Annotated in this window: 90 protein-coding genes, 3 tRNA genes and 1 pseudogene; 38 read left to right on the plus strand and 56 right to left on the minus strand. The window is 57.5% G+C overall.

Annotated features, from left to right (window positions below; genetic code table 11):
* The coding region (gene aceE, locus IV109_RS16400; RefSeq protein WP_296699133.1) for a pyruvate dehydrogenase (acetyl-transferring), homodimeric type at positions 1-1859 on the minus strand (1859 nt) is incomplete at its 3' end.
* Positions 1860-2059: 200 nt separating this feature from the next.
* Between aceE and IV109_RS16405 the strand changes: the two genes are divergently transcribed.
* The 5 genes from IV109_RS16405 (at position 2060) to IV109_RS16425 (ending at position 8869) form a co-directional block, all read left to right on the plus strand.
* Positions 2060-4570, plus strand: a complete 2511-nt coding sequence (locus tag IV109_RS16405) for a PAS domain-containing sensor histidine kinase (protein ID WP_296699560.1) — start codon at positions 2060-2062, stop codon at positions 4568-4570.
* 14 nt (positions 4571-4584) lie between these two features.
* On the plus strand, positions 4585-5211 hold the full coding sequence (locus tag IV109_RS16410; protein ID WP_296699135.1) for a response regulator: 627 nt from the start codon (positions 4585-4587) through the stop codon (positions 5209-5211).
* Between the two features lie 74 nt (positions 5212-5285).
* Positions 5286-6149, plus strand: a complete 864-nt coding sequence (gene folD, locus IV109_RS16415) for a bifunctional methylenetetrahydrofolate dehydrogenase/methenyltetrahydrofolate cyclohydrolase FolD (RefSeq protein ID WP_296699137.1) — start codon at positions 5286-5288, stop codon at positions 6147-6149.
* Positions 6150-6155: 6 nt separating this feature from the next.
* Positions 6156-8195, plus strand: a complete 2040-nt coding sequence (locus IV109_RS16420; RefSeq protein ID WP_296699139.1) for a M3 family metallopeptidase — start codon at positions 6156-6158, stop codon at positions 8193-8195.
* A gap of 11 nt (positions 8196-8206) precedes the next feature.
* The gene (locus IV109_RS16425; RefSeq protein ID WP_296699141.1) at positions 8207-8869 is read left to right on the plus strand and encodes a DUF4124 domain-containing protein; all 663 of its coding nucleotides are present in this window, start codon (positions 8207-8209) and stop codon (positions 8867-8869) included.
* A 9-nt stretch (positions 8870-8878) separates the two neighbouring features.
* On the opposite strand, the gene rpiA is transcribed toward IV109_RS16425, so the two are convergent.
* From rpiA to IV109_RS16440, 3 genes are all read right to left on the minus strand, one after another.
* Positions 8879-9583, minus strand: a complete 705-nt coding sequence (gene rpiA / locus IV109_RS16430) for a ribose-5-phosphate isomerase RpiA (RefSeq protein ID WP_296699143.1) — start codon at positions 9581-9583, stop codon at positions 8879-8881.
* 395 nt (positions 9584-9978) lie between these two features.
* The gene (locus IV109_RS16435) at positions 9979-10563 is read right to left on the minus strand and encodes a recombinase family protein (protein WP_296699145.1); all 585 of its coding nucleotides are present in this window, start codon (positions 10561-10563) and stop codon (positions 9979-9981) included.
* Positions 10564-10839: 276 nt separating this feature from the next.
* Complete coding sequence (locus IV109_RS16440) at positions 10840-11901, minus strand: hypothetical protein (RefSeq protein ID WP_296699147.1); 1062 nt, start codon at positions 11899-11901, stop codon at positions 10840-10842.
* Positions 11902-12231: 330 nt separating this feature from the next.
* Between IV109_RS16440 and IV109_RS16445 the strand changes: the two genes are divergently transcribed.
* The gene (locus tag IV109_RS16445; protein WP_296699150.1) at positions 12232-12855 is read left to right on the plus strand and encodes a tyrosine-type recombinase/integrase; all 624 of its coding nucleotides are present in this window, start codon (positions 12232-12234) and stop codon (positions 12853-12855) included.
* 327 nt (positions 12856-13182) lie between these two features.
* On the opposite strand, the gene IV109_RS16450 is transcribed toward IV109_RS16445, so the two are convergent.
* Both IV109_RS16450 and IV109_RS16455 read right to left on the minus strand, forming a co-directional pair.
* The gene (locus IV109_RS16450) at positions 13183-14376 is read right to left on the minus strand and encodes a GGDEF domain-containing protein (RefSeq protein WP_296699153.1); all 1194 of its coding nucleotides are present in this window, start codon (positions 14374-14376) and stop codon (positions 13183-13185) included.
* Positions 14377-14914: 538 nt separating this feature from the next.
* Entirely contained in the window at positions 14915-16351 is a 1437-nt protein-coding gene (locus IV109_RS16455; protein WP_296699155.1) for an IS1182 family transposase, read from the minus strand.
* Positions 16352-16782: 431 nt separating this feature from the next.
* Between IV109_RS16455 and IV109_RS16460 the strand changes: the two genes are divergently transcribed.
* The 16 genes from IV109_RS16460 (at position 16783) to IV109_RS16535 (ending at position 34576) form a co-directional block, all read left to right on the plus strand.
* On the plus strand, positions 16783-18483 hold the full coding sequence (locus IV109_RS16460) for a PAS domain-containing sensor histidine kinase (protein ID WP_296699156.1): 1701 nt from the start codon (positions 16783-16785) through the stop codon (positions 18481-18483).
* A complete protein-coding gene (locus tag IV109_RS16465; protein WP_296699159.1) occupies positions 18461-19843 on the plus strand; it encodes a sigma-54 dependent transcriptional regulator in 1383 nt (460 codons plus the stop codon). The genes IV109_RS16460 and IV109_RS16465 overlap by 23 nt, the downstream gene beginning before the upstream one ends.
* Before the next feature lie 38 nt (positions 19844-19881).
* Positions 19882-21279 (plus strand): ABC transporter substrate-binding protein, encoded by a 1398-nt coding sequence (locus IV109_RS16470; RefSeq protein ID WP_296699161.1) that lies wholly within the window; start codon positions 19882-19884, stop codon positions 21277-21279.
* A 292-nt stretch (positions 21280-21571) separates the two neighbouring features.
* Positions 21572-22894 carry an ABC transporter substrate-binding protein gene (locus tag IV109_RS16475; protein ID WP_296699163.1) on the plus strand — a complete coding sequence of 441 codons (1323 nt, stop codon included), beginning with the start codon at positions 21572-21574 and terminating at the stop codon, positions 22892-22894.
* Between the two features lie 72 nt (positions 22895-22966).
* A complete protein-coding gene (locus IV109_RS16480; RefSeq protein ID WP_296699166.1) occupies positions 22967-23869 on the plus strand; it encodes a branched-chain amino acid ABC transporter permease in 903 nt (300 codons plus the stop codon).
* Between the two features lie 2 nt (positions 23870-23871).
* Positions 23872-24834, plus strand: coding sequence for a branched-chain amino acid ABC transporter permease (locus IV109_RS16485; RefSeq protein WP_296699169.1), 963 nt, complete (start codon positions 23872-23874; stop codon positions 24832-24834).
* The gene (locus tag IV109_RS16490) at positions 24831-25610 is read left to right on the plus strand and encodes an ABC transporter ATP-binding protein (RefSeq protein ID WP_296699172.1); all 780 of its coding nucleotides are present in this window, start codon (positions 24831-24833) and stop codon (positions 25608-25610) included. Before IV109_RS16485 ends, IV109_RS16490 begins: the two co-directional genes overlap by 4 nt.
* Positions 25607-26260: an ATP-binding cassette domain-containing protein gene (locus IV109_RS16495; RefSeq protein ID WP_296699174.1), complete on the plus strand. Its 654-nt coding sequence runs from the start codon at positions 25607-25609 to the stop codon at positions 26258-26260. The genes IV109_RS16490 and IV109_RS16495 overlap by 4 nt, the downstream gene beginning before the upstream one ends.
* Before the next feature lie 30 nt (positions 26261-26290).
* Positions 26291-27445, plus strand: a complete 1155-nt coding sequence (locus tag IV109_RS16500) for an iron-containing alcohol dehydrogenase (RefSeq protein ID WP_296699177.1) — start codon at positions 26291-26293, stop codon at positions 27443-27445.
* A 5-nt stretch (positions 27446-27450) separates the two neighbouring features.
* Complete coding sequence (locus tag IV109_RS16505; protein WP_296699563.1) at positions 27451-28398, plus strand: N-acyl homoserine lactonase family protein; 948 nt, start codon at positions 27451-27453, stop codon at positions 28396-28398.
* Between the two features lie 59 nt (positions 28399-28457).
* A complete protein-coding gene (locus tag IV109_RS16510) occupies positions 28458-29171 on the plus strand; it encodes an ABC transporter ATP-binding protein (protein ID WP_296699179.1) in 714 nt (237 codons plus the stop codon).
* Positions 29172-29184: 13 nt separating this feature from the next.
* A complete protein-coding gene (locus tag IV109_RS16515) occupies positions 29185-29886 on the plus strand; it encodes an ABC transporter permease subunit (protein ID WP_296699181.1) in 702 nt (233 codons plus the stop codon).
* A gap of 5 nt (positions 29887-29891) precedes the next feature.
* On the plus strand, positions 29892-31376 hold the full coding sequence (locus IV109_RS16520) for a Gldg family protein (RefSeq protein ID WP_296699183.1): 1485 nt from the start codon (positions 29892-29894) through the stop codon (positions 31374-31376).
* Complete coding sequence (locus IV109_RS16525) at positions 31373-31906, plus strand: hypothetical protein (protein WP_296699185.1); 534 nt, start codon at positions 31373-31375, stop codon at positions 31904-31906. The genes IV109_RS16520 and IV109_RS16525 overlap by 4 nt, the downstream gene beginning before the upstream one ends.
* Entirely contained in the window at positions 31903-33021 is a 1119-nt protein-coding gene (locus IV109_RS16530) for a HupE/UreJ family protein (protein ID WP_296699190.1), read from the plus strand. The genes IV109_RS16525 and IV109_RS16530 overlap by 4 nt, the downstream gene beginning before the upstream one ends.
* 100 nt (positions 33022-33121) lie before the next feature.
* Entirely contained in the window at positions 33122-34576 is a 1455-nt protein-coding gene (locus tag IV109_RS16535) for an NAD-dependent succinate-semialdehyde dehydrogenase (protein WP_296699192.1), read from the plus strand.
* Between the two features lie 875 nt (positions 34577-35451).
* On the opposite strand, the gene IV109_RS16540 is transcribed toward IV109_RS16535, so the two are convergent.
* The gene (locus tag IV109_RS16540; protein ID WP_296699194.1) at positions 35452-35754 is read right to left on the minus strand and encodes a helix-turn-helix transcriptional regulator; all 303 of its coding nucleotides are present in this window, start codon (positions 35752-35754) and stop codon (positions 35452-35454) included.
* Positions 35755-35818: 64 nt separating this feature from the next.
* Here IV109_RS16540 and IV109_RS16545 point away from each other — a divergent pair, with 64 nt between their 5' ends.
* The 4 genes from IV109_RS16545 (at position 35819) to IV109_RS16560 (ending at position 37878) form a co-directional block, all read left to right on the plus strand.
* Positions 35819-36307 (plus strand): hypothetical protein, encoded by a 489-nt coding sequence (locus tag IV109_RS16545; protein WP_296699197.1) that lies wholly within the window; start codon positions 35819-35821, stop codon positions 36305-36307.
* A 170-nt stretch (positions 36308-36477) separates the two neighbouring features.
* Positions 36478-36966 (plus strand): BPSL0761 family protein, encoded by a 489-nt coding sequence (locus tag IV109_RS16550; protein ID WP_296699200.1) that lies wholly within the window; start codon positions 36478-36480, stop codon positions 36964-36966.
* On the plus strand, positions 36963-37133 hold the full coding sequence (locus IV109_RS16555) for a hypothetical protein (RefSeq protein WP_296699203.1): 171 nt from the start codon (positions 36963-36965) through the stop codon (positions 37131-37133). Before IV109_RS16550 ends, IV109_RS16555 begins: the two co-directional genes overlap by 4 nt.
* A gap of 127 nt (positions 37134-37260) precedes the next feature.
* On the plus strand, positions 37261-37878 hold the full coding sequence (locus IV109_RS16560) for an HAD family hydrolase (protein ID WP_296699207.1): 618 nt from the start codon (positions 37261-37263) through the stop codon (positions 37876-37878).
* Positions 37879-37919: 41 nt separating this feature from the next.
* Here IV109_RS16560 and IV109_RS16565 read toward each other — a convergent pair whose 3' ends face one another.
* From IV109_RS16565 to IV109_RS16585, 5 genes are read right to left on the minus strand one after another with little or no spacing between them, the layout of a single operon-like run.
* Positions 37920-38237, minus strand: a complete 318-nt coding sequence (locus IV109_RS16565; protein WP_296699210.1) for a hypothetical protein — start codon at positions 38235-38237, stop codon at positions 37920-37922.
* Positions 38238-38245: 8 nt separating this feature from the next.
* Positions 38246-38674, minus strand: coding sequence for a hypothetical protein (locus tag IV109_RS16570; RefSeq protein WP_296699215.1), 429 nt, complete (start codon positions 38672-38674; stop codon positions 38246-38248).
* On the minus strand, positions 38664-40952 hold the full coding sequence (locus IV109_RS16575; protein ID WP_296699219.1) for a hypothetical protein: 2289 nt from the start codon (positions 40950-40952) through the stop codon (positions 38664-38666). Before IV109_RS16575 ends, IV109_RS16570 begins: the two co-directional genes overlap by 11 nt.
* 2 nt (positions 40953-40954) lie before the next feature.
* Positions 40955-42643: a site-specific integrase gene (locus IV109_RS16580; protein WP_296699224.1), complete on the minus strand. Its 1689-nt coding sequence runs from the start codon at positions 42641-42643 to the stop codon at positions 40955-40957.
* Complete coding sequence (locus IV109_RS16585; RefSeq protein ID WP_296699227.1) at positions 42636-43922, minus strand: site-specific integrase; 1287 nt, start codon at positions 43920-43922, stop codon at positions 42636-42638. The genes IV109_RS16580 and IV109_RS16585 overlap by 8 nt, the downstream gene beginning before the upstream one ends.
* Before the next feature lie 151 nt (positions 43923-44073).
* On the opposite strand from IV109_RS16585, the gene IV109_RS16590 reads away from it, so the two are divergent.
* The gene (locus IV109_RS16590) at positions 44074-45153 is read left to right on the plus strand and encodes a quinone-dependent dihydroorotate dehydrogenase (protein ID WP_296699230.1); all 1080 of its coding nucleotides are present in this window, start codon (positions 44074-44076) and stop codon (positions 45151-45153) included.
* Here the strand turns inward: IV109_RS16590 and IV109_RS16595 are convergent.
* The 3 genes from IV109_RS16595 to IV109_RS16605 are packed head-to-tail and all read right to left on the minus strand — an operon-like array spanning position 45145 to position 48697.
* Positions 45145-46239: an NAD(P)/FAD-dependent oxidoreductase gene (locus IV109_RS16595; RefSeq protein ID WP_296699234.1), complete on the minus strand. Its 1095-nt coding sequence runs from the start codon at positions 46237-46239 to the stop codon at positions 45145-45147. The two genes, IV109_RS16590 and IV109_RS16595, sit on opposite strands and share 9 nt — an antisense overlap.
* 27 nt (positions 46240-46266) lie before the next feature.
* Entirely contained in the window at positions 46267-47121 is an 855-nt protein-coding gene (locus IV109_RS16600) for an N-formylglutamate amidohydrolase (protein WP_296699565.1), read from the minus strand.
* Position 47122: 1 nt separating this feature from the next.
* Positions 47123-48697 carry a methyl-accepting chemotaxis protein gene (locus IV109_RS16605; protein ID WP_296699237.1) on the minus strand — a complete coding sequence of 525 codons (1575 nt, stop codon included), beginning with the start codon at positions 48695-48697 and terminating at the stop codon, positions 47123-47125.
* 139 nt (positions 48698-48836) lie between these two features.
* On the opposite strand from IV109_RS16605, the gene IV109_RS16610 reads away from it, so the two are divergent.
* Positions 48837-49106 carry a DUF1488 family protein gene (locus tag IV109_RS16610; protein WP_296699240.1) on the plus strand — a complete coding sequence of 90 codons (270 nt, stop codon included), beginning with the start codon at positions 48837-48839 and terminating at the stop codon, positions 49104-49106.
* A 90-nt stretch (positions 49107-49196) separates the two neighbouring features.
* Here the strand turns inward: IV109_RS16610 and IV109_RS16615 are convergent.
* From IV109_RS16615 to uvrB, 10 genes are all read right to left on the minus strand, one after another.
* Positions 49197-49271 (minus strand) — tRNA-Val (locus IV109_RS16615).
* A 40-nt stretch (positions 49272-49311) separates the two neighbouring features.
* On the minus strand, positions 49312-50013 hold the full coding sequence (dnaQ, locus tag IV109_RS16620) for a DNA polymerase III subunit epsilon (protein WP_296699243.1): 702 nt from the start codon (positions 50011-50013) through the stop codon (positions 49312-49314).
* Positions 50014-50030: 17 nt separating this feature from the next.
* Entirely contained in the window at positions 50031-50369 is a 339-nt protein-coding gene (fdx, locus tag IV109_RS16625; protein ID WP_296699246.1) for an ISC system 2Fe-2S type ferredoxin, read from the minus strand.
* Positions 50370-50388: 19 nt separating this feature from the next.
* On the minus strand, positions 50389-52245 hold the full coding sequence (hscA, locus tag IV109_RS16630) for a Fe-S protein assembly chaperone HscA (RefSeq protein ID WP_296699249.1): 1857 nt from the start codon (positions 52243-52245) through the stop codon (positions 50389-50391).
* A 22-nt stretch (positions 52246-52267) separates the two neighbouring features.
* Positions 52268-52801 (minus strand): Fe-S protein assembly co-chaperone HscB, encoded by a 534-nt coding sequence (gene hscB / locus IV109_RS16635; protein ID WP_296699252.1) that lies wholly within the window; start codon positions 52799-52801, stop codon positions 52268-52270.
* A complete protein-coding gene (iscA, locus tag IV109_RS16640; RefSeq protein ID WP_296699256.1) occupies positions 52798-53121 on the minus strand; it encodes an iron-sulfur cluster assembly protein IscA in 324 nt (107 codons plus the stop codon). The genes hscB and iscA overlap by 4 nt, the downstream gene beginning before the upstream one ends.
* Position 53122: 1 nt before the next feature.
* Positions 53123-53521, minus strand: coding sequence for a Fe-S cluster assembly scaffold IscU (gene iscU / locus IV109_RS16645; protein WP_296699258.1), 399 nt, complete (start codon positions 53519-53521; stop codon positions 53123-53125).
* A gap of 19 nt (positions 53522-53540) precedes the next feature.
* Positions 53541-54761: an IscS subfamily cysteine desulfurase gene (locus IV109_RS16650; protein WP_296699263.1), complete on the minus strand. Its 1221-nt coding sequence runs from the start codon at positions 54759-54761 to the stop codon at positions 53541-53543.
* Between the two features lie 28 nt (positions 54762-54789).
* On the minus strand, positions 54790-55326 hold the full coding sequence (locus IV109_RS16655) for a Fe-S cluster assembly transcription factor (RefSeq protein ID WP_296699267.1): 537 nt from the start codon (positions 55324-55326) through the stop codon (positions 54790-54792).
* Between the two features lie 100 nt (positions 55327-55426).
* On the minus strand, positions 55427-57583 hold the full coding sequence (gene uvrB, locus IV109_RS16660) for an excinuclease ABC subunit UvrB (RefSeq protein WP_296699270.1): 2157 nt from the start codon (positions 57581-57583) through the stop codon (positions 55427-55429).
* Positions 57584-57745: 162 nt separating this feature from the next.
* Here uvrB and IV109_RS16665 point away from each other — a divergent pair, with 162 nt between their 5' ends.
* Together IV109_RS16665 and IV109_RS16670 are read left to right on the plus strand one after the other, a co-directional pair.
* Positions 57746-58942 (plus strand): amino acid aminotransferase, encoded by a 1197-nt coding sequence (locus tag IV109_RS16665; RefSeq protein ID WP_296699273.1) that lies wholly within the window; start codon positions 57746-57748, stop codon positions 58940-58942.
* 83 nt (positions 58943-59025) lie between these two features.
* A complete protein-coding gene (locus IV109_RS16670; protein ID WP_296699276.1) occupies positions 59026-59871 on the plus strand; it encodes a Rossmann-like and DUF2520 domain-containing protein in 846 nt (281 codons plus the stop codon).
* 64 nt (positions 59872-59935) lie between these two features.
* On the opposite strand, the gene IV109_RS16675 is transcribed toward IV109_RS16670, so the two are convergent.
* Positions 59936-62083 carry an Ig-like domain-containing protein gene (locus tag IV109_RS16675; protein WP_296699278.1) on the minus strand — a complete coding sequence of 716 codons (2148 nt, stop codon included), beginning with the start codon at positions 62081-62083 and terminating at the stop codon, positions 59936-59938.
* 223 nt (positions 62084-62306) lie between these two features.
* Here IV109_RS16675 and bioA point away from each other — a divergent pair, with 223 nt between their 5' ends.
* From bioA to IV109_RS16690, 3 genes are read left to right on the plus strand one after another with little or no spacing between them, the layout of a single operon-like run.
* Positions 62307-63686: an adenosylmethionine--8-amino-7-oxononanoate transaminase gene (gene bioA, locus IV109_RS16680; RefSeq protein ID WP_296699281.1), complete on the plus strand. Its 1380-nt coding sequence runs from the start codon at positions 62307-62309 to the stop codon at positions 63684-63686.
* Positions 63676-64353 carry a dethiobiotin synthase gene (bioD, locus tag IV109_RS16685; RefSeq protein ID WP_296699284.1) on the plus strand — a complete coding sequence of 226 codons (678 nt, stop codon included), beginning with the start codon at positions 63676-63678 and terminating at the stop codon, positions 64351-64353. Before bioA ends, bioD begins: the two co-directional genes overlap by 11 nt.
* Positions 64350-65579 carry an 8-amino-7-oxononanoate synthase gene (locus IV109_RS16690; protein WP_296699287.1) on the plus strand — a complete coding sequence of 410 codons (1230 nt, stop codon included), beginning with the start codon at positions 64350-64352 and terminating at the stop codon, positions 65577-65579. Before bioD ends, IV109_RS16690 begins: the two co-directional genes overlap by 4 nt.
* Here IV109_RS16690 and ygiD read toward each other — a convergent pair whose 3' ends face one another.
* On the minus strand, positions 65580-66437 hold the full coding sequence (ygiD, locus tag IV109_RS16695; protein WP_296699290.1) for a 4,5-DOPA dioxygenase extradiol: 858 nt from the start codon (positions 66435-66437) through the stop codon (positions 65580-65582).
* A gap of 232 nt (positions 66438-66669) precedes the next feature.
* Here ygiD and phaZ point away from each other — a divergent pair, with 232 nt between their 5' ends.
* Together phaZ and rsxB are read left to right on the plus strand one after the other, a co-directional pair.
* Positions 66670-68046: a polyhydroxyalkanoate depolymerase gene (gene phaZ, locus IV109_RS16700; RefSeq protein WP_296699292.1), complete on the plus strand. Its 1377-nt coding sequence runs from the start codon at positions 66670-66672 to the stop codon at positions 68044-68046.
* A complete protein-coding gene (gene rsxB, locus IV109_RS16705; protein WP_296699295.1) occupies positions 68046-68714 on the plus strand; it encodes an electron transport complex subunit RsxB in 669 nt (222 codons plus the stop codon). Before phaZ ends, rsxB begins: the two co-directional genes overlap by 1 nt.
* Before the next feature lie 35 nt (positions 68715-68749).
* Here rsxB and IV109_RS16710 read toward each other — a convergent pair whose 3' ends face one another.
* The 14 genes from IV109_RS16710 to scpA all read right to left on the minus strand — a co-directional run bounded on the left by IV109_RS16710 (position 68750) and on the right by scpA (position 87281).
* Positions 68750-69580 (minus strand): DUF2145 domain-containing protein, encoded by an 831-nt coding sequence (locus IV109_RS16710; protein ID WP_296699299.1) that lies wholly within the window; start codon positions 69578-69580, stop codon positions 68750-68752.
* Positions 69577-71061, minus strand: a complete 1485-nt coding sequence (locus tag IV109_RS16715) for a caspase domain-containing protein (protein ID WP_296699303.1) — start codon at positions 71059-71061, stop codon at positions 69577-69579. The genes IV109_RS16710 and IV109_RS16715 overlap by 4 nt, the downstream gene beginning before the upstream one ends.
* Positions 71062-71148: 87 nt before the next feature.
* On the minus strand, positions 71149-72669 hold the full coding sequence (locus IV109_RS16720) for a methyl-accepting chemotaxis protein (protein WP_296699568.1): 1521 nt from the start codon (positions 72667-72669) through the stop codon (positions 71149-71151).
* Between the two features lie 148 nt (positions 72670-72817).
* On the minus strand, positions 72818-73258 hold the full coding sequence (locus tag IV109_RS16725; RefSeq protein WP_296699306.1) for a CBS domain-containing protein: 441 nt from the start codon (positions 73256-73258) through the stop codon (positions 72818-72820).
* Positions 73259-73281: 23 nt separating this feature from the next.
* Entirely contained in the window at positions 73282-74337 is a 1056-nt protein-coding gene (locus IV109_RS16730; protein WP_296699309.1) for a 2-oxoacid:ferredoxin oxidoreductase subunit beta, read from the minus strand.
* Positions 74334-76184 carry a 2-oxoacid:acceptor oxidoreductase subunit alpha gene (locus IV109_RS16735; RefSeq protein WP_296699310.1) on the minus strand — a complete coding sequence of 617 codons (1851 nt, stop codon included), beginning with the start codon at positions 76182-76184 and terminating at the stop codon, positions 74334-74336. The genes IV109_RS16730 and IV109_RS16735 overlap by 4 nt, the downstream gene beginning before the upstream one ends.
* A complete protein-coding gene (locus IV109_RS16740; protein WP_296699313.1) occupies positions 76181-78013 on the minus strand; it encodes an FAD-dependent oxidoreductase in 1833 nt (610 codons plus the stop codon). The genes IV109_RS16735 and IV109_RS16740 overlap by 4 nt, the downstream gene beginning before the upstream one ends.
* A 172-nt stretch (positions 78014-78185) precedes the next feature.
* Positions 78186-78683 (minus strand): VOC family protein, encoded by a 498-nt coding sequence (locus tag IV109_RS16745; protein ID WP_296699315.1) that lies wholly within the window; start codon positions 78681-78683, stop codon positions 78186-78188.
* Positions 78680-79738, minus strand: a complete 1059-nt coding sequence (gene bioB, locus IV109_RS16750; RefSeq protein ID WP_296699319.1) for a biotin synthase BioB — start codon at positions 79736-79738, stop codon at positions 78680-78682. The genes IV109_RS16745 and bioB overlap by 4 nt, the downstream gene beginning before the upstream one ends.
* Positions 79738-81792, minus strand: coding sequence for an acetyl/propionyl/methylcrotonyl-CoA carboxylase subunit alpha (locus tag IV109_RS16755; RefSeq protein ID WP_296699323.1), 2055 nt, complete (start codon positions 81790-81792; stop codon positions 79738-79740). Before IV109_RS16755 ends, bioB begins: the two co-directional genes overlap by 1 nt.
* Before the next feature lie 13 nt (positions 81793-81805).
* Positions 81806-82450: a heme-binding beta-barrel domain-containing protein gene (locus IV109_RS16760; RefSeq protein WP_296699326.1), complete on the minus strand. Its 645-nt coding sequence runs from the start codon at positions 82448-82450 to the stop codon at positions 81806-81808.
* Positions 82451-82458: 8 nt separating this feature from the next.
* Positions 82459-83991 (minus strand): acyl-CoA carboxylase subunit beta, encoded by a 1533-nt coding sequence (locus IV109_RS16765; RefSeq protein WP_296699330.1) that lies wholly within the window; start codon positions 83989-83991, stop codon positions 82459-82461.
* A 61-nt stretch (positions 83992-84052) separates the two neighbouring features.
* On the minus strand, positions 84053-85093 hold the full coding sequence (gene meaB, locus IV109_RS16770) for a methylmalonyl Co-A mutase-associated GTPase MeaB (protein ID WP_296699334.1): 1041 nt from the start codon (positions 85091-85093) through the stop codon (positions 84053-84055).
* 31 nt (positions 85094-85124) lie between these two features.
* Complete coding sequence (scpA, locus tag IV109_RS16775) at positions 85125-87281, minus strand: methylmalonyl-CoA mutase (protein WP_296699337.1); 2157 nt, start codon at positions 87279-87281, stop codon at positions 85125-85127.
* A 158-nt stretch (positions 87282-87439) separates the two neighbouring features.
* Between scpA and IV109_RS16780 the strand changes: the two genes are divergently transcribed.
* Positions 87440-88087 carry a GntR family transcriptional regulator gene (locus IV109_RS16780; RefSeq protein ID WP_296699342.1) on the plus strand — a complete coding sequence of 216 codons (648 nt, stop codon included), beginning with the start codon at positions 87440-87442 and terminating at the stop codon, positions 88085-88087.
* Positions 88088-88097: 10 nt separating this feature from the next.
* On the opposite strand, the pseudogene IV109_RS16785 reads toward IV109_RS16780, so the two are convergent.
* From IV109_RS16785 to IV109_RS16845, 13 genes and pseudogenes are all read right to left on the minus strand, one after another.
* A pseudogene (locus IV109_RS16785) lies at positions 88098-88670 on the minus strand (DUF3443 family protein); the annotation flags it as partial.
* A 120-nt stretch (positions 88671-88790) separates the two neighbouring features.
* On the minus strand, positions 88791-90104 hold the full coding sequence (locus tag IV109_RS16790; RefSeq protein ID WP_296699370.1) for a hypothetical protein: 1314 nt from the start codon (positions 90102-90104) through the stop codon (positions 88791-88793).
* Positions 90105-90259: 155 nt separating this feature from the next.
* The gene (locus tag IV109_RS16795; RefSeq protein WP_296699372.1) at positions 90260-91006 is read right to left on the minus strand and encodes a radical SAM protein; all 747 of its coding nucleotides are present in this window, start codon (positions 91004-91006) and stop codon (positions 90260-90262) included.
* 13 nt (positions 91007-91019) lie between these two features.
* Complete coding sequence (locus IV109_RS16800) at positions 91020-102173, minus strand: VCBS domain-containing protein (protein WP_296699375.1); 11154 nt, start codon at positions 102171-102173, stop codon at positions 91020-91022.
* 447 nt (positions 102174-102620) lie between these two features.
* Positions 102621-103697, minus strand: a complete 1077-nt coding sequence (locus tag IV109_RS16805) for a hypothetical protein (RefSeq protein WP_296699378.1) — start codon at positions 103695-103697, stop codon at positions 102621-102623.
* Entirely contained in the window at positions 103694-105340 is a 1647-nt protein-coding gene (locus tag IV109_RS16810) for a hypothetical protein (protein ID WP_296699381.1), read from the minus strand. The genes IV109_RS16805 and IV109_RS16810 overlap by 4 nt, the downstream gene beginning before the upstream one ends.
* Before the next feature lie 503 nt (positions 105341-105843).
* On the minus strand, positions 105844-106446 hold the full coding sequence (locus tag IV109_RS16815) for a hypothetical protein (RefSeq protein WP_296699386.1): 603 nt from the start codon (positions 106444-106446) through the stop codon (positions 105844-105846).
* Complete coding sequence (locus tag IV109_RS16820) at positions 106443-106832, minus strand: hypothetical protein (RefSeq protein ID WP_296699389.1); 390 nt, start codon at positions 106830-106832, stop codon at positions 106443-106445. The genes IV109_RS16815 and IV109_RS16820 overlap by 4 nt, the downstream gene beginning before the upstream one ends.
* Positions 106829-107044, minus strand: coding sequence for a hypothetical protein (locus tag IV109_RS16825; protein WP_296699392.1), 216 nt, complete (start codon positions 107042-107044; stop codon positions 106829-106831). Before IV109_RS16825 ends, IV109_RS16820 begins: the two co-directional genes overlap by 4 nt.
* A complete protein-coding gene (locus IV109_RS16830) occupies positions 107041-108459 on the minus strand; it encodes an HlyD family type I secretion periplasmic adaptor subunit (RefSeq protein ID WP_296699395.1) in 1419 nt (472 codons plus the stop codon). The genes IV109_RS16825 and IV109_RS16830 overlap by 4 nt, the downstream gene beginning before the upstream one ends.
* The gene (locus IV109_RS16835) at positions 108456-110585 is read right to left on the minus strand and encodes a peptidase domain-containing ABC transporter (protein WP_296699398.1); all 2130 of its coding nucleotides are present in this window, start codon (positions 110583-110585) and stop codon (positions 108456-108458) included. The genes IV109_RS16830 and IV109_RS16835 overlap by 4 nt, the downstream gene beginning before the upstream one ends.
* A gap of 74 nt (positions 110586-110659) precedes the next feature.
* Complete coding sequence (locus tag IV109_RS16840; RefSeq protein ID WP_296699400.1) at positions 110660-111865, minus strand: nucleotide disphospho-sugar-binding domain-containing protein; 1206 nt, start codon at positions 111863-111865, stop codon at positions 110660-110662.
* A 71-nt stretch (positions 111866-111936) separates the two neighbouring features.
* Positions 111937-112665 (minus strand): NUDIX domain-containing protein, encoded by a 729-nt coding sequence (locus IV109_RS16845; protein WP_296699403.1) that lies wholly within the window; start codon positions 112663-112665, stop codon positions 111937-111939.
* Positions 112666-112748: 83 nt separating this feature from the next.
* Between IV109_RS16845 and IV109_RS16850 the strand changes: the two genes are divergently transcribed.
* Together IV109_RS16850 and IV109_RS16855 are read left to right on the plus strand one after the other, a co-directional pair.
* Complete coding sequence (locus tag IV109_RS16850; RefSeq protein ID WP_296699405.1) at positions 112749-113798, plus strand: SPFH domain-containing protein; 1050 nt, start codon at positions 112749-112751, stop codon at positions 113796-113798.
* Complete coding sequence (locus IV109_RS16855; RefSeq protein ID WP_296699408.1) at positions 113795-114763, plus strand: sugar kinase; 969 nt, start codon at positions 113795-113797, stop codon at positions 114761-114763. The genes IV109_RS16850 and IV109_RS16855 overlap by 4 nt, the downstream gene beginning before the upstream one ends.
* 351 nt (positions 114764-115114) lie before the next feature.
* Here IV109_RS16855 and IV109_RS16860 read toward each other — a convergent pair.
* Together IV109_RS16860 and IV109_RS16865 are read right to left on the minus strand one after the other, a co-directional pair.
* A tRNA-Arg gene (locus IV109_RS16860) sits at positions 115115-115191 on the minus strand.
* Between the two features lie 21 nt (positions 115192-115212).
* Positions 115213-115289: transfer RNA gene (locus IV109_RS16865), tRNA-Pro, on the minus strand.
* Positions 115290-115343: the final 54 nt, after the last annotated feature.

Raw genomic sequence — 115343 nt, forward strand, 5'->3', positions numbered from 1 at the left:
ATGCGCTGGAAGCCGAACATCGAGTAGTACACATAGAACGGCACCATGATGCGGTTGTTGGTGCTGTAGCTGGTGGCGGCTGCAATCCAGCTGCTCATGCCACCGGCTTCATTGATACCTTCCTGCAGGATCTGACCCTTGGTGTCTTCCTTGTAGTACATCACCTGGTCTTTATCGACCGGCGTGTACTTCTGGCCTTCGGGGTTGTAAATACCAATTTGGCGGAACAAGCCCTCCATGCCAAAGGTACGCGCCTCGTCGACCAATATCGGCACCACCCGCGGGCCCAGCGCCTGATCGCGCAGCAAGGTCGTCAAAAAGCGCACATAGGCCTGCGTGGTCGAGATTTCGCGGCCTTCGGCCGTGGGCTCGATCACCGACTTGAAGGTCTCCAGCGAAGGCACGGTAAAGTGCTCGTCGGCCTTGGTACGGCGGTGCGGCAGATAGCCGCCCAAGGCCTCACGTCGCTCGTGCAGGTAGCGCATCTCAGGCGTGTCATCGGCCGGCTTGTAGAACGGGATGTCAGCTATCTGGCTGTCCGGCACCGGGATGTTGAAACGGTCGCGAAAGATCTTGATGTCTTCATCGGTCAGCTTCTTGGTTTGGTGCACATTGTTCTTGCCTTCACCGCTCTTGCCCATGCCAAAACCCTTGACGGTCTTGATCAGCAGCACAGTGGGCTGGCCTTCGTGTTTGACGGCAGCGGCATACGCGGCGTAGACCTTCTTCGGATCGTGGCCGCCCCGGCGCAAGGCCCAGATCTCGTCGTCACTCATGTGCGCCACCATCTCCAGTGTGCGCGGGTCACGGCCAAAGAAATGCTTGCGCACATAAGCGCCATCGTTCGCCTTGAACGCCTGGTAGTCGCCGTCCAGCGTGTCCATCATCAGCTTCTTCAAGGCACCATCCTTGTCGCGCGCCAACAGGGGGTCCCAGTCGCTGCCCCACAGCAGCTTGATGACGTTCCAGCCCGCGCCGCGGAACTCGCCCTCCAGCTCCTGCACGATCTTGCCATTGCCGCGCACCGGTCCGTCCAGGCGCTGCAGGTTGCAGTTGATGACAAAAATCAGGTTGTCCAGCTTCTCACGTGCAGCCAGGCCGATGGCGCCCAGGGATTCGACCTCGTCCATCTCGCCGTCACCGCAGAACACCCAGACCTTGCGGTTGGCGGTGTCGGCAATGCCACGGGCGTGCAGGTACTTCAAAAAGCGCGCCTGGTAGATCGCCATCAATGGGCCCAAGCCCATCGACACTGTGGGGAACTGCCAGAACTCGGGCATCAGCTTGGGATGCGGATAGCTGGACAGGCCCTTGCCGTCCACTTCCTGGCGGAAATTAAGCAGCTGCTCTTCGGTCAAACGACCTTCCAGATAGGCGCGGGCGTACACACCGGGGGACACGTGACCCTGGATGTACAGGCAATCACCACCATGCTTCTCACTCTCGGCATGCCAGAAGTGATTGAAACCGGCACCAAACATATGCGCCAGCGAGGCAAAGGAACCAATGTGGCCGCCCAGGTCGCCACCGTCGACGGGATGGTGGCGGTTGGCTTTGACCACCATGGCCATCGCGTTCCATCGCATGTAGGCGCGCAGGCGCTCCTCGATCTCGATGTTGCCGGGGCAATGCGCTTCCTGGTCGGGTTCGATGGTGTTGACATAGCCGGTGTTGGCAGAGAACGGCATGTCGATGCTGCTTTGGCGCGCATGCTCCAGCAACTGTTCCAGCAGGAAATGGGCTCGCTCCGGGCCTTCGCTCTGAATCACTGCGGACAAGGCGTCCATCCATTCGCGGGTTTCCTGACTGTCCGCGTCATGCGCGGCCGAGCCGAATAGATTTTCGGGAACTGCTGACATGCTGATCTCCTTGGTTTTGGCTAATTTAGTGCAGTGCGCCTATTTTTACATAATTATTTTCAAATTCCAAATAGTGCTATTTGATTTCATAATGCGATACATGAATAGCAAGGCATTACCCGTTGCGACAGCCTCACGGCGATGCGTCCCCTACACTTCACACCATGCCTGTGACGCGTTCAATTTCATTCCCCAATCCGATGCATCTCCCACCAGTGACACGTTTGCGAGGCTGGTGGCGGCGGCTCACGCCAAGCCGCCAGGATCGCTTCGCTGTCCTGGCGCCGCTGGCAGCCGTTTTTCTTTTTTTGGCAGCCATCGTTGCGGTCTTCGGCTATTTGCGCCTCGAAGAAATTGACAGGGAACAGGAAGCCGTCAAACGCGATGTCGAATACACCCAGCAGCGCCTGCGTCTGCGCTTGCTGGAACGGCAGGAACAACTGATGCGTGTTGCCCGCGAAATATCCAACCGCGAGCTTGATCCTGACGACTTCCTGGCCCGGGCAGAAGGCATGATCAACCAATACCCTGAGCTTCAGGGTCTCACCTGGATTGATGACCGGCGCCGTATCAAAGCGCACTTCAGCACCGCCAGCCTGTCGCCCAATCAGCTCCGAAGCGTCGGGACCACGCTCAAGGCCGGGGATACCGAGAACACCTACAACCTGACCAGGGAACTGCAGCAACCCATTTACGCGCAACGCGCCGCGGCACCCGACACCCAGGCCGTGCTGCAATTGCATATTCCTTTGAGCGAACGCGTGCGATTTTCCGGTGTTCTGCTGGCCGAGTACTCCGTCGATGGACTGTTTCGCTATGGCGTGCCCGCCGAGGTTTCGGCGCGGTATGCGGTCTCTTTCCACGATGCCAACGGTGGCCTGCTTGCCGGCATCAGCATCCCGCCACGCAACCCCGCCACCAGCCTGCTGCCGTGGGCCAGCCCCGCCAACATCTACGAAGTACCTGTATCCCCGGTTGGCAACGGCCTGGTGATCCGGGCCCAAGCCTACCGAACCTCCCTGGGTGTGATCGGCAGTGGCCTGTTCTGGCTGGTGATCACACTCAGTGTCATGACGGCCTGGATGCTGATCGCCAATTGGCGCCATACCCGCCGGCGCATGCAGGCGCAGCAAGCGCTGGTGTCGGAAACAAGCTTTCGTCGCGCCATGGAAAACTCCATGCTGACCGGCATGCGGGCGCTTGACCTGCAGGGCCGCATCACCTACGTCAACGCCGCTTTTTGCCAGATGACAGGCTGGAACGAGTCCGACCTGGTAGGGCGAACTGCGCCCTTCCCCTATTGGCCCGACGCAGACCGCGCGGCGCTGAAGTCCGGTCTGGAAGATGAACTGGCGGGCAAGACCACGGCCGGTGGCATACAGGTTCGGGTCAAGCGCCGCGATGGCACACTCTTCGACGCCCGTTTGTATGTATCGCCGCTGATCGACGCCCGAGGCACCCAAACCGGCTGGATGACCTCGATGACCGACATCACCGAGCCCAACCGGATCCGTGAACAACTGTCTGCATCCCATGAACGCTTCACCACCGTGCTGGAAGCGCTGGACGCCTCCATATCAGTGGCGCCACTGGGTAGCGACGAGTTGCTGTTTGCCAACAAGCTTTACCGGCTGTGGTTCGGCACCCTGGCGGGCGGCCACCTGCAACTGGGGGCTCAGGCCGGCGTGCCCACCACCACGCCGAGTGATGAATCCCTGGATGACGTCGACGCATTCGCCGGCATGCCCACCACGATGTTGCCCGAGCGGGAAGCAGAAAGTGCGGAAGTCTATCTCGACGAATTGGGCAAATGGCTGGAAGTACGCACGCGGTACCTGAGCTGGGTCGATGGCCGCCTGGCGCAAATGGTCATCGCCACCGACATCACGGCCCGCCGGCTGGCCGAAGAGCAATCTGCAGCCCAGACCGAGCGCGCCCAGACCGCCAGCCGCTTGATCACCATGGGCGAGATGGCATCCAGCGTGGCGCATGAATTGAACCAGCCGCTCACGGCCATCAACAACTACTGCAACGGCATGGTGTCGCGCATCAAGGCCCAACAAATCAGCGAAGAAGACTTGCTGGGCGCGCTGGAAAAAACGGCCAAACAGGCGCAGCGGGCGGGACAGATCATCCAGCGCATCCGCTCCTTTGTGAAGCGCAGCGAGCCCAATCGCTCCCTGTCCGAAATCGCCGGCATGGTGGACGAAGCGGTGGAACTGGTGGACATCGAATTGCGTCGCCGCAATGTGCGACTCACACACTATGTGGCGCCACGCATGCCGTCCCTGCTGGTAGACCCGATCCTGATCGAGCAGGTGCTGGTCAACCTGCTCAGAAATGCCGCCGAATCGGTTGATGCAGCCCAACGCCCCACGCCGCAACGCAGTGTCAAATTGCGGGTAGCACCTGCCCAGGTGGACGGCAAGCCGGTGATTGAATTCACTGTCATGGACTCTGGCAAGGGTCTTGCCCCTGAAGTGCTGGCCAGACTGTATGAAGCGTTCTACTCCACCAAGGCCGATGGCATGGGCATCGGCCTGAGCCTTTGCCGCTCGATCGTGGAATCGCATCTGGGTCGAATGAAAGCCGAGAACCTCTACAATGGCGCCGAGGTCACAGGGTGCTGTTTCTCCTTCTGGATTCCGATTGCGGAGTCCCAGCCGCCGAAGGCGCAGCTTCGACACAAACAACCAAGGACGCCAGGTTAAATCCCGGTTAAAGCATGAGTTTGATTCCGAAAAAAGGCACCGTTTATGTGGTGGACGACGATGAAGCGGTCCGCGATTCGCTTCAGTGGCTGCTGGAGGGCAAAGATTACCGCGTACGCTGTTTTGAGTCAGCGGAGTCATTCTTGAGCCGCTACGACTCGCGCGAGGTAGCTTGTCTGATCGTGGACATCCGCATGGGCGGCATGACTGGCCTTGAGCTGCAAAACCGGCTGATTGAAAGCCGCTCCCCCCTGCCCATCGTCTTCATCACCGGCCACGGTGATGTGCCCATGGCCGTAGACACCATGAAAAAAGGGGCCATGGATTTCATCCAGAAGCCCTTCAAGGAAGATCAGTTGGTGCCGCTGGTTGAGCGCATGCTGGACCACGCCAAAGGCTCCTTTGCCGAACACCAGAGTGCCGCCAGCCGTGGCGCACTGATGGCGCGCCTGACCCTGCGCGAATCACAGGTGCTGGAACGCATCGTGGCTGGACGTCTGAACAAGCAGATCGCCGACGACCTGGGAATCAGCATCAAGACGGTGGAGGCGCACCGCGCCAACATCATGGAAAAACTGAACGCCAACACGGTGGCCGATCTCCTGAAAATTGCTTTGGGACAAGTCGCCGGAAAAGTTTGAAGCTATTTAATTCATAGCTACCAGCGCCCGCCCAAAAAGGACCAGCGGGCGTTTTCATTTATGGAGTTGCTTTTATGACAAATCAGAAATTCGGCCAAATCATTGATGGCCTCGCCCTTTCGGCACGGCTGCGTTCCGAAGTGGCCGCACGGGCCCTGGCCCTCAAGGCACGCGGCACCACACCTGGACTCGCCGTAATTCTGGTGGGCGACGATCCGGCCAGCGCCGTCTATGTGCGCAACAAGGTCAAGGCCTGCGCAGATACCGGCGTGCATTCGGTTTTCGAGAAATACGAAGCGACCCTGACCGAAGACGTACTGCTGGCCCGCATCGCCGCCCTCAACATCGACCCGACCATCCACGGCATTCTGGTGCAGATGCCCTTGCCCAGGCACATCAATCCGCACAAGGTCATAGAAGCCATCTCCGCCACCAAGGATGTGGATGGCTACGCCACCCTGAGCGCGGGAGAGCTGATGACCGGCCAGGACGGCTTTCGGCCCTGCACGCCTTATGGCTGCATGAAGCTGATTGAGAGCACCGGTTTCGACTTGCGCGGCAAGCACGCGGTGGTCATCGGTCGCAGCAACACCGTGGGCAAGCCCATGGCGCTGTTGCTGTTGCAGGCGAATGCCACCGTCACGGTCTGCCACAGCGCCACTGTTGACATGGGTCACTTCACCCGGCAGGCCGACGTTATCGTGGCTGCAGTCGGCAAGCGCAACGTACTCACCGCAGACATGGTCAAACCCGGTGCGATTGTGATTGACGTCGGCATGAACCGAAACGACGACGGCAAGCTGTGTGGTGACGTCGATTTCGCTGGCGTCAAGGAAGTGGCCTCGCACATCACCCCGGTGCCCGGCGGCGTAGGCCCCATGACCATCACCATGTTGCTGGTCAACACCCTTGAAGCTGCAGAACGCGCCGCCAAATAAGGTCTCATGAACAATCCCCTGCTCTCCTTCGACGATCTGCCACTGTTTGACCAGATCAAACCCGAACATGTGGCGCCAGCCATTGATCAACTGCTGACTGACGCCAACACGGCACTGGAAACAGTCACGGCGCAGGCGTATCCCGCGCAATGGAGCGAGATTGCCCGTGTGCTGGATGTTTCCACCGAGAAGCTGGGGCGCGCGTGGGGCGCGGTGAGCCATCTCAACAGCGTGGCCGACACACCCGAACTGCGGGCCGCCTACAACGAAGCACTGCCCAAAATCACCGAGTTCTTCACGCGTCTGGGCGCCGACGAACGCCTCTACGCCAAATACAAGGCCATTGATCCCTCCACGCTCAACCCGGAGCAGCGCCAGGCCCACAAGAATGCCATTCGCAACTTCGTGCTGGGTGGTGCCGAATTGGTCGGTGCGGATCGGGATCGATTTGCCGCCATTCAGGAACGCCAGGCCGAACTGAGCCAGAAGTTCAGCGAAAACGCGCTGGATGCGACCGATGCCTTTGCCTACTATGCCAAGACCGATGAGCTTGAAGGCGTGCCTGAGGACGTGAAGCAGGCCGCACTTGCCGCGGCCAAGGCGGACGACAAAGAAGGCTTCAAGCTCACGCTCAAAATGCCCTGTTATCTGCCAGTGATGCAGTTCGCCAATAGCAGCGCGCTTCGCGAGCGCCTCTACCGGGCCTACGTCACCCGGGCATCAGACCAGGCAGATGAGTCAACCCGCAAATTCGACAACTCTCCGCTGATTGCAGAAATGCTGGCATTGCGGCTGGAAGAGGCCCGACTGCTGGGTTACCAAAACTTTGGCGAACTCTCGGTCGTTCCCAAAATGGCTGATTCGCCACAGGAGGTCATCACCTTCCTGCGCGATCTCTCCGCCAAAGCGCGCCCCTTTGCCGAAAAAGACCTGGCCGACCTGCGCGAGTTTGCAGCGCAGCAGCTGAACCTGACCCATCCGCAAGCCTGGGATTGGCCTTTCGTCAGCGAAAAACTGAAGGAAGCGCGCTACGCCTTCAGCGAACAGGAAGTCAAACAATATTTCACCGTGCCCAAGGTGCTTGCAGGCTTGTTCAAAATAGTGGAGACGCTGTTTGACGTCAACATCCGCAAGGACACCGCTCCCGTCTGGCATCCAGGCGTCGAGTTCTACCGCATTGAGCGCGCAGGCCAGCTGGTGGGACAGTTCTACCTCGACCCATCGGCACGCAAAGGCAAGCGCGGCGGCGCCTGGATGGACGATGTGCGCACCCGCTGGCTGCGCCCCGACAAGCACCAGCTTCAAACGCCGGTGGCCCACTTGGTGTGCAACTTTGCCGACGGCGTGGACGGCAAGCCCGCCCTTTTGACGCATGACGATGTCACGACACTGTTCCACGAATTCGGGCATGGCTTGCATCACCTGCTGTCTCAGGTCAATGAGCGCGATGTCTCTGGCATTAGCGGCGTCGAGTGGGACGCGGTAGAACTGCCCAGCCAGTTCATGGAGAATTTCTGCTGGGAATGGGACGTCCTGCGCCACATGACATCTCACGTCGAAACGGGCGCACCGCTGCCGCGTGAATTGTTTGACAAGATGCTGGCCGCCAAGAACTTCCAGAGTGGCATGCAGACCCTGCGCCAGATCGAGTTCTCACTGTTTGACATGCTGCTGCACACCGCCCACGACCCTGCGCAGGATCTGATGCCGCTGCTGGCGCAGGTTCGCCAGGAAGTGGCGGTACTCCAGCCACCGGAGTGGAGCCGCACGGCGCACACCTTCAGTCACATATTTGCCGGAGGTTACGCCGCCGGTTATTACAGCTACAAATGGGCCGAAGTGCTGAGCGCCGATGCCTATGCCGCTTTTGAAGAAACCGTGGGTAAAGACGGGTTGCCAAATGTCGAAACAGGTAGAAAATACAGGCAGGCCATCCTGGAAGCCGGCGGAAGTCGGCCCGCCATTGAATCATTCAAGGCATTCCGGGGCCGTGCGCCCAATTTGGACGCCTTGTTGCGGCATCAAGGCATGACAGGCCAAAAGTGAAGGTACACACCATGAACAAGGTCATTTTGAAATTCATCCCCGCTTTCGGAGCCATGGGAGCGGCGGTTTTTTCGGCCTCATTGCTGCTGTCATTTTCCGCTCAGGCCCAGACCATCTACAAAGTGGTTGGAGCCGACGGCAAAATCAGCTTTTCCGACAAACCACCTGCCGCATCGGCCAACGCGACAGCGCTCGGCGCCGGTGGCAAGGCTATTGGCGGCGGTGGCACGCTTCCCTTCGAACTGCGCCAGGCGGCCGGCAAGTACCCGGTAACGCTTTACAGCGCTAACAACTGCGGCCCCTGTGGCTCAGGCCGCGCGCTGCTCACCAGCCGCGGTGTTCCCTTCACCGAAAAAACCGTCACAACCGCTGAAGACAGCGAAGCCCTGCAGCGCATCAGCGGGGACAATTCCCTGCCCTTTTTGACCATCGGCAGCCAGCAGATTCGGGGCTTTGCGGATTCTGAATGGACGCAGTACCTGGACGCTGCCGGTTACCCGAAATCCTCGGTTCTGCCGCCCAGCTACCGAAACCCGGCAGCCGCGCCGCTGGTTGAACTGCAAAAAGCAGAACCGGTCGCCAAAACAGATGACGCCAAAGCACCGCGTGCACCGGCGCCGGTCAGCCAGCCGCCGGCGGAAAACTCGTCCAATCCAGCCGGCATCAAGTTCTAAACCGTCGGGTCAAAACGTCAGGGTTTTAACGCCGCTGGCGGTGCCCAGCAGGCAGACCTGAGCCTTCTGAAAGGCAAACACACCCACGGTCACCACACCGGGCCACTGACTCACCTGCGATTCAAAAGCCAGCGGGTCGCTGATCTGCAAACCGGTCACATCAACCAGAATCTGACCATTGTCAGTTACCAGGGGTTGCCCGTCTTTCAGACGAATCCGTGCTTGCCCCCCCATGGCTGCAAACTGCCGGATCACCTGCTGAGCCGCCATGGGAATGACTTCCACTGGCAGGGGATACTTGCCCAGCATCGGAACCAGCTTGGATTCATCGGCAATGCAGACAAACTTTCGCGACAGCGCTGCGACAATCTTTTCACGCGTCAGCGCCGCACCGCCGCCTTTTACCATGTTGCCCTGGCCGTCAATCTCGTCGGCGCCGTCAATGTAGACCGACAACTCGGCCACATCGTTCGAATCAAATACCGGAATGCCCAGGGCTTTCAGACGCTCGGTACTGGCAACAGAGCTTGAGACAGCGCCCTTGATCTGGTCCTTCATGCTGGCCAGCGCGTCGATGAACTTGTTCACCGTGGAGCCGGTGCCGACACCCACGATCTCGCCGGGCACCACATAGTGGAGCGCGGCCTGCCCGACCAGGGTTTTGAGGTCATCTTGCGAAAGCGTCGCACTGGATTGGGGATTTGAGTTGGACATCTGGGAAAATCGGGTGAGTTGTGAAAATTTTGTACAAAACTTTGCGCGGTAACGCTGCTGGATTTCATTTAAGTGCGGGTGAGACCATGAAAAACTGACTGAATGAATGACTTTTCAATAATATTCATTGGGCACAGAAGGTATTCCACGGAGCACTTCTTAAAAATGTAAGTAAGTTAGTCAGTAAGCAGATGAAATCAAAGCGCTTACAGACATATTGACTTAAATTTAACTCTACAAAACGGTTCAGTTGTACAAGACGACAGTGTTTGTCACGTCTTCCAATTCGGATACATTGAAGTGTAATGGCTCGTGGTCGAGGCAGAGTGGACACCCGCACCGGCTCGACAAAACGCGGAGACACTCAATATGGAGAGCCACTTCATAAACTCCCATCAGCTGACCACGCTACCGTCCCTGATTCGCATGATTGACTGACGGCTTGTACGGTACACCCTCGCTAGAGCAGCAACAGAATCGCCAGTGTCTAACCTCTTCAATACCTCCCCAGCTTGAGCTTTTGTCAGACTTGAAGGCCTGCCTAGGGTCTTGCCCTGTGATACCGCACGCGATAGTCCAGCTTGAGTGCGCTCAATTAGTAAATCTCGTTCAAATTCAGCGACGGCGGCGATGACCCCCATAGTCAGCTTCCCAGCCGGACTGGTAAGGTCAGTACCTCCGAGCGAGAGGCAGTGCACCCGTACGCCCATGCCTTCAAGGGCTTCCACCGTTGCGCGCACGTCCATAGCATTTCTGCCAAGCCTATCCAGCTTTGTGACCACCAACACATCCCCCGACTCAAGTTTGTTGATGAGTTGGCCAAACCCTTTGCGTTCCCTAGCTGCTACCGACCCCGATATAGTTTCAACGATGGTGCGCTGCGAGGTGATACTGAACCCGGCTCCCGCGATCTCCTGGATTTGGTTGTCGGTTGTCTGATCGGACGTTGAGACCCGGCAGTATGCGAAGACACGAGACACTACAAGACTCCAAGAAAGTGTACGAATTGGATGTCCGTATTATCCGCTATGTACGAAAGTTTGTTAAGCTATTTTTCGTACATCCCTGTTGCGCGGGTCCGTTTTCGGACGATTTAGTACAGGGTTGGATGCCCGCAAAAGGCCCATAGCGGACATCCGTCGGTCTCGAAAGCAGTCATTAACCCGGTGCATTCTCAAGTCAAGTTCACGCTCTTCCGGTCGGCCATGAATGACTTCTTACTGGAAACCCAATGGCAGCTTTTTTTCTGGATGCGTTTAAAGGAATGGGTCGGCGTACTTACGAAGTTGTGTTTCGGACGCTTTCGGGTTTGACTGAAGGTCAGCAATAAGTTTTAGGGTTTCCTTTTTCACGGCATTCCTATTCTTCTTTAGAACAGCGTCATTCGGATCAAGCCCCATTTCATTTACCCATTCCAAAAACGTCCTTTCATCCCACGTCAGAACGTCTTGCAAAGCTTCAATTACTTGTGAAGTATTCAGTACAGCATGGTCGTTCATAACGGGTGCGGTGACACCTATAACATAGGGCATGAACACAGCGCTGTATCGTTCCTGAATGCATTTCAAGCGATACATGCTTTTGTAAAAAGTTCGCAAAGCAAGTTTGGGATTTTCCGCTTTGTTGATCCAATATGACGCCAACATCAAAGAGCCCGGCTCCGCTGTGTCCTCACCTCCCAGCAGTTCAATAGCAGCTTCCAGACCCACAGCCGAGTCCTTACTGAGGAGTCGCGATGTAAGGTAGTCCTTTGGAGTCAAATTTTTCAGCCCGATTGGACACTTAAGCGCTTCTCCTCCTTGCAGCTCTGAGCCATTTATTTGCGGTTGAGGCGCTCCGAACGTGAGCCCCTTGCCAATATCCACTTTGTCCAGTCTTGCTGCATTTTCAAGAAAAACAAAGCCGATGTTTGCGCGACGGCCTGATAGAGGAAGCACGGAGAAGTTAATTGACTGAACTTGTGTGCGGGGTTGACCGGGCTCCGCTGTTTCAAAGACGCTCTGATGCAAACTCATTGGACTAACTCGTGTTTCTGTCCACAAGCTGTATATCTGCACTCTCTGTGCTGCGATTTCCAGCTTCCCCTTACCTGAAGCGTCGACTAGTCGGCGCCGGAACCGCAACTCACCCCCCACGAGATTCTCTTTTTCATATTTTGCGGTAACGATTACATCGACGCCACGACCAATATCGAAAATACAACTCGCTGCTTCGCCAGCGCTGGTATTTAAAGACTCCTGTGCCAGACACGGTAGGACGCCTACGAACTGGATGAATAGGCTTAAACCGAGAGTGCACGAGAATGATTTAATTGACATTGTGAATGACCGCAAAATAGAAAGGTTGTAGGCCTGATTCTGCACTGCTCTTCAGGACTGAAAACCCCAAATTTGAAGATGTTGCGCAATGTCGGCTCCCGCCGCTCAGGAGCCGGACGGTCAGGACAAACCATTTGCGGACTCGAACGGCTGCTTTTTGATCTTTGGCTGCAATCGAATGACCGCTTTGTTAAATCCTCAGCACGCGCAGTAACCCCAATTTTCGGCCATGAACGACAGATATCGGGAGTTCTGCCTTGATAACGGTCACTTGGATATTCCTTCCGTTTTGACCAGACTTGAACTCCCTCATCGTCAAAGGAGTTCATCATGGAAAATGATCACGATTGCACACACAAGTCCCCTTGGAACAAGGGGAAAATTGTCGGTCAAAAGGCACCGCTGAAGCTCAAAGATATTTGGGCGATCCGGGTTCGACTCCAACTCAATCACAGGACAAGAGAGCTTGCTCTGTTTGATTTGGGACTCGACAGCAAGCTCCGGGCGTGCGATTTGGTAAACCTGCGGGTCAAAGACATTTGCCACGGTGATCGCGTCTCCACCCGCGCCATCGTCATGCAAAAAAAGACGTCAATGCCAGTTCAGTTTGAAATCACGTCGCCTACGCGCGATGCGGTTGATGCCTGGATCAAGGTATCCGCACTGACATCAGAGGACTACCTCTTTCCCAGTCGTATTCATAAATCGCAGCATCTGGGCACCAGGCAGTACGCCCGCATTGTTGACGGTTGGGTCAAGGAAATCGGCCTGGATCCCTCCCTCTATGGAACGCATTCCATGCGGCGGACCAAGGCCACTTTGATCTACCGCAGATCCAAAAACCTGCGTGCAGTGCAGCTGCTGCTTGGTCACACCAAAATCGAAAGCACCGTGAGGTATCTTGGCATCGAAGTAGAAGATGCCCTGGAGATCGCCGAGCAGACCGAGATTTGACTGAAGGTTGCGGGCTAAGTTGATGCCTAATATTTGACCGCTACACAGCGGTCATTCGCGACCGGCAGCAGCAGGCCCGGACTTGCCGCGGCAGTCGACCCAAAACTGAAGTACAGACTCTCGAACTCATCGCCACAAAGCGGTCATCCGATTGAAGGGATGTGCCAACTAGGCAGGTGACTGGATTGCGGCGCTTGCTTTCCTTCACCAATGCCCGCAATACGAAAGTCAAATTGCGACTATTCGATTGCCGATCAGGCATCATTGGCGGCGGACGATCCTCAACGAGGCTTCCAGATCAAGTTCATGGTGGCCCGTTGAGGTATGTCACGGCCTGACCGTGCGCGGGGCGTCATCGGCCAGCACGCGATTGCGGCCCTCGGCCTTGGCCCGGTAGAGCGCCGCATCGGCGCGCGCGAGCACGCTGCGTGGATCGGCCTGCGTGCCAGCCGATTCGGCCACCCCGATGCTGACCGACAGCGGCACCGTCACCCCGGCAAGCACCAATGGCCTCGCGGCGATTCCCTCGCGCAGCCGCTCGGCCACCGGAAGCGCCTGTGCCAAATGCAGGCCCGGCAGCAGAAACAGGAACTCCTCGCCGCCGTAGCGCCCGAGAAGGTCGACGTTGCGTAGCTCGCCATGCAGCAACGCCGCGACATGCTTGAGCGCGTGGTCGCCCATAGCGTGCCCGTGCCGGTCGTTGATGACCTTGAAATGGTCGAGATCGAGCATCATCAGCGTGAACACCTGGTCGCTACGCTGGCTGCGCTGCATCTGTGCATCGAGCGCCTCTTCGATTGCACGTCGGTTGAGGAGCCCTGTAAGGCCGTCACGCCGCGCAAGCCGACGCAGTCCCGTGACCAGCCGTGCCACGACCAGCGCGAGCAGAGTCGCATGCAGGCAGAGGACGAGCACAAGAAAACTCAAGGCCGCGCCGACGTTGAGCGAACTGTTGGTCGTCATCTCTGCCAGCACCGACTCGGGCGACAGCGCGGCGCGCAGCGCCCGGCTCAGGTACGCAGCGCCTCCGAGCAGCACCGGCAGCGCCAGCAGCACCGGCCAGCGCAGCCGCAACTCGTCGCGCCCATGCGCGCGCAGGTCGACTGCGGTGCCGAAGTAGAGCCACGCAAGTACGCCGAAGTTGACCATCGGCTGCAGTTGACGGTACGTCGACGGCCCGGTGAGTCGGTCCGTCACCACCACCAGCAGCAGCAGCGCCAGCGGCATTTGCCACCTCGGCGGCTTGCCGATGTAGATTCGGATGCCGCGCTGCAGCATGATTACGCCAAGCACTCCGCAGAAGACTCCCAACAGCGGTGGCGACTGCAGCTGCAGCTGCAGCTGCATCGACAGCACGACCCAGGTGGTGGCGCTCAATCCCGACCACGCAGCCCAGTGCGCCGCGGCGCGGCGAGCATCGGGCACCGCCCAGGCCGCGAGCGCCCAGACCAGGCTCGCAACGGCCTGGATCACAGCCAACATCAGGAACGACACCTCGGTGGCCGACAGCGACAACAGCATTACAGATGGGAATCAAACCGCATGGGAAGAATTATGGCAGGCCCTGGGCCTGTCTGAGCAGCGCCAAGGTCTGGACATTGAACCGCTGTTACGGGTGATTGGCGGCGCTCTCCAAAGGCAACGCGCCGGCGACATGGCTGTCAAATTGAGCGTCAGATCACGAGACAGCTGTAGACCCGGGTTGCAGCGCACGGCTGACATTTGCGACAGTCAGCTTACGGGTAGTCCTATGTATGACCGGTCAGGAGTCGTTCGTATACTTCGCGTACGCCGCGATTGCGGGTGCTCACGACAGTCGGCTTTAGGGCAGTCCATTACGATCCCAGATAGAAGCACTTCGTGAGCTTCGGCATCGTGCCGAGGCTGTGTAAAAACGGACGAGCGCCGCTGATGGTGACGCTCGGCGGCAGAAACGGACATGAATCTCCAACTCAGCATCGCTGAACTCATCCAGTGGTCATACATGCGAATGTGACTGATTTGCCTGGAATTTATGCAAGCAACCCATAAAAAGCGAGTGGGCAATGCCCCGCTGTGCTCAACCCTGCATCGCCTCAATCGCGCCAGCTATACCGAAGATGCTGATGAATCGCTTTAGGTTATATGCAAGTATGTGCAGGCTCATTTCGGTACTCACCCGCTCAATCCGGCGGGTCTGGAAGTGCGTGGAGCCCATCCAGTGCTTCAACGTTCCGAAGACATGCTCAATCGTTCGCCTTCGAATGGACATGGCTTCAGGGTTGTGGTCGAGTCGATGCTGTACATCCTCTAAAACGCTCTCATGTTCCCAACGCGAGATGCGGCGGTAATCGCTCGGTGTGCATTTTGTTTTGATGGCGCACTGAGTGCACGCGCTGCTCCAGTAGCGTCGTATCTGTAAACCTGACTCTTCTCTAGTGAATCTGTATATCGCACGTTGCCCGGCAGGGCAGCGGTATTCGTCGTCTTTGGCGATGTACACAAAGTCAGCTTTATCAAAGCGACCTTCAGCCTTGGCGTTTGAGGTATTGGGCTTGGGGACTATCACGTCTATACCGACCTGATGGCATTTGTGAATCTCTTCCCCTTTGAAATAGCCACGGTCCGCGATAACAGTGAGTTCTTCTTTACCCATGCAACTGCGGGCCTTGAGAGCCATGTTTGCAAGTTGCGCGCGGTCGCTGCCTATGTTGGTGACTTCATGGGCAACGATCAGGTGGTTCTTGGTGTCCACAGCAGCTTGCATGTTGTATCCCACCACACCAGTGCCTTTCCCTGTGGTGGCCATGGAGCGTGAGTCGGGGTCTGTCATGGATATCTGCTGGTCAGGTTCATTGGGCAGTTGTACCTCTTGCAGCCTGAGTTCCTTCAACCGGCTGCGCATGCTGGCGATCTTCTGCTGCAAGCGGGGAATCCTGGCAGCGGCGACATCGGGCTCTTGGCGGTCTGCGGTATCCAGCGCGGTGAGGTACTTTGCGATGTTGGCCTCCACCAGCTCCAGGCGCGCCCGCAGCTTCCCCTTGGTGAGATTCTTATCCTGACTATTGACCGCCTTGAACTTGCTGCCATCAATGGCCACGACCGCCTGCGAGAACAGATTCAGCTGGCGGCACAGGACAATGAACTGGCTGCAAACATTGCGAATAGCCTTGCCGTTGTCTTTGCGGAAGTTGGCAATGGTCTTGAAGTCCGGTGTAAGGCGACCAGCAAGCCACATCAGCTCCATGTTGCGTTGCGCTTCACGTTCCAGGCGTCTGCTGGATTGGACCCGGTTGAGATAGCCGTAGATATAGATCTTGAGCAGCAGCGAGGGGTGGTAAGCAGGTCGCCCTGTAGCCTGGGGCAGAACACTCTCAAATCCTAGGCTTGCTAAATCGAGTTCACCCACGAAGGCGTCAATGACTCGAACCGGATTGTCCTCATCAACGAAATCGTCCAGACATTCCGGCAGCAAAATACTTTGCGCCCGATCCTGACCTTCGATGAATCGCTTCATAACGCAATCCCCTGCAGTACGAATGGCTCAGTCTAAAACAATTCAGCGTTTTTACACAGCCTCTGCCCAAAGGAGTCAGCCACAATTCAATGAACAGTGCCCAGTTATCGGGCTGTGTTCACACTGCCAGTCGTTCTAGATCAACGGGATGTCATGTCGACATTCGGCCAAAATTTTCGTCAGGTCAGGCGCTAATGCAGAAGTCCCTGCTACTGACAGGCTAGAACGTAGCGCATTGGCAACGATCACGGACCGTGACTGTGATCCGCAGTCGCAATGACAAACCGGAAAAAATCAGCACTTTTGAAATTTCTGTTTCCCGTGAGCTCTATCCATTAAGATTGCTTCAACTGGATCGTACTAGACGGCTAGCACATCGCATGAGAACTTGCGACAAGCCGCGAACTGATTAATTTGAGACTATAAAGCCAATGGCCATTCAAAAAAGCATCGTTCGTCGGTATCTGATTTTGTCGGTACTCGCGTCCACGTTGCCTGTGATGTCCATTGGGCTGCTATACGACCGATTCACCAGCAACGCGCTCGAACAGTTGCTTGGCGAAAAAATATCGACGCATCTCACGGCAACAGCCAACCGGCTCGGTGCCTATGTCGAGGCCCGTCGCTACCAGGTTGAAACGCTGGCCAATTATCCGGGAATCGCGGGATTTGCAGTTGCCGGCAAGGGCAATGAGACCAATGAAGTGGCCGCATTGCTGCAACTTGAATCCGACCTTCCAGACCTTTACGGCATCCTCTTCTTCGATACCGACAGTCGTTTGCAGCGTGCGGTGCCTGGTCAGGCCGCGTCTGGTCCGCCCTACTGGGCGGACCGCCCATTCGACATCGCACAACTGCCAATAACGAGACTCGGCGAGACCGAAATTGTTGGCCCAAAACCCGCCGCCGACGGCGATTCCGGGTGGCTGCTGGTGCGTCATCCGCTATACGAAAAACAGGCCAATCAGATCACTGGCTACATCGCACTGCATATGCGTCTTGGCTCGCTCACGGAACAACTTGGCGGGACGGCGATGGTAGGTACCTTGCAACCTCTATTGCGCACGCCCGGTGGCGACATCAATTACGTCGGCCACTCGGCGAAGGTGTTGGGCAAGGTCCTTTCCGGCCCTGAGATTCTGCCCGGCTGGCGGCCGCTGCTCGAGGTCGAGTCCGGGGGCTTGCTAAAGGCTTTTGCGATTGAGAGGATGGCTTTGCTATTGGCTGTGCTGGTCAGCGCAGCGCTGATTGTGTTTCTGTTTTTTCGCCTGTCCAAACTTTTGCGCAGGCGTATTGGCCTGCTTCTGAGCGGAGCCCAAGCGATTTCATCAGGACAACTCGATCACCGGGTACCCGAGTTCGGAAACGATGAAATTGCAACCGTTTCGCATGCGTTTAACGCCATGTCGGGCAAGCTCGCCGAGTATCTTGAGCGTGCAGTTCGGGTTGAGAAACTCGCTGTGCTCGGGGAATTTGCGACCGGTATCGCGCATGAGATCCGCAACCCGCTGGCGGCGATCAAGACCAGTGTTCAGGCGCTCGCTCGGCGTGAGCAGGATCCCAAGCGTATCCAGTTGCTGACTGCAGTGGAGGGTGAGATCGATCGACTGGCGCGGGTGGTCAGCGACCTGCTGGATTTTGGTCGACCGCGTCCACCACTTCCTGGTGCGGTACCGGTGCGTGATTTGTTCCGTCGGATATCTGAAATCATTGAGCCTGAGCTATTGGGGCGAGGCTTGCATTTCAGCTGTCAGGGCAATCCTGACCTGGTGTTGTGGGTCGATTCGGACCATCTGCAGCAGATCATTCTCAATTTGGCCCTGAACGCCGTCCAGGCGACTCCGAACGGTGGTGCTGTGGTGTTGCGCGCCTATGAAACTGCCGGGAAAGGGGCAATCGAGGTCAGCGACACCGGCTGTGGCATTCCGGCCGAACTCATTGAGCGCGTCGGAGACCCCTTCTTCACCACCAAGACCAAGGGCGTCGGCCTTGGCCTTAGTATTTCGCGTCAGTTGTGTGAATTCAACGGCGGCACAATGACACTTGACAGCACACCCGGACACGGTACCGTTGTGAGTCTCCTATTCCCCCTTGACCAGCCCATCCATCATGCCGACTATTCTGATCATTGACGACGAGGCCAGCCTCATCAGTTCACTCACCTTCGCCCTTGAGGAAGAGGGCTATAAGGTTCACGGCGCGCAAACCGGGCAGTCCGGGCTACAGGCAGTTGCCGATCTGCAGCCGGATCTGGTGCTGCTCGACTTGCGCCTTCCGGACAAGACCGGACTTGAGGTTCTGGAGGCAATGCCCCGCGAGGGCGACTCACCGCAGGTGATCATGATCTCTGCACACGGCGACACGCGGGCGGCGGTGAAGGCCGTAAAAATGGGTGCGGCCGATTACTTGACCAAACCTTTTGATCTTGACGACCTGTTGCATACCATCAGCGTCACGCTGGAGCGCGGTCGCATGGTCAACGAGATTGAATTTCATCGACGCACCGCGCTTCGCCGTGGCGGGCTGGTTGGGGAGAGTGACGCCATATGCGATCTGGCGGCACTCATCGCACGCGTGGCTGCCAGCAGCGCAGCCCGTATTCTGATACTCGGGGAGTCCGGTACTGGCAAGGCACTGGTGGCCAAGGCGATACACGTTGGCAGTGCCCGGCAAGCGGGGCCATTTATCGAAATTAATTGTGCGTCGCTCCCGGAACAGTTGATTGAGGCGGAACTTTTTGGTGCCGAAAAAGGCGCGTACACCGGCGCCCACCAGCGTCGGGTTGGCTTGGTTGCCCTCGCTGACAAAGGGACGCTTTTTCTCGATGAAATCGGAGAGATGCCGCTCACCCTACAGGCGAAATTGCTGCATTTTTTGGAAAATGGTTTGTACCGTGCCATTGGTTCGACACGCTCTATGCACGGCGACGTTCGTGTGGTGGCGGCAACCAATCGGGACTTGGCCGCAGAAGTTGCCGCCGGGCGATTTCGCGAAGACCTGTACTACCGCATCAATGTCATTTGCCTGAAAATTCCAGCATTGCGCAGCCGCGGCAACGATGTTGTGCATCTGGCCAAACACTTCGCAGGCCTGTACGCCCAGGAGGAAGGTGTACTCCCGATTAGCCTCAGCGCACCAGTGCTGGATCGGCTGGCAGCCTACCGCTGGCCGGGCAACGTGCGTGAACTGAAAAACCTGATTGAACGCCTGACCATCCTGTTTCCTGGACGCAACATCGGATTTGCGGAACTGCCGCCGGAAATGGGTGAATCGGGTCAAACCATACCGGGCATCACAAGTGCCGCAACGGATGCTGCGCCGGTTCAGCCGCCAGGACAAGCGTCTATCAGCGACACATTGGCGGTAGCTGAGCGCGAACTACTCATTTGCGCGCTGCGCGAATGTGCTGGCCACAAGGGTCAGGCGGCAGATCGCCTGGGCATTTCCCGGCACGCCTTCAAGCGGCGTCTGCAGCGACTCGCTATCGAGTAATTGATTTACCACGACAAACCGCAGCAGCCGGAGAATAAATGTTCACACTGTTTGGCATCGTCATATGTCTATTTAGCAGGCTGCGTTCAATCCGGCATGGCGGGTTGGTGCTTGCTAGCGCGCTGCTGGCCTGGCCGTTCACCAGCCAGGCCCGTATTGAGTTTGGTGCTTCAGTGCAAACTGCCGATGCCACAGTGGGCTGTCTGTTTCCGCTTGCCGGGAGGGCCGCCATATATGGCCGCGACAGCATTGCAGGCATGAAGCTGGCTCTTGCCGACCTGGCGGCGGGGGTGCCGCCAGGCACTGCACCCAAGCTCCGTATCCTGGTGGAGGATGATCGCTCGAAGGCATCCGTCGCGACCCGTATTGCCGAGGATTTCATTTCCCGCGATAAGGCCCGCTTTCTTTGCGGCGTCGTCAGTTCCGGCGTCGCGCAAGCTGTCAGCAGGGTATCGCGCGAACGAAAAGTCATCATGATCGGCACTGACCACGCATCTTCCCGATTGAGCATCGAGGATTTCCATCGCCACTATTTCCGGGTCTCAAACGACACCTACACCTCAATGGCGGCAGGCGCTCGATACCTGGCTGATCTGCAAAAAAAGAACAAGTGGCGGCGCTTGGCCTTTATCGGACCTGATTACGACTATGGTCATATCTCGTGGCGAGACCTGGAAGATGCACTGACCGGTGCTGGGGTTGGTTACGACATGGTTGGTCATTTTTGGCCACGCCTGTATGAGCCCGATTACACGGTATACATTGCCTCGTTACTGGCGGTGAAACCGGACGTTGTGGTCACTGCGCTGTGGGGCGGCGATTTCATCGCTTTTCTCAAGCAGGCGGTGGCTGCTGGCTTGCTGGAAAAAACCAGACTGGCCAACTTTGACACCGGTGGCAATTACGATGTGTTGGTCTCCCTGGAAGATCAGTTTCCGACCGGACTGATCCTCTCGGCGCGACACCACAACAACTGGCCCGAGACGCAGCGCAACCGCAAGTTCGTGAACGATTTCTATCGTCTTGAAGGTCGGTTTCCCACTTATGCCGCCGAAGGTGCCTATGCAGGCATCATCGCTATCGGCCGTGCCATGCGCCTGGCCGGGCGCAAGGCTGGCAATGAACAACTGATCCGCGCGTTGGAGGGCTTGCACATGACACTGCCCGAGGACCCGGACGGTCATGTCTCCCACATTGATGCGCAAACCCATCAGATTGCGCAGGCTCAGGCGATTGGTGAAGTGGTGCCCAACAGCGACTTCCCACCGGCCAAGTTCATGCTTGGGCGGTGGACGGTCTATCGCGCTGAGGACTTGCAGTTGCCCCTGGATCTCATTCGCTCTCGCCGAGTCCGTGCCCGTGCCCATGGTGAGAGCAACTATTCCAGCCCCGGCACAAAACCCGATCTCTGGCAGGCATCCGGTAAAGCCAGGTAAAGGGTTGACGTCTTGGACTTGTTGTTGGCATTTGGATTGAGCGTATTGCGCTCAACCCAGGGTGGTGTTGCACATCTTTGAGCGGTTTTCGCTCACGCAGCGGCTCTTTGCGAGTCTGATATCGGTGCTCGGTGACAAGCCAAATACTGGTTCTCCCCGGTGTGGTGACGGACCTCGGGTTTTCATGAACCATGTGGCACACCTCTTGCGATATCTGTCCAAGGTGGGGTATGCGTGAACGACTCAAGCAAGCGATCCCCATCTCCAAATAATGACCAACCAGGAGACATCCATGAAAACCAAATCTACAGCTTCCAATGGCAGCTTTCGACTGACCGCTACTGCTGGCGTTATTGCGCTTGCGGCATGCATGGCGACTTCTGCCAATGCCGCCGACAACGGCAAATACCGCATTGGCGTGGTGACCTTCCTCTCGGGGGCTGCCGCTGGCCCATTCGGCGTGCCAGCGGCGAACGCGGCCAAGCTCACTGTTGAGGCCCTGAACAACAGCAAGGTGCCCGCCCCTTATGGCAAGAAAGGCATCAACGGCCTTGAAATCGAAATGATTCTGCTGGACGAAGCCGGCGGCGCCACCAAGCAATCCGAAGAATTCCGCAATCTGGTCCAGCGCCAAAAAGTCGATGCAGTCATCGGCTACATTTCGTCCGGCGACTGCCTGGCCATTGCCCCGGCTGCAGAAGAACTGGGTGTGCCGACCATCTTCTTTGATTGCGGCACCTCGAAGGTCTTCGAGACCGTCAAGAATCCGAAATACCTGTTCCGCACCGGCCTTGACGCTGTCGTTGACAACGTCGCAGCAGCCCGCTACGTCGCGGAAACGCGGCCCAACATCAAGACTATCGCCAGCATTCAGCAAAACTATGCCTGGGGCCAGGAGTCGTGGGCAGACTTTGCGCTTGCTTTTGCGCGGCTCAAGCCCGAAGCCAAAGTGGTGTCCGAGCAGTGGCCCAAGCTTGGTCAAGGGCAATATGGCGCTGAAATATCGGCTCTTTCAGTCAGTAACCCGGAACTCATTCATTCCAGCTTCTGGGGTGGCGACATGGAGGCACTGATGTTGCAGGGTGGCGCACGCGGCCTGTTTGACAAGAAGACGGTCGTTTTGACCGCTGGCGAAACCGGCATGGGATCGTTCAAGAACCAAGTCGCAAACGGCACCATCATCGGTGGCCGCGGTCCCTTTGGTGCGTTCTCCCCCAAGAACGCCCTCAACGACTGGTTCCGCCCCGCCTTTACCACCGAGTTCAAGGATGCTCCCACCTACCCTGCATACAAGATGATCCAGGCCATCCTTGGTCTCAAGGCCGCCGCAGAGAAGACGGCAAAAGCCGGCGTCATGCCCACAGCCGACCAGATCGTCCAGGGCTTGACTGGGCTAACCTTTGAGGCACCGAGTGGCACCGTCAACATGGCTCGCGCCAAAGGTCACCAGGCCGTTCAGGGTGTCTCATTTGGTGAGTACCAGTTCGATGCCAAGACTGGCAAGGCAAGCGTTTCGAACGTCAAGAGTTACGCGGGCGATTGCCTGATGCCACCTGACGGCACCAGCCCGGCCGACTGGATCAAGGCCGGCTTCCCTGGTGCCAAGTGCAACTAAGCATCAGTATCTGTTGAACCTTACCCATAGACAAAGGCGCGGCTTTCGGCCGCACCTTTGTCTGGAAATCTTATGAGCACACTGCTGGCAATCCTCTTCGACGGGGCGATTTACGCGTCCTGGCTGTTTCTTGTTGCGGCCGGGATGACCATCATCTACGGCGTCATGCGCGTTCTCAACATGGCACACGGCAGCTTCTACGCTATCGGTGCCTACTCGGCCGCCTCGCTGGTGAGCTGGTACTTCTCCGGCGAACCCGGTAACCCCTACTGGAGCCTGCTGATACTGCCTGCTTGCGCCCTGGTAGTCGGCGCGATTGTTGGCCTGGCGATTGAGCAGGGTCTGCTGCGCTTTCTTCATGGCCGTGATGAGATCTTGATGGTGATCGTCACCTACGCACTGTTGTTAATCCTTGAAGATGCCACCAAATTGATCTGGGGCGTCAATCCCTATTTCGCCTACCAGCCCTACAAGTTGCTGGGACAGACCGCTGTCGGCGACTTCCTGCGCTTTGCCAACTATGACCTGGCATTAATCGCAGTCGCCATTTTGGTTGGCCTTGTTGCTTGGGCCGCAATCAATAAGACCAACAAAGGGCGCTTGCTGCGTGCCGTCATTCATGATCGTGAAATCGCCATTGCAATGGGTGTCAACGTCAACGCGATGTTTGCTGCCACTTTTGCCATTGGTGCCATTCTTGGCGCGCTGGCTGGTGCGCTCACAGCGCCCGCGATTTCGGTTTCGCCGGGCATTGGCGTCGAAGTCATCGTGCTGGCTTTCGCGGTCATTGTGGTCGGGGGTCTGGGTAGTATTGGTGGGGCTGCCGCTGGCGCTGTGCTGGTCGGCCTGTCACGCTCCTTTGCCGTCCATATCGCACCGGAGATTGAACTATTTGTCATCTACGGCGTGATGTTTCTGGTGCTGGCCATCCGTCCGCAAGGGCTGTTTGGCCAAACCCTGGTCAGAAAGATCTGAATATGTCGCTACGCAAACTCTCATCCTCTGCGACTGTGCCCGCGCTATTGCTGGCAGGCGCAGTGTTCGCCGCTGGAGCGTGGGTGATGCCCGCCTGGCTGGCTTTCCTGCTCACCCTGGCCTTGTCCAAGGCGCTGGTCGTTCTGGGTGTCGTCATCCAGATGCGCGCCGGGTTGGTCTCCTTTGGTCAGGCACTGTTCTATTGCATTGGCGGCTATGGGGTCGGTCTCGCCTCACAGTATCTAGGCGTCAACGATGCTTTTGCCCTGCTGGCAGTGGGCACCGTTTCGGCTATCTTGCTGGCCTTGGCCTGCGGCTGGCTGCTGACGCGCTACCGGGAAATTTTTTACGCCATGCTGACGCTGGCGCTGTCGATGATTCTCTACGGTGTGCTGGTCAAATCCTCCGCGCTTGGTTCCACCGATGGTTTCAACGTGGCCCCGCCCAGCTTCCTGGGCTGGGTGCCGCAAGGTGATGCCAGGAAACAGGCCTTGTACCTGCTCGCGGTCCTGGTTGCCACCGTTGCTGCACTGGGCTTTCACCGCTTTATGGTCTCCAGCCTGGGCCGCGTCACCGAGGCGGTGCGCGAGAACGAGATTCGTGTCGAATACCTCGGACTTTCACCGCAGCGCGTCCTGTTTGTCAACTACGTGGTCGCCGCTGGCGTCTCAGCATTGGGCGGCGGGCTGACAGCCCTGGCCAGCGGACACATTGACCCCGACATGGCGTTCTGGACGACCTCTGGCGAATTTGTCTTCATTGCCATTCTGGGCGGCACCGGCCATGTGGCGGCCCCCTTCATTGGCGCCATCGTGTTCTCGGTGATCCGGACCTTCGCTATTCAAGAGGCCCCCAATACCTGGCAAATGACCCTGGGCTTTATTTTGCTGGCGCTCATCCTGTTCCTGCCCAAAGGCCTGTGGAGTCTGGTGGCACGTGACAAGAAGCCGGGGGTGGCAGTATGACTTCCATTCTCGAAACTCGGGGCCTGACCCGGACCTTCGGCGCCGTGGTTGCAGCCAAGGACCTCAACGTTCACATCGGTCAAGGTGAAATCGTCGGGGTTATTGGCTCCAACGGTGCAGGCAAAACCACGTTCATCAATATGGTCACCGGCTACCTGCCACCCAGCAGCGGAGACATTCTGTTCGATGGTCAATCAGTCATCGGGCGTCAGCCACGCGACATCACCCGGCTTGGCATGGCACGCTCGTTTCAGGTGGCGCAACTGTTCCCCAAGCTGACAGTGCTGGAAAACGCGCTGGTCTCTTTGGTTGCAGCCGAGGGATCACAACCATCAATGTGGCTCCCACTTGAAACCCCGGAAAGACGGGAGCGGGCCGATGCGATCTTTGCCGAGTTCGGTGTCAGCCGCTACCGTGACGCCCTCGTCAGTACCGTGCCGCAAGGCGTGCGCAAACTGGTGGATATCGCCATGGCGCTGGTCAGCCAGCCGCGCCTGCTGCTACTGGATGAACCCACCAGCGGCGTCAGCGTGGAAGAAAAATTCGCCCTGATGGATACGGTCATGGCCGTCGTGCGTCAACATGGCGTTACGGTGCTTTTCGTCGAGCACGACATGGAAATCGTGGCCCGCTACGTGACCCGCATCATGGCTTTCTACAGCGGAGAGATCATCGCCGACGGCCCACCGCGAAGCGTCCTGGGTGATGCACGGGTGCAGGAACTCGTGATTGGTCATCATCTGGATGTTAGTGCTGCGCTGGGAGAATCTGCATGAACGCCGCCCTTGAAATTCAATCATTGAACGTCGCTATTGACCGTATCCCGATCTTGCGCGATGTCTGTCTGGAGGTGCCCGCTGGCAAGATGGTCGGCCTCATCGGTCGCAATGGTGCGGGCAAGACCACGCTGATGCGGGCCATCATGGGATTGATGCCGGTCAAGGCTGAGCGCCTTATGTCTGCGGGTATGGACCTGCAGCAACTCAAACCCTTCCAACTGGCCAGGCGCGGTATCAGCTACATGCCGGAAGACCGTCGCCTGATCCCGTCTTTAACGGTGGAGGAGAACATCTTGTTGCCAGCCTGGGCCAACAGCATCCGGGAAGCCAAGGAGCGATTGGAGTGGATATATGGCTTGATGCCGGAAGTCGCCGATTTCCGCGATCGACGCGCCCTGCAACTCTCCGGCGGACAGCAAAAGCTGGTCGCTTTGGCCCGCGCACTGATGCCTGGTCATAACCTACTGCTGCTGGATGAGCCGTTTGAAGGTGTCGCACCGGTGCTGTCACAGCGTTTGACGGAAGTTATTGCAAACCTGCGCAAAGACGGTCTTTCCGTCATCCTTTCGGAATCCGATGACGTCCACAGCGCCAAGTTGGTTGACCTGGTCTACCGCATCGAGCGCGGCGTTGTCACCGCCCGCTGAACCCAATCCATTAGTTCGAAAGGATTTTTCATGCCCCAGTTTTCTTTTGAAACCGCGCCCAAGATCATTTGCGAGCAGGGCGGCGCAGATCGTCTAGGCGAGATTGCCCGGAGTTTGGGCATTACACGGCTGTTTCTGGTGACCGATGTCGGCCTGATCAAGGCCAATCTCATCGACGGCGCGCTCGCTTCGCTGGCGGCCGCCGGCATTGCTTGCACCGTATTTTCTGACGTGCTGGCCGATCCGCCGGAAGTCAGCGTCCAGGCCGCTGTCGATGCGGCCTCAGCTGCAGGCGTGGACGGTGTGGTGGGCTTTGGCGGCGGCAGTTCGCTCGATACTGCCAAGCTGGTCGCCCTGCTGGACCGCACGCCCCAGGCCTTGCCCGATATCTACGGCATCGGACTGGCCCGTGGGCCGCGCCTGCCGCTGATTCAAGTGCCAACGACAGCGGGTACGGGGTCGGAAGTGACCCCGATATCGATTCTGACCACGCCTAGTCATGAAAAAAAGGGCGTGGTGTCGCCGCTGCTCTACCCCGATGTGGCGCTGCTCGACAGCCGCCTGACCTTGGGCCTGCCGCCGGCCATCACTGCCATGACCGGGGTGGACGCCATGGTGCATGCGATTGAAGCGTTCACCACCCGCCTGAAGAAAAACCCGTTGTCCGACGCGTTGGCCATCAAGGCGCTGCAGTTGCTCTATGCCAACCTTCCGATGGCTGTCAGTGATGGCAGAAACCCGGACGTGCGCGAAAACATGCTGCTGGGTTCTTTATTTGCCGGCATGGCCTTCGCCAACGCGCCGGTCGGTGCGGTACATGCGCTGGCCTATCCGCTGGGTGGCCACTACGGCCTGCCGCATGGCCTGACCAATTCACTGGTGCTGGGCCCCGTACTCGCATTTAACCTGCCGGTAGCGCAGGCGCTCTATGCCGAATTGGGGCGCGCCATTTTGCCGGCACAGGTCGGGGCTGATGACACGCAGGCTGCGACTGCCTTCGTCGCTGCCATCCGCGAGAGAGTGGCCGCCATGCCTTATGCCCAGACTCTGCGCGACGCCGGTGTCAAGGAAGCAGATTTGCCCCTGCTGGCTGAGGATGCCATGAAGGTGCAGCGCTTGCTGGTGAACAACCCGCGTGACGTCACTCTTGCTGACGCGCTGGCGATTTATCAGGCTGCTTTTTGAATGGCGTGTTGGGGGCGCGTTGGTTCGCCGCACCATTGAACGCGATAGGTAAGCCAACATCAACAGCAATTCAATTATTAGGAGATAGCATGAAGTCAAGCAAGCTGAAGTTTTACAAACGCTGGGCGGCGGGTGCCGTTCTGGCCTCGTTGCTGGCTGCGCCGGTGGCTGCGCAGCAACTCTACGTTTTTTCGTCGGGTTCTTTGGGCGGCTTTGCCAAAGCGGCCTTTCAGGCCGGTGCCACCGGAACGGTTGACTGGTGTCCGGTTGGTTTCTACGTTTTCAAGCATCCAAATGGCAATGTGCTGTTTGATACCGGCATCAACGACAAGGTGATCGCCGACGGCGAGGGTTGGTTGGGCCCACTGCACAAAGGCTTTGGTGTGAAGATGAACAAGGATGATGCCATTCCTGTGCAATTGGCGAAGATTGGCCTGACGCCCAAGGACATCAAGTATGTGGTGACCAGCCACATGCACTTTGATCATGCCGGTAACCTGGGCATGTTCCCTAATGCCACCCATATCGCGCAAGAAGAGGAGTTCAAGGCAGCCCTGTTTCCTGACCATCCGTTTCAGGCGTTCTACATGGCGGGTGACTTTGCAGGCATGAAGCAACAAAACACGATCATGCTCAATGGTGACCTTGACCTTTTTAGCGACGGCACTTTCCGCGTCTTGAAAGGTACGGGTCACACCAAAGGCAGCCAGTTCGCAGTGGTTAAACTGCCAAAAACAGGTTCGGTGATCCTGACGGGTGATGCGGTTTATCTGAAAGAAAATCTGGACAAGAACATTCTCCCCCCCCTGGGTGGTGCGACCAATCAGATTGAGGGCTACAAGACTTACCAGCGCATCCGGCACATCCGCGACTCAGAGAATGCAAAAATATTCTTCGCTCATGATCCTGATGCCTACAAGGTGACCAAGCAGGCGCCAGAGTTCTACAACTGATCTTCCACTCAACACCCATGGCTTCATGAATGCAGTCATGGGTTCCTTCTTGTTTGTCTATGAACTCAACTTCAACACCTGCTGTCGCTGTTCGTGGTGTGACCAAGCGCTACGGTGCGGTGGCAGCACTGACAGGTATTGACCTCGACATCAAGCAGGGGGAAATTGTCTGCCTGCTGGGACCCAACGGCTCCGGCAAGACCACCTTGATTCGGCTACTGACCGGTTTTTTGAACCCGGATGACGGTGTGCTTCAAGTGGCGGGTTTCGACGTCCAACAGCAGCCGATGCAGGCGCGCCAATGCATCGGTTATGCGCCCGAGTCGGCACCCATGTACCGTCATATGCGGGTCGGTGAGTTTCTCGCCTTTATGGCCCGCTTGCGCCAGGTACCTGCGCACAAAGTGCACCAGGCGGTGGATCGCGTGGCTGAACAACTGGAACTGACTGACAAGTTGCAGGCTCCTGTGCCTACTTTGTCGCGCGGCTACCGGCAAAGGGTATGCATCGCGCAAGCCCTGTTGCATGAGCCCCAATTGCTGATTCTTGATGAGCCGAGCAATGGGCTCGATCCCCGTCAAATTATTGAGATGCGGCATTTGATTCGGTCCTTGGCCAAGAAACATACCGTTTTGATGAGCTCACACATCCTGAGCGAAGTGGCGAAAACCGCGGATCGGGTGGTGGTGTTGATGGCCGGGAAGCTCAAGGGCGAGCGCCCTGTCAGCCCCGAGGATACTGATTTAGAGGACTGGTTCCTCTCGCTGGCGTGACGGGCTGACACATATGAATGCATTCCTTGTTTTGACCAGAAAAGAGATGGGCGCAGCGCTGCTGTCACCGATTGCCTACATCGTAGCGGCGGTATTTTTGCTGGTACTGGGCTACACCTTCAGCCTGACCCTCTTTGCCACCAAAGTGGCGAATCTGCAGTACATTTTTCGCCAAATTTACGTGCTGTCGATCCTGCTCGTCCCGGTGCTGACCATGCGCGCTTTTGCCGAAGAGCGACACAACGACACGCTGGAACTGCTGCTGACCGCGCCCATCGCGGAAGTGTGGATTGTGTTGTCCAAGTTCGTCGCCCTGATGGCGGTAATTTTGTCAATCTATGCCTTATCGGGCCTGTACGCACTGATCCTGGGCTGGTTGGGGGAGCCAGATTGGGGGCCAATCCTTGCGGGCTACGGAACGCTTGTGTTGTTGGGCAGTCTGCTGGTGTCGGTTGGCATTCTCGCCTCAACCCTGACTGAGAATCAGGTGGTCTCAGCCGCCTTGTCAATGGGCGTCTTCCTCATGCTTTGGTTTGCCGACTCGGTGGCCCCATTGCTGCCTGGTTCGCTTGAGCCCCTGGCACTGAACCTGTCATTGATCGGGCACTTCAAACCCCTGGTCTCTGGCTCTATTTTTCTGTCCGATGCTATGTACTTTGTCAGTGGCACCATGGTGACGCTCTGGTTAGCCAGCCGACGCCTGGCAGACAGGTGATCTCCATGCCCCTACTCACTAATTTTCTTGTCATCGTGGCACTTTGCGTGCTGTTCGCAGCCGGCCTGCGCACTCCGCTGGGCCACCGGCGCTGGCGCATCGCCGTGCAGCTGCTGGGCGCCTTGCTTGCATTCGGGGTGGTGGTGCTGGCCAATGTGGTGTCGTACCGCAACGATCAGCACTTCGACATCACGATCGAGGAGGCTTTCACGCCTGCAGCCGAGACCTTGCAGGTTCTGCACAGTTTGAAACAAGACGTGGAACTGATCTATTTTTACCAGGCGCAGAATCCTGCCGGCCGGGCCGCCAAACAAATGGTGGAGATCATGGGCAAGGTGACGCCGCACCTGAAAGTGCGCACCATTGATCCTGATCAGCAACCGGCGCAGGCCAACCAGTATGGGATGCGCATGTACAACGTGGCGCTGATGATGGCCGAGGGCCGACGTATTGAGGTGGTCACCACCGAGGACCGTGAGATGGCCATGGGAATGCTGCGCCTGCTGCGCAGCGACAAACGGCCAGTGTGTTTTCTTAGCGGACACGGTGAATACGATATTGACAATTTCGAGTATCACACGCACTTTGAGGCTGCAGGTGGTCACGCCCACGACGCTGCCGGGCAGGGTCTCGTCGATATGACACAGCATGGCATAGGTCGGCTGCGTCGGGCCCTCGACAAATTGGGTTATGAAGTGCGTAAACTGTCGCTGGCAACCGGCCAGTCGGGTGCCGGTGAGGGCGTGCCGACCGACTGTGCCGCGCTGGTGGAAGCGAATCCGCGGACTGCTCTTTCACCGCCTGAGGTGGCTGTGTTGGCGGGCTACATGGCAGGCGGCGGCAATCTGTTGCTGCTGCTGGAGCCGGACTACGCGTTGGGTGATGAACTGGCGGCATTACTGGCGCAGGCGGGTGTTCGGGTCGGTGACGGGGTCGTGAGTGACCCGCTCAGTCACTACTTCACGGATGATCAGATGGTTGCGGTCGAAAAATATGCAAGTCACCCGAGTACTGGCGGTCTGGCGCTAAGTTTCTTTCCGGGAGTTCGGCCTTTGCAGGCGGTGGCTGCTGAGGGTGTCAAGTCCAGCGTGTTGTTTGCGAGCAGCGCACAAGCCACGCTAACCACGCGTGACTCTTCTCTTCGCCTGGATGCCTCCGCGCGGGTGCCCGGCACGCGTGCGCTGGCGATTGTCAGTGAAGGTCAGTTGGCGGGTACTGGCAAACCCTTTCGCATGGCCGTGGTGGGTGATGCCGACTTTGCCAGCAATTCGTTTTACCCATACTTGGCGAATGCTGATTTGGTGTTGGGCCTCACTGCATGGTTGCGTGGCGAACCGCGCGGCCCGGCGATCAAACCGCCGGTGGAGGTACTGCCAACGGTGGTCATGACGGGCTCACAGATGCAGATCATCTTCCTGTTGTGTGTGCTGGTGCTGCCAGGCTTGTGTGGGCTGGCAGGTTTGGCAGTATGGTGGCGGCGTCGACAATGAAGCGCATGGTTTGGGCTCTGGTGTCGGTGGCGGCCTTGGCGCTGCTGGTCTTTCTGGCATTGCACGGCCCGGATCGCCGTCAGTTGCTGGTCGAACATCAGGCCGAAGGCACGATGCAACATCTGACCACCGACAGCGTGAACAACGTACGCATCACCTCAGGCTCTTTTACGGGCAGTTTTTCGCGGGGCCCGCATGGTCAATGGTCGCAGACCGGCGCTACCGTTGACGCGACCACCGCAGCGAACGCCAGCGCAGCCATTGAAGCTGGGCTCCGACTACTGCACAACACGGTGCCTGAGCGCAGCTTTGAGACCGAGGCAGCCGAGTTCGGTTTGTCAGCACCGGTATTACAGGTGACAGTAAAAGCAGTCGGCGATCAGACCTTTGAAGCGATATTCGGGGCCACTAACCCGATTGGCCTTGCGCGTTACGTGCGTATCCGCAGTGCCGGGCTGACGACAGTTCACCTGATGCCCTCATACATGGTAGATGCCTGGACGCCGGCCCTGCCGGGTACCGCACGATGAGTAGCGCGCTGTGGGGCAGGTTCCAACTGCTGGTCCGCCTGAGCCTGCTGCTGGGGCTGGGGCTGCTCTGGCTGCCGGCACAGGCTCACACCAGCAGCACTGGCCTGGCGGGTTTGGAATTCCAAGGCGACGAAGCACGTTACCAGCTGACGCTGGCACCAGCCGAGATTGGTGACGCGGCCATGGTCGTCCAGCGAGGCGCAGCAGGTGATGTGCTTGCCGCACAGCAGGTGGCTGCGCTTGTGCAAGCGCACCTGATGCTGAGCGTCAATGACCAGCCCTGCCGCATCAAACGCACTCGGTTGCAGGCCTTGCAGCGCGGTGATGACCGAGTGGCTGTGCTGCTCGACTGGCAGTGTGCACAGCCGCCAGGTGTGCTGGTGCTGCGCGACACACTGAGCAGTGTCTTCGGCGAACATTACAGCAGCATCGCCAGCATCAGCCGGTTGGGCGGGTCGACAACTCAGGCCGAGAACAGCGCCGATGCCGCCGCCCGTACCCGCCAGGAGCACATCCTCGACCGCGAACACGCACAGGTGCGGATCGACTTCGGCCAGCCCCCGCCAGGCGGCTTGGGTGGCTTCCTGTGGTTGGGCTTGCAACACATCCTGAGCGGTCTGGACCACCTGCTTTTCCTGGCTGCGCTTTTGCTGGGCAGCCGGAACTTGCGCACGCTGCTGATCACGGTGACTGCGTTCACGGCGGCGCACAGTGTAAGTCTGGCAGTGGCGGCGCTCGGTTGGGTGCATGTCACTGGCAACTGGGTCGAACCGACCATCGCCGCCTCCATCATCTGGGTCGCGCTGGAAAACCTCCGGTCTCGCCAAGTGACCCTACGCCGGCATCTGTTGACCTTCACCTTCGGTTTGGTGCATGGCCTGGCTTTTGCCGAAGCGCTGACCGAGCTCCATCTGGGCGGCTGGCCGTTGGCGCGTGCGCTGTTGGGTTTCAACCTAGGCGTTGAGGCGGGGCAGGCACTGGTGGTGCTCCTGCTGGCGCCAATGTTGACGTGGATGGCACGGCAAAATGTCGGATCACGCATGGTGCGCCTGATGTCGGTCGGCATCGCTGGCATGGGAACGGTATGGCTGATTCAGAGATTGCAGCTGGCTTGACCGTTTCGAGACATCCAAACAAGGATCCAGGCGCACTGCGAGGCTCAACTCTGAGGTCACTCCCCAGGCCCCATTTCACACTAACTCAAGGAAAAAAATCATGCAACTTAAAGACCCGTCGCTTCTAAAAAATTTGGCCTTCATTGATGGCGTATGGGTCGGTGCCGATGACGGTGCAGCCCATGCCATCCGCAACCCGTCCACAGGGCTCGAAATCGCCCGAGTGCCCGATCTTGGCGCTGTCGAGACCGAGCGCGCGATTGCCGCCGCTGCTGCTGCACTGCCAGCCTGGAGTGCCAAGACCGCCAAAGAACGCGCCACCCTCCTGCGCCGCTGGCATGATTTGATTTTGGCCAACCAGGAAGACCTGGCCATACTGATGACCATGGAGCAGGGTAAACCGCTGACGGAGTCTCGCGGCGAAGTCGCATACGGTGCCTCGTTCATTGAATGGTTTGCGGAGGAGGGCAAGCGTGTCTATGGCGAGGTGATTCCGGCCCCCACTACCGACAAGCGTTTGGTTGTGATCAAGCAACCCGTTGGGGTGACAGCAGCCATCACACCATGGAATTTCCCTATCGCCATGATCACCCGCAAGGTCGCGCCTGCCCTGGCTGCTGGATGTACTTCGGTAGTCAAGCCAGCCGAGGCGACGCCACTGTCCGCCCTGGCGCTGGCGGAACTGGCGACGCGTGCCGGCATACCCCGAGGTGTATTGAACATTGTGACGACCGCGCGTCCGGCTGTGGTGGGCCAGGTGCTGACCGCCAGCCCGGTTGTCAGAAAGCTCTCGTTCACCGGATCGACCCCGGTTGGCAAGCGCCTGATGGCACAGTGTGCGAGCACCGTCAAGCGCTTGTCGCTGGAACTGGGTGGCAACGCTCCCTTCATCGTCTTCGATGACGCCGATCTCGACGCAGCGGTGCGCGGTGCAATGGCCTCCAAATACCGCAATGCCGGCCAGACTTGTGTCTGCACCAATCGTCTGCTGGTCCAGGATGGCGTGTACGACGCCTTTGCCGCCAAGCTGGTGGAAGCCGTGAACGCATTGAAGGTCGATGACGGTCTTGAGCCCGGCACCCAGATCGGCCCCTTGATCAACGAGGCGGCTGTGGTCAAGGTCGAAGTGCTGGTAGCCGACGCTGTCGCCAAAGGTGCCAAGGTGCTGCTGGGTGGCAGTCGTCACGGTCGCGGTGGTAATTTTTACGCACCGACCGTACTCGCTGATGTCACGCCTGCCATGAATGTGGCTCAGGAAGAGATATTCGGCCCGGTGGCGCCCATGTTTCGCTTCAAGACAGATGACGAAGCCGTGCAGATGGCCAATGACACCTGTTACGGGCTAGCCTCCTATTTTTACTCCCGCGATATTGGCCGCGTCTGGCGCATCGCGGAGCGGCTTGAATACGGCATGGTCGGGATCAATGAGGGGCTTATCTCCAATGAGGTCGCGCCTTTTGGTGGCGTCAAGGAATCCGGCATCGGCCGCGAAGGCTCGCAACATGGGATTGACGAGTATCTGGAACTCAAATACCTTTGCTTCGGCGGTCTTTAGGGAGGACTGGTTTCGCCCCTGCTTTCTATCCGGGCAATGTATCGATGCCGGTACCCTGGCGTACGCGACCCCGCGTGTGCCAACCCGGTTAAGCCCCAGAGATGATGGTGTTGGAAGTTTTCAGGGCATACCGCCTGGGCATGGACTTACCGTTGGGTTTGGGGGCCAATGTCAACAATTTGGATGGAATGCCGCCAATTGAGCGACCGAGTCAGTAAACCTCGACGGTGAGGTTCTTCTGCTACCCGAAAGCTGCCAGCCGGGAGCACCTGCTGTTGGCTCATGGCAGTCGGAGCAATTGACAAAAGCGTGGCCCGTCTGCCGACATTCCAGCGCGTAGACGAACGACTGGTTTAGAGCGGGTAGAACGAAAAGTCGTACGCCCGAAACCAGCCCATGGCGGGTGCTCACGTTAACGAATTGCTCGCTACAAAGTTGCCCGTCGATCCCCGGTTGCCGATGACCGGTTAGGAGGAGGCAGATCGCAAACGGCTATGACTGGTTAGGGCCTGTAAGAGTCGCCCATGAGCGCCGTCCAATCGCGGTTGCTGGTCGGGTTTGGACCGGAACAGTGGCCTGGTCTCCACTGGAATAGGTGGCTGGGTTTGGATTGGAATCGGTGGCCGGTTTCAGTGGAATACGCACGCGACACCGCCACACCGTTTACCTATGCGCATGCCGGCGGGTGTTGATGCGGTGGCGCTAACGCAGGCCTGATATACCCGGTGGCTCGCCCTTAGCCACCACAGACGACCGCTGACCGGTCCGTAAACCGTTGCAATTCAGCCTCCAGAAAGCCACCGGCGTCCGATACCCGCTCCCGCTGCACAAGAGCCGGTCTAGCAGTGAATAATTCACACCGGCGAACGACTTCATTATTTTCTTTGGCTCGGCAATTCAGAAAGCTCCCTCGATACCTGTCTGAGAAGTGCATCAACCGCTCTGTCATCTTTGTCAACCATGTACGAAAGTGCCAGCAGGGTTAGTGGATGTATGTCCAAAACCTCAGCGAGCTCGTCCACTTTCTTGAGTGTTGGGATTTTCAGTCCGCGTTCCAAGGAACTGACGTACGTTCGGCTTGAAGCAAGACTAAACGCTTCCTGACTGAGCCCCCGGGCACTGCGAGCTATCTTCAGGGCTTCGGAAAAATTGTTTTGATGGTGTTTGGCACGAGACATTTGTGCCGATTAGCTGACAATGACGCCTATAGAGCTACAATCAATAGGACTCATTTTCACTACCATGTTCATTACAAACAACGCTTCCAGATCACCTGTTTCTAACCTTTTGGGTGACCCTGCTGCCCACTACTGGGGGGCCGCAGAACTGGCCTTGTGTCGCCCTTGGTTCCTCGTGACGTTCCTCCATACTGAGTCAATTGATGGCGAGGATGCATTTTCAAGAACTCGAACTATGCTTCTATCCAATGTGGAGGATGTTGAAAGCATGGCTCAACAGGAGACGGGTGGGTCACTACAGTTTGAGTCCGTTCAAGTCATCACCCCTGGCCATCTCAATGGCACGGGAGGTTGGAAAATGGAGCCTCTCGACTCAGTCTGGACAGCTGAGGAGCCTTCAGTCGCCGGGCAAGTCGTGGAAATCTATGAAACGAAGGCTGGTGTGAAGTACGCTGTTTCTATGCTCGGAACTCCTGTTGATGAACTTCGAAAAGAGACCCTTTGGCTTCGGTTCCCCGTTCTGGAAGAGAATCACGGCTGCCTTTCGCAATAGCGTTCTGACAAGAATCTGTGCTCCCGCGACCTCAGTGACGATGCCCAACACAGTACTCACCAACGGTGACAGCATCAGCATCTCCATCGCACGCAGATGAATGGCGGTTCAAAAACAGGCTTTCAGCCTGACGATCAAGCAACGCTGCGCCAGATGCTCAAGGACCTGGCATGACGATGCCTCACGAACGTACCCGGGCCGTGCGATACGGTTGGGAATATTTGATCGAGCTGCAAGAGTCTGGAAATATTACCGAAGATCAGAGACATCAGATTGAAAGCATCCTGCGGCATTACCCTTCAGGCGGTGAAATCAAGTTTTCGGCGCTGGATTGCGTTGACACAGAAGGGCCATGCGGTCCCAAAATGTCGCCCGAGCATGCACCCATCAGTTCACGCTCGCCGCTGACGCCAGAATTTGTGGAAAGAGGTACGACGACACCGTCAGAGAGAACTCGCGCATTGCTGTTGGCAGATCAATTGTTCAAAGAACTTCTGTCGGCGCCAAACCTCACGCCGGATCAGAAGAGACAAATTCCATACGTCCTGCGCCATTTTCCCGATCGCCACGAAATCAAGCACTGGGCACAAATGGATGCCTGGATGAAGTCACAAAATCCAAACTTCAAGCCATGGCTTGCCCCGGAATCCATGCCATGAAAATTCTCATTTACTCTGATTTTCCTCTCGCGTACTACGGCTTTGAGCTTGACACGGAGGCACTGGCGCTTGATGGACAGTGTCTTCTCGACCTCCTTACGACCGCACCCGGCATTGAAGCTGTCCAGATCTTGCGCGCGCGCATGGAATGGGGGATGTATACGTGAATAGGATTGAAGCGAGTCGGCAATCCGCCGGAATATCAGTTTGGCTGGCTGGAGAGCGAATTCGAGAACTTGGAATTCGCCCCCCTGGTTTTCAACTATTGCATGCCGGTGGCGGTTGGAGAGAGCAATGACCAAAAGACCCATCATCGTCCTGGACGCCGACGGCGTTCTATTGAACTATCACGAGGCATATCGCCACCTTTGGCTCAAGGCCTTTGGCGTCCTGCCAGAACTGGCGGATCCGCAGGCATATTTCCCGTATGACCGCTGGAAAGTGCCACGGCTCGACTCTGCTGATCGGGACCATTTGCGCGCCTGCCAGGACGAGACATTCTGGGAGACATTGCCTGCAATGGATGGAGCGCTGGACGCTGCAATGAATCTTCATGTCTCAGGGTTTGAGTTGATCTGTGTGTCAGCTCTACCATTGAAGTTTGAAGCCGCCAGACTGAAGAATATCCGTGACCTTGGTTTCCCAATCGAGCGAGTCTATGCGACCCCGGTGACCCCGGACAATGAGTCGAACCGAAGCGTGAAAGCCGGTGCACTGGCGCAAATTCTCCCAGTTGCGTTCGTGGATGACTACGCGCCCTATTTGCGCGGTGTACCGACTAGCGTTCACGCCGCCCTCATCATGCGCCAACCCAATGGGAGTCCCAACGTCGGCGAGGATCTGGCGCTGGCTCACTCGAAACACGAAGATCTTTCAGGCTTTGCCCGCTGGTGGCTCAATCGAAAGGATTGACCGTGAAATCAAATGAACTGCTAAAGCGTTGGAGCTTCCCTTTATGCAGAACCTCGGTCATCAGGGTCGAGATTTCCAATGATGGGGTGGACTGTTACCAAAATGCCCTGTGCAATAAGCCTGGCCTCGACCGATTCAAGCGCAACGGAAAGAGCAGGATTCTGTTGCAACGCGGCACGCCCGAAACCGCATTCAGTAGCAATCTCCGAACGGTTTAGCTTGCCTGCGCGAAGGTAGTCGTCCCAATCAGTAGCGTTGTCTCGATCAGCCACCCAAGCATTGAAACGGTCAACCGCCTGAGCCGCACGTTCGGCATTACTAGTTTTTCGATCTGCCTGGTTCTGATCGTCGATCAACATCTGTAGGTTCACTTCTTACCCCCGGTTCGCTGACGGTCGATCACTGGGGGTGGCAGGTTGAGTTGGTCCAGGGTGAGCTTGCCAACAACAGTTGCGTTATATAGCCAGATTGCGAACTGCTCGTTTAGCTTTTCATTCAGCAGTTTGACCTCACGAATTTCGGCATCTTTGGACGCCAGCCGATGTGCCGCAGCGGCCAAACTGCTGGGAAGAGCGGTCCTAGGGGGCGGATCGCCCTTGAGGCCTGATTTTCGGGCGCTAAAGGCCTCCTGTACGGCCGCGTGTGCGCTTAGGCCTTGGCGTCCAGGGCGGTATCCAAGAATCAGCTCCGACTCGTCGCAGACGGCATCCCAAGTCATTTTTTCATCGCTCCAGTTACGGATGATGCTGACTATCCCTTGCACGTCAGCCGGGCGGATATGCTTGTTACGCGCCATCAGTCACCTTTCCGTCAATGGTGTCAGCTTGGTCTAACGATGAAAAGGGCCTTCCAGGATGAAAAGTGATCGTTTTAATGCCGGGCTCCTCCTGTTTTATGGCTTCCAGCATCTCTTGAATCACATCTTTTGGCAGGGTATTGTTTTCAAGCGCCGTCATCGCGACATTGCGTAACACCCTGTGCAAATAGATTTGACTATTAGCTCCCGAAATCTTGATTCGCGCTCCGTCTTCAGTTTTACTGCTTTGGAGTATCTCAACCAGCTGTTGAAGCTTTGCATGCCACTTGGTCTGGTGGTCGAGCCACTCTTCGGCGCCCCAGTCACCTTCCTCAATCTGGGCATTTGCTTTTTCAATCTCGGTTGCAACCCGACTCATAAGCCCTTGGATGCGATCTAACTTTTCCCTGTCATCCTGCCCGTTACCCTTGATGCATACGTGTTCGCTACATGCCAAGCAGTTGGCAAACCCTTCGCAGGGGCTCAGTGCATAGTCATGCTCGCAGCGTCCCCAAAGAGTATTGATGTTCGTCAACTTTGGCTGCACGTCCAGATCATGGAGCGATGCCGGTTTGCGGCTGTCAACCTGCCAATGACCATAAGTTTCGATGCTGCCCGTCGCCTTAGGTTCTAACGAATAAGGATTGACCTTGACAATCACAACATGACCATGTTCATTGGCCAAAATCCCCTTGTCCCGATCAACGCGCTCCTGCTCGGTCATCCCGTTATAGACTTCATTTTGAGCCAAATCTATGCGGCCAGACCACCATGCAATTTCCTCCTCCGTCATCTTCCCACGTTGCCCCTCAGTATTGAGTAGGTGCCGGATTTGGTGCGACCGCAACTGAAGGGGCTCCCCATCGTCACCCTTATAGCCATGCCGGTCAAAAATGCTAGTGGTTGTGGCAAAGGATTTGCCGACCTCCCTGCCATACGTTTTCAGATTTGGCATCCAAAGTTTGACCGGACTAGTGCCACTTCGGGGCGCCAACTGGTTGACTTGCATGCAAAACAAAGCTTGGCTGAACTTCAGACCACCTTTTACTCCCTTGGCAGCCTCTTTGCGGCTGACGTACGGGAAGTACGGATGGTCCTTCTTATGCTGCGGCAAGATATGGTCACGCCAAAGCTCTTGAAGAGTGTGGGTGCAATTTTTTGCAGAAAGGCCGTAACTGTGTAAGGACGACCGATCCTGTACGTACCCCATTGCGTTGCAAACCTGTTCCCACGTTAGAGGTTCTTCATCGCCAACGTCGGGACAGGCTGGGTGACGATAGAAATGGTTACAGGTCTTTGGATCCTCTAGCCATCGGGCCAGTTTGCGAGCATCCTCGGTCATTGCCTTGAGCCTACCTATGGCCCGCTCTGCAACAGGCACTATGCCTTCCCAAACCCACTTGGTGTAACGCCCGAAACCTTTGCTCCCATTCCAAAGCAAGCCCATTTGATCTTTACCAAATTTATCGGTGGCTTTGAAGTCGAGATTAAGAGGTAGGAGGTGAACCTCGTCGCCGCCGCGGCTCGGGGCACTTAGCAAAAGAGCTGTGACGGAAGTCGTGTAAATGTCCCTTTGGTGATCAGGATTGTCGGTTTCGAGTCGGTGATTGGAAACTTCTGAAAGTGCCCGCAAAGCCTGTTGGTCCGGCAGCTTTTCTGCACGCGCCTTATCACCTGCCGTGCCGACTGCATAGCCCATTTTTCTCACATCGGAAATTGGCGAAGTCCAGTACCTGACAACGGTTGGGATAATCTTCTTCTTTACCAACAAATCGGCGATGGACTGCAGATTGATCCCGGTTTGGTAAGCTGTACGTTCGCTAAAGTACTTGCGACTGAACGTCACAGCTTGGTTTAGTGCACGGTGGTCAACCAATATTGGGTTTGCACACCCATGAACTTCCAGCAACGCCATCTCCAGCACTCGCAAACAACGAAGTCGATTGATATGTCCATTCATGGACTCATTGGGGTTGTGTGAATGGCGTTCGCGCACGTATGCCTTTGCGAAGTCAATGAAGGTGGCATCAAGCATCAGTTCCGCCGCAACAGGCTTGCCAATCAAACCCCTTACAACTCCCTGCTTTGCAAAAGTTCCCACGTTCTCCCATCGCCATGCGGCCCATGGGAGATTGGCCCCCAGCACAATCAAATCATTCTTAGCGAAGCGAATGTATTCAGCCAGGTTAGCCTCCGCTTCCAATTGATTCTTGGGGATGAGCGAAGTCAACTTGTCGTAGGCCTCATCGCGAGTCAAAGGTTGTTGGCTGTCGTCCACTTTTAGTAAGCCCCATCGTTTGAATTGTTGGATTTCGTGAGTTCCTGCCGACGTGCCTCGCAACGTTGGATCACATTGATGACGGCGACAATGGTGGGATCGGCATTTTTGGTGACTGCATGGTCTACACCAAGAGCATCCTCCCTTTCCTTGCGCTCATTCAGTAACTCTTGGAGAACGTCTAAGTGTGGCCCCTCCAACCATGGCTGGAAGCTGGGGCAAACGTAGCAGCACCGAGGAATACGATCGCCCAAACCACAATTTTTTCTTGTGCCACAGGATGCCGCACCATTGCCTTTGAAATGAATTCGACTCGTTTTTGGATCGGTACCACCAACGGCATCTTCTTCACGATCAACAACCTTTCCGCGAAACAGTTGGGCAAGCCCTTGCATGGTAGGGGACATGGCCATAGCCCTGTTGGCAGGAATTGCATGCTCTGGAAGGTTGTCGATGTAGATGCCTGCAGATATCAAATTTGAATGGTCCAACAACCATCCGATGACATTCCGCCCCAGTCCCTCCCGTGCCAGGTCAGTGCCTTTGGAATATCTAAGGCGGTAGGCATTCATGTTCAAAGGTGTTCCGTTGCGGGAGTGAGTGCCAGCCTTTTCAACTGCCTCCTTCAAAGTTCTGGTAATCGCCATGCTGTATTGGTGCCACAAGGAACCAGCTGCTGCTTTACGCAACTCAGCCATCGCCGCGCCGTGTGCCCCAGCCTCCAATTGCGTTTCAAGTTTCCCCAGTGTCGCGATCACACGGGACCACATCGGGAACAATGGCATCTGTGCATGAAGTTCCATGAAATCCTGAGATTGCAAGTTCCATCCATGCTTCTCCAACAGCCTTGAAAATTCCAAACCGACCATTTGGCGCTGAAGTTTGAAGATGGCGAAGAATTCAGGAGTCCAATCGATCGACCGGAATTCAGTTCGAAACTTGCCACCTTGCTTACAACGCGGCACATGGGTCAACAATACTGGTTTGCCGTTTCTGATCACACTCGTATCGTCGACATCCTTGCATTTGAAGGCAGCTGATTGCACTGGGCGTCGGCCTGTGGCGATGTGAAAGATCGCGATGCTAAACGAAGGCAGGCCCAACTCCGAGGTCTCGTAAGCCGCTGCGATATCACGAGACAGCATGTGTAACTCTGTGGGCTCTAGCGGCCCCTCCTCTGGGTCGTTGGAGCGCACTGCACGGCCCGTCTCCGGGGCCTTAAGCTTCATGGCTTTGAGTTCGTCGATTACGTCCGTATCGACGCCCGGAAGCCGGAGATTGTTCCATGATTTCAGAAACGGACGAAGGTTCTGCAGCTTTCTTTCATCGCCGAATTCATTGCAGATCTTGACGCGATAGTTTTGAAGATCAACACTCCGCCATTCGGGCACCCTTTGCCTAGGGTACATAGTCCTAGCAAAGTGTAAAAGGCTATCGCCCAGACTTATGCACGTGCCATCGGCTTTGTTTCGTGCTTTATGCGCCAGCGTCTGCCTCATTCCGTGATGAAGCGAAACGTCGTACAGGGCCAGAACTTCATTGACATAGATTGACCGGTGGTTGGACAATTGCCACGAATCTGCGTAGACGTCGAAATCAATGCCTTCCTTGCTGGTTTCTATCTGTCTCTGGAAGGTCCCACCAGGACTCTGATGATCGGCAATCGAGCCCAGTGAAAACTCGTCATTCATTGTGGTCTGACTTCACTGTGGTGCCTGCGTCAACTTGCATGACCTTTAAGAGCTTTTGCTGAATATCAAGCCCTGTTTCACGGCCTGCTTCTGCAGTGTGACGCTCGTTGTATTTTTCTGCCATTTTTGACAGGGGTGACCAACCGTTTGCGCGGGCCCTGACTTTTGTTTCCTGATCGAAGTTACGCTCGCCTTTGCTGCTATCAAAGGTTTGACTCATCTGGTAATTGAAGTTGTGCCGCAAGAGGTGTGGATGCAAGTTCTTTAACGAAGGATCCGCTCTTTTGATAGTTCGAAAAACCTCATACAACGCTCCCACCGTCATCGCCTTTCCTTGGGTTGGGCCCGCTTTGTGGTTCACAAATAGGTATGGGGTCTTGTTTGCACCCGGCACTTCGCGCCTATACGTCATGTAATCCAGAATGAGTTTGGTCAACTCCGGATCAATTGCCAGCGTGTGTTCACGGGTTTTGACCTTGGGTTGAACGATGCGGGTGTCCTCCTTCGCGTCGGGCCTTCGAATGATGTCTAACTGATTCTTTTGAGGCTTAATGTCGCCCCTTTGAATATTCAAAACCTCCCCCCGGCGTTTGCCGAGACAGCGAAGAAGTTGAATCAGAAGATAATTCCGTTTCCTCGTTCCCATATCTTCACCAAAAATATTCCTTGGTGATTCCGGTAGAACCAAGTCAATTAACTTAGCGTCATTCGTTTCGGACCAAGTAGTTTCATCTGGGCTACCTTTTAGGACCTTTACAGTGGGGCGTAATTCACGAATGTTCCTATACATCCCATCAATCTCTGCGGCCTGTTCTGTGGAGATAAAAGAACCACCCCAATAGATGGCCAACCACTTTAAGTAGCTCGCCATCTCAGTCATTCGGCTGTAAGCAGTTAATCCAGCGACCGTACGGACTGGAGGCCTGTAGCCTTTCTTGCCCTCGTTCACGTTTGACACTTTCCCGGATGTTTCTTCGGCTAGCCCCAAATGGACCTGAGCGGCCCGAAGAATGAGTTGACATTCCATGGGGTCAAGGTATTGCCTCCTTTTGAATCGCTCGTCGAGGTCAACTCCGTGGGACTCAAAATGCAACAATAGAACGTGAATTGAATTGAGGGAGGCCTGCATGGCAGACAAAGAAAGGCCACGATTTCTCAAATTCAGAAAGACATACAGGAGACTGGCTTGGTGTGGCAGTTGTGTCTGCTGGTTCAGCAGATGACAAAACCTTTCTCCTGTAGCCCACCTGTAAGTGACGAGTTTGTATTTTGTCGACATGGAACCTTTGTTAGCTACACATCTACAATCTATCATATAAATGAAATCTCGCAATTCTCTTAGCTACACATTTTTTGCAATTCTGATGCAATTACTAAGAGCAATCGCCTTTTAGCGACACTTCAACCCTCAACTCAACCTCAATTATCCGATGTCTCTCGTCCCCTATGCCCTTGCCCGCCCGTTTTTATTTAGCCTGGATCCGGAAACCGCCCACGAACTGACCCTGCACGCCCTGGCAGGCGTTCAGGGCACCCCCCTGCAACTGGCTTATTGTTCCGCTCGCATCGACGACCCCATCGAACTGGCCGGGCTGAAGTTTCCCAACCGGGTGGGTCTGGCAGCCGGTCTGGACAAGAACGCCCGCTGCATTGATGGTCTGGGCGCGATGGGTTTCGGTTTTGTGGAGGTGGGCACCGTTACGCCCCTGGCGCAAAGTGGCAACCCGAAACCCCGCATGTTTCGCCTGCCCAAAGCCCAGGCACTGATCAACCGCCTGGGGTTCAACAACGAAGGACTGGACGCCTTCATGGCCAACGTCAAGCGCTCGGGCTTGTACCGGCAGCGCCAGGCTGACGGTACGGGTAAAGCCCGGCCCATGCTGCTCGGATTGAACATCGGCAAAAACGCTGCGACCCCCATTGAGCGTGCTACCGACGACTACCTGATCTGCCTGGACGGGGTCTACCCCTATGCCGACTATGTGACCATCAACATCTCAAGCCCCAACACCAAAAACCTGCGCGCCCTGCAGAGCGACGAAGCACTGGACAACTTGCTGGGCGCACTGGCGCAACGCCGTGAGGAACTGAGCAGGAAGCACGGCCAGCGCAAGCCTCTTTTCGTCAAGATCGCCCCGGATCTGGACGAGGCACAGGTCTCCGTGATTGCGGCCACACTCAAGCGTCATGGCATGGATGGCGTCGTCGCGACCAACACCACCTTGAGCCGCGACGCGGTTCAAGGCATGCCGCATGGAGAAGAGGCAGGTGGCCTGTCCGGCGCACCGGTGCTGGCCATGAGCAATCGGGTGATTTCGCAGCTTCGCAGTGCACTGGGTAAGAGCTTTCCCATTATTGGCGTGGGCGGCATCATGAGCGCCGAAGATGCAGTGAGCAAGATCACGGCAGGGGCCGATGTGGTCCAGATCTACACCGGCTTGATTTACCAGGGCCCCAATCTGGTTCGCGATGCCGCGCAGGCCATCAAAAAGATGCGCAGGTCAGCCTAAGCCCGCTACCAGTTCCCCAATCGCCAGTGAGCTGGTCAGCCCTGGCGATTCGATACCAAACAGGTTCACCAGCCCAGCCACACCATGGTCTGCGGGGCCTTGAATCAGGAAGTCGGCTGCAGCTTCATCGGGCGCATGTATTTTGGGTCGGATACCCGCATAGCCGGGAATCAGCGCATCGTCCTTCAACCCGGGCCAGTACTTTCGCACCTCGTGGTAAAACGCATTGCCACGGGCCGGATCCACCTCCAGGTCATCTGGCGAATTTACCCATTGCACGTCGGGCCCGAACTTGGCCTGCCCGCCCAGGTCCAGCGTGAGATGCACCCCCAAACCGGCGGCTTGCGGCACGGGATAAATCAAATGACTAAACGGCGCGCGACTTGAAAGGGTGAAGTAATTCCCCTTGGCGAAATGAGCGTGCGGCACATGGCTTGGGTCCAGCCCCTCGAAACGTCGCGCCAGCGCCGGGGCCCGCAGTCCGGCGGCATTCACCACGAACTTCGCCTCCAGCCTGGTGCCGTCATCCGCTATCAAATAAATAGCATTTGAAACAATTTCCGCAAAGGCCAGCCCCGAATTTAGCACCACCATGCCACCGGCATTCTCCACATCACCCTGCAGCGCCAACATCAAACCATGGCTATCCACAATGCCCGTGCTGGGCGAGAAAACCGCAGCTTCGCAGTTCAATTCAGGCTCCATCGCCCGGGCCTGTGCCCCGGTCAGCATCTGCAGATCGTGAACACCGTTGGCGTGCGCCCGATCCACAATACCCTGCAACTGCGCAACTTGTTCTTGTGCCGTAGCCACAATCAGCTTGCCACAACGCTGGTGACCAATGCCCCGCTCGGCACAGTAGTCATACAGCAGGGCTTTACCCCGTACACACAGGCGCGCCTTCAGGGAGGCGGCGGTGTAGTAGATGCCGGCATGAATCACCTCGCTATTGCGCGAACTGGTGCCCGTGCCAATGGCCGGCGCTGCCTCCAATACCATGACCTCACGCCCCTGGAGCGCCAGCGCGCGTGCCACCGCCAGTCCAACGACACCGGCACCGATGACCACGCACTCGATTTGATCCATGTCTTTTTTAAATCCGCTGAAAATGCATCAGAGCTTGCGCGGATCCATGGTCAGCAATTGACTTACCAGCGCGCGCAGGCTGGCCTGCAAGGGAGCAAACCCTTCGCTGATCTCCAGCGTCTGCTCATCCATGTACAAGCGGCGATTGATTTCCACCTGGATGCTGTGCCGATGCCGCGTCGGATCACTGTGGCGACGCACCAGTTCGACCCCTTTGTACGGATGGTTGTAGGACACGCTGTATCCCCGGGCGCGAAGATGCTCGCAAATTTCAAGCGACAGGAGGCTGGATGCAGTGCTTGCATCGCGGTCGCCAATCACAAAATCGGCATGCACCTCACCCGGAAATTCGGTAGCGTGGCTGGATGCCACTGCCGGCATGGAATGACAGTTCAAATGAATACAGTAGCCATGCCGAGCATGAGCCGTCTCTATGGCTGCGCCAACTGCCTCATGATAGGGGCGCCAGCAATTGTCAATACGTGAACGGACTTCCATCACGGACAAGGGGCGGTCATAAATGGGAATGCCATCGTCCGTCAAACGCCAGATCAATCCCTTACCCAGTCGAACCTTGGACATGGCCGAAGGATCCGTCTCAACCGGGTCAGGCCAGGTGTCATTCAGGAGGCTTGTATCGATCTCCGTGATATTGCGGTTGACATCCAGATAGCTCCGCGGGAATTTCGCTTCGATCCAGGTTGCACCCAGAGCCGGTGCAAAGTCATAAAGCTTTTCAACGTGCGTATCTTCGGCACGCCGCAAACTGGCGTAGTCACAAGCAAAGCCGAAGTCAGCCGGGTACGCCGTGCCGCTATGGGGCGAGTCGAGCACCAATGCCGACGTCCCCTCAAGATATGCGACAAATGGATGCTTGGAAATATCAGGACCTCGGCAACATCACCAGATCGTTCATTCTGGCACCGCCGCCTGAAGATTCGGCCAGCCTGAACTCTGACACCACATGCGCCAGGCGCTGAGCCTGCTCGCGCAGACTTTCAGCCGCTGCGGCCGATTGCTCCACCAGAGCCGCATTTTGCTGGGTCATCTGATCGAGCTCCATCACAGCGGTGTTGACCTGCGAGATGTCAGTGCTTTGTTCGGAGGAAGCTGCTGTAATTTCGCCAATGATGTCCGACACACGCTGCACTGAGTTGACGATCTCGGTCATGGTCTTCCCGGCGTCGGCGACCAGGCGCGAACCAGAATCCACTTTTTCCACCGAAACGCCAATCAGGTTTTTGATCTCTTTCGCCGCCTCCGCCGAGCGTCCTGCCAGACTACGCACCTCACTGGCGACCACGGCAAAGCCGCGCCCCTGCTCACCGGCACGAGCGGCTTCAACGGCGGCGTTCAAGGCCAGAATGTTGGTCTGAAACGCAATGCCGTCAATCACACCAATAATGTCCGAAATTTTCCGTGCACTGGTGTTGATTTCCTCCATGGTGGAGACAACCTGTGACACCACCGCTCCGCCACGAAGCGCCACTTCACTCGCAGATGCAGCAAGCTGATTCGCCTGGCGCGCTGCGTCGGCAGATTGACGAACGGTACCGGTCAATTGATCCGTGGACGCTGCCGCGCGCTGCAAATTGCTTGCGGTCTGCTCAGTCCGGTTGGCAAGATCCTGGTTACCGGTGGCGATCTCGGCACTGGCAAGGCGAATCGACTCGGCTGAATCGCGCACGGTGGACATGGTCTGATTCAACTGCCCCGTCATGGAGCCAAGTGCTCGCATCAGATCACCGACTTCATCTGCTCGATCACTCACGACTTCCAGGTTCAGGTTTCCACTCGCCACCTCATTGGCAAGGCTGCCGGCACGGGTCAATTCAGCGACCACTTTGCGCAACATCAGCCACGACAAATAAACCGCTACCGCGGCAGCCAACAGACCCACCACAGACAAAATGATATTGGTCGTACGTGCCCGGCTTTGAGATGCAGCAATCGACGCATCCGAATCTGCCTCGGTGCGCGCCACAATCACACCCATGGCTTTGGCGACCGACGAGAAAGTGACGTCCGCAGCTTGCATGGACGTGATACCGGTAGTGGGGTCTCCAGCAGCAATCTCGATTGAAGAGTCGGCCTGCCCGGCATATTTGTCGATCTGTTTGCTCAGGTCAGCAACAACAGTTTTCAACTCGGCATCGGCTCCGACGGCAGTCACAGCACCAACGACTCGCTTGACCCCATCCAGCTGCTTGGCCACATCGGCTCGAATCGCTTTGACTTTGGCCTCATCCATTGAACCGATGATGGAAACAGTACGGTACACATTGGTATGCACGTTCGCCAACTGCTGCTGTGCCGACCCAATGGTTTTGAAATCTTCAAGACCCGCCTTGGAACTCGCCAAGCCCTTGCTGGCCTCCTGACTCATCAACACTGCGTTGATCTGCCCCGAAACCAAAACCACAATCGCCGTCAAAAGGGGCGCGGTCAACAATTTCATTCCCAACTTCATACTATCTCCTGAAGGAGACCCGACGCTGTACCGGGCCATCCGTTGTTTTCGCACATGATACCTGCCAGTTTGTGGTTTTCGATCTAGTATTTGCCCTCCCCCGCCGAAATTTAACAACGTACTTATCATGACCGACCTTGCCATCGAAAACATCCGCATCGACGCTGAAATTGGAGACGGTGTGCTGTTCACCACCGATGTCCATGGCGTGTCACTCAGGTTCTTTGTCAGTCGGCAAACACTGGGGGATCTTGAGCGGTCATTCCTCGCAGACAACCACGACATGCTGGCTTCGTTTGAGCGTCAGAGAGACAAAGTGAAGCGCGCCGTCTTGACTACGCTCAAATTCGGTACGAGCCACAACATTACGTTTTTGCAGGCCGATTTTTTCCACTGACAACTGGGCATGACCCCTTGGCTGGATAAATGCGGGCAACAAAAAAGGACTTGGCATGACTGCCAAGTCCTTGATATGCACACGATAAAGTGGTGGGCGGTGGAGGCTTCGAACCTCCGACCCCAGCAGTGTGAATGCTGTGCTCTACCCCTGAGCTAACCGCCCTGAATTCGTTTCAGGAAAGCCTTGGATTATGCCACATATTTTAGACAGCCAAACGCCAGATCGTCTTGCCACCGCTTGCTTTGTCAATTTGGCCGAGAACATCCTCATGACCAGCGACTTCCTGCTCATTGGCAGCGAGTACCGGCAATTCAATACGCGCCAGATCCACTTGCACCATGCGCGGACCCGTATTTTCAGTCGATGCCATGTCGATCAGCAACGCATCCTGTCCACGAGTCAGGTTGATGTACACATCAGCCAGGAGTTCCGCGTCCAGCAAAGCACCGTGCAGAACCCGCCCTGAGTTGTCGACGCCCAGCCTGTCACACAATGCGTTCAATGAGTTACGTTTGCCCGGAAACATCTCCTTGGCCATTACCAGCGTATCGGTCACGCTGGCAACGAATTCCTTGAACAGGGGACGGCCGACCAACTCCAGTTCCTTGTTCAGAAATCCCACGTCAAATGCGGCGTTGTGGATGATGATCTCCGCGCCCTGCAAATACTCCAGCAGATCATCGACGACCGCCCCAAACTTCGGCTTGTCCTTCAGGAACTCGGTGGTGATACCGTGCACCTTGAGCGCCTCTTCATGACTATCCCGCCCCGGGTTAAGGTAAATGTGCTTGTTGTTACCCGTCAATTTTCGGTTGACCAGCTCGACGCAGCCTATTTCAATAATGCGGTCGCCGTTATCAGCGGACAAACCCGTGGTTTCGGTATCTAGAAAAATTTGACGCATGGAAAGACTGGCCAGACTTAATGAGTTTCCTTGGCATGGTTGATGGAGTACTTGGGTATCTCCACCACCACATCTTTTTGTGCCAAGAATGCCTGACAGCTCAAGCGGGAGTTGGGTTCCAGGCCCCAGGCGCGGTCCAGCATATCTTCCTCGTTTTCATCGGGTTCGTTGAGCGAGGCAAAACCCTCACGCACAATGACGTGGCAAGTCGTGCAGGCGCAACTCATGTCGCACGCATGCTCGATATTGATATGGTTGTCCAGCATGGCCTCGCAAATCGAGGTGCCTGCAGGCGCCGAGATCTCGGCGCCTTGCGGACAGTATTCGGGGTGCGGCAAAATTTTGATAATTGGCATGTTTTCTATTTCACCGGTTTCAAACCGTCTCGATGTTTTTTCCGGCCAGCGCCTTTTGAATGCCCCGATTCATCCGCATGGCTGCGAACGCTTCGGTACCTTTGGCCAAGTCCTGCGTGGCCGCCTCAATCAAGACTGGATCGTCCAAGGACAACGAACTGCGCACAGCAGCCATCAGAGCATCAATGTCGGCCCGATCGGCATCTGACAGCAAATCGCCGTCTGCGGCCAGCGCACTGGCAGTTGCCAACAGCATTCGGTCGCCATCCACGCGGGCTTCAACCAGCGCGCGGGCTTTCATATCGGCCTCGGCCGTCGTGAAGCTGTCCTGCAGCATCTTGGCAATCTGGTCATCCGCCAGGCCATAGGACGGCTTGACATCAATACTCGCCGCCACGCCACTGATCTGCTCCTTGGCGCTGACGCTCAGCAGTCCGTCTGCGTCCACTGTGAAGGTGACCCGGATGCGCGCGGCACCGGCCGCCATCGGCGGAATGCCACGCAGCTCGAACCGCGCCAGACTGCGACAGTCGGCGACCAGATCACGTTCACCTTGCACCACATGCAAAGCCAGAGCGGTCTGACCATCCTTGTAGGTGGTGAAGTCCTGCGCTTTGGCCGTGGGAATAGTCTCATTGCGTGGCACGATTCGCTCCACCAGACCGCCCATGGTCTCAATCCCCAGGGAAAGCGGAATCACATCCAGGAGCAGCAAATCGCCGGCGGTGTTGTTTCCCGCAAGCTGGTTGGCCTGAATCGCGGCCCCCAGAGCCACGACCTCGTCAGGGTTCAGATTATTCAGCGGCTCACGGCCAAATAAGGTCGCAACTGCTTTTTGTATTTGCGGCATACGGGTGGAGCCGCCCACCATGACCACCCCTTTGACCTCACTCGCCGAGAGCTTGGCATCACGCAGCGCCTTGCGCACAGCGGTCATGGTACGGGCCGTCAAAGCGCTGGTCAGCTCTTCAAACCGTTCCAGAGTGACATCCAATGTAACTTCAGCCCCGGCAATAGCAGCGCTGAATGCTATTGAATTTATAGCAGACAGAGCCTCTTTGCAGGCGCGTGCCGCAACCTTCACCGCAGCTTTGTCGCTGGCCGTACAAAGCTCAACGCCGCCCTGTGCCAGCACCCAATCGGCCAGCGCGTGGTCATAGTCGTCGCCACCCAGGGCCGAGTCGCCACCGGTCGCGACCACTTCAAAGACGCCTTGCGTCAGACGCAGAATAGAGATATCAAACGTCCCGCCGCCCAGGTCGTAAATGGCGTAGGTGCCCTCACTGGCGTTGTCCAACCCGTAGGCAATGGCGGCTGCAGTCGGCTCATTGATCAGCCGCAACACATTCAAGCCAGCCAGTTGCGCAGCGTCTTTGGTTGCCTGTCGCTGGGCGTCATCAAAATAAGCTGGCACGGTAATCACCGCCCCATAGAGATCGTCACCAAAGGTGTCTTCGGCGCGGTAGCGCAAAGTGGCCAGAATATCGGCACTGACTTCCACCGGGGACTTCTCGCCGTGTACCGTTTGAAGCCCCAGCATGCCAGGATGCTCCACGAAACGGTAGGGCAGCTTGTCGTGGCCACGCACATCTTTGACGCTGCGTCCCATGAAACGCTTGACCGAAGCAATCGTGTTCTCCGGATCCAGTGCCAGGGATGCCTGTGCATCAAAGCCGATCTGGCGACCGCCGCCGGCCAAATAGCGCACCACAGAGGGCAAAATGACGCGCCCTTGGTCGTCGGGCAAACATTCAGCCACGCCATGGCGCACTGAAGCGACCAAGGAATGCGTCGTGCCCAGATCAATACCGACGGCAATACGCCGTTCATGGGGATTGGGAGACTGGCCGGGTTCGGAAATTTGTAAAAGCGCCATATTAATTTTTCAGGTCGAGGCGCTATTGTCCCCTGTCTGCGGTGTCCATTCGGTCAAGGCGGGCTTCCACATCGCTGGCGAAACGCTCGATAAACATCAGCGTCCTGACCTGCTGCACAGCCGCTATGTAATCCTGTTGATCGTCCAGTAACTCTCCGAACCTGTGCAAAACCTCTTGCCGGGCTGCCATCACTTGTGCGGCGAGATCTTCCAGATCAGCCAGGCTGTCGGCCTCGTCCAGAGCCTCACGCCAGCTCATTTGCTGCATCAGGAATTCGGTTGGCATGGCCGTGTTGTTCTCGGCATTGACTGGCGCAGCATTCAACTCGCACAGATAAGCGGCGCGCCTGAGGGGGTCCTTCAAGCGCTGATAGGCTTCGTTGATACGCACTGACCACTGCATCGCCAAGCGCTGCGCTGCAGAACCCTGTGCTGCAAACTTGTCAGGATGCGCCTCACGCTGCAAATCTTTCCACCGGGCATCAATGACCGAACGGTCCTGCGCAAACCGGGCGACAAGACCGAACAATTCAAAATCACTGGACTGAAGATTCACACCCGAAACGACTCGCCGCAGCCACAGCGATCACGCTCTTTGGGATTGTTGAATTTGAAGCCTTCATTGAGTCCTTCGCGGACAAAATCAAGCTCGGTACCATCCAGATAAGCAAAACTTTTGGGCTCGATCAGCACCTTCACGCCATGGCCTTCAAAAACCATATCTTCGGGCCCGATTTCGTCCACATACTCAAGTTTGTAGGCCAGGCCTGAGCAGCCTGTGGTCTTGACACCCAGGCGCACACCCACCCCCTTGCCACGTTTGCTGAGGTAGCGGGTAACGTGCCGGGCAGCAGCTTCGGTCAGCGTAACAGCCATGTTATTGCGTCTGTGCTGCGTTATGTTTCTGCCGGTAGTCATTCACGGCCGCTTTGATGGCATCTTCAGCCAGGATAGAGCAATGAATCTTCACCGGCGGCAAGGCCAGTTCCTCAGCGATCTCGCTGTTCTTAAGAGCCGCCGCCTGGTCCAGCGTCTTGCCCTTCACCCATTCTGTTACCAGAGAAGACGAAGCAATGGCCGAGCCACAACCGTAGGTCTTGAACCGTGCATCTTCAATCACGCCGGTATCCGGGTTGACCTTGATCTGCAGCTTCATGACGTCACCGCAAGCCGGTGCTCCCACCATCCCCGTACCCACCGAGTCATCGCCCTTGTCAAAGGAGCCGACGTTGCGGGGGTTTTCATAGTGGTCAACAACTTTTTCAGAATATGCCATTTTGTGTACCTCTTAATGTTTAGTGCGCAGCCCACTGGATGGTGCTGATGTCAATGCCGTCTTTGTACATGTCCCACAACGGGCTCAATTCACGCAGTTTGGCCACATTGAGCTTGATGGTCTCAATGGCGTAATCAATATCGGCTTCCGTGGTGTAACGACCGATCGTCATGCGCAGACTGCTGTGCGCCAACTCATCGCTGCGACCCAGGGCGCGCAACACGTAACTGGGCTCCAGACTGGCCGATGTACAGGCCGAGCCACTGGACACGGCCAAGCCCTTGATACCCATCATCAAGGATTCACCCTCCACGTAATTGAAGCTCATATTCAGGTTGTGCGGCACGCGTTGTTCAAGATGGCCATTGATGAACACCTGCTCAACGTCTTTGAGACCCGCCAGCATCCGGTCATGCAGAGCACGAATTCGAACGTTTTCACCAGCCATCTCTGCCCGGGCAATCCGATAGGCCTCGCCCATGCCCACAATCTGGTGTGTTGGCAAGGTGCCCGATCGCATGCCGCGCTCGTGACCACCGCCATGCATTTGCGCCTCGATCCGCACACGCGGCTTGCGCCGAACGAACAAGCCTCCGACGCCTTTGGGCCCATAGGTCTTGTGGGAAGTCAGGCTCATCAGATCGACCGGCAACTTGCTCAGATCGATGTCTACACGTCCGGTGGCCTGCGCCGCATCGACGTGAAAAATGATTCCTTTTTCACGGCAAATTGCCCCGATGGCCGCAATGTCCTGGATCACGCCAATTTCATTGTTGACAAACATCACGCTGGCCAGAATGGTGTCAGGACGGATAGCGGCCTTGAAAACTGCCAGATCAATCAGTCCATCGGGCTGAACGTCCAGATAGCTGACATCAAAACCCTGACGCTCCAGCTCACGACACGTATCCAGCACGGCTTTGTGCTCGGTCTTGACGGTAATGATGTGCTTGCCTTTGGTCTTGTAAAAACCGGCTGCACCTTTGAGCGCCAGATTGATCGACTCGGTCGCACCCGATGTCCAGACGATTTCACGGGGGTCGGCACCGATCAGTGCAGCCACGTGTTCGCGGGCTTTTTCAACGGCTGCTTCAGCTTCCCAGCCCCAAGCGTGGCTGCGTGAAGCAGGATTGCCAAAATGCTGACGCAACCAGGGAATCATGGCATCCACGACGCGCTCATCGCACGGCGTGGTGGCGCTGTAATCCATGTAAATCGGGAAATGAGGTGTGGTGTCCATGTCAAATTCGCTGCTGGCGATACAAAAATCAGGTTTTGGAAAAAGCGTTGCCCAAGGCAAAAACCGAATTGGGCGCATTGATTCGAATCGGCTTGGAAATCGGCATGGCAGAGATAGCCCGCTTGACGCTGGGCTTGTCTTCAACCTGCAAGCCCTTGGCCAGCTGGTCATCCACCAGCTTTTGAAGCGTCACCGAATTCAAAAACTCCACCATTTTCACATTCAGCGCAGTCCAGAGGTCGTGGGTCATGCAACGCTCCCCCTCGCCCAGGCAATTCTCCTTGCCGCCGCAATGGGTCGCATCAATCGGCTCATCGACCGACGTGATGATGTCAGCCACGGTAATCTCCGCCGGATTGCGGGCCAGACTGTAACCTCCGCCGGGCCCCCGGGTGGACTCCACCAGTTCATGACGACGCAACTTGCCAAACAGTTGCTCAAGATAGGACAGGGAAATTTGCTGGCGTTGGCTGATGGCGGCCAAAGTGACCGGGCCGCCGCTCTGGCGCAAACCCAGATCAATCATCGCAGTGACCGCAAAACGGCCTTTGGTGGTGAGACGCATGGCAGACTCCTTCAGTCGTATTTAGTTGACCAACAACGTCAAGTATAGCAAAAACCCCAGTAATTTGCTCGGGTAAGCAGGCCGGGACCATCGGTTGACCCTAATTTTTATCAGGTGAAATGGCGGCAATATTGTCCGTGCCCGGTGCACCGAAGGCCTGTTGCTTCAGGATGCCCAATTGATCGCGAACCCGCGCCGCCTTCTCAAACTCCAGATTACGGGCGTGCTCCATCATCAATTTCTCCAGGCGCTTGATTTCGCGGGAGATATCCTTCTCGCTCATGTCCTCGACCTGCGCCCGCTGCATGGCGTCGCGCTCAAGCTTTTCCGCCTCTTTGCCGGCCTTTTCGCTGTAAACACCATCGATCAGGTCCTTGACCTGTTTGACGATGCTCCGTGGCGTGATGCCGTGCGCCAGGTTGTGGGCAATTTGCTTTTCGCGCCGCCGCTCGGTTTCGCCCATCGCCTTTTTCATCGATTCGGTAACCTTGTCGGCATACAAAATCGCCCGGCCATGCAAATTGCGGGCGGCGCGGCCAATGGTCTGGATCAGCGAGCGCTCGGAACGTAAGAAGCCTTCCTTGTCAGCGTCCAGAATGGCAACCAGCGACACCTCAGGGATGTCAAGCCCCTCCCGCAGCAGATTGATCCCGACCAACACGTCAAAAGTACCCAGGCGCAGGTCACGCAGAATTTCAACCCGCTCAACGGTGTCCACATCGCTGTGCAGGTAGCGTACCTTCACGCCGTTATCACTCAAATAGTCTGTCAGCTGCTCGGCCATGCGTTTGGTCAGCGTCGTGATCAATACCCGTTCGTGTTTTTCGACCCGGATGCGGATCTCCTGCAGCACGTCGTCCACCTGATGGGTGGCAGGACGCACCTCCACTTCAGGGTCCACCAGCCCGGTGGGACGCACCAGCTGCTCAACCACCTGACCCGCGTGGTCTTTCTCCCACTGGGCGGGCGTCGCAGACACAAAAATGGCCTGGCGCATCTTGGTCTCGAACTCTTCAAATTTAAGGGGGCGGTTGTCCAGCGCACTGGGCAGTCGGAAGCCGTATTCCACCAGCGTGGTCTTGCGCGAACGGTCGCCGTTGTACATGCCGCCAAATTGACCGATCAGCACGTGACTTTCGTCCAGAAACATCAGCGCGTCCTTGGGCAGGTAATCGGTCAAGGTTGCAGGCGGCTCACCGGGGGCCGCCCCGGACAGGTGCCGCGAGTAGTTTTCAATGCCTTTGCAATGCCCGACCTCGCTGAGCATCTCCAGATCGAACCGGGTGCGTTGCTCCAGCCGCTGCGCCTCCACCAGCTTGCCCTGGCTTACAAACTCCTTGACCCGGTCCGACAGCTCCAGCTTGATGGTTTCCACTGCCGTCAGCACTTGATCGCGCGGCGTCACGTAGTGGCTGCTGGGGTAGACGGTAAAACGGGGAATCCTTTGGCGAATACGGCCGGTCAGTGGGTCAAACAACTGCAGCGATTCAATCTCGTCATCAAACAGCTCGATGCGAATCGCCATCTCACTGTGCTCGGCCGGAAACACGTCAATGGTGTCGCCGCGCACACGGAACTTGCCGCGCGAAAAATCAGCGTCATTGCGCTGGTACTGCATGCGCACCAGTTGAGCAATCACATCGCGCTGGCCCATTTTGTCGCCCGTACGCAGCGTCATCACCATCTGGTGGTAAGCCTCAGGCTGTCCAATGCCGTAGATGGCCGAAACCGTTGCCACAATCACCACATCGCGTCGCTCCAAGAGGCTTTTGGTGCAGGAGAGGCGCATCTGTTCGATGTGTTCGTTGATGGCGGAGTCTTTCTCAATGAACAGGTCGCGCTGGGGCACATAGGCTTCTGGCTGGTAATAGTCGTAATAGCTGACGAAATACTCCACCGCATTTTTCGGGAAAAACTCGCGGAACTCGCTGTACAACTGGGCCGCCAGCGTTTTATTGGGTGCGAAAACAATGGCCGGCCGGCCCAGGCGCGCAATCACGTTGGCCATAGTGAAGGTTTTACCCGAGCCAGTGACGCCCAGCAGGGTCTGGAACACCTCGCCATCTTCCACACCCTCGACCAATTTATTGATGGCCTCGGGCTGGTCGCCCGCCGGAGGATAGGGCTGGTACAGCTCAAACGGAGAATCCGGGAAACTGACGAAATGCCCCGCTGCCGTGCTGGGCAAGGCTTCGTCCATGGCGCCAGCGGATGCGCCCTTTTCAGATTCAGGAACAACTTCAGAAACGTCTTGCATGGAAACCCGATCTCAGCCCGGTAAAATTCAGGGGAACCCAAAAGAATACGCCATTTCGGCCCTTGCGCGCCAGCGCTACCTGAGATTGCCTTCCCGGGAAGGCTGGATTGCACAGGAAATCCGGAATGAGTTTGCCCCTTAATTACTGTCAAAGGACCTTACATGTCTCTCTTTTCCGCTGTTGAAATGGCCCCCCGCGATCCCATTCTGGGTTTGAACGAGCAGTTCAATGCCGACACCAACCCGGCCAAAGTGAACCTGGGTGTCGGTGTCTATTTCGACGACAACGGCAAGCTGCCATTGCTTCAGTGCGTGCAAGCCGCCGAAAAAACCATGATGGAAAAGCCTGCTGCACGGGGCTACCTGCCGATCGACGGCATTGCTGCCTATGACGCTGCAGTCAAGGGGCTGGTGTTTGGCGCGGACAGCGAGCCCGTGAAATCCGGCCGCGTGGCCACGGTACAAGGCATTGGCGGCACCGGCGGCCTCAAGATCGGCGCTGATTTTCTGAAAAAACTCAACCCCAATGCCAAAGTTCTGATTTCCGACCCCAGCTGGGAAAACCACCGCGCCCTGTTCAATAGCGCCGGCTTCACGGTGGAAACCTACCGCTACTACGACGCTGCCAAGCGCGGCATCGACTTTGACGGCATGTTGGCTGATCTGAATGCCGCACCTGCGGGTACCATCATCCTGCTGCACGCTTGCTGCCACAACCCAACTGGTTATGACATCACAGCCGCACAATGGGACCAGGTTATCGCCGCCGTCAAGGCCCAAAACCTGGTGCCTTTCCTCGACATGGCCTACCAGGGCTTTGGCCATGGCATTGCCGAAGACGGTGCCGTCATTGGCAAGTTCGTCGCTGCCGGGCTGGATTTCTTCGTTTCCACCTCGTTCAGCAAGAGCTTCAGCCTGTACGGCGAGCGGGTGGGGGCTCTGTCGGTGCTGTGCGCTAACAAGGAAGAAGCCGATCGCGTACTGAGCCAGCTCAAGATCGTGATTCGCACCAACTACTCCAATCCGCCAACCCATGGCGGTGCCATCGTGGCGGCCGTTTTGAACAACCCCGAGTTGCGAGCCCTCTGGGAAAAGGAACTGGGCGAGATGCGTGTGCGCATCAAGGCCATGCGCCAGAAACTGGTGGACGGTCTCAAGGCTGCCGGCGTCAAGCAGGACATGAGCTTCATCACAAGCCAAATTGGCATGTTCAGCTACTCCGGCCTGTCCAAAGACCAGATGGTGCGCCTGCGCAACGAATTCGGCGTCTATGGCACAGACACTGGTCGCATGTGCGTGGCCGCGCTGAACAGCAAGAACATCGACTACGTCTGTGCATCGATTGCCAAGGTGGTCTGATCCAGATAGAAATATGCTCCTAGCCCTTTTAAAAAGGGCTTTGTTTGCTATACATTTTGTAGTATTTCAGCAATCCACCCCAGATGAAGTCACTCAACATCATTGGCGGCGGACGCGTCGGGCGCACCTTAGGACGGCTCTGGCATGACCGTGGCGCCTACCTGATTCAGGATGTTCTGACCAACTCTGCGGCGTCCGCCAGCGAAGCCATCGCATTCATCGGTGCCGGTCATGTTGCGGGCGCGCTGCAAACCCTGCGTGCGGCGGATGTGTGGATGCTGGCGGTGCCAGACCGGCAGATTGCGGCGGTGGCGTCCGGGCTGGCGCAGACCGCCAGTGCAAACCGGCCTTCCATCGCGTTCCATTGCAGCGGCGCGCTGGCATCGACAGAACTCCAACCCCTGCGCGACCTGGGCTGGCACGTGGCCAGCGCGCACTGCCTGCTGAGCTTCGCAAGTCCACAAGCTGCGTTGCAACAGTTTCCCGGCACCCCGTGTGCACTGGAAGGCGATGCTGCCGTTCTGGCCGAGCTGGAACCTTCTTTTCAAGCCATTGGCGCACGCTGCTTTGCCATATTGGCTGAACACAAATTGCTGTACCACGCGGGTGCTGTTTTTGCGACCAACTTCCTGCCCGTGCTGCAGTCACTTGCCAACCGGCTCTGGCAGGACAGCGGTGTGCCTCCCGAACTGGCGTTACAGCTCAATAAAAGCCTGCTTCAAAATGCGGTGGACAACATCCTTGCACTGGGGCCTGCAGGTGCACTGACCGGCCCAGCCGCCCGAGGCGACAAGGCATTGGTCGCACGCCAGGGCCAAGCGGTGGCCCAATGGAACATGGCCGCAGGCCAAGCTTACGCAGCGCTGAGCCAGCTGGCCGCCGAGATGGGTACCATCCCTCTCCCACCCTCTCCCGCCCCTGATATGTAAAAAGGGGTGATGCCTGAGCCCCTGCCCAGTTCATCACCCCGGAAATACCAGAACCGGTTAACGGTCAGGGCAGATAGTTCAAGGTCTCGGGCAAAGGCAGCGTCACAGGCACTTCAAAGAAGGGGCCAGCGCCGTCCGGGTCGATCACAGTTGCACCATTGCTGGCAAAGAAGGTGGCAATCTGCTGCTGTGCCCCAATGGCATAAGGCGCACCGACTGGATTGCTGATGTTGGTCAGGAAGGTGTGCGGGTTCTTGCCAACCCCGGCGTTGACCCCGTAAGCCAGATCATTGCGGAAGATAGTGGCGCGATCAGCCAGATCACCGGCGCGCAGGATGGCGCTGGTGGTCGGGTTGGGCACCGTCGCGTCACCCTTGGCGAACTGGAACAGTACGGGCTTCACGCCATTGCCTGGCAGCGGCTGCTTGCGGATATGCCGTGCATACGACACCGGGTTGCCTGACTGCTGAACCCATTCGTTGCGCTCCAGCACCTCGGTGATCGCCCATGCGCCTGGCACGGTATTGATCACTGCGGGCTGATTGCGCAGCGGCATGTTTTCGTTGAAGTTCAGGTTGAAAGGGACCGGCACTCCAGGCGTAGGCGCAACATTCAACAGCTGGGGCTGGCGCTGGGCCAGCGCCACAGCCGTCAGGAAGCGAAAGCCACCCAGACGCGCCACCTCGGTGATGGAGCCACCCGGCACATTGGGAACGCCCGCTTTGATCGCAGGTTCGACGCCCAGGAAAATCGTGCCGTAAATGCCACCAAAGGACTGGCCCGCATAGTAGATGCGCTGCGCGTTCAGGTCAGCCACGCCGTCGCCATCGACATCCATGCCCACTTGCACTTGACGCACCATTTGCATCAGGTCGATCACGGTCTGACGCAGGCCATCACGGCTGCTGATAATGCTGCGCGGCGCTGCTGCATTGACACCTTCGGTTGAATCAATGACGCCGTTGCCATCCTGGTCAATCCCGCGGCCACCCGCTGGCAACGACACCGGTGCACCACCGTTGCTGCGCAACACCGTCAGGTTACCCAATGGCCCGCCACCGTGCCCGACCACGTTGATGGCCAGGGTGGCAATGCCTTGCGATGCAAACACCGACGCCACCGTCCAGGGTGCACCGTACATGCTGTCCGTGAAGCCGTGACCAAAGATGGCCACAGGCCAGCCGCCCGCCGGCTTCGGACCTGCCGGCACATGCAGCTGGAACACCAGTTCCTTGCTGCTCTGCGGTTGCGGCTGGCCAGTCCAGGTAGGCGTCGCGGGAATGTACTTGTCCGCGGTCAGATACTCCGGAGAGCGGAACTTGCCATAAGCAATCTGGCCGACTGCGCCTGGCACCACACCCAGCGCGGGCGTCGGCAGGTAGCCGGTCGTGAAATTGGGGGCAGTCCCAGTGTGGCGGTTGAACTGGATACCCGCCACACTGGCCACAGGAAACACAGCGCGCACAGCCGCACCAGATTCTGTTCCGATCATGAAATCAGCCGCTGCGGGGGTGGAGCGTCGAATGCTGTGGCCAATCTTCTCCAGATCGGCGGTAATGGTCTGGGTGGTGAACAGACTGGCTGCAACGACCTGATGCCGGCCACCGTGACGGTGTCCGTGCAGACTATCGCGCAAATCGCGCGCATATTCGGCGGTGCCACGGCCCGTGCCGAAACCTTCCCCCTCATGGGACATTTTGATTTTCTTGCCATGGGTGTCACGTACGCCGTCGGTGATGACCACCATGTAGCGCGAATGCTGCGCCAGCAGCTCATCGCTCTCAAATGCCAGCGTCATCTTGGCCGGGTCCCACAGAATCTGATTGATGCCGACGCGCTGGCCCGCCCCGCGCAGGGTCTGGGTGTCGCCCAGGTTGACGAGGTAAATGGTCTGGCTGTTGACGGTGCTGACATCGATGGCGCCATTGAACGGCACCGTGATGCGTGGCTGGGTGGAAAAACCGTCCAGCGTGTTGATCACGTCAATATCAGCGCAATCGTTGGGACGAACCGCGCAGTCGGGCTTGGGCAGGTTGACGCGGCGAAAGGTCTTGTTCGACCAGTCACGGCTGCTGAAGCGGTCACTCGGGAATGGAGTGCCTGCAGGATCAGACAGATCGAAGCGGACGCTGACGCCATCGGCAAGCACAGCCAATGGAATCAGGACAAGGGAAACAGCCGCCACGAGCGGACGGACACGGTAAACGAACATGATTCTTTTCCTTTTGTGTTCCGATCTGAGACATATCGTTCGGAAGCTGCGTTTTTAGGGCATCCACATGCATCGCACATCCGGGTTAACCCCGCCGAGAATACGCCCCCCGCTTGATTTGAGTCACCAATGTGACTTAAGTCACGAACCCAAGCCCCCAACCCGGCCGGAGCACGACACCTACAATCGCCGTCCCGACCTGGAAAGCGCCTCAGCAACACCCATGAATGATCTCAATGCCGAATGGCGCAACCGCAGCCTGAAAGCCGTTTGGCACCCCTGCACACAAATGAAGTTGCATGGCACCGCCGAGCAGCCCCGGCACGCCCTCATACCCATCGTGCGCGCGCAAGGCGTGTGGCTGGAAGATGCGCAGGGGCAAAAGTTTCTGGACGGCATCAGCTCATGGTGGGTTAACCTGTTTGGCCACAACCATCCGCACATCCGGCAGGCGCTGGTCGACCAGCTTGACCGGCTGGACCATGTCATGCTGGCCGGCTTTACGCACCCACCTGTGGTGGAGTTGTCAGAACGATTGGCCGCACTGACCGGTCTGGGGCACGCCTTTTACGGTAGTGACGGAGCTTCGGCCACCGAAATTGCGCTGAAGATGAGTGCGCATTTCTGGCGCAATGCCGGACGTGCCGAAAAATGCAAATTTTTAGGTCTGCAAGGTGGCTACCACGGCGAAACCGTAGGCGCCCTGGCCGTCACTGACATACCGCTGTTTCGAACTGCTTATGCACCGCTGCTGCGGCTGGGAGCCACGGTTCCCAGCCCGGATGCGCGCAGGGCTGAGGGGTCGATAACACCGGCCATGGTCGCAGAAGAAGCCGCGGCTCAACTTGAAGCATGGCTGGACGAGCACCACCCTTGCACTGCCGCCATTATTCTGGAGCCCATGGTGCAGTGCGCCTCCGGCATGGTGATGTACCACCCGCTCTATTTGCAGCGCGTCAGGGATCTCTGCACGCGCTTTGAAGTGCATTTGGTTCTCGACGAAATCGCCGTTGGGTTTGGCCGCACCGGCACGATGTTTGCCCATCAGCAGGCCGGCATTCACCCCGACTTCATTTGCCTGTCCAAAGGGCTGACCGGCGGAACACTTCCCTTGTCTGCGGTGCTGACGACCGACGGCATTTACGAAGCGTTTTATGACGACGACGTAGCCCGGGGCTTTTTGCACTCACACAGCTACACAGGCAACCCCCTGGCATGCCGCGCAGCGCTGGCGACGCTGGATCTGTTCGAACAGACCGGCATTCTGGAAAAGAATGTTCAGACTTCCAAAAGGCTATGGACCCAGTTTGCACCGCTGTCGAATCATCCGCGCGCGCACCACGCCAGAAAACTGGGCATGATCTTCGCCTGGGACATTGAAACCAGCCTGCCGGATTTCGCCAAACGCTACGCCGCGCAGGCCCTGGCGCGAGGCGTCATCCTGCGCCCCATTGGGCATACGGTCTACGCCATGCCCCCTTATGTGATCAGTGATTCCGAGGGCAAGTTTCTGGCAGAAGCTGCATTCGCCGCGCTGGAGGCGACCCTGGCGCAAGAGTCGCATGCGCAAACCAGCCGGGTGGGCACGATCGATGGCGTCTGAAAAGGCTTGCATCTTTGTCACTGGCACCGACACGGGTGTGGGCAAAACGCTGATCAGTTCAGCGCTGCTTCTGACCTATCGCCGCCACTACCGCCGGGTCGTTGGCATGAAGCCGGTCGCGGCGGGTCTGGAACAGCGCAACGGTCAATGGGTCAGCGATGACGTGTTGGCCCTGGCGTCGGCTTCGAGCATTGCCGTGCCTGCGCAACTGGCCAATCCGGTCGCCCTCATCCATCCGCTCTCGCCCCACATTGCTGCGGACCTGGAGCGGCGCACTGTCACCGTCGCGCAGCTACTGGAAGCACAGCGAGAACTGGCCACGCTGTGCGACTTCATGGTCGTGGAGGGTTCCGGCGGCTGGCGTGTGCCGGTCAACCCGACGCAAACGCTCGCCGATTTCGCCGTGGCCCTGGGCGCGCCGGTCTTGCTGGTGGTGGGCATGCGCCTGGGCTGCCTGAACCATGCACTTCTGACGGCAGAGGCTATTCGCCGTGATGGACTCAAGCTCGTGGGTTGGGTTGCCAATGTGGTGACACCCGACATGCCCGCGCTTGCCGAAAACATCGACACCTTGCGCCACAGGTTGGGAGCCCCGCTGCTGGGTGTTGTGCCCTGGTCCGACACGCCCGCCCCACAGAACATTCATCTGGAACTCCCTACGATATGAGCGACAGTTGGCTGAGTGAATTTGCCCCCCGGCTGCGAGAGCTGGAAACACGCAACCTGCTCAGGCGACGGCGTGTTGTGGTCCCTGAAAACGACGCTTACCTCCAGGTCGACGGCGTATCTCTGCTGTCGTTTTGCAGCAATGACTACCTCGGATTGGCCAACGATCCGATTCTGCGTGACGCGGTTCACGCTGCGGTGGAGGTGTACGGCGTAGGGGCCGGTGCATCTCCCATGGTCAGTGGCTTCAGCGAGGCCAACCGTGCTCTTGAAATCGAACTGGCCCGCGCAGTTGGTCTGCCGCGCGCACTGTACTTCTATGCCGGTTACGCCACCAATGCCAGCGTCATACCCGCCCTGGTGGGTGCAGACGACGACCTCTTTTCAGACTCCCTGAACCACGCCTGCCTGATTGACGGTGCACGCCTCTCCAAAGCCCGTATCCACCGATACGAGCATGCCAATCTGGCTGCGCTGGAGGCATTGCTGGGCGCATCGACCGCCCACAGAAAACTGGTCGTCAGCGATGCGGTCTTCAGCATGGACGGCGACCTTGCTGACATCCCCGCCCTGCTGGCGCTTTGCCAGCAGTTCGATGCCCTGCTCATGCTGGACGACGCGCATGGCCTGGGAGTTTTGGGTCCGCAGGGGCGTGGCGCCCTGGCCGCCGCCAATCTGGTCGATGACCAGGCTTCCGATCGGATTCTCTACATGTCCACTCTGGGCAAAGCCCTGGGCGTGGCGGGTGCCTTTGTCGCAGGAAACGACACCCTGATTGAATGGCTGTTGCAGACCACACGGAGCTATACCTACGCTACCGCTGCACCGGCTTTGCTGGCGCAGGCGCTGCGAGCCAGTTTGACCTGCGTTCTGGGCCCGGAAGGAGATCGCCGTCGTGAGCACCTGCAAAGCCTCATCCGGCAGCTTCGCTCGGGACTGAGCCACGGTGCGCACCCGGCACTCGACGCCTGTGGCTGGACACTGATGCCCTCAACGACAGCCATACAGCCCCTGGTCATTGGCTCCAGCACACAAGCCCTGTTCCTGACCCAAAAACTGCGCGAGCGGGGGTTCTGGGTACCGGCGATTCGCCCGCCCACCGTGCCACAAGGCACCGATCGATTGCGGATCACGCTTTCTGCAGCCCACCAATCAAGCGATGTCGAGCGGCTTTTGAACGCCTTGTACGAACTGGCCGAAGAACAACTGTCAGCGACTCCGCGCTGATCAGGCCCAGATCACCGAGCGCATCGATATCGAGGCCGCCTGAAAGCCGGTATTGAAAAACTCCGGTGCTTGCGTGGCTTCCACAGCACCCGCCGCATAGAGCAGCGGCAGAAAATGCTCGTAGGTGGGATGTGCCTGCTGGGCGATGGCGCCGAGCTTCTGAAAATCCTGCAGCGCCGCCAACTTGCCCTCGCTCAGATAGCCGGCAATGGTGGTATCGAATTCATGCGCCCAGTCAAAGGCCTGATCCGCGGCGGCGCCGGGTTGCATGGTACGCAGGTTGTGAACGATGTTTCCGCTACCCACCACAAGCACCCCCTGCTCCCGCAGACCCTTGAGCTGTTGGCCCATCGCAAAATGCTCGGCAGGCGGGCGGCTGTAGTCCATGCTGAGCTGGATGACCGGAATATCTGCGGCAGGAAACATGGGCTTGAGCACGGACCATGCGCCATGGTCCAGCCCCCATTCGCTCATGTCCAGAGACAAGGCGGCCATGCTACCGGGCTGGTGCACCGCCCGTGCGATGTCCTGCGCCGCTTCCGGGAATCCAGGCGCAGGGTATTCCTGATCGAAAAGTGCTTTCGGAAAGCCACCAAAATCGTGAATGGTCCTGGGCTGCGCCATGCCGGTCAACCACCACCCTCGGCTCAACCAGTGCGCCGAGATGCAGAGAATCAGCTTCGGCCTTGGCCATTTGACGCCGAATTCGGCACCCAACGCCTGCCAGCTGCGGCGGTAGGCATTGTCTTCAATAGCGTTCATGGGGCTTCCATGACCCAGAAAAAGCACCGGCATTCTGGCCGTTTTGCCAAGCGATGGAAGTGAGCCCAGGGCGCTGACCTGTGAAATTTCGCTCATAGAGGCTCCAATAGATGCCAGAACACAGATTGCATCGGCTAGTCTGTCGTCAAACAGGCATGTTAAATCGTTTTCATATATAACTAAACACGGAGACGATCCGATGAGAGGCGAATCCTTTCGCCAACCTTGCGAAAAAGCAAGCAGGAAAGGGGAATATTGGTATTAACCCCCCAACCCAAAATCACTCAGAACTGTTATATTGCACTGCACCATTTCCAGAAAGTACATCATGCTTTATCAACTTTATGAATCCCAGCGTTCCTTGATGGAACCCTTTTCGGATCTGGCCCGGTTCGCCTCCAAGGCATTCAGCAACCCCTTGTCCATGCTGGGACAAAGTCCCTTTGCGCAAAGAATGTCTGCGGGATACGACCTGATGCACCGCTTAGGCAAGGACTACGAGAAGCCAGAATTTGGTTTGCGCACCATTGACGTGGACGGAATCGACATTGCGATCCACGAGCGCGTTGAACTAAACAAGCCTTTCTGCGAATTGCGTCGCTTCAAGCGCTTCAGCGATGATCCTGCCACCCTGGACAAGCTCAAGAACCAGCCTGCCGTCCTGATCGTGGCACCGCTGTCAGGTCACTACGCAACGCTGCTGCGCGACACGGTGAAAACCATGCTCAAGGACCACAAGGTCTATATCACCGACTGGAAAAATGCCCGTCTGGTGCCCATGTCGGATGGAGAATTCCATCTGGACGACTATGTGAACTACGTGCAGGAATTCATTCGCCACGTGCAAGGCATTTATGGCAATTGCCACGTGATGAGCGTCTGTCAACCCACCGTTCCAGTGCTGGCTGCCGTGTCGCTGATGGCCAGCCGGGGCGAAACCACGCCCTTGAGCATGACCATGATGGGTGGCCCCATCGATGCCCGCAAATCACCCACTGCGGTGAACAACCTGGCCATGAACAAGAGTTATGACTGGTTTGAGAACAACGTCATTTACCGGGTGCCAACCAACTTTGCGGGTGCCGGACGGCGGGTCTACCCAGGCTTCCTGCAGCATTCAGGCTTTGTGGCCATGAACCCCAGCAACCATGCCAAAAGCCATTACGACTACTTCAAAGACCTGATCAAAGGCGACGATGCAAGCACCGAGGCGCATCGCAAGTTTTACGACGAATACAACGCTGTGCTGGACATGGACGCAGACTATTACCTGGACACCATCAAGGTCGTTTTCCAGGATTTCAGCCTCGTCAATGGCACATGGGATGTCAAAGGGGTGGACGGCAAAATTGAACGAGTCCAGCCACAAGACATCACCACCACAGCACTGTTCTCCGTTGAAGGTGAGTTGGACGATATCTCAGGCTCAGGTCAGACCGAGGCCGTGCACGCCATTTGCAGCGGCGTCGTCGCCTCTGAACAAAAGCACCTGGAAGTGCCCGGCGCCGGCCACTACGGCATTTTCAGCGGCCGCCGCTGGCGCGAAGTGGTATACCCCGAGGTCAAATCCTTCATCCTCAAGCACCAGCCCGGCAGTAGCGTGGCGAAGACTGGGAAAGCGACATCAAAACCAGTTTCAGCCCTGGCCAAACGTACTTCAACAGCTACAAAAACAGTAGCTAAAAAGGTTGTTCGCAAGAAATAATGGCTGAATTGGCTGCCAGGATCCTTGCGGTCCTGCCCCAAACGCAGTGCACCCGCTGCGGCTACCCGGATTGCGCCGCCTATGCGCAGGCCATTGCGCAGGGGGAAGCCAACATCAACCAATGCCCGCCGGGTGGCAAGCAGGGCATTGAATGGCTGGCCGCCCTCACCGGCCAGCCTGTTGTGCCGCTGAACCCCGCCAATGGCGTGGAAAGCCCGCGCACCGTCGCCTTCATTGATGAAAACTGGTGCATTGGCTGTACCCTGTGCATCAAGGCTTGCCCTACCGATGCCATTGTGGGAAGCAACAAGTTGATGCACACCGTGATCGAGGAATACTGCACCGGGTGTGAGTTGTGTCTCCCGGTGTGCCCGGTCGACTGTATCGAGCTTGAAACCGTGACAGGTCCGGCAACCGGCTGGGCCGCATGGTCGCCGACATTGGCCAACCTGGCCCGTGATCGCTATACTTTTCATAGCTATCGACGCAACAGGGATGAGGGGGAGAATGCTAAACGGCTTGAAGAAAAGGCGCTGGAAAAACTGGCAGATCTGCCCCGCCACTCCAAACACACCGACCCGGCCGTGCTGGACAAAAAGCGGGCGGTGATTGAAGCCGCACTCCTGCGCGCACGGGCCAAACGTGACCCGAATCAGGGTGTCAGCTAGACGCGGCGCAGCCTGACAGGCTCGCCCTGACCTTCTCAGCGGACCGTGAACTGCTTGAGGCCGGCGTCCAGGCTGCCCAAGAGGCGCACCGTGGAATCCACGGTGACCACCCAATAGCGCTGATTTTCGTATTCTTCCTGCGTATGGTCGGCAAAAGACACGTGAGGACTGAACAGGCGTGCCCCGGTGCGACGCAGGTTGGAGATGCGAATTGTCCCTGGCTCATAGGCCTGCGCCTTCAGCCAGGCTTGGGCCTGCCTTCGGTTGGACACCATCTGGCGCTCATCAAGGCCCAGGGCAATCATTTCCAGAATCCATTGGTTGGAGTTCTGGAACCGGGTGTCAAACGGATGGGCGATCATGTTGTAGGCGGGGGCATGCAATACCCTGGCTCTGACAGGATTCAAGAAAGCATTGCGCAGCATGGCCTGGCGGGCCTGGCTGGGCACCACGACCAGCGCTTCGTACTCATACAGATCCACTTCGTAAAACTTCTCCAATGGCTGAAGCAATATCTCCGATTGGCTTTTGCCGCAGGGGTTCAGCAGATGAACCACTTGCCAGCGGTTGCGAACATGGTCACGCAAGGCCACGCCCATGTGGGTAAAGCGCTGATTGAACTCGCTCAGGTTGAGTCCGATTCGGGCCACAAAGGCCATTGAGGCACCGCTGCGCTCCAACTGCTCAAGCGTTTGCTCGCCCAGTTGCAATCCGCGCGCTAAGGCCTGCGGCGTTGGCGCAGCGCGCTCGCCGCAATCCTGACCTGCATAGGAGTGGCTGGCGCTGAAAACGCTCAGGAACAAGACCGCACATTGCACCAACCGGTGCCCCCAAGCCCCTGTTTTTGCAACCTTGCCGGCAATCATGAAGGCAACTCCCAGAGATTCGAATTTCCCGCACTGTCCTGCAAACGGATCGCCGGGCGATCTGCCTCAAATGCTGCACGGGTCGCAGGCCTCTCCCCTACCAACTGCCCGCTGCCTACATCGATCAGTTGGTGGGTGAATTGCCCCTGCCGCTGCATCTTCAACAACAACCAGCGGCCATTGGCAGAGAACTCCAGACCCAGTAGCGCGCTCATATCGTCGCCCGACCAGGCTGTGCGACGCAGCACACTGCCGCGCTCCAGATCAACCCAATGCAACTGCCTGCCAGACAGGGCCACCAGATACAAACCCTCGGGCGAAACCGCCATGCCCGACACCGGTGCTGCGCTGCCCAGATCCACCGTGCGAGGGTTTGGCAAACCCGCGAAGCGAAAATTGATCCGTCCATCCGCAAAACCTCTTGCGGTTGCACCGCCCGCGTGAGGCAGCGCCACTTCACTGGTGGGCGCCTGCGTCCCGGCCTGGATGCCGGGACGGGGCGTTGCCACCATCGATACCGACCCCTGTGATCTGGTGCGCGCCAGAGCAGCGAAGCGACCTTGCGGGTACTGCTCCAGGTAAGCCCGATAGTCGTTCGGATTGCGACTGTCCCTTACTGACTCCCAGAACGCCAATTCCAATGCCAGCTCGGCGGCCCGGCCGTCGCCCAGTGCAGCCTGCGCACCGGTCGACCCCACCGCCGCTTTGGCAAACGAAAAATCACGGTTCAAGGACGAGCTCTCCCAGGGCACCTGCTGGTTGTTGGACTCACGCACCACATCGACGCGAACGCGTTTGAACATCTGCTCCACCGCCAGACCCGGCGCTGCAATATGTTTCAACAGCGCCCCGGTGAACATCCCGTTGATGCCCTCCCCATCCTGCGCAACCGAGCCCGGTGCCGTGGCGAAAGAAATCAGCGTGCCCTGAGGCGCATCCACCGGCGCCAGCCCCACCTGGCTCAGTTTGAAGGAGCGGGCGAATGGATTGTTGCGACAGGCATCGAGAACCACCAGATTGACCCCGGTGCGGGCGGAGTCCATCTTGTCGAGCACCTCATTGAGATCAAGACTTCGGTACGGCACTTCGTCTTCCCGCGCAATGTCCACATCGACCGGCACCAGGTAATTGCGTCCCTTGACCTGCATGCCGTGGCCCGCAAAGTAAAACAGGCCCACATTGGCCCCCTTGAGTCGGTCGCCGAATTCCCGGATAACGACCGAAAACGCTTCGCGACTCAGGTTATGGCGTTCAATCACCTCGAAATCGAGCTTGCGCAAAGAACTGGCCACCGCGCGCGCATCGTTCTGCGGATTCTTGAGCGGACTGCTTCTGTAACTTGCATTGCCAACAACCAGGGCAACCCTGCGCTCGGTCGTGGCATTGGGCTGAGCCTGCACAACGGCAACCTGGCATAGCACCCACAGGCAAAAAAGCGCTGGTGAACAGCGCATCAGGAAGGCAGAAAAAATGCGGATCATGCCCCGATTGTGACAAACTATTCGGGGACTCAACGCGTCAAAAGGGCGCCCGCAACATCTGCCGGCCCGGCTGCATTCACAGCGGCATCAGCCAAGCGCCAGGTTTTTATACACACCACAGCCGATGACCAGATCGGGGTCCCCCGTCTGCTGCACATAGGACATTTTGGATTGAACCAGACCCGTGATCGGGTTGGCAATGTCGTATTCCACCCAGCCCGGCTCCGCGCTGGCCTGCCTGACAATGGAATCCAGCAAGCCAATGCCATCAACACCCGGAATATCCTGCACCCGAAGGCCCACTTTGGAGGGATTGCCGCCAAACGCCACATAGGCACCTTTTTTGTTGTCCAGTGCAAAGACATACATGTCGCGGTCATGAAAGCCCTGCGCGGGATCTGTGATGTCCCGCAAAAAAGCCTCCCGCGAGGCGCAGCGCCGGCGATGCGCCATGGCTCGCTCGACCAACTCAATAGCCTCTTCTGCCGAGCCCTGTTGAAGTTTGAAACTTGCAACAGACTCCACCAGTGTTGAAGCCCGGTGTTCCAGATTGGCGGCCTGCGCCACGGCCTGCTCGACCATCTGGGCGTTGCGCTGTGTGATTTCGTCAAGCTGGCGCACTGCAGTGGTAATCTCGGTCAAACCGGAACTTTGCTCCGCACTGGAACTCGAGATCTGCGACATGTTGGTTGCCACATCGCGAATACCGGACACGATTTGCGTGATGTTGCTGCCGGCAGCCCGGATCTTCTGGACGCTGGTCGCCACCTGTGACGACGAGGCGCCGATAAGTTGCCGAATTTCCTTGGCCGACTCGGCCGAACGCTGCGCCAGCGACCGGACCTCACTGGCCACAACAGCAAAACCGCGACCGGATTCGCCGGCACGCGCCGCCTCCACAGCGGCATTGAGCGCCAGGATATTGGTTTGAAAAGCCAGGCCGTCAATCACGCCCACAATCTCGTCCATGCGTTTGGCACTGCTTTGAATGGCTTCCACAGATGCGATTGCCTCGCCCATGGTGGCAGCGCCCTGATCGGCCACATCCCTGACCCCTGCCGCTTGACCATTGGCTTGTGCTGCCGTCTGCGCGTTGTCCTGCACCGTGGATGACAACTCCTCCACGCTGGCCGCCGTTTGCTCCAGATTGGCCGCCTGCTGTTCTGTGCGCTCAGACAACTCACGGTTTCCGCTGGTCAGGCTCTTGCCTGAATGCGCAACGAATGCCGCGTTGCTGCGCACATTGGCTACCATCCCTGAAATCGTTGCGCCCAGCCTGCTGGTCGACGCCACCAGATCTGCGATCTCATCCCGGCCGCCAGCGGTCAAATTCAAGCGCAAATCTCCCCGCACCATCTTGTCCATGGCCTGAGTCACCTGCTTCAAATCCTGAGAAAAGCTCTGGTACATGGCCAGCAGCAGATACGCGGCCAAAACCAGACACACGCCGCTCAACCATGCCACCGCTGCAGCACCGGATTGGATGCTATCCGCCACGGCAATCTGAATGAGCATGACCGCTGGCGGCAGCATCAAAACGACTGCCAGCAGCATCAACTTGGCCCGCAGCCGTATCCGGCGCATCAGCGATACGCCAGGAGAAAGCATGGTTGCGAAAATCGTCAAGCTGGTTCTCCCGTTTGTCTATATAAGTTCTGCTTTATACCTACCCGAGACCCACGATCAACTTACAAAACAAGCTTGGAAAACACTTCATTCTCAAGGGTTTACCCTAGATTAATACCCCTTGCAGAACTCATCCCAGCGCGTCATTCACCTGTTCATGGAACTCGGCCAGACTGACCGCGTTGCCGATCTCCCTTGGCAGGGCATCCCGAACCGAGAACACGCCCAGGATCTTGCCAGCCGCGGAGACAATTGGCAAATGACGGAACCCGCGCTCGATCATGATGAGCACCGCATTCGCCACAGTCATCTCGGGCGCCACGCAATGGGGATGGTGCGTCATCACCGCTGACACCTGTGTGGTTTGCGCATTCAAGGCCTTGGCCAGCACACGCGTCATCAGATCGCGCTCAGTCAGAATGCCCAACAGAATTCCTGCACTGTCGATGATCAACACGCTGCCGCAGTTGGCCTTGGTCATGACGCAGGCCGCATCCCAGACACTGGCATGGGGCGGCAAACTCAGCACATGGCGTTGCGACATGGATTGAGACACGGTTCGCTCAGACATGATTCACCCTCCTCTCGTCAAAATCAGCGCAATGACGCGTTGAGTTGGTCCAGCGCCCCAGCCCCCGGGCAGAGTTGCGCAACACCCAGGCTATTGAGCGGCGCATCGGTTGTATTCAAAGCCATGTGCAAATCCGTGGCCAGTGGATCGAGATACAGCAGCCCGGTCACCACCTCACCGCGTGCCTGGTGCGCATTCATGTAGCTCAGAGCGGCGTAGCGGTCCGTGGGGTCGTAGTCTGAATGCAGCTTGCGAAGGCGCAACAGGGAGCCGTCGTGTTGCTGCACCTCCACCACTTCGCCCGGCGCATAGTCGGTGGTGATTTCGTCGCGCGGGGTGATGAAATCAATGCGGCTGACCGCATCGTTGTGCTGACGCACATAGTCATAGCTTTTCGTGCTGCCACCGTGGTTATTGAAAGTCACGCAAGGGCTGATCACATCAATGAACGCGGCACCACCGTGCCCAATGGCGCCCTTGATGAGTGGCACCAACTGAGCCTTGTCGCCGGAGAAACTGCGTGCCACATAGGTTGCACCCAGCTGCAAGGCAATGCCCACGAGATCGACCGGGCTGTCGCTGTTAATCACGCCTTTTTTGCTCTTGGAGCCTCGATCAGCCGTTGCCGAGAACTGCCCTTTGGTCAGGCCATAGACACCGTTGTTCTCCACGATGTAGGCCATGCACACGCCCCGGCGCATGGCGTTGGCGAACTGACCCAGGCCAATCGAGGCCGAATCGCCATCACCCGACACACCCAGGTACAGCAGATCACGGTTCGCCAGATTGGCACCGGTGAGCACAGACGGCATGCGTCCATGCACTGTGTTGAAGCCGTGCGAGGCACCCAGAAAATAGTCCGGCGTTTTGGAGCTGCACCCAATGCCGGACAGCTTGGCCACACGGTGCGGCTCAATGTCCAGTTCCCAGCAGGCCTGAATGATCGCGGCCGAGATAGAGTCGTGCCCACAACCTGCGCACAGGGTGGAAATACGGCCCTCATAGTCACGCCGGGTGTAGCCCACCTTGTTGGTGGTGAGGGTCGGGTGATGCAGACCGGGCTTGGCAAGGTAAGTCATGCGATCTCCTTTTTCGGCGCGCTCAGGTTGGCCTCGGGCAGACCCAGGCGCAGGTTCTTCTCGATGAACTGGGTGATGAAGCGCGCGGTGATGGGTGTGCCGTCGTAATGCAGCACCTTGACGAGTTGCGACGGATCGATGGCAAGCTCATTCACCAGCAGGGAGTGCATCTGGGCATCCCGATTCTGTTCAACCACGAATACTTTGTCATGCCCTGCAATGAACTGGCTCACCGCTTCAGGAAACGGAAAAGCGCGCAGGCGCAAGGCGTCCAGGTCAATGCCCTGCGCCGTGAGCACATCCAGCGCTTCCTGCATGGCCGGACTCGTGGAGCCAAAGTAGATCACCCCCAGCGGGCCAGGCCGCGCTGCCTTGCGCAGCACCGGCTGCGGCACCAGATTGGCGGCCGTCTTGAACTTGGCGCAAAGGCGCTCCATGTTGTAGATGTAGTCCGGCCCGCGCTCGGAGTAACGGGCATAGGGATCACGGGTGGTGCCACGCGTGAAGAAGCTGCCTTTGGTGGGATGGGTGCCGGGCAAGGTGCGCCAGGGGATGCCGTCACCATCCACATCCTTGTAGCGGCCAAAGTCCTTGCCCGCCTCGAGCTCTTCCGCCGTCATCACCTTGCCGCGGTCGTAGGTGCGCGCATCGTCCCACACAAAGGGTTTGCACAGGCGCTGGTTCATGCCGATGTCCAGATCGGTCATCAGGAAAATCGGCGTCTGCAGGCGGTCCGCCAGATCAAGCGCCGCAGCGGCATGCTCAAAACATTCGTAGGGGTCTTCCGGGAACAGCAGCACGTGCTTGGTATCGCCATGCGAGGCATAGGCGCAGGAAATCAGATCTGACTGTTGGGTGCGCGTGGGCATGCCAGTGGACGGCCCGCCACGCTGCACGTTGATGATGGTCACCGGAATCTCGGCAAAGTAGGCTAGGCCGATGAACTCCGTCATCAGCGAAATGCCGGGGCCGGAGGTGGCCGTGAAAGCGCGTGCGCCGTTCCAGCCTGCGCCCACTACCATGCCGATGGAGGCCAGTTCATCTTCGGCCTGCACAATGGCATAGCGATGCTGACCGGTGGCGGGGTCCACGCGGTATTTATCGCAGTACTTTTGAAACGCCTCGGGTACGGATGATGACGGGGTGATCGGGTACCAGGCCGCCACCGTGGCACCGCCGTATACACAACCCAGGGCAGCAGCGCTGTTGCCATCGGTGAAGATCTGCTCGCCCACCTTGTCGGCACGACGTACCCGGATGCCCAGCGGCGCGCTCAGGTGCTGCTTGACATAGTCGCGCCCCAAGTGAAGCGCCCGCACATTGGAGTCGAGCAACAGTTCCTTGCCCTTGTACTGCTCGGCAAAAAGCTTCTCAAACACAGCGGCCTCGACGTCCAGCAAGACCGACAAGGCGCCCACATAAATGATATTTTTGAAAAGCTGGCGCTGCCGGGGGTCCACATAAGCGGCATTGCTGATTTCGGTCAGGGGCATGCCAATCACATGCACATCGGCTCGGAATTTCGACTCAGGAATGGGCCGCGTGCTGTCGTAAAACAGGTAGCCGCCCGATTCGATTTCGGCCACGTCCGCATCCCAGGTTTGCGGGTTCATGGCCACCATCATGTCCACGCCGCCGCGCCGGCCCTGGTAGCCCTTTTCGCACACCCGCGCCTCGTACCATGTGGGCATGCCCTGGATGTTGCTGGGGAAGATGTTGCGGGGGCTCACCGGCACCCCCATGCGCAAAATCGCCTTGGCAAAGAGCTCATTGGCCGACGCCGAGCCCGAGCCGTTGACGTTGGCAAACTTGATGACGAAATCGTTCACCGCTTCGATACGTTTCATGCAACCTCCGTTACACGGCCAAGGGTCTTGCCGTCTCGACATGGGGAACCCGCCTGGGTGGTATTGAGCAGGAACTTTTGCATGTCCCAGGCCCCGGTAGGGCAGCGCTCGGCACACAAGCCGCAGTGCAGGCACACGTCCTCATCCTTCACCATCACGTGGCCCGTCTTGAGCTCGCCCGACACATAGAGGTCCTGCCCCGTGTGCAGTGCCGGCGCCTTCAGGCGTGTGCGCAGATCCGCCTCTTCGCCATTGGTCGTGAAGGTGATGCAGTCCATCGGGCAAATATCGACACAGGCATCGCATTCGATACAGGTCTCGCGGGTGAACACCGTCTGCACGTCGCAGTTCAGGCAGCGGCTGGCTTCCTTGAAGGCGGTTGCCGCGTCAAAGCCCAGTTCCACTTCAACACGGATGCTGGCCAGCGCCACCTCGGCCTTGGCCCATGGCACCTTGAATCGCGCATCGCCCGATACATCGTTGTGGTAGCTCCATTCATGAATGCCCATTTTTTGCGACAGCAGATTCGTCCTGGGTGCAGGACGGCGGGCAGGATCTTCCCCGTGCAAAAACCGGTCAATCGACACAGCAGCCTCATGCCCATGTGCGACGGCGGTGATGATGTTCTTGGGTCCAAAGGCGGCATCCCCCCCAAAGAACACCCAGGGCACGGTGGATTGAAAAGTGTCCTTGCCCAGCACCGGCAAACCCCAGCGATCAAACTCGACGCCGCTGTCGCGCTCGATCCAGGGAAAGGCATTCTCCTGACCCACGGCCACCAGCACGGTGTCGCATTCAAAAAACACTTCAGGTGCGCCGGTAGGCACCAGACTGCGCCGCCCTTGCGCGTCATAAACTGCGGCCACCACGTCGAACTTCATACCAACAAGCTTGCCCTCGCGATGCTCAAAACTCTTGGGCACATGAAAGTTGATGATGGGGATGCCCTCGTGGACAGCATCCTCCTTCTCCCACGGCGAGGCTTTCATTTCCTCAAAGCCACTGCGCACGATGACCTTGACATCGGTTCCGCCCAGACGTCGCGCCGAGCGGCAGCAGTCCATGGCCGTGTTGCCACCGCCCAGGACGATGACGCGCTTTCCAACCTCCGTGATGTGCCCAAAGGAAACCGACGCCAGCCAGTCAATGCCGATATGGATATTCGCCGCCGACTCCTGGCGTCCGGGTAGCGCCAGGTCACGCCCCCGGGGTGCCCCGCAGCCAACGAACACAGCGTCAAAACCCTGCGCCATCAGCGCGGTCAATGACTCAATGCGCTGACCGCTTTTGAACTGAACGCCCAAATCGAGGATGTAGCCAGTCTCTTCATCGATCACCGACTCAGGCAGCCGAAAACGCGGAATTTGGGAACGGATAAAGCCGCCTGCGCGGGCTTCACTGTCAAATACGGTGACCTCGTAGCCCAGTGGCGCCAGATCGCGTGCGACGGTCAGTGAAGAGGGTCCGGCACCGACACAGGCAATTCGCTTGCCATTGGCGGGGGCTATGGACGGCATGCGTCCCTTGACATCGTCTTTCATGTCGGCCGCAACCCGCTTGAGACGACAAATAGCGACAGGCTCGGGGTGAGCCCCGTTGTTTTCCTCGACCCGGCTCCGTCGGCACGCCGGCTCACAGGGCCGGTCACAGGTGCGACCGAGAATGCCGGGGAAGACGTTGGACACCCAGTTGACCATGTAGGCATCGCTGTAGCGACCCTGCCCGATCAAACGAATGTATTCGGGGACTGGTGTGTGGGCCGGACAAGCCCATTGACAGTCGACGACCTTGTGGAAATACGCCGGATCGCTCAGGTTGGTAGGCTGCAAGTCTGTCTCCTTTACCCTTGCTGCACCGCAACAGCGGCAGTAGCGATGGAGGGGTAAAAAACAGTCTACGCCTGTTGCCCGGCAAAGGCTTCAGGTGAATCCCGTAGTGCTGCGCCCTGTTACAGGGAAACTTGACACAGCGCAAACCGGGAAAAACCTCGCTGCAAAAGCGTCAAGCCGGTGAGGCCGCCAGTTTGCCGAAGGCTGCAACAACGTCCACAGGGGCTTGCACCAACTCAATCAGAACCCCCTCGCCACTCACCGGAAACTCCTCGTTCGACTTGGGATGCAGAAAGCAGATGTCAAATCCGGCAGCGCCCTTGCGAATGCCGCCTGGCGCAAAGCGCACGCCCTGGGCTGTCAACCACGCCACCGCACGGGGCAAATCGTCAATCCACAGACCCACATGATTGAGCGGCGTGGTGTGCACCGCCGGCTTCTTGTCGGAATCCAGCGGTTGCATCAGATCGACCTCCACCTTGAACGGCCCGGTGCCGATGGCGCAGATGTCTTCATCCACGTTCTCCCGCTCACTGCGGAAAGTACCGGTAACTTCCAGGCCCAGCATCTCGACCCAGAGCTTTTGTAGCCGGGTTTTATCAGGGCCACCAATGGCGATTTGCTGGATACCGAGCACTTTGAATGGCCGGGTGTTTTTAGTGGCGTTCATGCACAGACCTCCCCGGTGTGGCAGGTACTGGCTGTATGCGCGGTTGGCTGCGACTTCAGGCCCAGCTTGCGCAGCAATTTCACGTCAGCATCGGCGTCCGGGTTCCCGGTGACCAGCAGTTTGTCGCCGTAAAAAATGGAATTGGCACCGGCCATGAAACACAAGGCCTGTACCGCCTCGCCCAACTGCTGGCGCCCGGCTGACAAGCGCACCCGGGCCTTGGGCATGGTGATTCGCGCGACGGCAATCACACGCACAAAGTCAAACGGATCAATCGGGTCGGAATCGGCCAAAGGCGTACCCGGCACGCGCACCAGGCTGTTGATGGGCACGGACTCGGGGTAAGGGGCCAGATTGGCCAGTTGGGCGATCAAGCCGGCACGATGCACCGGAGCCTCACCCATGCCCACAATCCCGCCGCAACACACACTGATGCCCGCACCGCGCACATTGGCCAGCGTGTCCAGGCGGTCCTGGTAAGTCCGCGTGTCCACCACGGCACCGTAGTACTCGGGGGCGGTATCTAAATTGTGGTTGTAGTAATCCAGACCCGCATCCTTGAGCTGCTGCGCCTGATGCGCCTCCAGCATGCCCAGCGTGGCACAGGTTTGCAGCCCCAGACTCTTGACGGCTTCGACCAGCTCGGCGACCTTTTCCACATCGCGATCCTTGGGCGCGCGCCAGGCAGCACCCATGCAAAAACGCGTGGCTCCGGCATCCTTGGCCGCCTGCGCAGCACGCACCACTTCACTCACCTCCATGAGCTTGCTGGCCTCAACACCTGTGTCGTACTCCGCAGCCTGCGGGCAATAGCCGCAGTTTTCAGGACAGCCGCCCGTCTTCACCGACAGCAGGGTCGCCAATTCAATGTCACCCTCAGGAAAATTCTGCCGGTGCACGGTTTGCGCCTCAAACAACAAGTCCATCAAAGGCCGCTCCAGCAACTCCTGCACGGCCTGCACCGACCAGGGGCCCGCAGCCGCGACTTTGGTTGGCCGGTGCAAGGCAATCGGTTGTGCCGCAACTTGCGCGGGCTCAGAATATTCAACAGTCATCAAGCAAACTCCACAATCATTTGGTCCACCGTCAGCGATTCGCCCTTGTTGGCCGCAATCGACTTCACAACCCCGTCCTGGGCCGCAAACAGCACATTTTCCATCTTCATCGCCTCAATCACGGCCACGCGTTCACCCGCCTGCACCTTCTGGCCCACTTGCACGGCCACTTCCACCAGCAAACCGGGCATGGGTGACAGCACATAGCGACTCATGTCGGGTGGTGCCTTGTAGGGCATCAGCGCATACAGCTCAGCTGCCCGTTTGGAGAGCACCAGCGCATCAATCTGGGTGCCATTGTGCGAAACACGGATCGTGAGCGGATTCTTGCCCGTCAAGCTGCCTCGCTCCACCTGCGCCGTGAAGGGCTCGCCGTTGCAGGTGCCGCTGATGCGAACTTCGCCCAGACGGTAATTGCTACAAATCTTGTAGCTATTGGCACCCACTCTGACCGAGCTGGAGCCGGTTTTTCCTTCAAAGTCCGTCACAGCCACGGGCGTGGTGGTGGTGTCACCCGCCTTGCCCATGGTCACCACCACAAAGTCTTCGCCCACCGCAATCTCGTGACCTTCCATCTGGCCACTGATGGCCGAGGCACGGTTGCGGTACTTGCGGTTGACAAAGGCCGCCAGTGCCACCAGCAGATCTGCATCGTCGTGCGGAACGTCTTCGGCGCGGAAACCCTGGGCGTAATTTTCGGCAATGAAGCCGGTGTTGAAGTCCCCGGCCACAAATCGGGGGTGGGCCAGCAAAGCCGCCTGAAACGGGATGTTGCTGCTCACGCCACGGATCACAAAGCCATTGAGGGCTTCGCGCATCTTCGCAATCGCGTCGAGCCGGTCTTTGCCGTGCACGATCAGCTTGGCAATCATCGAGTCGTAAAACATCGGAATTTCACCACCATCCTGCACACCCGTATCGACCCGCACGCCTTGCCATTTGGAGGTGTCAGAGGCAAACATGGTTTCTTGCGGCGGCTGGAAGCGCACCAGACGCCCGGTAGACGGCAGGAAATTGCGGAACGGATCTTCGGCATTGATACGGCACTCGATGGCCCAGCCTTCGCGCTTCACCTGCGCCTGCGTCAAAGGCAATTTCTCGCCTGCCGCCACGCGGATCATCAACTCAACCAGGTCCAGCCCGGTGATGCACTCGGTCACCGGATGCTCCACCTGCAGGCGGGTGTTCATCTCAAGGAAATAGAAGCTCTGGTCCTTGCCCACCACAAATTCCACCGTGCCGGCGCTCTGGTATTTCACTGCCTTGGCCAGTGCCACAGCCTGCTCGCCCATTGCTTTTCGGGTGGCATCGCTGATGAAGGGGGATGGCGCTTCCTCGATCACCTTCTGGTGGCGGCGTTGAATGGAGCATTCGCGCTCGTTCAAATAAATCACATTGCCGTGGCTGTCGCCCACCAGCTGGATTTCGATGTGGCGGGGCTCTTCGACAAATTTCTCGATGAACACCCGGTCATCACCAAAACTGTTGCGCGCCTCGTTGCGGCAGCTGGTAAAGCCCTCGAAAGCCTCCTTGTCGTTGAAGGCCACGCGCAAGCCCTTGCCGCCGCCGCCCGCGCTGGCCTTGATCATCACGGGGTAGCCAATGCCTTTGGCAATTTCAACTGCCTTCTCAGGTGTTTCTATCGCATCATTGACACCGGGGATGCAGTTCACACCCGCAGCGCCAGCCAGCTTTTTCGATTCAATCTTGTCGCCCATTGCCGCGATGGAATAGTGCTTGGGGCCGATGAAGACGATGCCTTCTTCTTCCACGCGCTTGGCAAAGCCGGCGTTCTCGCTTAAAAATCCGTAGCCCGGATGCACCGCCTGCGCACCGGTTTGCTTGCAGGCAGCGATGATTTTGTCGGCCACCAAATAGCTCTCGCGGCTTGGTGCCGGGCCGATGTTGACCGACTCATCGGCCAGCATCACATGGCGGGCATCACGGTCGGCATCGGAATACACCGCCACGGTTTTGATGCCCATTTTCTGGGCCGTCTTGATGACCCGACAAGCAATTTCGCCACGGTTGGCAATTAGGATTTTGGTAAACATGGATTTCCTCGTATCAAATATTTTTGCGAGCCAGTGGATTCGGCGTTGCTTCAGCAATCTTCACCAGGGTATTGCGGTCCACGTGATGAAAGAGCGCCTCCTGACCCAGAATTTTCAGCACCGTGTCTTCTTCGTAGGTCCAGTTGCCATCGTCATGCAGCGTCACTTTGATCACGAACTCAACCGTGTCAAATGCATGACTCAGGAAAGGCGCCGAGACAATGCCAAAGTGAACATCGCCCTTGACAGCGCGCAACTCAAACCCGCGTGCATCTGCCGTGGCCTGGCCCCCCGCCATCAGCGTCAAACCGCGAGGAATGCTCAAGGTGTGCATCACCGTTGCGGTGGCCGGCTCCCAGAGCCAGTATCCGACTTGCTCGTGATAGGTCTTGACCTGGTCCGGCTTGGTGACATGGGTGTGATAGCGCAAGCCATACAGCAGCTGCGGGCCATTGGTTTGCGGATCGATGGGCTGCAACTCCATCCGTTCCACGTAGGCCTGCTTCTTGGGGCCTTCTGCCTTGGGCTTCACATCAAGCCCGCGCACGCCCTGCCACACGCCAGCCAAGGCGCGCAGCGGACCCAGATTGCGCAAGGTGTCCACATCCACCGACCGGGGCTCGGTGTAGATGTCTTCTGAAGAGTTCTGCTGAACCATGGCTGTACTCAAAGCGGAATGTTGCCGTGCTTGCGCCACGGATTTTCCAGCTTCTTGTCACGCAGCATCACCAGCGAGCGGCAAATGCGCTTGCGGGTTTCGTGCGGCAGGATCACGTCGTCAATGAAGCCACGGGCACCGGCCACAAACGGGTTGGCGAAGCGGGCCTTGTATTCCGCTTCCTTGGCGGCCAGCTTGACCGGGTCGCCCTTGTCTTCGCGGAAGATGATCTCCACCGCGCCCTTGGCACCCATCACCGCAATTTCGGCGTTGGGCCAGGCAAAGTTGACGTCACCGCGCAGGTGCTTGGAGGCCATCACGTCGTAGGCGCCGCCGTAGGCTTTGCGGGTGATCACGGTGATCTTGGGCACGGTGCACTCGGCATAGGCATAGAGCAGCTTGGCGCCGTGCTTGATGATGCCGCCGTACTCCTGACTGGTACCAGGCATGAAGCCGGGCACATCCACAAAAGTCACCACCGGAATGTTGAACGCATCGCAGAAACGCACAAAGCGCGCGGCCTTGATGGAGCTCTTGATGTCCAGGCAACCAGCGAGCACCAGCGGCTGGTTTGCCACGATGCCCACGGTCTGGCCCTCCATGCGGCCAAAACCAATCAGGATGTTCTTGGCGTACTCGGGCTGCAACTCAAAAAAGTCGCCATCGTCCAGGGTCTTGACGATGAGTTCCTTCATGTCATACGGCTTGTTGGCGTTGTCGGGCACCAGGGTGTCAAGGCTCATGTCCATGCGGTCAGCCGGATCGCCGCTACGGCGCACGGGTGCTTTCTCGCGGTTGTTGAGCGGCAGGTAGTTGTAGAGCCGACGCAGCATCAACAGCGCTTCGACGTCGTTCTCAAAAGCCAGATCGGCCACGCCGCTCTTGGTGGTATGGGTGATGGCGCCACCCAGCTCTTCGGCCGTCACTTCTTCGTGCGTCACGGTCTTCACCACTTCCGGGCCGGTGACGAACATGTAAGAACTGTCCTTGACCATGAAGATGAAATCGGTCATGGCCGGGCTGTACACCGCGCCGCCAGCCGATGGCCCCATGATCATGCTGATCTGCGGCACCACACCACTGGCCATCACGTTGCGCTGGAACACGTCGGCATAGCCGCCCAGCGATGCCACGCCTTCCTGAATACGGGCACCGCCCGAATCGTTCAGACCAATCACCGGTGCGCCAACCTTCATGGCCTGGTCCATCACCTTGCAGATTTTCTCGGCATGCGCCTCGGAGAGCGCACCGCCGAACACGGTGAAGTCCTGACTGAAAACAAACACCAGGCGACCATTGATCATGCCGTAGCCCGTGACCACGCCATCGCCGGGAATCTTGTTTTCTTCCATGCCGAAATCGACACAACGGTGCTCGACAAACATGTCCCACTCTTCGAAAGTGCCTTCGTCCAGCAGCAGCTCCAGACGCTCGCGGGCTGTGAGCTTGCCTTTTTTGTGCTGCGCATCAATGCGCTTTTGGCCACCACCCAAGCGCGCGAGTTCGCGTTTGGCTTCGAGTTGTTCAAGTATGTCGTGCATGGTTTTCTCTCTTTGCGAAGTACTGATCGTCTTAAATAGTGATTGCTATTATTTCTATAGCTTATTGCGCTTGATTCATGTGGGCCAGCAGCAGATTTCGTGCTGCGGTGGAGGCCGCCACCCGGCCTTCCAGAACCGACTGGGTCAACTGCGGCAACATCTTTTGCACCGCAGGGTGCTGGCGGAATGCCTGTTTCAGTCCGGTATCAATGCGCTCCCACATCCAGGCCAGGGACTGCTGCTGCCGGCGCATGGCCAGCTTGCCGTTGGCCGTTTGCAGTGTCTTGAATTCGGTCACGGCAGCCCAGAAGGTATCGATGCCCTGCCCGTTCAAGGCACTGAGTTGCAGGGCTTTGGGGTGCCAGGTGGCCTCGTCATGGCTGCCAAACAAACCCAGCAATTGCATCGCGGATGTGATTTGCAGTTGTGCCCGCTGTGCCGCAATAGCGTCGATATCAGCCTTGTTGATCACCACCAGATCGGCCAATTCCATCACGCCCTTCTTGATCGCTTGCAGATCGTCGCCCGCATTGGGCAATTGCAGCAGCACAAACATATCGGTCATGTTGGCCACGGCGGTTTCGCTTTGGCCCACGCCAACCGTCTCGACCATCACGATGTCGTAGCCAGCAGCCTCGCACACCAGCATGGCCTCGCGCGTCTTCTCGGCTACGCCACCTAGCGTTCCGCTGCTGGGGCTGGGCCGAATATAAGCGCGCTCGTGCATGGAGAGCTTCTCCATGCGGGTCTTGTCACCGAGGATAGAGCCGCCGGACACCGTGCTGGAAGGGTCGATGGTCAGCACCGCCACGCGGTGGCCGCGCTCAATCAGGTACAGGCCCAGCGCTTCGATGAAGGTCGATTTGCCCACCCCCGGCACACCGCTGATACCCAGACGAAACGACTTGCCCGTGTGCGGCAACAAGGCCGTGAGCAAGTCATCCGCCTGCGCGCGGTGGTCAGCGCGGGTGGACTCCAGCAGCGTGATGGCTTTGGCGATAGCGCGGCGTTGCACGCTGCCCGTCGTATGCACGAGCAGGTCAACGGCTATCGGGCCTGGTTCCCGAGGCCGGCTTACACTGATTGTCTTCGTCGACATCATGGTCCTGAGTTGGGATCAACCCCCAATTCCTTCAGGCGATGGCCTTCTTGATTTGCTCCAGCACGTCCTTGGCGCTGGCAGGAATGGGGGTGCCGGGACCGTAAATCCCTTTGACCCCAGCTTCATACAGCATGTCGTAATCCTGACGCGGAATCACACCGCCGACAAACACGATGATGTCGTCTGCACCCTGCTTCTTCAGTTCCGCAATGATGGCCGGTACCAGCGTCTTGTGGCCTGCCGCGAGTGTTGATACGCCCACGGCATGGACGTCATTTTCAATCGCCTGGCGCGCGCATTCTTCAGGGGTCTGGAACAGGGGACCCATGTCCACGTCAAAACCGAGGTCGGCAAAGGCGGTGGCCACCACTTTGGCGCCACGGTCGTGGCCATCCTGGCCCAGTTTGGAAATCATCACCCGAGGGCGCCGTCCCTCTTGATCGGCAAAGTCGGCTATTTCCTTCTTGAGAGTTTCCCAGCCTTCGGCTGAGTCATAAGCTGCTGCATACACGCCGGCCACCTTTTGTGTGTCGGCGCGGTGGCGCCCGTAGACTGTTTCGAGAGCATCGCTCACCTCGCCCACTGTGGCGCGCAGGCGCATGGCTTTGATCACCAGGTCCAGCAGATTGCCGGTATTCGACTCTGCTGCAGAAGTGATAGCAGACAAAGCAGATTCCACAAGGGCCTTGTCACGTTTTTGTTTGATTATTTTCAGACGCTCGATCTGCCCGTCGCGCACCGCCACGTTGTCGATGTCGCGTGATTCAATCGCATCCTCGGTCTTGAGTTTGTACTTGTTGACACCAACGATCACATCTTTGCCGCTATCGATGCGCGCCTGCTTTTCGGCCGCTGCCGCTTCAATCTTCAATTTGGCCCAGCCGCTGTCCACGGCTTTGGTCATGCCGCCCATGGCTTCGACTTCTTCGATGATCTTCCATGCGGCGTCGGCCATGTCCTGGGTCAGCTTTTCCATCATGTAGGAGCCCGCCCAGGGGTCGATCACGTTGGTGATGTGGGTCTCTTCCTGGATGATGAGCTGGGTGTTGCGGGCGATGCGCGATGAAAACTCGGTGGGCAGCGCAATGGCTTCATCAAAGCTGTTGGTGTGCAGCGACTGCGTGCCGCCAAACACCGCAGCCATCGCCTCGATGGTGGTACGAACCACGTTGTTGTAGGGGTCCTGCTCCGTCAAACTCCAGCCACTGGTCTGGCAGTGTGTGCGCAGCATCAGGCTCTTGGGTGACTTGGCGTCAAAGCCCTTCATGATGCGACACCACAGCAGGCGCGCAGCGCGCATCTTGGCCACTTCCAGGTAGAAGTTCATGCCAATGGCCCAGAAGAAACTCAGGCGGCCGGCAAAGTCGTCCACATCCATGCCCTTGGCAATCGCCGTCTTGACGTACTCCTTGCCATCGGCCAGCGTGAAGGCCAATTCGAGTGCCTGGTTGGCACCGGCTTCCTGCATGTGATAGCCGCTGATGGAGATCGAGTTGAACTTCGGCATGTTTTTCGCCGTGTACTCGATGATGTCGCCGATGATGCGCATGCTGGGCGCAGGCGGGTATATGTAGGTGTTGCGCACCATAAACTCTTTCAGAATGTCGTTCTGAATCGTCCCGGAGAGCTTGTCCTGGCTCACCCCCTGCTCTTCCGCCGCCACCACGTAGCCGGCCAACACCGGCAGCACGGCGCCGTTCATCGTCATGGAGACGCTTACTTTGTCCAGCGGAATCTCGTTGAACAGGATCTTCATATCCTCCACCGAGTCAATCGCCACGCCGGCCTTGCCCACGTCACCGGTCACGCGCGGATGGTCGCTGTCGTAACCGCGGTGCGTCGCCAGATCGAACGCAACACTCACGCCCTGCCCGCCGGCGGCCAGCGCCTTGCGGTAAAACGCGTTGGATTCTTCCGCCGTGGAAAAACCCGCATACTGGCGAATCGTCCAGGGCCGCACCGCATACATGGTGGCTTGAGGACCGCGCAGGTAAGGCTCAAAACCCGGCAAGGTATTGGCGTAAGGCAGGTGCTGGGTGTCGGCGGCTGTGTAGAGCGGCTTGACCGTAATGCCGTCGGGTGTTTGCCAATTCAGAGCATCCACATTGCCACCAGGCGCTGACTTGGCAGCGGCTTTGGCCCACGCCTCCATGCTGGCTGTCTGAAATTCAGGATTGTTTTGGGTCATGACGGTGAGCCGTTCGCAATGAGTTTATCGAAATGTTCAGGCACAGAACAAGCCCCAGACCGGTTAAGCCCCAGACATGCTTCAGTGAAGTGCATGCAGATTTTACGTTATTTATAATTATTGATGCAAAATATTCTTTAAAGCTTACAATATCGATCATGTCAGCACTCTCTCTATCTCCCCGCGCACTGTATGAAGAGGTTGCGGAGCTCCTGCGCCAGCGAATCTTCAAACGCGAGTTGGAGCCCGGCAGCTGGATCGACGAACTGAAAATAGCCGAAGCCTACGGTATCAGTCGCACACCCCTGCGGGAAGCCTTGAAAGTGCTGGCCGCCGAAGGTTTGGTGACCATGAAGGTACGGCGCGGCGCCTATGTCACTGAAGTGTCAGAGCGCGATCTGTCCGACGTGTACCACCTGCTGAGCCTACTTGAGGCAGACGCAGCTGGCGTGGTAGCCAGCACCGCAACGGACGCACAAATCGAAGACCTGCAAGCTTTGCATAATGAACTGGAAGCGGCAGCCAAACCGGGCCAGCAGGATCGGGAACGCTTCTTCGAGATCAATGAGCGTTTTCACATGCGACTTCTGGAAATTGCCAACAACCGCTGGCGCGATCAGATGGTGGCTGACCTGCGCAAGGTCATGAAACTCAACCGCCATAACTCCCTGCTGAAGTCAGGCCGCATTGAAGAATCCCTGAATGAACACCGCGCCGTGATGGCCGCCATTTCTATGCGGGACGCGGCTGGCACCATGCAGCGGATGCAGGAACACTTCAAGAACGGGCTTGAAGCAGCCAACTGAACGCCACACCTTAGAAGGCATAAAAGGGACCGGTACCCAGCACAGATGACTGCCCCTGTATGCCCACAAATACCTTGCGCCCATAGAAAAAAGGCAAACCCCAGTCAAAAATGGATGCATCTCCAATGGGGCCGGCCAAAGCAGGCAGAACCGCATGAGGGTAGTTGCCAGCCAACGCAACGCCGTTATCCACGACGAAAGAGATCGGTACCGTTACAGCATTTGTCCCGACCAAGGTGGCAGACAGGTTGGTTGGCAAAAATGGACAGTAAAAGCCAACGGCCGGGTAGACACACAGAGGAATGGCGCCAGAATCAAAGAACAAGCCGTTCGATCCAGTATCAATGAAGCTGTTGCCGAGATTTTGTCCCGCAAACACGGAGCTGAAATAGCCGGAAGAATTGCTTGTAAGCACTGAACCCGGTACAAACTGGTTGTTCGCCTGTGTGCCGATGCCAAAAATCATCGACCCATTGAGGCTGGACGCAGTCGTCGAGGCTACGGCAGGCAGATCAATCAACACCCCGTTGTTGTCGGATGCAAACAGCGGAACGGGATTTTTCAACTGTTTGGCAATACTGGCCGTGGCACCTACGGTATTCCGATGCTGCGGTCAGTTGTAAACGTGCATCGCATCTACACATCAGATCAGTTCAATCCGTACGACCACGTTGCGCCACTGCGCATCGAACAGCCGTGGCGATCAGTCAGTGGCCATCACGTATTGATCGCGACCATGTGTCTTTCCGTACATCAGCGCATGATCGGCCCGAGTTATCACGCCGCTCAATTCTTCCCCCGGCCGCACCTTGGCCCACCCCATGGTCGCGGTTAACGCGATCACAATGCCATCGCCTGTTCGCAGTGGCTGATCGTGCATTGCATTTATCAGGCGCTGAGCAACAAAGGTAAACATCGGCCAATGGCGACGACCATCCGGGAATACCAACATGTTTCGGCGCCGTCCGTTAATGTGTTTAAGAGTTGGCAGACCTCGTCCGCAAGCGCATTTCGAACCGACCTCGGCGTAGTCTCCAAGTTCATAGCGCAGCAAAGGGGTGGCCAAGTTACTCAGATCCGTCACCACGACGCGGCCCGTCTCTCCAACCTGACATGCGCTCCCGTCATCGTGGAGCACTTCGACAATCAGATTCTCTGCCATGGTGTGATACAGACCTCCGACTGGGCACTGGATGGCAATGATGCCGAGTTCTTGCGAACTATAGGTGTCGACAATTTCAACGCCGAGCGTGCTCCGCACTTGCGCGCGGACATGGGGTGAAACGGTTTCGGAGATGGTCCGGACTTGACGCAAGCGCGGCAGGCGAATCGACCGGCGTTGCAACTCTTCGACCAATGCAGCAAGGTTGGTCGGATAGGTGAGCAGGTAACCGGGGTTGATTTGTTGCAACCAATGGCCCTGTTCGCTCACATCGGTAGCAATCGGCAAGGTGGCCGACGGGCCGCTAGAGGCCAGAAGACTGACTGGTACGCCCCAGCTGTTACGAAGGCTGGGTTTGGCTCCAGGGTGATCCGCACGAATGATCGCTAGCGGCAAAGAAAAGTCGCGCTTGAACCAGCGATGCTCCCGCAAAATGAAAGCATGCCAAAACAGCTGACTCATCGCCGTGCGCCGGATCGCAACGGGGATGCCGGACGATCCTGAGGTCCTGTTTTCTGAAAGAGGTAAATGCGATCGCGGGACGCCACTGGCAAACATTCGACTTCCGGCCGACTGCACGGCATGTCGCGTCAGTACTGGCAAGCGCTGCAACCCGGAAGGCATGGCCACCGTTTGCGGCGACGCGCCTGCCTGTGCCAAACATTCGCGCACGTAGTCAGAGTGATGCACTGCATGGTTGAGCAATGCATGAAGTTGCAAGCGCTGACGATCAGCGATGACATCAGGAGCCAACCACTGGCTTGATTCCAGTTGACTGGTAAGCGCCCAAAGCATCGCGGCTTGGGGATTGGGGATTGGGTATGTCTGGCCACAGCTGAGGCGAGTGTTGCTCATTCGACTTAACCGGGTCCACGGTCTCGCTTTCATTGTCGGTGTCAACATCGGCGTTCCGATCAGGGCGCACCATGGTCAATGCCACTCCAAATCGAGTAAATCATAGTGCGCATCGTCAAATGCATCGCCCATCCTAAAAAGCAGGCCGTGCAATTTCATACAGGCCGCAGCTGCGGACACCCGTGACAACACCTTTTGAACTTTGCCGACAAAAGCTCAGCGCGAAGCTGAGAAATCGTCTCAAAATCCGAACTATCCTTCATGAAGCAGCAGGGCAGTTGCTTGCCGTCCCAGGTAAAGAACCGCGTATGCGGCCGCTGCAGGTAAGGGCAGAAGGAGGATTGACTCCGCTGCAGTCCTGTTGTGCTGACGGTGTAGCGTTTTGCGTAATCTGCCTTGGGCGATAAAGGTTGAATAATGTGCCGACCGAATCCACGCGCTCGAACCCACGCCCGCAGTTCGTCCAAAGGTTGGCCCATATCCACCGTCATCACAGTCACTCGGCGGGCATCCATCACGCGCAGCAAGTCATCCAGCTGCCGCAATACCTTCGGCAGGTTGTGACGCCCAATTTCCTCCGCATGGCACTGATCGAGCGTATCCACTGATATGCCAAGGGTCGGAAAAAGTCCGGCCAATACAGCAAGGTCGAGTCGACTTCCGTTCAGAATGGAGTAGGGACGATGCCCCTTGTCGCGGACATAGCGGGCCATGTCTTCAAACAAAGGGGGCAAGCTGGGCTCACCTTCCCCTTGCAGGGAAACCGTCACCCGCTTCCCCGGGATGGCGTCCACGATCTGCGTGAACGCGTCCCACTCCATATCCTTTTGCGGCATGTCGCGACCTGCGCAATAAAAGCAGGAAAAATTGCAGCGGGTTGTGATTTCCAGTTGATAAAACACAGCCCGTTGCAAATCAGCCGACCATACGCGGCGCACCCGCACCAACCGTCAGGTTGGAATGCAGTGTCTGCGTTGCCGTCCCGAAGTTGGCATCCGACAGCACGCTGTTCGCGGCCACCATGCCCACGCCGCCCAGTCCCGTCGTCTGGCCATACAGATACGCCAAATCGCCACCCAGCGCGACCGAATCGCTGCCACTCAGATGCGCGTTCAACAAGGACCCCATCACCGCCCAGGCACCACCTGTGCGCAAGCTATAGGTTGCAGCATAGGCCACATCAAAATCTGCAACGATACGGGAGGCATCAAACTGTTCAACTTTGTTGTCCCGCAACACATCAATGCTGCCAGGGGCATAGACACCCGATGGCTCATTGAGCATCTGCATCGCCAGGGCCGGCCGCAGACTTGCACTCACCCCGTAGTAGTTCACCACGCGCAGACTGTCGGTCGACGTCGAGTTAAACAACATGTAGAGGTCGCTGCCACTGCGCTTGAACTTGATGTCTTCGTAACGGATGCCACCGCCCAAGCTGACCGTGATCTCTTGCGTGCCTTGGGTATACAGCACATCAGCGCCGTCGCCCTTGTTGAAGGCCACCACCGTCGTCGAGTCTGATGAAGAATAGAGTCTGTCGCTTCCCTTGCCCCCCGCCAATAGACCCCGATCCCATCCCACGCGCAATGTGTCGCCTCCAGAGCCACCGAAAAGGGCGTCAACTCCAGCACCCCCCTCCAGAGTGTCCGCGCCATCTTGACCCTCGAGAATATCGTTGCCGGCCCCACCGTAAAGACTGTCATTCCCACTGCTGGCGCTCAGAAGGTCGTTACCCTCCTTCCCATCAAGCACATTCGAACCCGTGTTGCCTACGATCCAATTGTCCAGCGCATTGCCCACGCCATTGATGTCGTAACATCCCGTGAGTTGCAAGGCTTCCACATTTTGCGACAGCGTGTAACTGACAGATGCGTTGACCTTGTCATAGCCCTGGTTCAGGTACTCCGTCACCACATCACCAGCATCACATCCACTGGCGCCCTGATCCACGTAGTAAACGTCATCGCCGTCACCACCGATCATGGTGTCAGAACCTTGTCGACCATCCAGAGAATCGTCACAGGCGGTACCAACCAGGCGATCGTCATAGCACCCTCCGACCAAGGTCAAGCCAACGCAACTGGTAACGGAAATTTGGAACACATCACTGGCCGATGCACCAAACCGGTCTATGGCCGTGATCCGCAAGGCCATGCTTTGACCGGCAACTTCCACTGGCGGCGTGCCGCTGATCACCAAACCATTGGGGTTGAAACTCAACCACGAAGGCAAGGCCTGTCCATTGTCGAGTGCCAAGGTGTAGCCAAGTACATCGTTGCGATCCACATCGGTGAACGTGTTGTCGGGCAGGTCCAGGGTGAACACCGTCTTGGCGCGAACGCTCAGATCAGCCACAGCCTGCTGCAGCACAGGCGCGTCGTTGGTGCCGGCAATCGAAATTACCAGATCCGCCTGGGCGCTGAGTGCGCCCGCACCAAGCCCGTCCGTCACCGTGTAGCGGAATGTGTCGGCGACCTGCTCACCTTGTCCCAAACTCTGAACCGCAAGGGTCGCATTGTTCAGTGTGTAGGTGTAGCTGCCATCGGCCAGCAGCACCAAACTGCCATATTGACCCTGGAAGGTACCGGCATTGGCCACAGACAGGCTGTCAGTGGCATCAGGATCGGAATCGTTCAACAAGACGTTGCCCGTAGATTGCAGCACGCCATCCTCTGCGACGGCGCCAGCGTCAGCACGCGCCACGGGGCCATCGTTTTCGCCAGTGATGTTGATGAGCACATTGGCGCTGGCGTTGGCAATGCCGTCGCTGACGGTGTAGGCAAACGACTCGGTCACTACTTGGCCCATCGCAAGCGCTTGCACGCTGGCGGCGTTTGCCAGGGTGTAGGTGTAGCTGCCATCGGCCAACAAATTGAGTTGGCCGTATTGCCCTGTGTAACTGCCCGGCGTCGTCACGACCAGCACCGTGTTGGCATCGACATCCGTGTCATTGCCCAGCACAGAGCCGACCACGCTAGGCTGGGTGTCTTCGAACACGGCCGATAAATCGTTCAGTGCAACAGGCCCATCGTTCGTCCCCGTGATGCCAATCGCGAGCTGGCTGGTGGCAGTCGCGACACCGTCGCTAGTGAGCACATTGAATGCATCCACTACCCGCTCGCCCTGATGCAGGGATTGCACCGCGTTACTCGCGTTGTTCAAGGTGTAGACGTAGGAGCCGTCTTGCTGCATCGCCAGTTGGCCATACACTCCTTGGAAGGTGCCAAAGTTCGTCACCGACAACGCATCTCCATCGACGTCGGTGTCGTTGGCCAAGGCGTTACCTGCAATTTGCACAATGCCGTCTTCAACCACTTCGCCACTGTCAGCACGCGCCACCGGGCCATCGTTTTCGCCAGTGATGTTGATGAGCACATTGGCGCTGGCGTTGGCAATACCGTCGCTGACGGTGTAGGCAAACGACTCGGTCACTACTTGGCCCATCGCCAGCGCCTGCAAGTTGGCGGCGTTTGCCAGGGTGTAGGTGTAGCTGCCATTGGCCAACAAATTGAGTTGGCCGTATTGACCCGTGTAACTACCCGGCGTCGTCACGACCAGCACTGTGTTGGCATCGACATCCGTGTCATTGCCCAGCACAGAGCCGACCACGCTCGGCTGGGTGTCTTCGAACACAGCCGATAGATCGTTCAGCGCAACAGGCCCATCGTTGGCGCCACTAACCTGTATCGTCAGACTCGACGTCACAGTGTTCGCGCCATCGGTCGTGAGAATGCTGAACGCATCCAATCGACTTTCACCCGAACCCAGACTTTGCACTGCCAGGCTGTCGTTGTTGAGCAGATAAACGTAGGCACCGTTGGACTGAAGTTCCAACTGTCCATAAATGCCTTGGATCGTTCCTGTGTTCTGCACCGACAACGCATCGCCGTCGACGTCCGTCGCCTGCCCCAGCACGTTTCCAACAACCTGAACCACACCATCTTCGCTCGCCTGCGCCGATTCAGCCACGACGACCGGGGCGTCATTGGTGCCTGTGACTGTGACCACCAATTGGGAATTGACCTGCTCGGTACCGTCAGTAGCAGTGTAGACAAAGGTATCGACAACCTGCGCACCAGCCTTGAGGTTCTGAATCTCAGCACTGTCGTTGTTCAGCGCATATTGGTAGGAGCCGTCCCGCGCCAGCGTCAAGGTACCCCACACGCCGACGAAGACGCCAGTAGTGTCCACTTGCAAAGTGTCAGTCGCATCTGCATCCGTGTCATTGGCCAGTACATTGCCGCTCGCAGTGAGCGTCGTATCTTCTGCCACATCCGCCGTGTCAGATGCCAATACCGGGACTGTGTTGCGAGTGGCAATATCCATCTTGAAGGTTTGACTCATCGCCATACCGCTGGAATCCCGCGCGAATACGGCAACGTCATATAAGCCTTGCGCACCTGTCGGAGGCACACCACTGAAGGTATGGGTGACAGGGTCGAATTGCAGCCAATCCGGCAATGGTTCACCATTCGGCTGTGCAACGCTCCACTCCAACGCATCGCCATCAGGGTCCAAGAAAGCATTCTCTGGCAATTCAAAGGTCAACCAATCTCCAACGCGACCGGATTGATCGTCCAGTGCCAGGGCAGCATCCGGCGCACGGTTGATGAAGTCAGCAAATGCCAGCAATGTGCCATCGCTCAACTCGAAGTTACCAATCGCATGGGTAGGAGCATTCACTCCGTCTGTCGATGCGACAAGGATGGAGTCACCAAATACACCGTAAGTCACTCTAAAGCCATTGCCTTCGCGCACCACCGCAATCGTGTCCGCAGAAATGCCTTCTCCAAAAGAGATAGTGTTGCTATCGGACGCATCAACGATGCTGTCCTGACCATCGCCCAGGTTGAAAACGTAATTGTCTTGGCCCGCACCGCCAGCGAGCAGATCGTCGCCAGTTCCACCGGTAAGCACATCGTCACCCGCTTCGGCGGACAGCTCGTCCTGACCCGCGTATCCGTAGAGTCGATCACTGTGGCTAGTGCCTTGCAACACGTCATCACCAAACTCATCGCCTTCCAGGACAAACACCTTGTCCAGCATCTCAGTCCACGTCAAAACCGTACCATCGTTAAACACAAAGTTTTCGATACCGTGAACGCTGTTGTCAGGGTCATTGCGATCAAAGCCGGAAATTTGGACCTGGTTGTTTTCATCAAAAACGATCAGGAAGCGTCCATCCGCTGGATTGGCCACATTTTCAATGAATCGAATCTTTCGCTCGATATCTTGCGGCGCAATACCTGGCCCGAACTTCAGTACATTGCCACCCGTCGCGTCAGCTAGGTCATTGATGCTGACAAACCCATCGCCCAACCGGTATTCATAGGAATCGTTACCTGAACCGCCTGCGAGGTCGTCACTGCCAGTGCTTGCCTCGATCACATCATCACCGGCGCCACCAGAAATATCGTCGTAGATCGCTGTGCCGCGAAGCAAATCACTGCCAGCCGTTCCATTGATGACAAAGCCGCGCTCCATCAAATCATCGAAGGACCACACTTCGCCATTCAATCCAAATTGGAAGAACTCAATGGTGTGTTCGCCATAAGGGTTAAGACGGTCAAAGTTGGTCAACGTGACGGACGTATTTTCGTCCAGCTGCACCACCATTTGCCCTTCAGTGTTGAGGGTGAGGTAGACGCTATGTGGGTCCGTGACTTGCGAAAATACCAGCGTGTTTTCTTGGCCCAAATCGGACAGATCGGTAATGGTGTCGTGACCTGATTGAGCTTCAATAACGTAGGTGTCGGCACCAGCACCACCTCGCATAAGGTCATTGCCCTCCAGGCCGTAAATCCAGTCATTGTCAGAGGTACCCACGAGTCGGTCGGCTTGTGGCGTGCCTTCGATACCCCGGGGCCGGTCCATCAACTGAGCCATACTGAGTGTGCTGCCATCTGAAAAAATCAGATCGCGAATAGATGCATCGGCAAGATTCATGCCATCCCAGCCCTCCAGCGTCACCGAGCTGACACCGTACCGGATGATGGTCTTACCATCCACCGTGTCCAAATACACGTTATCGCCGGTGATGGACGCGTCATTGAACACAATGACGTTTGCGTCATTGCTGTTGTCCACGATCACATCGTCTCCGCTGTAGCTATCGACCACATAGGCGTCATTGCCCGCACCGCCGATCAGGCGGTCATTGCCACCCAGGCCTTCCAGCCGATCAGCACCGATGCCCCCCCGCAATTCATCACGCAGCATGGTCCCGCCCAACTCGCCACTGCCATCGTCCGCCTTCGTGAGCAAGACATTCGACTGATCGTTGAACAAGTCCGCCAGGAGAACCGACGCTCCATTTTGGAAGACGAACTGATCAATCGACCGATTGCGAGTCGGCAGATACTCATTAAAACCAGCCATCACCACGGTGTCGCCCGCTTGCCCATTGGCGCCACCCACTGTGACCAACAGATTGTCGCCATCTTGCGAGAAGGTCAAATCATCAAGACCGATTCCCTCACCAAATATCAATTGATTGAAGTCGTTATTGCCGCCATCGCCCCCGTATCCGCCATAACCTCCATAGCCGCCATAGCCTCCATCTCCGCCGATCGCGGTCATGGCGACGGCGAAGCCTCCATAGCCTCCATATCCACCGCTTCCGGTGTCGCCGTAGCCATCGCCGCCGGAGCCCATGCCATCTTCAATGTACAAATGACCGTTGCCGCGGGCGTATGTATAGGTGTCGTCCCCGGCGCCCCCATAAGCTTTGTCATTGCCGGAGCCGGCATTGATCATATCGGCGCCGTCTCCTCCAATGAGCACATCGTTACCCGCACCGCCCAGGATCGCATCATTGCCTCCCTGGCCCGCCAAGTAATCGTCGCCATTGCCGCCATCCAGCGTGTCATTCCCTTCATCACCCATCACCATATCGTTGCCGTCGCCGGCCTGGATGGCATCGTCATACGGCGTGCCGAACAGAATGTTATTGCCTGACAAATCGGCATTGACTGCGAGATTGACCATCCCAAGCAAGTTGCCTGTTTGAGCATAGGCAATCGCGGCCTGTCCGCCATAAACCTGAACCGGCCCCACAACCTCCATTGCAGGCACCTGTGCAAAAACCGCCTGCCCAGCGCTATTGGGCTGGACATCGAACGCCTCCGCACCCAGGTGTGCATCCAGCGCGGACAAGTCAAACACCCGGACGCGCCCAACGGGATCCACAAATTGCAGTTTGTCAATGGCGCGGTTGCCCGGCGTAGACAGATCGGCCTGGAACCAGGACGTACGAACTTCGTCATCCTCACTATTGACAAAATGAATGACCAGGTCACCCTGTGCATTGATCAGGAACCGCAGGTCCTCGGGGGAAATGCCAACACCGAAACTCAGTACCGACTGGTGTGGCCCGCTACCGGAAATCGTGTCGACGCCATCGCCCATATTGAAGGCAATCGTGTTGGTCGCACCCCAGGTCGAGCCGTTGACGCTGTCATTGCCCAGACCGCCAGCCATCACGGCCCCCCCGCCATTGGCCGACAGGCTATCGTTGCCGGAACCGCCGGCCAACAATGCAGCCCTGCCATCCGTGGAAATCGAATCGTCGTTCCCGCGGCCATCAAAAAATATGCGATTACCGCTTCCGGCGTAAAGGTAGTCATCAGCCTGGCTTCCCGCCAATACCGCATCGTTCCCCGATACATAGGCATCGCCAACCGAGCCGCCATCCAGTCTGCTCATCAGATCCGCGTAGGACCAAGTTGTTCCATCTTCAAAACGCAGCACACTTTGTGCCTGCAGCGCAGACTCGAAGTCACTGCCATCAGGGATCTGCAACAGCAAGGCATCATTGCCACCAAGGCCGATGACCATTTGCCGCATGTACTCTGTACCGTTCCAAATCGCATTGCTGCCCATTTGAACTGTGATGTCTGACGGGTTGATGTTCTCACCCAGCACGAAAGTATCGCTGGCGCCCGGGGTCAGGGTCACCGTATCCAGTGCATCACGGCGATTGAACACGTAGGTATTGCTACCTTGGCCTCCTGCCAGATTGTCGCGACCAGAGCCGCCCACCAAGTAATCATCACCTGCGCCACCATTCAGGGTTTGCGAATCACCACCACCAAAAAGTCGGTCGTCACCAGCATCGCCATGCAAGGCGCCCAGTCCATACAAGGTGTCATTTCCGTCGCCGCCGTTCAAGGTGTCAGAGCCATCACCTCCATCCAGGAAGTCGTCGCCCGAACCACCCTGCAACTGATCGTTCCCCAATCCACCATACAAGCGGTCATTGTCGTCGCCGCCATCCAGCGTGTCGTCACCAGCGTTGCCAACCAATGTGTCTTCGCCACCAAAGCCGAAAATATTCGAAGCCTTGGCAGTGCCAATCAACAGGTCATCCCCAGTCGATCCGTAAACATCCTCCAGACCCGTACTGGCGTCCAGGTTCAAGATTTGCTGGTACGACAGGCTTATACCGCCCACATCAAAAGTTTCCACTGCCTGATAAACGTGGTTTTTGATGGTGATCTGATCTTGGGTGCCTGCAATGGCAATGACCAGATCATTTCCACTCTTGGAAACCTGCAGATCGGTGGCTACGATGCCGGCGCCAAATGCCAACCGATCGCTATTACCCCAGGAGTAACCTTCATCGATCGTGTCATGGCCATCGCCGAGATTGAAGACATACACCGTGTCTCCTCGGTCGCCCACAAGCAAGTCGTCCCCAGTGCCGCCCGCCAACACGGTCGTGCTGTAGCGGTAGATATCGCGAAGAGCGTCATTGCCATCAGTCCCTTGCGTGGCCAACTGCTGAATATCGTCCAGCGACCAGGAACTTCCATCAGAGAATTTAACCGCAGCGATATTCTGGATACCGTCGCCCCAGTAGCTCATCAAATTCTCGAAAGTGACTGAGTCAGCCGTGCCTTTGATGGAGAACACAATATGGGTGTCCACCCGGCGAACCAGCACATCGTCAGCCGTTACCCCCGGCTTGAAAGACAAAACGTTCTGTTCACCACGGTACGAATTGACGACCTTGTCGTTCCCATCACCGCGGCCGAACAAATACGTGTTGGTACCGGACCCGCCTTGGAACGTGTCTCGACCACCACGCCCGTCAAAAGTTTCGTTCGCGTCAAATCCAACAAACGTCTCCGCGCTATCGTCACCGATCAAACATTGCGCCAAGATGTCCTCTGGCGCCCACTGGGTGCCGTCAGCAAACTTGATTGCCCGCAGGCTGAAATTTGTGTTCTGTGGGTCTGTCCCGTTGGTCCAGTAAAAATTCTTCACCGTCAGCGTATCGGGTGAATTCTTAATGCTGATGGTGAGTGTGCTGCCAACGCGAGACAACTTCACGTCGTCAGGCGCAACGCCTTCTTTCATTTCAACCGTGTTGTTGCCTTGGGGGTCAATTGGCTGACCTTGGTAATAGCTGTTGTAGTAAGCCGCCCAAGACACATCGCGGTTGAGTACGTCCTGTCCATCGCCGCGACCGAAGCGAATGGTGTCGGTGCCCTCACCGGCATCCAAAATGTCATTGCCCGCACCGCCATCCAGGGTGTCGTTCCCGTCACCACCACTCAGCGTGTCATTGCCGTCTCCGCCGCTCAGCGTGTCGTTGCCTTGCAGCCCTGACAAAACGTCATCGCCTGCGCCGCCACCCATGATGTTGTTGCGCGCGTCACCGGCAAAGGTGTCGTTCGCATCAGTGCCCAACCATGCTGCATCTTTGATTTGATCAATCGTCCAGACCGTGGCATCTGCAAATTCAAAACGTTCAATGGCATTGGGGTTTAGCGGGCTGCCGCTGTACCACCAATAGTCTAGAGCTGAGAAATAGTTCTTGATGGTCACCTGGTCTGTGGTGTCACGGATGCGCACGACCAAATCGTCACCACGCTGAGCAAGAATCAAATCCTCCGGCGCAATGCCGGCTTTGAAGCGCAAGGTGTCCTGATTGACACCATAGTCCTGGTCCACGATAGTGTCCTGTCCGTCGCCGCGCCCAAACACATAGGTATCGCTATCGGAGTAAGCAGCAGCTTTGGGTTGCCAGGACGGCGTGACCGGGGCACCGGTATAGCGATCAGTGGTGACCCACTGAGCATCACCCCACAGCGTGTCATTGCCTGAGCCCCCCTCCATGACATCGGAACCATTGCGTCCAACGATGAGGTCGTCACCCGCCCCGCCCGACAGTCGGTCCGGCAGATCATTCAACTGCGTACCGATCAGTGTGTCATTTCCATCGGTGCCCAGGGGTAGCGTCTGGCGCACTGCTTCGTTCATGTCCCACTGCGTGCCGTCGGCAAACATAAAGTTCACCGGAGCTGCAAAAGTGCCATACCACCAAGCCGGGCTGTTGGAATAGGTAAGTGTCTCGCCGGTGGCGGTGATTGTGAACTGCACATTGTTGTAGTTCTCCGCTTGCAGCAAGCGCACCGTCACATCCTGTGGGTTGAGCCCACGCAGCACGACCGTATTGACCCCGTTGGCGTCGACATACTGGTCATTGACGCTGTCGTTACCCTGGCCGCGGCCCCAGAAATAAGTGTCATTGCCCCACTGGCCGTCCATGGAGTCATTGCCGGCACCGCCGACCAACTGGTCATTGCCTGCGCCCCCGTACAACACATCGTTGCCAGCACCGCCTATAAGCACGTCGTGACCGTCGCCACCTGCCAAGGTGTCATTGCCACCGCGACCCACCAATCCATCGGCACCACTACCGCCATTGAGCGCGGTATTGGTTGTGTATGCAATATCCCCCGCCATCCGAAACTGGATCGCCGTCAGGGCAATTTTTTGGGAAGTGCTCAGGTCGTTTGCACCCAGCAAATCTGCCAGTTGTGCGGCACCGTCCCAGCCAGAGCCCGATATGCCATCAGCGGCAAAGTGCATGAACTCTGCCAACGCTACTGCGGCATTGCCAGGGTCACTCAGCGCCCTGGCCGCCAACGTCGCATTCAGCGCATCAAATCCCAGACGCAAGCCCTTGTCGTCAATCACCAGTTCCACCTGGTCCAGCAGCGCTTTGCCTTCGGTCTGCACATACAAGCTTTGGTAGGTGCTGGCCTTGAGCGCGTCATACGCCTGCTGGAAAAACGGCAGACGCTGGCCTTCGATGCTCACGCTGTAGTAGGTGTAGCCCCGCCACGTACGGCTTACCGGGTCGTAATAGCTGGCGTTATTGGCGCGCACATAGCGCTCCAGCACCGGTTGGGCGTTGAAGCGCTCCAGAGTGCTGAGTTGCTGGTACAGCGCGGGGTTGCTCTGTGCAAAGTTGGCTATGGCCTGGCCAGGGCTGCTGACATACCAGTTCACCGCGTTGGCGGGAATGGGGTTGCGGGTTTTGGCATCGCCCATGGCGGAGGTAGCCGCCCAGTCGTTCACCACTTGCTCCAGCAGGGCTTGGCGCGCTTGGGTGGTAGTGGCAATTTTGAAGGAATTGAGCGTTTGCTCCAGCTTGGCCGATGCGCTGGTGCCCAGGCTCATGGCTTCGCGCAAATCGCGCACCAGGCCTGCGCCTTGCATTTGCGGGAGAGTGGCAGCGGATGCGCTTACCACCGGGTTGTCGGTGAATTCGCGGTAGAAGTTGTTGGTGGAAAAGTTGACGTTTTGCACCGTGTGGTCCACGCCGTCTTTGACGAAGGTGCTCTTGCCCTGCGCGTTGGGGGTGAGGTGGATGCCGGTGATACCTGCTTGCGCCAGGGTTTGGAGTTCTTCCGCCTGGCTGATGCCGTCTTGGTTGAGGTCGCGCCACACGCGTAGCTCTGCATAGGCGGTGTCGTTGGCGTCGATCACGCCGTCTGCATTGCTATCGAGTGCAGCAAGGGCGGTAAAGCCGTTAGCGGCTAGACCTCCACCGGGGAGTTGGGTTTGGTCGCCGAAGAGTTCGCGGCCACTGTCGATGGTGCCGTTGCCGTTCAAATCCCGCACCAGCATTGCGTCGTCGGCTGCTACCCATTGGGTGCCAGTCTTGATGCCATCGGCGTTGTGGTCGAAGAGGACTGATGAAGAGGATGCGGAGAGCTCTACGCCGTCGCCGTCTAGATCCAGGATCAGGGGGTCGCTGGGCCAGAACCAGTTCAAGCCGGCAGTAAAAGAGGTACGTACAACTATGCCAATGTCCCTTCCAATTAGAGGTATAGCGGCATTTGCATAATTCGCATAGTTGTAAGGTTGCTTCGCCAAGAATGCATCGCGCGCCGAGTCAGCCGCAGCATCCATTGGCTTCCAAGTACGCGGATCGTTTGCGTTCCAATCTGAGTTGCGTGGAATATTGACCACATCGCGAAGAAACTGGTTGTCTGCACGAATAATGTCACCCCAATACTCCTTCGCGTTACCCGTCTGCTTGAAAGCTTCTTCTGCATTGAAATAATCCGTATCATGCTGCTTAAAAAGTTCGTCCAACGCATCCTTGCCGGGACCCCATGTACTCGGATTTCCCGGTGGAGCGATTGATCCGTTAGTCCAACCTGGGCCACCATAATTTCCATAATAGGGAATTGCCATCACATTCTCCAAGTTTTGGGTTTAGGGAAGTTCAAAAAAAAATTTGTCACCAGCACAGCCATCCGCATTTATTGGCACGTATGCCAGTTTGTAGCCAATGTTTTTGCGGGGAGTTGGACGCGTAATCAGTGCCACTGCGTTTCCACTTCGCGATATGTCCATTTGTTCCAATCGATCTGGCAGTCCTTCGACTTTGCAGACTTTCCCATCGCGAGTTAGTTCCAGTTGGTGAGCGTAGTAACCATCCTTGTCAAAGGCCATCAACCTTGCGCAGGTTTTCCCGGTCCAATCGCATTGAAGGCGAGGCCCCCCACGCCGATCCTGCATATTGCCCAATCGCTCCAACATCGACAGGTCAGCACCTGACCTGAGCTCAGTAACATCAAGGAAATATTGCCTTGGATTCGAAGGTTGTCGATCGACATAACGCTCCTGCATCACAAATACCGCCTCATCCCGAATCAGGCTTGCACGTGAAAAGAATGCGTACACACGTGAGTTGATGGCATTGACTGTTCCATCTGGTTTACGCAACATCCATTTGTATGTAGACCACACCCGATTGCCGCCCGTGATGGGAGACCAGGAGTGACTTTTTACCTCTTCAACCTTGCTCATAAACACCAATGAGCCATTCATCAACGGCAAAATATTGGACATGGGAAGGGCCCGCGCAAGAATTTCTTGAGCTGCCGACTCGCCGTCACCAGCAATGTATTGCTGCCAGAGCGTAGTTGACTGAACGTTTGCCTGCTCAGTTTTTCCCGCCTGCAACGCCATCGTGGAGCGTTCAGATACGGTTGTAAACAACAGACTCTTGCCATCGGGTGAATAAGCAATGGAACTATCGGCCAGTTGACCCAAGGGCAGATGCAGTTTGCGAAAGCTCTGCTGAAGGGCTCCTTCAAACAATTCCCAGCCAGTGCTTTCTTGCCGTTTCGCAATGGCCACCCGATTGGCGTCTGGACTCAACGTCACCATGTACAGGATATTTGAGTTTTGGGCAGCAAGCAAATTTCCCATTAACAGTATTCCGGCCAGAGAAACCACCCTATGAAACGCACGGCCCAACCATTTACAAATGCGATTGAAATTCATGATCTCGCCCCAAGGTTGGCATCCAATCCGGAGCCCGGTGCTGTCACCCATTTGCCACATTGTCGATAGCTAATTTCGCACATTCCAACTGGGCTGAAGCCGATTCTTCCTCGCAAAACCCATTGCCTCCGCGCCTTACGCACGCGCACGCAGCGCAAAGCCCGCACCTCCGCATTGCCAAGATCGCTTTGCGCACGGCTAGCCAAAGTGGTGTTCAGCGCATCAAATCCCAGGCGCAAGCCCTTGTCGTCAATGACGAATTCCACCTGGTCCAGCAGCGCCTTGCCTTCAGTCTGCACATACAAGCTTTGGTAGGTGCTGGCCTTGAGCGCGTCATACGCCTGCTGGAAGAAAGGCAGGCGCTGGCCTTCGATGCTGACCGTATAGTTGGTGTAGCCCACCCAGCGGCCTTGGGCCGGGTTGTAGTAGGCAGCGCTGCTGGCGCGTACATAGCGCTCCAGCACCGCCTGGCCGTTGAAGCGCTCCAGGATGCTGAGCTGGGCATACAGCGCAGGCTGACTTGCTGCAAAAGCTGCAATGGCGGCGCCTGGGGTATTGCCATACCCGGGCGTGATGGTGATGGGGTTGCGCGCTTTGGCGTCTCCCATCGCGCTGGTTTGGGCCCAGGCGGACACCACGGCATCGGTCAGCGCTTGGCGGTCTTGCGTGGTGTTGGCAGCCTTGAAGGCGTCCACCGTGCTTTGCAGGGTTGCAGCCTGTGCAGTACCCAAACTCATGGCTTCGCGCATATCGCGCACCAGGCCTGCGCCTTGCATTTGCGGGAGGGTGGCAGCAGATTCGCTTACCACCGGGTTGTCGGTGAATTCGCGGTAGAAGTTGTTGCTGCCGAGATTGATGTTCTTGACCGTCTGGGTGGTACTGGTGGTCGTTGTGTTGCCACTGCCGTCGGTGCTGGTGACTGTCTTGGTGAAGCTGCTGATGCCTTGGGCGTTGGCGCCCAGGTTGATGGCGGTGACGCCAGCCTGTTCGAGGCTTTGCAGTTCATTGGCCTGGCTGATGCCGTCTTGGTTCAAGTCGCGCCAGATTTTGAGATCTGCGTAAGCGGCATCGTTGGCGTCGAATACGCCGTCGGCGTTGCTGTCTAAAGCAGCGAGGGCGGCAAAGCCGTTGGCTGCTAACTGGCCGCTGGGCAGTTGGGTTTGGTCGCCGAAGAGTTCCCTGCCTGAATCAATGGTTCCGTTGGCGTTGAGATCGCGCACCAGCATGCCGTCGTCGGCCCGGGCCCACTGGGTGCCGGTCTTGATGCCGTCGGCGTTATGGTCGAAGAGGACTGTGGTGGCGTTGGGGGTTAGTTCTACTCCGTCGCCGTCTAAATCCAAGACCAGGGGGTCGCGGGGCCAGGTCCAGTTGAGGCCACGGGTAAATAGATCGTTAATGTGGTCACACAAAAAAGATGCGGCATCCCCAGCCATATCACCTACAGCGCGGCCAAACGCTTCGGCGTAAGGCGCAATCCACTTTCCGAAATCGTCGTAAAGACCTTTCCCGAGGTAGGCCGCACCCGCTGCGCCAACGCCAGCGGCCACAACAAGTAACCACGCAGGCGCAGTAACACCCAGAGCAATCGCTCCAGCGGCCACAGCACCAGCCAACACCAATCCACCTACTTCGGCACCTATCATTTGTGCCAAATTTCCATAAAATCCGGGTGTATCTCCTTTGGCGAATGCATCAGCTAACTGAAGCGCATCGAACGCAGTCCCAATTTTCCCCGCAATATCTTTGCCACCAGCCTTCTCAAGTCGGTCATTCACCGTTGCAGTCAGTTGCTTAAAACGGTCTTCAGCAGAGATTGCGTCATTCGAAAGCGCTCTTGCTTTATCCATGTATTCTGCGGCAATTTTCTGCGCATACGCTTCGGCGACCGGTCCCTTGGTGGGAGTGTCATTGAGCCACTTGTTCGCCCGGTCAGCCATATCACGGTAGTTATCTGCAAACGCCTTAGCCGCCGCATCCAACTTTTTGCTGGGGTCAACTAGCCCAGCGTTTAAAAGATCTTGAAACTTTTGAAAACTAGTTTGGTAACCCTCCGCGGCATAGCCGCCAAACTCCAGGTAGCCCTTCCATATCGGACTATCTGGGAACAAACCACTGAGGTCGAATCCGGGGAAATCAGTATTGCAGGTCATTTTTTATTTCCATGTAGAAAAGTTTGTTGAATTAGTGCGCGAGTACCAGCAATAACACCCGCCATCGTTACGAGTAACAAAGGTGAATTCAGTGCTAACCATATAGACACAGTAAATGCGCCACCGCCAATAAAAGTTGGAATGATGTCTGCTCTACTCGGAACTTTCCCAGACGAAATGTTTGAGCTACCATAGTCCGCATATGCATTTAAGTAAACCAGCATGAGCAAGCCGACACCGCACAGAGTCAACAACTTGAGTGTTGCAATCTTCCCTCTTGAAATAACATCTTTTGTTGGTCTAAAACCGTCTGTAAAGCGGGCAGTCCACGCGATGCCCCAGGGAATAAAACCGCCCCACCAAATTAGCAAGAATACTTTTCCGGCAATAGGTTCTGGCGCTTTCGAAAACATGGTTCTGAACGCCCGAAAATTGTGATCAATGGGGATGAACACCTCTCGCACCCATTGGTACTCGTCAAACGTTATGAAGGAAATAACTAGCCCAGTGAGCACCTGAATCAGCATGAATATGAGAACCGCCCTACTAGGGAATTTTTTCTGTACCGCGAAGGTTTTTCGTTCCACATCTGTGTTCATTTGCCGACTCCGTATTGGCGGTTTGATCGTGAATTTGATTTGCAGCGAACGTATCCCGTAGGCCGTCGAACACAACGCGATTCCAGCGCCGCATTGGCCGGATTGTTCAGCGCCTTGACTGCAAAGGTGGCATTCAGCTCATCAAATCCCAGACGCAGGCCCTTGTCGTCAATGACAAGTTCCACCTGGTCCAGCAGCGATTTGCCTTCAGTCTGCACATACAAGCTTTGGTAGGTGCTGGCGTTGAGCGCGTCGCAGCGCGCCGGATTTAATGCCTCTGGCAATTTTTCACTGCTGGATTTAATAGCGGGTTTTGGAGCAGGAGCAACCTGCACGGAACAATCAAGAAATAGTGTTGCCAAGGAAATCCATGCGTTTCTCTTCATGCTGCTATCTCCAAGGGTAAATCGTTCATTGCACTGAGAAATCGCTCGACCATGAAGGGCTGCACCAGTGTTTTTAGTATTTGGGTGCGGGTGCCACAGCGGTAGCTTGCAGGGCGAATTTTGATACCAAATTGACCTCTAGCCAACGTAGAACATGTGCAAACAGCTATTGATTTCATAGCAGCATTCCGTTTAACTGATTTCACTTTCATTTCTCCCTCCCCGCTTCCTGCACCGCCTTGGACACCGGCGACAACAAATACTCCAGCACCGTGCGCCGGCCCTGATGAATCTCCGAGACGATTTGCATACCCGCTCCTACGTTAAGTCTTTGCCCATTCGGGCTGATGAGATGTTGTTGGTCCAGCTCAATGCGGGCCTTGTAGGTGGCGATCATGGAAGCCGGGTTGTCGGTGGCTGGAGCACCCGGCTGGCCATTGGGTTTGGCTTGCCCACTTTCCGTCGCATCGGCGCTGACGTAGATCACCTTGCCGGTCAGCAAGCCATATTTCTGAAACGGAAACGCCGCCAACTTGACCTGTGCCTTTTGCCCGGTCTGGATGAAGCCAATGTCTTCGTTCTTGATCGACACATCGGCAAACAATTTCTCGCCACTGGGCACCAGGGTCATGACCACGGCGCCGGGCTGTACCACTGCGCCCTCGGTGGTGGTGGCTACGTCTTTCACGGTACCGGCCTGGGGGGCGCGCAGCTCCATCAGGCCTTCGCGGTAGGTGCTCTTGTCCAGATTGGGGCGCAGTTGCTGGATGCGGGCACGCACCTCGGCCAGTTCCTTTTGGGCTTCGCTGGCGTAGCTGCTTTGCAGCTGGTTGATCTTTTTCTGCTGGGCTTCGATGGTGGCGCTCAGGGCCGCCACGGTGGCTTGTTGGGCGTCGAGGTCTTTTTGCTTTTCCAGCGCATCGCGCTGCTTCTCGGCGGAGGCGATGTTGCCCATAAAGCCTTCTTTTTCCAGATCGCGGTAGGCCTTGGCGGTTTTGTTGTAGATCGGCACGGTTTGCTGCAGCTTGGACTGGGTTTCCAGCGCACTCTTGCGTTCGCCCTCGGCCTTGCGCAGCAGGGCTTGCTCTTGATCGAGTGCATCGGCCAGGGCGCGACGCTTGGCCAGCCATTGACCTTGCACCTGGGCAAACAGCACGGGGTCGTCCCCCGCGCTGGGTGCCATGTTCCTTTGGCCCAACTCTGCCACCAGCCGGCGTTCTTGCATGAGCTGCGAGGCCAGGTCACCGGCGATGGTGGCTTTGTCGGCCCGGGCCAAGGTGGTGTCCAGTCGAGCCAGCACCTGCCCGGCCTGGACAACATCACCCTCTTGCACCAGGATCTGCTTGACCACCCCAGCCTCTGCCGGTTGCACAATCTTGACCAGGGTTTGGGGCACCAGCTTGCCTTCAGCCGTGGCCACGATGTCGAGCTTGCCCACTGCGGCCCACACCAGCAATATCAACACCAGGGCGCTGACGATCCACAGCACCATGCGCCCCACATGGGCGGGCTCTTCGTTTTGAATCAAGCTCAAGGGGTCGTTCCAACGCGAACGGGTGGGCAGCGCGGGCGGCGCGTCCACGGGCTGGCTTGGCTTGGCAGCCGTGGGCAGACTGATAACGGTCATGCGCTGGCCTTGCTGCTGTCGCGAGACGGGTCGCCGCTCAGACTGACCTGGTCCAGGCCATTGGCAGTCAACTGGTACAACACGTCCACCTTCAGGCCGCGTGGCAGGCCGTGGGTAATGAAGAGCATGGTGACCTTGCCGCGCAGGGCATTGATGGTTTTGGCGAACTGCTCGGCGGTGGGGGCGTCCAGCGCGCTGGTGGCCTCGTCAAACACCAGAATCTTGGGTCGCTTGAGCAGGGCACGGGCAATGGCAATGCGCTGGCGTTGCCCACCGGACAAACCGGCACCGCGTTCACCGATTTCGGTTTGGTAGCCGTCGGGCAAGGACTCGATGGTGCTGTTGACCTCGGCCATCTTGCAGGCGGTCACGATTTGCTCAAAGCTGGCCTGGGGGTTGGCCATTTGCAGGTTGTCCAGAATGGTGCCGGAGAACAGCGTGGTTTCTTGCGGCACCACGCCAAAGTGGCTGCGCAGCTCGTTGGCGGAGAGGTTGGCAATGTCCACGCCGTCAATGCGGATGCGACCCTCGGTGGGCTGGTAGAAGCCCTGCAGCATTTTGGCGAGGGTGCTTTTGCCGCTGCCGGAGGGGCCCATGATGGCGATGGTCTGGCCTGCATTGAGTTTGGCGCTGAGGTTTTGGTACAAAAAAGGCAACTTGTCGCTGTAGCGAAAGGCCAGGTTGTCCAGTTCGATGGCGCCGTGTCCGCTTTGCAGCCGCTTAGGGCTCAGGGTGTAGGGCTCAATGGGGGCGTTCATCAAATCACCCAGCCGGTCCACCGACAAAGAGGCTTGCTGGAACTGCTGCCACAGGCCCACCAGGCGCAGCATGGGCTGCGACACGCGGCTGGCGAACATCTGAAACGCGACCAGCATGCCGATGGTGAAGTCGGCGTTGTGCATGACCATCCAGGCGCCCACGCCCAGAATCAGCAGATTCATGATCTGCTCCATCATTTGCGCGAAGCTGTTGTAGGTATTGGCCAGCTGCTTGGTGGCAAAGCCGGAGGTGAGGTAGGTGGCCAGGTAGCCGCGGTAGCGACTGGCCAGCTGTGGCTCCAGTTGCAAGGACTTGACGGTTTCCATGCCGCCCACGTATTCGGTGACAAAGGCCTGGTTGCGCGCACCCATCTGAAACTGCTCTTGCAGGCGCTTTTGAAACAGCGGGGCCACCACAAAGCTGGCCATCGCAATGACCAACATGACGCCCAGCACAATCGCGCTCAAGGCTACGCTGTAGTACAGCATGATGGCCACGAAGATCAGCAGAAACGGAAAGTCCAGGATCAACGTAACTGCGGTACTGGCAATGAATTCGCGGATGGTCTCGACCCCATGCAGCCGGGCTGAGATCACCCCGGTGGGGCGGTGCTGGAAGTACAACGGGGGCAATTTGAACAAACGCTCAAACACGGCCGAGCCCAGCACGGCGTCCACCCGGTTGCCGGTGTGCAGCACCAGGTACTGGCGCAACCAACTCAGCACGGTGGTGAACACCACAAACACCATCATGCCGATCAGCACCACGACCAAGGTGCTTTGGGTGCGGTTGACAATGACCTTGTCAATGATGGTCTGGGTGAACAGCGGTGTAGCCAAGGCCAGCAACTGAATCACCAGCGAAGCCAGCAAGATTTCTTGCCAGAGCTTCTTGTGCTTCAGGAGTTCGGGCACGAACCAGCTGAAGCCAAAACGACGCCCCTGCACGCGCAGGATATCGCCGTCGGGGTCGGTGCCGTTTTGCACCTGGGTGGTGAGTCGTAAATAGGTGCCGTGGCTGCGTTCGGCCAGTTCCGACAGAGGCACTGCACGGGGTTCTTTGTCGCCGGGCTGCACCAGCAGAACCTTGTCAGCTTCTGCCCGCAGTATCAGTGCCGGGTGGAGTTCAGCATCGTCCTTCAGCCACACCAGAAGTGGAAACGATTCACGGCCAAGCTTGGTGGTTTTTAGTTTGCGGGACTGGGCGGTAATGCCCAATTCGGCGAGGGCAGCGGTCACGCTGGCGTTGTCGTGGGGGGCGGCAAATTGTTGCAATATCAGTTCGCGCTGATATGGCAATTGGAGCAAGCTGCAGCACGCCTCAATGACCCAGACAAAATCCGGCAGTGACACTGCGAAGTGCTTCAAATCGTTTTCCGGTGCGTTGCACCGGGCTCCCTAAACTTTTTTTGTTGCGGGAGTATAGGAGAATGTTTCTGTTACTAAATCACAGCTTTTGTGTTTTTCGCATTTTGCGACACGGCGCAGATCTTTGAAACAATTTGTATCGCAATCGCTTGCGGCTGGTGTCCTTGGTAAGTCTGAGAAAAACGCTGGGCGGCCTCGGCATACGAGGGTGTATGCAAGACCACATCCAGAGCTTGCCGAACACCTTGCGGCGTTTGCGGGTGAACTCCCGCGCCAAGTTTGACAACCTGGCGTGCAGTGAAGTACTGCTCCAATTGACGTATGTAGAACACCATCGGTTTGCCGGCCAGCAAACTGGCACTGACAAAACCAACACCGCCGTAGGTCAGTACTGCATCGCATTCCCGCAGCGCCTGGGCCAACAAAATTTGATCGTTGACAATCCAGACATTCGGCGCTCGCCATTGAGCCAACATGGCTTCTGTGCCGTCCCGCAGCGTGACGCAATAGGCATAGGGCGATGCGTGAATTTCCTCGCGCAAGAGATCCAGCGCCGGAATATCCGCATTGAGATACGCCAGCACCTTGAATGGATGCTCGCCGTCAGGCCAGCGCGGCGGATTGCCGACATCGCTCACAAAAAGGCTGCCAATGTATTCAACATCGGTGCGCGGGCCAAAGGCATCCAGCTCCGGGTAACTCATCATGAAGGTCTTGTCGGCAGCGAAAACTCCGCGCACGGTAGTGACCGGGCTGTTCGCAAAGACTTGGTTCACTGCCCCGATCACCCGCTCGTCGGCCCGCGCATCTGCAGCCGGCAAGCCGGTCCGAAAAACCATCGACGGGTGCACATCTGCCGGTAGCTCAAACGGCAAGGCCATCAGGACCGTCGGGATGCCAGCGGCACGGGCACACAGCAAAGACAAGGGTGCATAGGAGGCCACGACCACATCGGGTTGGCACAAGTCGTAGAGGCTGCGCCAGGCGGCAGCCATGCCGCTGAGGTGGACCCTGTTGGTGAAGCCAAAAACACTCAGAATATCGGCCATGGACTGCGGCTGAGGCCCATTGGCCGGGAAGAAGCGGTCAGGATGAAATGGTGCTTGCAGCACCGTAAATCCTTCCCTCTGAAGCAGTGCCCCGGCGCCACGGACATCGCGCAGAGCAAAGATAACCCGATGGCCTGCGCTCTGCAGTTCGCGGGCGATAGGCAGCAAAGGGAAGACATGCCCAAAGCCTTGGCCAATCTCCCAGGTGAACATGATGGTGAGGCTGGGCATCTTGGATCCTGTGTAGTTTGGGCCCGAAGTGTATCGAACCGGCGGCCAGGTTGAGATCGCGTTATGGCTCGTTACTCTCCCGTGCGAAACATCCGGGGAAAACTCACCGCCTGCTCCCGATTGCGAATGCGATAGCCCATGGCCGTTCGCCCGAGCGTGCCATCGCTCATCCCTGCCTCTTGCAAAAACCCGGCATCCAACATGCGTTTGCGAAATGCGCTCTTGTCCAAGGAACGCCCCAGCACCACTTCGTAAGTGCGCTGCAGCTGAGGTAGCGTAAAAGGTTCAGCCAACAGAAATGCTGGCAAGGATGTGTATTCAACCTTGCTGCGCAATCGCCCCATCGCTGCGGCCAGAATTTGCGCGTGATCGAATGCCAAACGTTTGCGTGACGCTTCGCCCACGGCAATCCACTGTGATTCGGTGGCACCCGCTGCTTCTTTAAACGTCCCGTCCTTGGGTGCGTGAATCAGGGAAAAGTACGCGTGGGTCGCTGACCAGCCGCGCGGATCCCGCACTGCGTCGCCCCAACTGCCCAATTGCTCCAGATAGGGCGCTACCACGCCCGTCTTTTCTCTGAGCTTGCGCACTGCACAGTCCTGCAGCGAGCGATCCTTCGTAACATCCACAAAACCACCCGGGAGAGCCCAGCGCCCAGGAAAGGGATCCGAAGCATCCTGTGGTCGAAGTACCAAGAGCACTTTAAGCGCATCGTCCTGAACAGAAAATATCACTAGATCAACCGTTACCAACGGACGTTCAAACTCCGGTCTGCGAACTGATGCGCGAATTTCTTTCATGACAGTCCTTGACTTTGGTTGATATGGTTGTACTATACAACTTATACAAGGTTGTACTGTACAACCAATGAAAGGACTTCATCATGCTTGGCATCCAATTCATCAAAGCCCAACCCACCGTGCACCTGATGCAGTTCCGCAAGGGGCAAGTCGTGCGCGAAGGTGCCGGACTGTCGTTTTTCTATTACGCTCCCAATAGCACGCTGGTGGCTGTACCCGTGGCCAGCCAGGAAAGCGGTTTCATGCTCGAACTGGTGACGGCCGACTTCCAAAGCGTCACCGTTCAGGGACAAATCAGCTTTCGGGTCCGTGACCCCAAACGCACAGCCGCACTGATGGACTTCTCACTGGTGCCAACCGGCAAGGGTTATGCCTCGCAGGACCCGCAACGCTTAGCAGAACGGGTTGCCGTGCAGGCCAAGGTGATCGTGCAACAAGCGGTGCAGGCCCTTGAACTCAAAGCAGCCCTCAAGGCATCGGCGACGATTGCGCGGGCTGCCCAGCAGCAATTGGGCAGCCAGACCGAAATGGACGCCCTGGGTCTGGAAATTCTGGGGGTCTCCATCGTCGCCATCAAACCGGTACCAGACATCGCTCGGGCGCTGGAGGCCGAAGCCCGGGAGTCCAACCTCAAGGCTGCGGATGACGCCATCTACCTGCGTCGCATGGCATCTGTCCAGAACGAGCGCGCCATTCGCCAAAACGAACTCGACACAGAAATTGCCGTGGAGCAGAAGAAGCGCCAGATCCAGGAAACCCAAATGGAAGCCAAGGCCGCAGTCATACGCCGCCAGAACGAGCTGCGTGGCGAACAGATGGGCTCCGACATCGAGTTGGAACAACGCCGCAAGGAGTTGGTCGTAGGTCAAGCCGACAACATTCGACAGTTGGCCGAGGCCGAGGCTCACAAGGTCAGCAGCCTGATGCAGGCTTTGGACAAGGCGGATCCACGGGTTGTTCAGGCACTTGCCGCTGCCGGCATGCAGCCTGGACAGCTGATCGCACAGGCCTTTGGCAGCATCGCCGAGAAGGCAGAGCGCATTGGGCAACTCAATGTCTCGCCCGAGTTGCTCAATTCCCTGATGAATGCCGTACCGCAACTTCCCGGTGGCGCACGCAAAGGAGCAGCGTGAAGACCTCCAGTGATCCTGCCCGGGTCGGTGGCGTGGAGCGCAAGGTTGTGCTGGTGACCCGCCGAACCCGGCTTGAGGAGTTGGTGGTGCGGCACAACACGCTGGCACAGGCCAAGTTCTACGTCGAGCATCTGGGCGCAGACTTCGGTGACTATCTGGTCGAGAACGAAGCCTACGCTCGCAGTCTGCGCATCACAGTGCAGACATTGGAGGGCTGGGGCCGCTATCAGATGCTGGACCGGTCGATGCTGTCCAACTTCGTCTTCTCGCCCTCTGACATCGTGGTGGCGCTCGGCCAGGACGGGCTGGTGGCCAATACGATGAAGTACCTGGATGGTCAGCCACTGATTGGTCTGAATCCAGAACCCGGTCGCTGGGACGGCATCTTGCTGCCATTCGAACCCAAGGACCTCCCTCAGGTTTTACCCGAGGTGGCGCAAGATCGCAGAGCGGTCAAAGCCGTGACCATGGCACAAGCCCAGATGTCGGATGGACAGACCTTGCGTGCCGTCAACGATCTGTTCATCGGACCACGTAGCCATACGTCTGCCTTGTATGAATTGAGTTACGGCGATCAGTCTGAATTCCAATCGTCCTCCGGCTTGATCGTCTCCACCGGCTTGGGCTCTACGGCTTGGATCAAGAGCGTCGTGACCGGGTCGGTGGCTATTGCACGGTCAATGGGGATTATCGGATCGAAAGGCCAACCGTTCAATTACGAGCCGCTGCCCTGGGATACATCCACCCTGGAGTTTGCCGTGCGCGAGCCGTTTCCCAGTCGGGCCTCCCAGACCAATCTGGTTTACGGCCGCTTTGGACGCGAGGAACCGTTGCGCATCCGGTCCAGGATGCCCGACAGCGGGGTGATCTTCTCGGACGGCATCGAAGCGGACTACCTGCGCTTTACGGCCGGAATGGAAGCAACGATCTCGCTCTCGCCGGTACAGGGCAAGTTGGTCTGTTGATTGACGGATGGCTTGGGGAGAAGTTCTGATTTTGCGCCTTGATGCACTGAGGCATTCGACCTTGAATATTCAATAGGGCTAAGGTGTCATTTACCGCAGGAACCAATTCCGTGCCGCTTGACGCATTTGCGTTCCGAGCGGGAGGATGGGTTTTGAACTGGTATGCGAAAACGGAATTCTTCTACTCTCTTGTCTTTTAGCAAATGCGCTTTTGATATGCGAAAGTCGAATATCAAGTGCCATTCAAAGCTGGAAGCATATGTGTTCCGCGCTCAAAAGGACGTATAAGCGTTCCGATCCGGCACAGTTATGGGTCCGGTGACAAACTGGAAAGCGAAACACTGTTCAGTGTGGCCTGCCCGGAGGGGATCGAACCCCCGACCCACAGCTTAGAAGGCTGTTGCTCTATCCAACTGAGCTACGGGCAGAGATCGCGAGGAAAAAAGATATGGTCGGGGCGAAAGGATTCGAACCTTCGACCCTCTGGTCCCAAACCAGATGCGCTACCAGGCTGCGCTACGCCCCGACATTCGAGTATTGTAACGGGTCAAAAGGCCCATTCCCGAGCGCACCGCGGAAT

The organism is Rhodoferax sp., assembly GCF_018780565.1.
Lineage (GTDB): Bacteria > Pseudomonadota > Gammaproteobacteria > Burkholderiales > Burkholderiaceae_C > Rhodoferax.

Excerpts from the sequence above, each read along its gene's own strand:
- IV109_RS16825 (WP_296699392.1), bottom strand. The coding sequence starts at position 107,044 with ATGAAAGTGAAATCAGTTAAACGGAATGCTGCTATGAAATCAATAGCT.
- IV109_RS16535 (WP_296699192.1), top strand. The coding sequence starts at position 33,122 with ATGCAACTTAAAGACCCGTCGCTTCTAAAAAATTTGGCCTTCATTGAT.
- IV109_RS16810 (WP_296699381.1), bottom strand. The coding sequence starts at position 105,340 with ATGATAGGTGCCGAAGTAGGTGGATTGGTGTTGGCTGGTGCTGTGGCC.
- IV109_RS16715 (WP_296699303.1), bottom strand. The coding sequence starts at position 71,061 with ATGATCCGCATTTTTTCTGCCTTCCTGATGCGCTGTTCACCAGCGCTT.
- IV109_RS16440 (WP_296699147.1), bottom strand. The coding sequence starts at position 11,901 with ATGTCAATTAAATCATTCTCGTGCACTCTCGGTTTAAGCCTATTCATC.
- rsxB (WP_296699295.1), top strand. The coding sequence starts at position 68,046 with ATGGCTGAATTGGCTGCCAGGATCCTTGCGGTCCTGCCCCAAACGCAG.
- IV109_RS16850 (WP_296699405.1), top strand. The coding sequence starts at position 112,749 with ATGCTTGGCATCCAATTCATCAAAGCCCAACCCACCGTGCACCTGATG.
- bioB (WP_296699319.1), bottom strand. The coding sequence starts at position 79,738 with ATGACTGTTGAATATTCTGAGCCCGCGCAAGTTGCGGCACAACCGATT.
- IV109_RS16500 (WP_296699177.1), top strand. The coding sequence starts at position 26,291 with ATGCCCCAGTTTTCTTTTGAAACCGCGCCCAAGATCATTTGCGAGCAG.
- IV109_RS16475 (WP_296699163.1), top strand. The coding sequence starts at position 21,572 with ATGAAAACCAAATCTACAGCTTCCAATGGCAGCTTTCGACTGACCGCT.
- IV109_RS16585 (WP_296699227.1), bottom strand. The coding sequence starts at position 43,922 with ATGTCGACAAAATACAAACTCGTCACTTACAGGTGGGCTACAGGAGAA.
- IV109_RS16495 (WP_296699174.1), top strand. The coding sequence starts at position 25,607 with ATGAACGCCGCCCTTGAAATTCAATCATTGAACGTCGCTATTGACCGT.
- IV109_RS16550 (WP_296699200.1), top strand. The coding sequence starts at position 36,478 with ATGACGATGCCTCACGAACGTACCCGGGCCGTGCGATACGGTTGGGAA.
- IV109_RS16560 (WP_296699207.1), top strand. The coding sequence starts at position 37,261 with ATGACCAAAAGACCCATCATCGTCCTGGACGCCGACGGCGTTCTATTG.
- IV109_RS16655 (WP_296699267.1), bottom strand. The coding sequence starts at position 55,326 with ATGCGTCTCACCACCAAAGGCCGTTTTGCGGTCACTGCGATGATTGAT.
- IV109_RS16730 (WP_296699309.1), bottom strand. The coding sequence starts at position 74,337 with ATGACTTACCTTGCCAAGCCCGGTCTGCATCACCCGACCCTCACCACC.
- IV109_RS16410 (WP_296699135.1), top strand. The coding sequence starts at position 4,585 with ATGAGTTTGATTCCGAAAAAAGGCACCGTTTATGTGGTGGACGACGAT.
- IV109_RS16755 (WP_296699323.1), bottom strand. The coding sequence starts at position 81,792 with ATGTTTACCAAAATCCTAATTGCCAACCGTGGCGAAATTGCTTGTCGG.
- IV109_RS16405 (WP_296699560.1), top strand. The coding sequence starts at position 2,060 with ATGCATCTCCCACCAGTGACACGTTTGCGAGGCTGGTGGCGGCGGCTC.
- bioD (WP_296699284.1), top strand. The coding sequence starts at position 63,676 with ATGGCGTCTGAAAAGGCTTGCATCTTTGTCACTGGCACCGACACGGGT.
- IV109_RS16690 (WP_296699287.1), top strand. The coding sequence starts at position 64,350 with ATGAGCGACAGTTGGCTGAGTGAATTTGCCCCCCGGCTGCGAGAGCTG.
- IV109_RS16455 (WP_296699155.1), bottom strand. The coding sequence starts at position 16,351 with ATGAAGCGATTCATCGAAGGTCAGGATCGGGCGCAAAGTATTTTGCTG.
- IV109_RS16580 (WP_296699224.1), bottom strand. The coding sequence starts at position 42,643 with ATGAATGACGAGTTTTCACTGGGCTCGATTGCCGATCATCAGAGTCCT.
- rpiA (WP_296699143.1), bottom strand. The coding sequence starts at position 9,583 with ATGTCCAACTCAAATCCCCAATCCAGTGCGACGCTTTCGCAAGATGAC.
- IV109_RS16820 (WP_296699389.1), bottom strand. The coding sequence starts at position 106,832 with ATGAAGAGAAACGCATGGATTTCCTTGGCAACACTATTTCTTGATTGT.
- IV109_RS16510 (WP_296699179.1), top strand. The coding sequence starts at position 28,458 with ATGAACTCAACTTCAACACCTGCTGTCGCTGTTCGTGGTGTGACCAAG.
- phaZ (WP_296699292.1), top strand. The coding sequence starts at position 66,670 with ATGCTTTATCAACTTTATGAATCCCAGCGTTCCTTGATGGAACCCTTT.
- IV109_RS16670 (WP_296699276.1), top strand. The coding sequence starts at position 59,026 with ATGAAGTCACTCAACATCATTGGCGGCGGACGCGTCGGGCGCACCTTA.
- IV109_RS16570 (WP_296699215.1), bottom strand. The coding sequence starts at position 38,674 with ATGGCGCGTAACAAGCATATCCGCCCGGCTGACGTGCAAGGGATAGTC.
- scpA (WP_296699337.1), bottom strand. The coding sequence starts at position 87,281 with ATGACCCAAAACAATCCTGAATTTCAGACAGCCAGCATGGAGGCGTGG.
- IV109_RS16650 (WP_296699263.1), bottom strand. The coding sequence starts at position 54,761 with ATGGACACCACACCTCATTTCCCGATTTACATGGATTACAGCGCCACC.
- IV109_RS16610 (WP_296699240.1), top strand. The coding sequence starts at position 48,837 with ATGACCGACCTTGCCATCGAAAACATCCGCATCGACGCTGAAATTGGA.
- fdx (WP_296699246.1), bottom strand. The coding sequence starts at position 50,369 with ATGCCAATTATCAAAATTTTGCCGCACCCCGAATACTGTCCGCAAGGC.
- IV109_RS16790 (WP_296699370.1), bottom strand. The coding sequence starts at position 90,104 with ATGAGCAACACTCGCCTCAGCTGTGGCCAGACATACCCAATCCCCAAT.
- IV109_RS16420 (WP_296699139.1), top strand. The coding sequence starts at position 6,156 with ATGAACAATCCCCTGCTCTCCTTCGACGATCTGCCACTGTTTGACCAG.
- IV109_RS16590 (WP_296699230.1), top strand. The coding sequence starts at position 44,074 with ATGTCTCTCGTCCCCTATGCCCTTGCCCGCCCGTTTTTATTTAGCCTG.
- IV109_RS16720 (WP_296699568.1), bottom strand. The coding sequence starts at position 72,669 with ATGCTTTCTCCTGGCGTATCGCTGATGCGCCGGATACGGCTGCGGGCC.
- hscA (WP_296699249.1), bottom strand. The coding sequence starts at position 52,245 with ATGGCGCTTTTACAAATTTCCGAACCCGGCCAGTCTCCCAATCCCCAT.
- IV109_RS16465 (WP_296699159.1), top strand. The coding sequence starts at position 18,461 with ATGCCGACTATTCTGATCATTGACGACGAGGCCAGCCTCATCAGTTCA.
- bioA (WP_296699281.1), top strand. The coding sequence starts at position 62,307 with ATGAATGATCTCAATGCCGAATGGCGCAACCGCAGCCTGAAAGCCGTT.
- IV109_RS16485 (WP_296699169.1), top strand. The coding sequence starts at position 23,872 with ATGTCGCTACGCAAACTCTCATCCTCTGCGACTGTGCCCGCGCTATTG.
- dnaQ (WP_296699243.1), bottom strand. The coding sequence starts at position 50,013 with ATGCGTCAAATTTTTCTAGATACCGAAACCACGGGTTTGTCCGCTGAT.
- IV109_RS16725 (WP_296699306.1), bottom strand. The coding sequence starts at position 73,258 with ATGTCTGAGCGAACCGTGTCTCAATCCATGTCGCAACGCCATGTGCTG.
- uvrB (WP_296699270.1), bottom strand. The coding sequence starts at position 57,583 with ATGCAAGACGTTTCTGAAGTTGTTCCTGAATCTGAAAAGGGCGCATCC.
- ygiD (WP_296699290.1), bottom strand. The coding sequence starts at position 66,437 with ATGAGCGAAATTTCACAGGTCAGCGCCCTGGGCTCACTTCCATCGCTT.
- IV109_RS16595 (WP_296699234.1), bottom strand. The coding sequence starts at position 46,239 with ATGGATCAAATCGAGTGCGTGGTCATCGGTGCCGGTGTCGTTGGACTG.
- IV109_RS16735 (WP_296699310.1), bottom strand. The coding sequence starts at position 76,184 with ATGAAACGTATCGAAGCGGTGAACGATTTCGTCATCAAGTTTGCCAAC.
- IV109_RS16445 (WP_296699150.1), top strand. The coding sequence starts at position 12,232 with ATGGAAAATGATCACGATTGCACACACAAGTCCCCTTGGAACAAGGGG.
- iscU (WP_296699258.1), bottom strand. The coding sequence starts at position 53,521 with ATGGCATATTCTGAAAAAGTTGTTGACCACTATGAAAACCCCCGCAAC.
- IV109_RS16710 (WP_296699299.1), bottom strand. The coding sequence starts at position 69,580 with ATGATTGCCGGCAAGGTTGCAAAAACAGGGGCTTGGGGGCACCGGTTG.
- IV109_RS16565 (WP_296699210.1), bottom strand. The coding sequence starts at position 38,237 with ATGTTGATCGACGATCAGAACCAGGCAGATCGAAAAACTAGTAATGCC.
- IV109_RS16815 (WP_296699386.1), bottom strand. The coding sequence starts at position 106,446 with ATGAACACAGATGTGGAACGAAAAACCTTCGCGGTACAGAAAAAATTC.
- IV109_RS16530 (WP_296699190.1), top strand. The coding sequence starts at position 31,903 with ATGAGTAGCGCGCTGTGGGGCAGGTTCCAACTGCTGGTCCGCCTGAGC.
- IV109_RS16765 (WP_296699330.1), bottom strand. The coding sequence starts at position 83,991 with ATGCACGACATACTTGAACAACTCGAAGCCAAACGCGAACTCGCGCGC.
- folD (WP_296699137.1), top strand. The coding sequence starts at position 5,286 with ATGACAAATCAGAAATTCGGCCAAATCATTGATGGCCTCGCCCTTTCG.
- IV109_RS16830 (WP_296699395.1), bottom strand. The coding sequence starts at position 108,459 with ATGACCGTTATCAGTCTGCCCACGGCTGCCAAGCCAAGCCAGCCCGTG.
- IV109_RS16450 (WP_296699153.1), bottom strand. The coding sequence starts at position 14,376 with ATGCTGTTGTCGCTGTCGGCCACCGAGGTGTCGTTCCTGATGTTGGCT.
- IV109_RS16665 (WP_296699273.1), top strand. The coding sequence starts at position 57,746 with ATGTCTCTCTTTTCCGCTGTTGAAATGGCCCCCCGCGATCCCATTCTG.
- IV109_RS16470 (WP_296699161.1), top strand. The coding sequence starts at position 19,882 with ATGTTCACACTGTTTGGCATCGTCATATGTCTATTTAGCAGGCTGCGT.
- IV109_RS16760 (WP_296699326.1), bottom strand. The coding sequence starts at position 82,450 with ATGGTTCAGCAGAACTCTTCAGAAGACATCTACACCGAGCCCCGGTCG.
- IV109_RS16805 (WP_296699378.1), bottom strand. The coding sequence starts at position 103,697 with ATGAATTTCAATCGCATTTGTAAATGGTTGGGCCGTGCGTTTCATAGG.
- iscA (WP_296699256.1), bottom strand. The coding sequence starts at position 53,121 with ATGGCTGTTACGCTGACCGAAGCTGCTGCCCGGCACGTTACCCGCTAC.
- IV109_RS16780 (WP_296699342.1), top strand. The coding sequence starts at position 87,440 with ATGTCAGCACTCTCTCTATCTCCCCGCGCACTGTATGAAGAGGTTGCG.
- IV109_RS16605 (WP_296699237.1), bottom strand. The coding sequence starts at position 48,697 with ATGAAATTGTTGACCGCGCCCCTTTTGACGGCGATTGTGGTTTTGGTT.
- IV109_RS16840 (WP_296699400.1), bottom strand. The coding sequence starts at position 111,865 with ATGCCCAGCCTCACCATCATGTTCACCTGGGAGATTGGCCAAGGCTTT.
- IV109_RS16555 (WP_296699203.1), top strand. The coding sequence starts at position 36,963 with ATGAAAATTCTCATTTACTCTGATTTTCCTCTCGCGTACTACGGCTTT.
- IV109_RS16525 (WP_296699185.1), top strand. The coding sequence starts at position 31,373 with ATGAAGCGCATGGTTTGGGCTCTGGTGTCGGTGGCGGCCTTGGCGCTG.
- IV109_RS16545 (WP_296699197.1), top strand. The coding sequence starts at position 35,819 with ATGTTCATTACAAACAACGCTTCCAGATCACCTGTTTCTAACCTTTTG.
- IV109_RS16520 (WP_296699183.1), top strand. The coding sequence starts at position 29,892 with ATGCCCCTACTCACTAATTTTCTTGTCATCGTGGCACTTTGCGTGCTG.
- IV109_RS16460 (WP_296699156.1), top strand. The coding sequence starts at position 16,783 with ATGGCCATTCAAAAAAGCATCGTTCGTCGGTATCTGATTTTGTCGGTA.
- IV109_RS16845 (WP_296699403.1), bottom strand. The coding sequence starts at position 112,665 with ATGAAAGAAATTCGCGCATCAGTTCGCAGACCGGAGTTTGAACGTCCG.
- IV109_RS16515 (WP_296699181.1), top strand. The coding sequence starts at position 29,185 with ATGAATGCATTCCTTGTTTTGACCAGAAAAGAGATGGGCGCAGCGCTG.
- IV109_RS16675 (WP_296699278.1), bottom strand. The coding sequence starts at position 62,083 with ATGTTCGTTTACCGTGTCCGTCCGCTCGTGGCGGCTGTTTCCCTTGTC.
- IV109_RS16540 (WP_296699194.1), bottom strand. The coding sequence starts at position 35,754 with ATGTCTCGTGCCAAACACCATCAAAACAATTTTTCCGAAGCCCTGAAG.
- IV109_RS16745 (WP_296699315.1), bottom strand. The coding sequence starts at position 78,683 with ATGAACGCCACTAAAAACACCCGGCCATTCAAAGTGCTCGGTATCCAG.
- IV109_RS16490 (WP_296699172.1), top strand. The coding sequence starts at position 24,831 with ATGACTTCCATTCTCGAAACTCGGGGCCTGACCCGGACCTTCGGCGCC.
- meaB (WP_296699334.1), bottom strand. The coding sequence starts at position 85,093 with ATGATGTCGACGAAGACAATCAGTGTAAGCCGGCCTCGGGAACCAGGC.
- IV109_RS16480 (WP_296699166.1), top strand. The coding sequence starts at position 22,967 with ATGAGCACACTGCTGGCAATCCTCTTCGACGGGGCGATTTACGCGTCC.
- IV109_RS16425 (WP_296699141.1), top strand. The coding sequence starts at position 8,207 with ATGAACAAGGTCATTTTGAAATTCATCCCCGCTTTCGGAGCCATGGGA.